The organism is Klebsiella sp. HN106 (genome assembly GCF_051209435.1).
GTDB lineage: Bacteria > Pseudomonadota > Gammaproteobacteria > Enterobacterales > Enterobacteriaceae > Klebsiella > Klebsiella oxytoca.
In genome coordinates, this window is the sequence record NZ_JBLURD010000007.1 from 57672 (window position 1) to 171954 (window position 114283).

Here is a 114283-nt window from a genome sequence, read left to right on the forward strand (position 1 = left end):
CCCTTCAATAAAAACAGATTTTTTAGATTTCATTATCATACCCTCGACAACAGCAGTACAGGAGGAATGTTGTCATTTTCCGACATCACTGACGTTAAGTGATCAGCCGCCGATACACCAGCATTCTGAAGGTCTGAACAACAGTCCGCAGGCAGGGCACTCAAGAACCGCATCTTTTCTTAGTTTACCTGCTTTCTGATCGGCTCTGTGTGCACATACCGGGCAGGCAACATGAACCGGTCTTTCTTTAAAATACCTGAGCCCATTTGTATAAGACATAAATAATTCTCTGAGGAATACAGTAATTATTATACGCTTTAATATAAAAATAACTGGCATAAGTTATGTTAAGTTGTGTCTGAATCAGGATATCAGATATTGAAAATTGAACGTCTTATTTATGATACACTACCCTTCCGTGAGAAATTTAAGATGAAATCAGAAGACACCCTTGACTGGTATCCGGCACAACTACCGCCTGTGAAAATTATTCTTGGCGAAGCCGTGCTGGCTGTGGGTAAACAGGGCCGACCGATTAATACCCGCACCTTGCTGGAATACCTTCAGGTCATGCAGGACAAACAAAAAAGGCGGGATGACAAAATCGCCATGCAGACTGCGATTGATGTTCTCAGGGATAATCAGCGCATTAACGGCAGACGTTAATGCACCTCCGGGATCAGTGTCAGTTCTGAATGATCTCAACCGTATGGTTTTGTCCATCATCCTTCAGCGGTATTCTGTCATCAGGGAGGAGAACACCATCCAGCGTCACGCAATATTCTGCATCGCCGCGTGAAACACTAATCTGATAATGGCTTTCACCATATTGATATGCCATAGAAAAAGACGACCACTCATCCGGTAACCTGGCATGAACACTAAAGTCAGTGCCGGAACGTTTTATCCCCAGTAATTCCTCGGTAAGTAAACGCCAGGCCCAGCCTGCGGAACCGGTATACCAGCTCCACCCTGCACGTCCGGTATGGGGAGCGACGCTGTAGACATCAGCACTCATGACATAAGGCTCAGCTTTATAAATCCCGACAGAGTCCGCATTCAGGGTATGATTTATAGGGTTGAGCATTGACCAGAGTTGCCAGGCTCGTCCGGCATTCCCCATTCGGGCAAAGGCCATCACTGCCCAGATGGCGCCATGCGTATACTGCCCTCCGTTTTCCCGCACGCCGGGCAGGTACCCCTGTATGTAGCCCGGATTTGGACCGTGTCCGTCGAAAGGAGGCGTTAACAGTTTGATCAGCCCTCCTTCGTTATCCACAAGGTGCTTATCCAGCGCCTGCATGGCCTTTGCGCACCGTCCCGGGCTCGCGGCGCCGGACAATACAGACCAGCTCTGCGCAATCGCATCAATCCGGCAGTCCTGTGAGGTTTTCGATCCCAGGGGAGTACCATCGTCAAAATACCCGCGCCGGTACCATTCCCCATCCCAGGCGTGGGCTTCGAGATTACTTTGCAGGCGCAGAGCCTGTGAACGGCACATCGCGGCGACGCTTTCATCCAGCCTGCGCTCCGCCAGCGCTGCAAACCGCTGCAAAATGTCGTACAGGAAGAAGCCCAGCCAGACGCTTTCACCTTTGCCTTCGATACCCACCCGGTTCATCCCGTCATTCCAGTCACCAGCCCCCATCAGCGGCAGGCCATGCTCCCCGAAGCGAAGTCCATAGTGAATAGCTTTGACGCAGTGTAACCAGAGTGTCTCTTCGGTGCCGCTGATGACCGGCGTGTCATAGACAGACTCTTCACCAGGCTGAAGCGAGCGTCCCTCCAGATAAGGAATGCGTATTTCCAGTGCATCCATATCCCCCGTCGTTTCAACATAGTGGCAAACAGCAAGCGGCAGCCAAAGATAGTCATCGGAACAGCGGGTACGCACACCGTTGCCGTGTGGCGGGTGCCACCAGTGCTGCACATCCCCCTCGATAAACTGCCGTGATGCACAGAGTATTATCTGTTCACGCATCCGGTCCGGAGCAGCATGGCTCAGAGCCAGCGTATCCTGCAGCTGATCGCGAAAACCAAATGCACCGCCAGACTGATAGTAGCCACTCCGGGCCATAAGACGGCAGGCGACCGTCTGATACAACAGCCAGCCATTAACCAGTAAATTTACGGACGTGTCGGGGGTGTTAACTACGATTTTATCGAGAACATTGTGCCAGTGATTATGAATCCGGTTCAGCTCCTGACGGACCGTATCCTCGTTCATGTAGCGGGCCAGCGTCTCCTGAGCACAAACATCATTCTCCTCTGCGCCGAGGATAAAAATAAACGTCCTCTGGTCCCCGTCAATTAATGTAACCGCCGATTGCACCGCTCCGCAGGGATCCAGACCGGCCCCCGTCTTACCAGAAAGCTTTTGCAGTTTCATAGCCGAAGGGGCGTGAAGGGAACCATTACGGCCAATAAACTCCCGGCGGTCCCCTGTCAGAGAACAGTCATTACCGCTGACGGCAAAAAATGTAGTTCGGCCGCCACCATTATCACCATAAAAGTTATTCGCAAGTATCCCGCAGCCGCCGGGCGTTCTGGCCACATGTGTCACAATGTGAGGGGCTGAGCGCGTTCGTGTTTCTCCGAGCGTCCACTCTACATAGCCTGTGACGGAAAGTTGACGTGTCCGTCCCGAAGAGTTACTGAGCGTCAGGAGCACCAGTTTAACCGGATCTTCTTCAGCAACCAGGACCGTCAACTCGCTGTCTATACCACTCTCACGATGGGCAAAAACGCTGTAGCCAAAACCATGGCGGGTCAGGTAATCACCGTGTCCGCGAACAGGTAAAGCCGTCGGCGACCAGCACTCCCCGCTCTCTTCATCGCGCAGGTAAAATGCCTCGCCGCTGCGATCGCTCACCGGATCGTTCTCCCACGGCGTCAACCGGTATTCATGGGCATTCTCATACCAGGTATAGGCCTGCCCTGCCTCTGAGATCACACTGCCAAAACGAGAATTTGCCAGTATGTTCGACCAGGGAGCCGGTGTAAGCGCATTTTCCCGAAGGACGATCTGATACTCCCGCCCATCCTGAGAAAATCCACCGTACCCATTGAAATGGCATAACTGACTGGTATCAGGGCTCCAGTCCGTATGTTGATTACGCTCGCGCACAGCACGCGGAATGAATGCCCTTGCCGGCGATTTCAGGGTATGAATACGCTGGTTAAGCTGCTCATTAATCCCCCCTGCGCGGTCATCAAGATAAAGACAGGCCACGCTCATCAAAAGCAACTTATCCTCAGCGGAGAGATGCTCACCGTTGCGGACAAAAAGCCCGCCCTTTTTATCCAGCAGACTGGCTTCAGACCCGGCATAAATTAACTCCATAATCTGATTTTGTAATCCCTGCTGGTAGCCGCCGGGGCTGTTATTCAGGATAACTAAATCAACATCCAGCCCTTTCTGTCTCCAGTAACGGTGTGCCTGAATCAGTGTGGTCACTGAGGTGATACTTTCCTCGCTGGTTATACTCAGCAGCACTATCGGCAGATCCCCTGAAATTGCCCAGCCCCACAGTCCGGACTGGCCACGCCGGTTGCGGCCGATCGCCTGGCCTTCGGCGCGCAGCTCCTGGACAGGGTAAAGCACAGCGCTGGCGAGACTATTGAACAACGTGGCATCATCTTCACTGGCGTTCATCTGGCGCAATACCACCAGACTGTGAGACCAGGCCAGTTCAAAGACGCGATCGGCGATAGGGTAATCGCGATATTTCTCCAGCAACGCCAGGCTCTGCTGACGGGTCTCGCTGATGCCATAAATGATATCAATCGTAACCGGCTGCCCCGGCTGCAGAATAATGGCGTTGCGAATTGCCAGTATCGGATCCAGCACCGAGCCCGACGTGTTGCCTAGCATCCCTCCCGTCTCTATTGCCTGTGCATTCGCAGGGTTTCTGCCACGTCCAATAAACCTTGCCCTGTCCGTTTCAAACGACACGTTATGTCGGTTATCGCCGTGCACCACCATCATGTGAAACAGGCAAGGGCCCGGTTCATCCGGTGAGCGCGGGCGCCGGTGGCAAAGAATAGCGTCACGCTCAGGAGCCAGCTCAGTCTGAATAAACAAATTGCTGAATGCCGGGTGTGCCAGATCGCTGGCATCAGGTGCCAGTACCACTTCAGCATAGGTTGTCAGCTCCAGAGAGCGAGGCTTGCGACCACGATGAATCAGTGTGAGCCGTCGCAATTCAACATCATCCTCCGGAGAGATCACCACCTGAGTTTTGACGCTGAGTCCCCCTAAGCTGCGTCTGAATTCTGCCCCCGCATCGGTGAACAACACTTCCTCGTCTTGTCCGCTGGTGTAGCCTGTTGGTTGCCAGGTATTGCTCCACACATCTCCCGTCTGGGTATCGCGGATGTAGCAGAATGCTCCCCAGTTATCACGGGTGGTATCACTGCGCCAGCGCGTTAGTGCAATATCATTCCAGCGACTGTAACCGCCGCCGCCCGCGGTCAACATCAGATGATAATGGCCGTTGGACAGGAGTTGAATATCCGGGGCGGGGGTATCCACGCTATAGAAAATACGGGGTTCATAGCGAACGGGTTTGACCATGCCCTCATGAGATTCAAAATGACGGCGCGGACTGTACAGATCGACCGCATCCGGCACGCGCTCCTGTAACAGCAGACTCGCTGACCGGAATACCGTACTGGACATAAAGCGTTCAGTCATGGGGGCATCAAGCAGCACATGAGCCAGCGCCTGAAATGCCATACCCTGGTGATGCGCCATCCAGGACTGTACCACCGCATAGAGCTGACCGGTTGCAAGACGTGAGGGGGTATAGTCCAGCGCTTCATAAAAACCGTATTCTCCGCATGCACCATTTTTTTGCAGCCTGAACAGGTTCTCACAAGCTTTCTGCGGGGAAACCATCAGCGCCAGCAGCGTGGCGTAAGGAGCGACAACCATGTCATCGGCAAGTCCCCTGCGTAGACCGAGCCCCGGTACGCCAAATGCCTGATACTGATAATTATGCTGAACATCAAAAGCATGATAGCCAGACTCTGAAACACCCCATGGTACCCCGCGTTCTTTCCCCCAGTGAATCTGGCGCATAACCGCCGACTGACTCATTTCATCGAGCAGGCTGCCGGGCCAGGTGGGCATCACCAGATTCGGCATCAGATATTCAAACATGGATCCGCTCCATGACATCAGGGCAGTTTCATTATCAATCGTGGTAAACAATCGACCCAGCGCGTACCAGCTTTTAAGAGGCAGCTGATTAGTCGCAATGGCAAGAAAACTGGTCAGGCGGATTTCAGACGGCAGGAGATCGTAGTGGCTCTTGTCAGGCATATTGGTGTCACAGTTATAACCGACGCTGAGCAGACTGGTTGCTTCACTGTACAGAAAGGCGAAATCCATCCGGGCATGCTCATCCAGCCGCTGTTCCAGCTCGGTGATAATATTGAGTCGCATTCGGGCCTGCTCCGCCACTGACGCCGGAGGCGTTCCTGTACCGGTTAATGTCGGACGGGCAAGCTCGCTCAGCGTCGGCAGCGTCTGTTCATTCCAGGATGCAGGCAACCAGCCAAGCAACAGAGACCACTCATGGCAAAGCTGAACCAGTTGATGCTCCAGATGTCCAGCCCAGCGCATCTGAAGAGGAGATCCCTGATGACATGCGCTGGTCAGATGGTTGCACTGGGTGCGCATGCTTTTCAGTTCGCTGAAAAGCGCCTGCGGAGAGAGCGACACCGCGTTCAGGCAATGCTTGCGCAGCAGTCTCAGGCTGTCAGGTGGGTTCTTACCCCACTGTTTTTCCAGAATATCCAGCGTATCGTTCAGTCCTGCCAGTATCTGTTGGTTGCTTAAAACAGGCTGATGACGCATGGCGGACAGGCCTGCACGCAGGGTCAATAAATGCCCGGCCATATTGCCGCTGTCGACGCTGGAGATATAGCGTGGACTGAGGGGGACCAGCGTACGGGTGTCATACCAGTTGTAGAGATGGCCCCGGTAGTGCTCCATTTTATCCATCGTGTCGAGCGTGAGCGACACGCGCCGGAGCACCTCTCCGCCAGGCAGGTAGCCAAAGTCCCATGCCGTCAGGTTAGCCATAAGTGAAAGACCAATATTGGTAGGAGAAGTTCGGTGTGCCACCGTCGGTTGTGGTATTTCCTGATAATTATCAGGCGGAAGCCAGTTCTCTTTTGCTGTGGCAAATGTTTCAAAAAAAGCCCAGATTTCACGGCTTGTCTGGCGTAACAGCTGTTTTTGTTCCTGATTAGGCGAAAAAACCTTTCGCACGGGCTGGCGACTCAGCCAGCTCATCAGCAGCGGTGCCACACACCATACCAAACCGATCGGTAACGCAATCCCCAGCAGCTGTGGGGCAAATTGTCCGGTCAGTATTGTCAGCGCCACGCCACCGGCAGCGTTCAGCCACATCGCCTGATAAAAACGTGCAACAGTGGGTCTGGCCTGACTGCTGTCCTGGCTGTGGCTGACCCACTGGCTGAGGTGACGCCTGCTTATTCCCAGTCGCCATAGCGTCACGGCGATCGCTTTCAGCGAATATCCGGCTTCGTGCGGCAGTATCGCAAAATTAAGGCTGATACCTGACAGACGCTTTAGCGCGCCCGCCCCCACCAGTAACAGATGCGACTTCACGCGGCGACGCAGAGGTTTATGCAGAAGGTCGTGGCTAATGCAGAGGATGGCTGGCAACAACCATATCAGCAACAGTATGCCCAGCCAGTAAACCGGATTGGGTACCCAAAGCAGAGTGAAGAACAGCAATATCAGTAAGGAGGGGGCGACCAGACTGCGACGTAGATTATCGAGTAATTTCCAGTAAGAAAGCGCGGTCAGCGGATTCCTGACCCGGGTTCCATCGGCTTTTCTGACGCGTGGTTTTAGCCAGTTAAGCAGTTGCCAGTCACCCCGGATCCAGCGTGAACGTCGTGCAACATCCGACAGATAATTATTAGGGTACTGTTCGTACAGTAACACCTCGCTCAGCAGACCCGAACGTGCATAGCATCCTTCAAGCAGATCGTGGCTGAGTACCAGATTTTCCGGGCAGATGTTCGTAGTGGCCTGCATAAAAATATCAACATCGTAAATCCCTTTGCCCACAAACGAGCCTTCCCCAAAGAGATCCTGATAAATATCCGAAGACATCATCGAATAAGGGTTATTGCCCGGTACGCTGCTGCGCAGGGCTGCGTAACGCCCCTGACCGTTGCGTGGTATCTCCTCCGCAAGACCGGGCTGTAAAATACCGAATCCTTTGACAACCCTCTGGCGTACCGGATCATACTCAGGCGTATTCAGCGGATGCGCCATCGTCGCGACGAGTTTGTGTGCCGTATCGCGCGGGAGCACCGTATCGCTGTCCAGGGTAATGACGTATTTTATGTGACCCGGTAAAAGGTGGGCAGGCATCTCTGCAACGCTGACGAATTGCGTTCCGGGATGGCGCAACCAGCTGTTCAGTAACGCCAGTTTTCCCCGCTTGCGTTCATAGCCCATCCACGCGCCTTCCGAGGGGTTCCATTCAGGCTGGCGATGTAACAGATAAAAACGTGGTCGGCCGGAGGGGTAGCGGCGATTAAGCGCCTGCGTATCGGCGATAGCCTGTCTGAGCAGTGCGTGACTTTCCGGCGAGGGTTCATTTTCAGAATCAGCAAAATCAGTGAGCAGCGCGAACCTGAGATTTTCGTTTTCATTCCCCAACCAGCAGACTTCAAGACTGGTGAGGAGCTGGCTGAAACTTTCGTGGCTGGTCAACATGCAGGGAATGACTAACATGGTGGCACTGTCAGCGGGAATACCGGCTGAAAAATCCATCCCCGGCAAGGGTCGAGGAACGCGAAAACGGGTGGTTGCATCACTGAGCAAATCGCTCATTAACTGAGTTAATGCGATAATCAGAGGTAATATCACCGCGATCAATAGCCAGTCTGCCCCCTGCATGGCGGTTTCGTGCAATATTGCTGCGGTCGCTGCGGTTGTCAGCAACGCCAGGCTTCCAAGCCATGACAGCAGGGTTATTCTGTTGAAACTGTGCCGCAAGCGTATGAGCCTTGAGGCGTCTGCCAGGAGATGAATATCCAGCGCCTGTCGACCTTCGCCCGCAAGATAATAACCAACATGATGTTCCGGTGTATCAGGCGCTTTTTCCTCTGAAAACGCCAGCGCCTTCTCAGCAACCTCAGGCTCGCTGAGACCGCTGTCTCTGGCCAGAACCTCAACTACGTGCCGGTAATGATCCCGGGTATTGAAATGCATCCGGGGATAGATGCCGGCAGGATCATTGCGTAATGCCTGTTCGACAACGCTTATCGTTTCGGCGAAATCAGCCCAGTCCGTTTCACTCAATAAACGCAGGCCCGCGATGCTGTTACTGACGGACAGCTGGCTGGCGGCAAGCTGCTGATTGAAACTATGTATGAGAACGTCAGTGGTGATCCCCTGTTCCCGAAGGCACTGATCAACCCAGGTCAGAGGTAACGACAGCGCGTTGCCATGCCCCTGCAGGCGCCGCACCAGCTCTGCGACAAACGCACTGGTTAACGGAGGTCGGGAGCGCGCCATATCGGCAACCACCATGATTAAATCACCAGGCGCACTCTCTGCACATTCGACAATCCTTGTTATCCACGTATCAGCAAGGTTTCTGTCCTGCTGCGCTTTTATCACTTCCATACTGATACGACGAAGATTTTCAATCAGCGCAAGGCGCAGCATTCCCGGTAACGCCCAGACTTCACCCAGCGTCAGCGGCGTCACCTGTTGATAGGCAGTGAGATAGCTGGTCAGGCTGGCGGCATCCCAGCGGCCATCGCCGTGAGCAATGGCCTCTGATGCAATATGATAAATTCGTGGGCAATTCAACGGCGATACCAGCGACGGAAGACCTTTGCCAAAGCTTTTCGGCAGATGCTGGCGGACAGTGCGGATTTGTTCCTCAATCAGATAATAATTGTCCAGCAGCCATTCACCGGCGGGCATGATACTGGTCTTTTTACCCGCGTTAAGCTCATAGCAGTTTTGGGTAATGACGGCCTCATTGTCGCCAAGCCGTTTCAGAAGATAATAAGGATGCCTATCCGGTGATACTTTATGAGTCCGCGCCAGCTTCTGGCCGTAGCGTTCCATCTGGACGGTCGAAAAGAGTTCTGACCGCGGCGAGCTTTCACCGGCAGGATCGTTCGCCGAAAACGTTATGTTTTCGGCAGCATTCATCAGAATACGGGAGCGGTTAAACCACGCTCTGGGGATCATTTTCATAGCATTGCTCTGATGCGACGTTAGCGCGCAGGAGCAGTTGCGAAATCAGTTCAGAAACGTTCTCTCAGGATGGGCGTCAGGCATCAGGGATTTAACAGCTGCCGGAATCTAACATAAGTATAGGACATGAGCTCTGTTCTGCGATTTTGGTCGAGCTAGCGTCGGGAGATAAACAGAGCCTTACATCCGGGGCAAAGCATGGTTTGGTTGAGCCGGATTTTTGACAACGGTTGTACTGATTTTAAGCCACAAACAGGACAGGCAGCAGTGGCAGTAGACGCACTGCTGAAGAATTTCATTGCGTAATTGATAACAGACATAACCATTAACCTTTCAATGAATGAGCTTCACCGTACCACATGTGGTTAAGTTTTAATCTATCTATTTTGACATACTGAAAATCAGGAAAGATAAATGTTCGCAGCCACAGGCCCCCTGAGACCGTTTATCCGGCAAGACTCTATGCGGCTTCCAGGGATGAGTAATTCTGATTAGCGAGAGTTAACGGCTGAAATGTGAAGCAGAACGTCTTTTCGTCCATCAGATGGGATGATGAGGCCTTTACCACTAAGAATATCAAAGCTTTTGACAATTCCTGTCATTTTATGGGACAAGTCAATTCCTTATTGAAAACACTTAAAGACTATACATTGAAAATGGCATTCAGCCACTTTTATTTTCCCTACAGGACCTCTGGACGGCTAAAAGATAATTTGCTTATATCGATTCCCTGTGTCTTAATGAATCCCATCAGTTCGATGTACTAATGAAAGTTAGAAATTTTCCGGGCAGTTCTCATTACCAGGCGCTATCGTTGATATCCCCTCTTTTGAGTCCATACGTTTAATCTTATACGTTTACTATCAATACAATCATGTATAACGGAGTCAGTATGACCTCGAGAATTATGGGCCTGGTTAAATGGTTTAACGAAGACAAAGGTTTTGGCTTCATCTCTCCTCTTGATGGCAGCAAAGATATCTTTGTCCATTTTTCTGCACTTAATGGCGACAACTTTAAAACTTTATTTGAAGGTCAGAAAGTTGAATTCGCCATTCACCGCGGAGACAAGGGTCCTGCTGCTGCAAATGTAACACTTTGCGATAAATAAATCATTGTGGGTCTGCGATAACGATGAAGGATTATTCCTGAGTAGACAGATCCATAACTTAAATCAGATGAAAGTCGTTTATTCTTAATATCTGATCAGCATATTTTTCAAAATTATGAGTATGCTAAGCGATGTGATGAAGTGCAGTACTACTGCATAAAAAGTCTAAAAGCACAAGCTAACCACATGTTAAATAAGAAGTGCGTAATGGCTTTGACCTTAATGGCATCTGCCAGTTAATATCCACGAGAGAACAGGGTAATAGAATATGATTAAAGTCCTTGTTTTCTTTAATGCTGAATCCTGTAAAGTCATGACCGTTCTGGAAGGTATATCCTCTATCAGGCAGGAATATCCAAACGGTGAAGAAACACATCTTCGGATTATGTCTGCAGGTTTTCCTTCCTTAACTGGCGATCATGGTATTGTTTACGTGGCTACTGACAGGGAGTTAACGTCACAGGAGATACTTGATGCGGCCAGGAAATATTTATAGAATTTTTGTCATGCTCTCTGCTCCACGTTTAATTGCATGCTTACCCTATTTATCAGAATCGAACAAAAAATGAGTTAAAAGCATTTATGGCCTGCTAACAGCAGGCTTTTTTTTTACATTACACTTTTTTAGAAACGTCTCTATAAAGAGAGAGTAATTCGCTACCCTCTGACAAAATGCAGGTGTCTCCCCCCTGCGTGCCATCTTGCCATTTGTGAAAACCTTGCTAAGTGGCGGCGCTGTCTCTCCTCATTTCAAATCTCATCAGGTGTGACTGAAGCAATAAGTTATGAGGGTATAAAAAGGCTCTCCGGATGACTCCTGGCATCATAGTTTTAAGTACCTTCAAAAATGCATGGACATTTCGTAGGAGTTGTAATTTAGTTCTTGCACATTCTTCTTAATTTTGTCTTGCGATAAGAGATTTATATAAGTAGTCTAAACCTCGTTAATAACAATATGTACCAATCGGATTAAAATGCTCAGTAAGAAAAATCGGGTTGATGAGCAACCGTCGACATTGGTATTTGCTGAACAACGAAAAAACTTTAAAAGGTCTCTTTATGTCAGATGCTCTTACACAGTTAAACAATATCCGTACCTTACGTTCTCAGACTCGTGAAATGTCATTAGATGTACTGGAAGATGTTCTGGAAAAGTTTAAAATTATTCTTATAGAACGACGAGAAGAAGAGACATTACGTCTTGCAAATGAAAGTCAGCGCCGCGATAAACTGGAAACACTTCGTCAGATGATGCTTGATGAGGGTATCGACCCCTCCGAACTTTTAGCTGCTATTGGCTCTCCGGGTAAGGCTAAAAGGACGCGCTCCCCCCGCCCCGCGAAGTATCGATATACTGACGAAACTGGAGAGTCAAAAACATGGTCAGGTCAGGGGCGAATGCCGAAGCGGATCTCAAATCTGATTGCTGAAGGTGGAGAATTAAAAGATTTCGAAATCAGCTAAAAAAGAGCCGGGCATACCCGGCTCTTTTTACGGATAGCCCACAACCATCCTTAGAGGATCGTCGAGAAGCATCTGGTTCGTAACCGGCTTCAACAAGGTGTTTCATGAAGAGATTATGTTGCGCTATAAACTGGGTAAAGAATGTATTAATGGTGACATTACGCAGTTGTAATGCAGCCAACACCACAGTTTTTCCTCTCATAGCATAATGCGGACGGGGTTAGTAGGCTGGAGGTCTTTAGTGAACGGCAAGCGGACGCCCTCGTAGATTAAACAGGCGTCCGATATCTTGAAGTGGACAGATTACCTAACCCGCTTTCCCGTTTCGTCAATGACCTTCTCGCCATCCTCTTTGGTAAACGCTCCTTTCTGACCTTCCGGAAGAATATCCAGCACTATTTCCGAAGGGCGGCAAAGACGAGTACCGAGCGGCGTAACGACTACCGGCCGATTAATCAGGATTGGATCTTGAAGCATGAAATCAATCAACTGCTCATCACTAAATTTCTCTTCATCAAGACCCAGGCGTTCATAAGGTTCAGCGTTTTTACGCAGCAAGGCGCGCACTGTAATCCGCATATCTGAAATAAGTTTAATAAGCTCATCACGGGTCGGGGGAGTATCGAGATAATAAATTATTGTCGGTTCGTTGCCGCTGTTGCGGATCATCTCCAGCGTGTTACGTGAGGTGCCACAGGCCGGGTTGTGATAGATGGTAATATTGCTCATATCAATATCTCGCTACAAGGTGACAGAGAGCCGCCACGCCAGCACAGCCAGAGTGACGAAAAGCACGGGCAGGGTCATGATTATGCCGGTGCGGAAGTAATATCCCCAGGTGATGGTCATGTTTTTCTGTGCCAGCACATGTAGCCACAGCAGGGTTGCCAGACTGCCAATCGGAGTGATTTTCGGGCCTAAATCGCAGCCAATCACGTTGGCATAAATCATTGCCTCTTTGACGACACCTGTCGCCGTACTTCCGTCAATCGACAGCGCACCAATCAGCACCGTCGGCATGTTATTCATTACCGACGACAGGAACGCGGTCAGGAAGCCGGTGCCGAACGTTGCTGCCCATAACCCCTTTTCTGCCAGCAGGTTTAGCACGTCAGACAGAGACTCCGTGAGCCCTGCATTGCGCAGGCCATAGACCACCAGGTACATGCCCAGTGAAAAAATAACTATCTGCCATGGTGCATCGCGCAGGACTTTTCCTGTGTTGATGGCGTGACCTCTTTTCGCCACTATGAACAGTACTGCTGCGCCAGTAGCGGCTATCGCACTTATCGGGATCCCAAGAGGTTCCAGAACAAAGAAACCGACAAGCAGCAAAAACAGGACAATCCAGCCCGCCCTGAACGTTGCCGGATCCTTTATCACACTGGCAGGCGTCTTCAGCAGCGAAACGTCATACGTCACCGGAATATCCCTGCGGAAGAAGAGATGCAGCATGACCAGCGTGGCCGTAATCGCGGCCACATCTACGGGGATCATCACGGAGGCATACTGCGTAAAGCCCAGACCGAAAAAGTCCGCCGAGACGATATTCACCAGGTTAGAAACAATGAGCGGCAGGCTGGCCGTATCTGCAATAAATCCTGCGGCCATGACAAAGGCCAGTGTCGTGCCCTGACTGAATCCCAGTGCGAGCAGCATCGCAATTACGATCGGCGTCAGGATCAGTGCGGCTCCGTCATTGGCAAACAGTGTAGCAACAGCAGCCCCAAGCAAGACTATCCAGCTAAACAAAAGGCGGCCACGTCCGTTACCCCAGCGGGAGACGTGCAGTGCGGCCCATTCAAAGAAGCCGGACTCATCGAGCAGCAGGCTGATGATGATGACCGCAATAAATGCCGCTGTCGCGTTCCAGACGATATTCCAGACAACGGGAATATCAGCGATATGGATGACTCCAGTTACCAGCGCCAGCACAGCCCCGATACTCGCACTCCAGCCAATACTCAGGCCTCCGGGTTGCCAGATCACCAGTATCAACGTCAGTAAAAATATACTCCCCGCCAAAAGCATCTCAGACTCCGTTATATATGATTATGTGAATTTGTTTTCTTTTCTCAGCAGGAGGTGCAGGCTGATTTATCCAGCCATTTACACAAATCCTCCCGCATACACTGCCAGGACGTCGTGATTGTCTCAGCTGCCCATGCCGGTATGTGGGGTGACAGACGATAGTGGATCCATTTGCCTTCACGACGGTCCAGAACCAGCCCGGCCTCACGAAGGATAGCCATATGTCGCGAGACTTTGGGTTGTGATTCGGAAATGGCTGCGCAGATATCACAAACGCACAGTTCTCCTGACTCCCGGAGAATCATGACGATGGCGAGCCGAGTTTCATCCGACAGGATTTTGAAAAGCTGAACAGGTTGTAGCATTTTTCACTCCGTTCCCTTTAGAATATATATATGATAAATCATATGTGTTAAATTTGAAATCATCTACTCTCTCCGGAGGAGAAAAATGGAACAATTTCCTGCCCTTAATATTGAATTCTTTGATCAACACATCGCTGAACGCCTGAACCTGCAAGTGCCACCACGGATTCTTATCCTGTATGGCTCAGTAAGAGAGCGCTCCTACAGCCGCTTTGCCGCGGAGGAAGCCGGTCGTCTTCTGACTGCAATGGGCGCGGAGGTGGAATTCTTTAACCCCTCTGGTTTACCCCTGCCTGATGATGCGCCAGACACGCACCCTAAGGTCACCGAACTACGCGGCCTGGTCAGATGGTGTGACGGGATGGTGTGGAGTTCCCCTGAGCGGCATGGGACGATGAGCGCGGTGATGAAGGCGCAAATAGACTGGATACCCTTAAGTGAAGGCGCGGTTCGTCCTTCGCAGGGCAAGACACTTGCAGTGATGCAGGTCTGCGGTGGTTCGCAGTCCTTTAATGCGGTGAACCAAATGCGCATTCTGGGCCGATGGATGCGGATGTTCACGATCCCCAACCAGTCCTCCATTGCTAAGGCATGGCAAGAGTTCGACGAAAACGGCCGAATGAAACCTTCGTCATGGTATGACCGTATCGTCGATGTAGCCGAGGAGCTGTTTAAAATCACGGTGCTGCTTAAGGGACAAACTGGTTATCTTGCAGATCGTTACAGCGAGAGAAAAGAGAGCTATCAGGAGCTTTCATCCCGTGTCAATCAGGACAAAATTTAACGTATATTTTTCGTGAATCCATACTGCATGAGATTAATAACATCCACTATGGCACAAAGGAGATATCCCATCCTGTGTCAGAATATGAAAAACTACCTTGAGGTGAACTAGTAACTCTGGTTATGACGTGGCGCTTGCGCGTCATGATGCAAAACTAATTTTGATGTTTAATGAAATCCTGGTTGCACCCAAGCTAAGCGCTTCATGCTAAATTTTAGGCGAAGGAATAACAGAAGTCCTGTCCATTGCGTGTTATAACCGAGGTTGAAAACCGGCACACTGGCGGTTGAGAGGCATCGCATGAAATTACAAATCACAAGAGCAATTGGCCTCAGTAAGCTCTCTCCACGTTGGGTTAAGGTTATCTGCTTACGGTTAATTAAAAATGATATTGAACGCTCTCTCAACGCTCTTCTGGTCAAAATTGATGAATCTGAACTCTCTACGGAGCAACTTAAAGCGTTTAAGGAATGCGTTGAAAGAATTAACCTGGCACGGGGTAAGGGGATGCAGGCGTGAGCATTTTTAATTAAGCATTTTTCGATGCTGCATTGGTGATGATGGCTTTTATCCAAAAAATTTCGCAGGCGAATAGTAGTCTAAGCGTTTGATAAAAGGTAAGCCCAAACCGTATATGCGCGGCGCGTTTGCTGCGCAAGAAATGGTTACCAGGTCAAATCTGTTTTTCAGTGTGACGACTCAACTAGATATCACCACGCACAGTCCCTATCTCGTCTTCTTTCTCATCAAAGGGAGAAAAAACTTTTAGGCACCCAAATAGGCCCCTAAGAAAAGTTGAACTAGCAGTTATTCAAATTAATTCAATGAATTACACAACCAATTCAGACTCCGCCAGCCCACCAAAATTCTCCATCGGTGATTACCAGAGTCATCCGATGAAGTCCTAAGAGCCCGTACGGCGCAAGCCCTGCGGGCTTTTTTGTGCACTCAATTTGTCCCGCGAAGTCAGATGCCAACTAATCAAATCTGAACCTTTTAGGCACCTTGTCAGGCACCTCATAAAGCTTTAGTGTTTTTGTGGAACCTAAAACTAAGCCTGTGCGTCAGAAAAAAAACACTTTTTATTCAATGAGATAAAATCAGACATTCTCATTAAAGCGCACTAAGTTTTCCTGATGGGGATGGCCTTGAGCTAATCATCAAATCCAGCGGGTTTACGCTCTGGCCGTTCGCCACATTCGCTCTTTTATTTCGAAATCCTTACCAGTAACGCTGGTTGCATACTTCCCCGCTGTTCATCCTGCCTGTTTCCGCACCACAAGTGGCCGCGACACTCGTTACTGCAGCGGTTCAGCATGCTCCGGAACCGGAGACCACATTGATCCGCCCCGGATGAGAAGCCTGGTGGCGGCCTGCTTCTCAATCCTGTATTCGTCTACCTTCCGTTTCCAGATGAAAAGGGACGGCTTCACATTGCATTTATTGACGCAAATAAAAGACAATCCTGAGTTGAGATTCGATTATGCTCTCTGGCACTCATCGGCATTGCACGGGCTTTACGTCGCAGGATGGCGAAAAAGACGTTACACGCCCCATTTTCACAGGATCAATTTTGAATATTTACTCAAAACGCTGCGTGATACGACCGTTTAACGCCGATGATATCGAGCCTTTTATGGCATATCGCAACGATGCCGAATGGATGCAGTACCAGGGGTTTAAGGGCCTGACAAAGGAAGCTTATGCCGAGGCGTTGCTGGGAAACGCTTCTCTTACGCAGGGCATGCAGCTCGCGGCGATCGATACCGCGACCGGGACTTTGATTGGCGATCTCTACTTAAAACAAGAAAACGACATCATCTGGCTTGGCTACACCGTTAGCCCGCGGTATGCAGGTCAGGGTTACGCCCTTGAAACTGCGATGGCGGTCATTGACTGGTGTAAGCAGCAAGGTTTTTTAGCCGTAAAAGCCGGCGTTGTGGCAGATAATCTTCCCTCAATAAATTTACTGAACAAACTCGGATTTTCCTGTTCCTGCACGGAGGATGATGAGCAGATTTTTGTTTTAAACATACAACCCGCTCATTAATTCCCCCTACTTTCAGCTTGTCATACTCACATACCTCTATCCCGACAAAAATTTCTCTGATTAATCTGCTGTTACCTCGTTCACACCGCGGAAGGTCACATGCTACTTTCCGCGTCATTTGTTTTTAAAACAATTAGATAAATGGCTTACCGCCCCTTCATCCTGCTAGTTTTATGCCTGTGACGCACCCTGTGCGCAGTTCTATAAGAGAGATAACCATGAAACGAGCTGTGAACGCCCTACAAAACTTTGGAAAATCCCTCTATGGGCCGGTACTTATCTTGCCGATAGTGGGTCTGTTTATCGCTTTTGGCAACGTGTTGGGCGACGGCAACCTTGCGGAATATCTGCCCTTGCTCGGCCATCCTTTAATTCAGAATATCGGCCAGCTCATTGCTAAATCAGCGGTATCGGTACTGGTGAACCTGGCGCTGATCTTCGCCATTGGGATCCCCGTAGGCCTGGCCGCCCGCGATAAAGGCTACGCGGCGCTCATTGGCCTGGTGACGTTTATCGTCTTTATCAACGCCATGAATATCACACTGCAGCTGCAGGGCCAGCTCGCGGCGCCGGAACAGATGAAAGCAGCCGGCCAGAGCATGGTGCTGGGCGGCCAGGTGCTTAAGATGGGGGTCTTCGCCGGGATCCTCACCGGCGCGCTTTCGGGCTACAGTCTTATATCGGTTACGGGTATGAATCTTACGTATTCGGCCTGCCACCCTGCGAATGCGCCAATCTGCCGGTGCCCGCTATCGACGATCAGGGAATGAGTTCAAAGGTAATTGAGATTAACGTATCAGGATTTATGTCAGCGGGCGTCGTGCTGTACAGCGAACCAGCCTGACCATATAGCGTGACCGCGCCGCCTTTTAAGCCCGCAGATAAAACTTTGGCCATCAGGGGATCGATTTGTTTGTCGTATATCATCCTGGAATTCATCGTATTGAGTATCGGGGTACCATCAAGCTTTTTCTCCAGTATATTCAGGGATAAGGACTCATTCTGCTTGTAAGCTTGCTTCCCTTGTTTATCAATCACGAAATAGACACCATTAGGCAAAACCTCATATTTTTTATTTTTAATTTTGGCCATGATTCTTTTTTCAATATCAACGTACTTAGATGACATTTGCTCATTAAGGGTGTTAACGATGTTTTCTATTTCACCTTCTTTGATTTTCAGCTTTTTATGGTAAGCATCGTTAAAGCCTGAAACCAGCGCCGAAGGCGACAGCTTCACATCATTGTCAGCCATTTTATTCACATCCGATAGCGCCTGAGTCAGATAGAAAACACCGAGTGCATAGGCATTTTTAATGCTTTTATCAGTAAGCTTTAACTCACTTTCCTTTATGGCCTGGCTATCAAGGGCAGACTGTAATTTCTGATTTTGATTGTTCAAAGCAGCAACTGACTCAGCATATTTTTTCTGCGCCGCTTCGGCAGCGGCGCTCAGCTCAGCATTCTTTTTGTTCAGCGCGTCGAGCGCGGATTTCTGCTGGCTTTCGCCCTGGGCGTTCTGCTTTTGCAGCGCGGCAATCTGCGCTGATAGTGTGCCAGTGGTCTCATCCAACTTTTTCTGCGCCATTGCGGCGGCAGCGCTCAGTTCAAGGTTCTTGCCCATCAGCGTGTCTATCGTTGATTTCTGAGCGTTCTCACTTTGCCCTTTCTGAGTTTTCAACGCGGCGATCTGCACCGACAGCGTGCGGGTCGTATCATCCAGCTTTTTCTGCGCCGCTTCGGCAGCGGAGTTCAGTTCAGCGTTCTTTTTGCGCAGTGCTTCAAGAGTACTCTTATGCCCGTTTTCGTCCTGTGCACGCTGCGCCTTTAACGCCGCAATCTGCGCCGACAGCGTGCGGGTGGTCTCATCCAGCTTTTGCTGCACCGCTTCGGCAGTGGCGGCCAGTTCGAGGTTCTTTTTAGTCAGCGCGCTCACCGCGGCAGGATCGCCACTCTCTTTCTGTACACCCTGGCTACTCTGTGCCTTCAGCGCGGCGATCTGCGCCGACAGTTCGCGCGTTGTTTCAGCGAGTTTTTTCTCCGCCGTTTTGGCTGCCGCGCTCAGCTCCGCATTCTGTTTGCGCAGAGCGTTAATCGTACTTTGCGTTTTATTGCTCTGATTTATTCTTTTGCTGACGCCATCCTGCTTCGGCGGCATTTTTTTATCACGGCTCTCGTTATTCAGTTTAGACGAGGCCGACTCCGCGCTAGCGGCGCCTGAGGCCGGCGGATTCTTAATTTCAAGTTTCTTGATATTATCAAGGAAGTCTCCCCCCTCGGAACGAGCAGGGAGCATGACAAAAAGGGTAGAGAGAGCAAATACAATCGCAAGACCTCTGAGATCGTATAATTTCAGTTTCCCCTTAAGGCTCATCATCTGGTCAGCCCATCTTTAAGATCGGCTTTCCGGGCGCGGGTTTCGAACTCTTTGATTAATTTCTGAGAAATACTATTACACTTATCATTTATCTTATATTCAAAAAGCGGGGTAATGGTTGATTTTACGCTGGCTGAGGTTTGCCCCGAAACAGAGGCATAAAACTTAGCGTCGTTAATTAAGCCATAGAGTTCACTTGAATCTTTCTGGAACTTGTTATCCAGCTTAACTAAAGCATCCGCATCCTGGATACACTGCTGTAAAGCAGGAACTTGTGCAGGCTGTTCGGTTTGACTCACATCTTTCTTTATTAGTGCGCTATCTGTTTTTTTAATATTAGTACACCCCTGCAATACACCCACAGAAATACACACCAATGCCAATAAGCTATTTCTTATCATTTTCCCATCCATTAGAAAAATAGTGCACAAAAAATATATTTCTCGATTCCAGCAGAAAAAAAATTAACAAACAACGTTACAGGTTGGATTTACTCGTAATTCAGAAAAAACACATAAAAAGGTTATTTCTTGACCAATTGCAGAGTGGGAATTATCCTGGAACCAGGCGATATTTTTATCTGATTTTTTTCTTAATAACATATAGTTAATGATGTGCCGTCTGCTATATGCCTGATATTAAGCGGTCTATTTCCCAATAAAATCAGGCATAAGCTGTTTCTCATTCATTACTAAACTCATGCACTCCACTTCGGCCTGGCTACGGTATTCTTCTTCAGAAGATTGCGAAACTCCTTGAGATAAGGTTCATTGCTGCGCCCGCGCTTGCAGATCGCCGAGAAGGGAGATTGAAAGCCAAACTCATTGGGTAGCAGCACGCGCAGGCGATTCTCTTTAATCCACGGCCAGGCGTAGTGTTCTGGAAGATAGCCGATGTATTTCCCGGACAGGATCAACAGCAGCTGCGCATCGACGGTTTCAACCGTGGCGCTGCCCTTGCTGAACCCGCGCCGCCGCAGATCGCTGGTATTCCAGTAGCTGCGCGTCACCAGTGGACACTGGCTGATGAGATCTTTATCGAGCTGGCGACTAAAGAACATCGGATGCAGGTCGCTGCAGTAGAGCCAGTGCTGCTCGCGGTAGAGCGGTTCGCTGATGATGTTATGCACCCGCGAATTGTAGCTACCGATGGCGAGATCGATATGGTTATTCAGTACTCCGTTCAGCTGTTCCGCCGGGGTGCGAATAATCAGCTTGATGTGTACGTTAGGAAACTTATCGCTAAAGCTGCGCAGCACCACCGGCAGCGACAGCGCGGTTTCCGTTTCGATGGAGTCAAGCGTTGAGATGCAAATCGTGCCGCTATGCTCGCCTTTCAGCAGCGCCGACTGGCGCTCCAGCTCGTTCAGTTCGCTCAGCACGCGGATCGCCTGCTGTAAAAAATGCTGCCCTTTCTCCGTTAACGCAAAGCCGCCGCGTCCGCGCTGGCACAGGCTAAAGCCCAGCTGGCCCTCCAGCTGCGACATCGCGTTGCTGATCGCGGAAACGGAAATCCCCAGCTCCTGCTGGGCCCGGCCATAGCTCTCAAGGCGGGCCACCGCCTCAAAAACCTGGAGCTGTCGAATGTTTAGCGTCGCGTCGTTAAGCATGGCGTTTAGTTCACTGATAAATGAACTAAGTATTTGCGGCGGACGATTTAAAGTCCAGCACATCTTGCGCACTATCCCTGCTGTTGAGTTTTGAATATCAGATTCAGGAGCAGAAATGGATAACGTCTTTCATCAACCGCAGGGTGGCAATGAGATGCCGCGTTTTGGCGGCCGCGCCACGATGATGCGCCTGCCATTTATTGAGGATTTACAGGGGCTTGATGCCGCATTTGTCGGCATCCCTCTGGATATCGGGACCTCGCAGCGTTCCGGAACGCGCTACGGACCGCGCTATATTCGTACCGAATCGGTGATGATTCGCCCGTACAACATGGCTACCGGCGCCGCGCCTTTTGATTCACTGTCGGTGGCGGATATCGGCGACGTACCGATTAACACCTATAGTCTGCTCAAATCGGTGCAGATTATCGAGGATTACTACACCGGTTTAAATAGTTTTCCGCTTATCCCCCTGACGCTCGGAGGCGATCACACCATTACCCTGCCGATTCTGCGCGCGTTGACCAAAAAGCACGGTCCGGTAGGTCTGATTCACGTCGACGCCCACACCGATACCAACGATGAGATGTTCGGCGAAAAGATTGCCCACGGCACCACCTTCCGCCGCGCCGTCGAAGAGGGGCTGCTTGATCTTAAACGCGTCGTCCAGATTGGCCAGCGCGCGCAGGGCTACGCCGCCGGCGACTTCCAGTGGGGCGTCGATCGGGGCTTTCGTCTGGTTCAGGCGGAGCAGTGCTGGCACAAATCCCTGGCCCCGCTGATGGCCGAAGTGCGTCAACAAATGGGAGATGGCCCGGTTTATCTCAGTTTTGATATCGATAGCCTCGATCCGATCTGGGCCCCCGGCACCGGAACCCCGGAAGTAGGCGGCCTGACGTCAATTCAGGCGCTGGAAATTGTGCGCGGCTGCCGCGGTCTGAACCTGATTGGCTGCGACCTGGTCGAGGTCTCGCCCCCCTATGACGTCAGCGGCAACACGTCCCAGCTGGCCGCCAACCTGCTGTATGAAATGCTCTGCGTTCTCCCGGGCGTGAAATATCCATAGAGGAAAAACCATGCAGCTTAACGTCTTTCGCACGCTGTGGGGCGTCACCACCCCGTGGCAGCAAACGGTTAGCGAACTCCAGAGCGTCGGCTGCTGCGGCATCGAAGCGCGACTGCCGCTGACGACAGAAGAGCAGCGAACGCTGGCCCGGCGCCTCGAAGCGTCCGCGCTTCAGTATATCGCCATTGTCTTCAGCGGCGGCGGCGTCATTCCGGCCCAGGCCGAGACGCCCGCGCAGCATCTGGAGCGCTTAAAAGAACGTTTTGCGGCGGCAAAAGCGCTTAATCCGCGCTTCGTCAATCTACTGGCCGGTAACGACCGCTGGCCGCTGGCGCAGCAGGTGGATTTTCTCGGCAGAGCGCATGAACTGGCCGCCGAGTATGAGCTGCTCTGTAGCTTTGAAACCCATCGCGCCACCTCGCTGTATAGCCCGTGGCTGACGCTGGAGATTATTCAACAGCTGCCGCAGCTGCGCTTTACCGCCGATATCAGCCACTGGATCGTGGTCAGCGAACGCCTGCTGGATGACCCTTGCGATGACTTCAGCGCCTTTATCGAACGGGTCCACCATATTCAGGCCCGCGCCGGATACGACCAGGGGCCGCAGGTGCCACACCCGGCCGCGCCGGAATATCAGGCGGCCCTGCGGTTTCAACAGCGCTTCTGGGAGCAAATCTGGCAATCGCAGCGCCGGCGCGGCTACCAGCACACCACGCTGACCCCGGAGTTTGGCCCCGATGGCTATCTGCATCACCTGCCGTTTACCAACGTTCCGGTCGCCGATCTCTGGTCGCTGAACGCCTGGATGGCCCGGCGTGAACAGCAACATTTTGTCGAATTCACCTCGCTAACTGCATAAGGAACGGAAGAGATGACCGCTGCAAAAAGTTCTTTTACTGAATTACCGACCATCGACATCAGCGACCTGACCTGCGCCGATCTCACCCGACGCCAGGCGGTGGCCGACGCCATCGGTCAGGCGGCCCGCGAGGTCGGCTTTTTCTACATCACCGGACACGGCATTGCGCCCGAGCTGATTGCCGGCATCCGCGCGGCGGCGAAAGAGATTTTTGCCCTGCCGATGGAGCGCAAGATGGCGTACTACATCGGACAGTCGAAAAGCCATAAGGGCTACGTTCCCGAAGGCGAAGAGATTTACGGCTCCGGCAAGCCGGATCGCAAAGAGGCGTTTGATATCGGCTTCCAGGCCGCCGACGACCACCCGTTGGTCGTGGCTAACACGCCGCTGATTGGCGCCAACGAATGGCCGGATATACCCGAATTTCAATCCCGGGTACTGGCCTGGTATGACGCGGTCTTCTCCCTTGGACATCGCCTGTTTGACGCCTTCGCTCTGGCGCTTGGCCTGCCGGAAGGTTATTTCAGGTCGATGGTCACCTGCCCACCGTCAAAGCTGCGCCTGATCCACTACCCCTTTGACGCCAGCGCCGAAGATGTTCCCGGTATTGGTGCACATACCGACTATGAATGCTTCACTCTGCTGCTCGCCGACCAGCCGGGCCTTGAAGTGTTGAACGAAGATAGCGTCTGGATCGACGCCCCACCGCTGAAGAACGCGACCGGAGAAGAGGCTTTCGTGATCAATATCGGCGACATGCTGGAAGTGCTGAGCGCTGGCACATTTGTTGCAACAGCACACCGCGTACGTAAAGTGCCGCAGGAACGTTACTCCTTCCCGCTGTTTTTCGCCTGCGACTACCACACGCTGATCCGCCCGCTGCCGGGCTTCCTTAAGGCGGGCGAAGCCAGCGAGTATCAAGAACTGAGCATTGGTGAACATATGTGGAGCCAGGCGTTACAGACCTATCGCTACCTGCGCGAGAAAGTCACGCGCGGCGAGCTCCAGCTCCCCGAACGCGCCCGCGGCACCAACACCTTTGGCCATCTGAAAAAACAAGCCCAGCAAAAAACCGTTAATAACCCGTGAGGATAAATGATGAAAAGAACGCTAAAAAAACTCTCGCGCCGTGTGGCTTTGACCATCGCCGTCACCGCTTGTTTTTCACCGCTGACTCAGGCCGCAGAGCTGCTGACCGAGGGCGTATTTAAGGTCGGGATGGAGGTGACCTATCCGCCGTTTGAGTCCTACGACAGCAATAATAATATCGTCGGCATCGACCCGGAATTTGCAGCGCTGATCGCCGAACAGCTGAAAGCCAAACCGCAGCTTATCGACACGAAATTCACCAGCCTGATTTTAGGTATCGGTAAAAAATACGATGCGGTGATTTCCGGAATGTACGTGACTCCCGAGCGTCAGAAGCAGGCGGATGCGATTCCTTACGCCCTGTCCGGCGCATCCATTATTGCCCTGAAAAACAGCACCATTCAGCCCAAAACCGAAGATGAACTGTGCGGCGTGAAGGTCGGTCTGCAGGCGGGTACCGCCTGGGTTTCCAGTCTCAAAAAACACTCCGACGAGTACTGCCTGAAAAAGGGTAAACCGGCGATTAGCGTTCAGGAGTTCCCCACCGCGCCGGAAGCCTCCCAGGCCCTGCTGTCGAAAAATATCAACGCCCAGTTAGAAATCGCCCCGGCGGCGCAAATTATCGTCGAGAAAAGCCGCGGCCGCTTGGCCATTAGCTCAAATCGTCTGGTCTATCCGCTGCCGCTGGGGATCTACGTCGCCAAAGGCAATACCGAGCTGGCCGAGGCCATTAAATCAACGTTAGCCACCCTTAAAGCCAACGGCAAATATGACGCCATCATCAAGAAATACAGCTTAGAAAGCATCAATTAATACAATAATTAAACGGGAGTCGCTATGGAGTTCGATTGGGGATATTTTTTCTCATTATTTAGCGTTGGGGCATTCTGGCAGGCGTGCATTACCGTCATTGTCGTCAGTTCATTGTCCTGGTTTATTGGCCTGATATTAGGTTTTCTTTTAGCCTGCGCTAAGCTCTCCGGCCCGCGCTGGCTGAAGGTTCCCGTCGAACTCTATATTTGGTTTTTTCGCAGCGTACCGCTGATGGTGCTGCTGGTCTTTGTCTATAACCTGCCGCAGCTGTTTCCGGCCACACAGCCGCTGCTCGGCATTCCGTTTATCGCCGGGCTGGTATCGATGACGGTGACCGAAGCGGCTTATATGGCGGAAATCCATCGCGGCGGCCTGCTTTCGGTCGCCAAAGGGCAAAGCGAAGCCGGGCATGCCTTAAGCTTTAGCTTTATCGGAATTCAGCGCTTAATTATTATTCCGCAGGCGTTTCGTATCTCCCTGCCCACGCTGATCAACGAATATATCACTATCATTAAGCTCAGCTCGATTCTGTCGGTTATTTCGCTGCCGGAACTGCTGCTGACCGGCCAGCGCCTGTACGCGCAGAATTTTCTCGTAATGGAGACGCTGCTGGCGGTCGCGGTCTATTACGTCATGGTGGTCACGGCCTTTACCTGGCTCTTCCGGGCGCTGGAAAACCTGCTGGATATTCAGCGCAAACGTCCGCAAACGCTCAATGAAACGGAATGCGAAACCCTGCGTCAAAACCTGAAGCCGCCGGTGCAGACAACAAAAGCGCAGTCCGCCCGCGGCAACCCGCCGGCGCTCGATTTGCAGGGCATCGAAAAATCCTGGGGCCAGCACCACGTCCTGAAGGGGATTGACCTGAAAGTAGAAAACGGCGAGGTGATCAGCATCATCGGCCCGTCCGGCTCCGGCAAAACCACCCTGATCCGTACCATTAACGCTCTGGAAAGCATTGATGGCGGCGAGATCATTCTTTACGGCGAGGATTATCTGAAGGGCGCCTCCATTATCGATAAACAGCAAATGCGCGCGGGCGTGCGCCGCATCGGCATGGTCTTTCAGGGCTTCAACCTCTTTCCTCACCGTACGGTGCTGGATAACGTGATGCTCGCCCCGCTCTATCACAAGCTCCTTGACCGCCCCGCCGCCAGAGAGCAGGCGCTCTGGCTGCTGGATCGCGTCGGTCTGCTGGCGCACGCCGAAAAATACCCGTACCAGCTCTCCGGCGGTCAGCAGCAGCGCGTGGCCATCGCCCGCGCCCTGGCGCTGAAACCGGACATCATGCTGTTTGATGAACCCACCTCGGCGCTGGACCCGGAGCTGGTTGGCGAAGTACTCAAGGTCATTCAGTCCCTCGCCCGTGAAGGCATGACGATGCTGATCGTGACCCACGAGATGGACTTCGCCTTATCGATTTCTGATCGGGTGGTGATGATGGAAAACGGCGTCGTGCAGAGCGATGTGCCGCCGCAGCGTATTCGCAGCGATGCCGCCGAACCGTCCCTGGCCCGCATTCGTGAATTTATGGGAGTGTAATAAATGACAACTGAACTGGAATTACGCCAGCAGCTGGCGGGCGCCTATCGTCTGGCGGCGCTGTTCGGCTGGGAAGACACGCTCTATACCCACTTCTCCGTTCGCCTGCCCGGCGACGGCGAGCCGCGATTTTTGATTAACCCCTTCGGCATGATGTTTGATGAAGTGACGGCCAGCAACTTAATCGTGGTCGACATGCAGGGCAAAGTCGTCGAAGGCAGCGCGCCGGCAAACTCGGCGGGCTTTACAATCCACAGCGCGGTCCATATGGCTCGCGAAGACGCCCACTGCGTGATCCACACCCACACGCTGCCGGGGATGGCAGTCGCCGCCTGTGCGGAAGGGCTGCTGCAGCTCAACCAGATCAGCACCGAGTTTTATCAACGCGTCGGTTATCATCCTTATGAAGGCGTGGCCTTCGATCTCGATGAACGCGTGAGGATCCAGTGCTCGCTCGGCGAGAATATCGCCCTGATCCTGCAAAGCCACGGCCTGCTGTCGGTCGGCCGCACCGTCGCCGACGCGTTCTACATCATGTATTACCTGAACCGCGCCTGTGAAATCCAGATGGCCGCCGCGCAGCTGGCTTCGCTCGGCTCCATTCATACGATCCCCGATCGCCTGAGCCAGCACGCCTGCGAGCAGCTGAAGGGAGTCGAACATGAACGCCAGCTGGTGTGGCAGGCGTGGCTGCGTCGCCTCGACCGTCTTGATACTTCTTATAAGAGTTAACGCCTATGACTCCGTTCACTATCGTCGTGGATTGTAACGATCCTCAATATGCCCAGGAGATTTGCGCCGCTTTCGCACCATTTCCGCAGGCAAAAGCGGTCCTGCCTGACCACCCCGCCGCTCGCGAGGCGCAATACGCCTGCTGCTGGTTTCCCGATCCGCTGATCCTGGCGCGATCGCCGCAGCTAAAGCTGATCCAGGCAGCGTCCGCCGGCGTCGATCATCTCCCGGCCAGCATTTTCGCCAGCGATGTTCCGCTCTGCCGGGTGGTTGACGATGACTTTCGCCACGGCATGTTTGAATACGCGCTGTGGGGCGTGCTGTGGTTTCAGCGCCGCTTTGACCGGGCGCTGGCTCACCAGCGCAAGCGCATCTGGAAGATGTATCCGCAGCGCGCGGCGGTCGATTATCACGTTGGCGTCATGGGCCTCGGTGAAATTGGCGGCTATATCGCCTCGCAGCTCGCCGGGATGGGGTATCGGGTTTCCGGCTGGGCGCGTAGCGAGAAATCCCTTGCCGGCGTGCGCTGCTTTCACGGCGACGCGCAGGCCGGTGAATTTCTTGGTCAGCTGGATGTGCTTATCAACGTCCTGCCGTTAACCGAGCAGACGCGAGGTATCCTCGCCCACCCTTTACTGGATCGGCTCCCCAACGGCGCGGCGTTGATAAACTGCGGCCGCGGCGAGCATATGGTGAACCAGGACGTGATCCGGGCGCTGGATAGCGGCAAGTTATCCGGCGCGGTGCTCGACGTCTTCCCCGTCGAGCCTCTTCCCCAGGAAGACCCGCTGTGGCAACACCCGCAGGTAGCAATTACGCCGCATATGGCCTCCATCGCCCAGACGGAGGCGATCGCCCGCCAGCTGCTGGACAACATCCAGCGGCTACATCGGGCGCTGCCGCTGAAAAACCGGGTGAACAAACAGAGTGGTTATTAAGCCCGAAAACGTCAAAAGCATAATATCCGCTGCTACGCTTAATGGTCTGTCCAATAAAAAATAAGGCTGGCAGCATGAATATTGATCTATCCGGGAAAGTTGCACTGGTTACCGCCTCCACCGGCGGCATTGGTTTCGCCATCGCCAAAGGTCTGGCGGCAAGCGGCGCGGAAGCGATCGTGAATGGCCGCAGCGAGCGTAGCGTGAATGCGGCCATTGCCCGCCTGCAGAGCGAGGTTCCCGGCGCGAAGACCCGACCGGCGATAGCCGATCTGAGCGACGCAGAAGGCGTGAATCAGCTGATACAAGCGGTAAACGGCGTCGACATACTGGTGAATAATGCGGGTATTTATGGCCCGCAGGATTTCTATGCCACCGACGATGCAACCTGGGAAAGATACTGGCAAACCAACGTGATGTCCGGGGTTCGTCTTTCCCGCGCGCTGCTACCGGCCATGGTACAGAAAGGCTGGGGTCGGGTGGTTTTTATCGCTTCGGAATCGGCACGCAACATCCCGGCGGATATGATTCACTACGGGGTCACTAAAACCGCTCAGCTATCGCTGGCCCGCGGGCTGGCGAAATATGTTGCCGGCAGCGGCGTCACCGTGAACAGCGTCCTGCCGGGACCGACCCTCTCGGATGGCTTTGCCGAGATGATGAAAGATGAAGTCGCTAAAACCGGTAAATCACTGGAGCAGTTGGCCAAAGAGTTTGTGATGGCAAACCGCCCCAGTTCGGTGATTCAGCGCGCGGCCACGGTAGAAGAGGTCGCCAGTATGGTGGTTTACGTCTGTTCGACTCAGGCTTCGGCGACGTCAGGCGCGGCGCTGCGCGTGGATGGCGGCGTAGTGGATGATATCGTCTGACGCGCTGTGCGCGGATAACAAAACGTTCAGCGCGCAGGCGTTTATCTTGAGCAAAGTTAGCGCCTGCGCGCTGCCCTTTTGCCGACCAGCAACAGCGCCAGCGCAACCACAACCGGGACCAGCGATCCCCACAATACGGCGTTCCAGCCGAAGAGGTTCATCAACGCGCCCGAGGAAAATGAGCCAATCATCATGACGCCGAAAACGATAAAATCGTTCAGCGATTGCACCTGGTTTTTTTCTTCCGGTCGGTGGAAATCCATAATCTGCGTCGACGCGCCGGTAAAACCAAAATTCCAGCCGATGCCCAGCAGGATCAGCAACAGCCAGTAGTGCATAACATCAATACCGGCCAGGCCAACCATCACCGAGAGCGCCAGCAGAATCAACCCGGCAGCGTTAATACGCCGGGCGCCGAAACGAGCGATCAATTTGCCGGTGAAAAATCCGGGACCGTACATGGCGATTACGTGCCACTGGATACCCAGATTCGACGCCTGCTGCGACAGGCCGTGCATATGCATGGAAAGCGGTGCGGCGGTCATCAGGAAGTTCATTACCATGTAGGCGATTGCGCCGCTAAATACCGTTCGGGAAAACCCGGGCTGGCGCACAATTTCGCCCAGCGGACGCCCGCCGGACTTCGCCTGCGCCGCCGGTTCGGCGGTTTTTACTCCCAGTAATACCCACGCCGATACCGCTGCCACCAGCCCCTGAGCAATAAAGGTCATGGCAAAGGTGTGCGGCGGCCAAAGATTCATGGTGCCGGTCACCAGCATCGGACCGATGACCCCTGCCGCCACTCCGCCCCCCATCACCAGGGAGAGCGCACGCGCTCGCCGTTCGCCGCTGACGCCGTCAGTAGCGGCAAAGCGAAAGGAAACCGCCACCGCCGCATAGGCGCCGCCGAAAAAGGCCGCGATGCAGAATAGCCAGAACGAACTCATGACCACCGCCGTCGCCGCCAGCAGTCCCGTCAACATACCGGCGCCGGTCCCGACCATAAACACCGTTTTGCGTCCGCGCCTTCTGGCCAGCGCGCCAAACGGCAAAATACAGGCCGCCATGCCCAGCACAAAAATGGTAATCGGCAGCGTGGCCAGGGTTGGAGAGGGCGCGATGGCGTTGCCAACAATCGCCCCGGTAGCGTAGAACACCACCGAGTTTGCCCCAGCCAGCGCCTGCGCCGTCGCCAGGCGAACAATATTCTGGTTTTGCTGCCTGACGGGCAACGTCATTTCAGCGCTCATAGATTCTCATTATCCTGAATTCATTTTTCGTTATGCCAACGCCCAGGATGACATAATGAACGTAATCAGGCATTTCGACCAGCCATCACGCCGCCATCAATATCCCATACCGCGCCGGTCACCCAGAGGGTGCTATCGCTAAGCAGAAACGCTACGGTTTGCGCGATATCGTCAGGCGTACCGACGCGGCCAATAGGATGGAAGCCGTCGAAGCTATTCATCACATCCTTCACAGCATCTTCAGGTAGAAAGGCTTCATATATCGGTGTATGCACTACCGCCGGAGATACCGCATTGACGCGAATCCCGCTGCTGCCCAGCTCAACTGCCAGATTTTTGGTCAACGCATGCAGACCTGCTTTTGCCATTGAGTAGGCTGACGACGGCGTTGCGCCAATCGCCTGCTGCGCCCACATCGATCCAATATTCACAATTGAGCCTTTGATATTATTGGCCAGCATATTGCGCACCACGTCGCGGGTGATAAAAAAGGTCGCGCGGTTGAGATTCATATACCGATCGTAATCGGCCATTTCATGTTCGATGAACGGCTTCGGGAAGAAGACGCCAGCGGCGTTAACCAGCAGGCTGATATCCTGATGTTTCGCGTTGATGCTCTCCATAACCCGCGCCATACCCGCTTCGCTCATCAGGTCAGCGACGATGATCTCCACGTTACCCTCAGCCGCCAGCGCCTGACGGGCCTGCTCAGCCTTCTGCTGGCTGATTGCCCACCAGCACGACCTGACCGCCCTGTTCAACAACCCGTCTGGCCGTTGCCAGCCCCATACCGCTGGTTCCGCCAACCACTAACAATTTTTTACCGGCAAACGCTGTGTTCATCATTAACCTCTTTATGCTTGATTTGGATGGCCTAAGCATGCCTTTGCAGAGCCGCGCTGACGAATGAGAAGAAATCGCGTCACAATAAAGAAAATCTATCTTGATGGATTATACTCATGCCAAAATTCATTGATGGATATTCAGCATGCGCTCGCTTAACCGACTGAAATGGCTTCACGCTTTTGAAGCCGCCGCCCGCCACGGCAGCTTTACCGGCGCGGCCCGAGAGCTGGGCGTGACGCCTGCCGCCGTCGGGCAACTGGTCAGGGCGCTGGAGGATTGGGTTGGCCATCCGCTGCTGCACCGCACCCGCAGCGGTAAAGAGCGTCTCACTCTGGTGAACGAGGCGCAGGAGGCGCTGCAGGATATTACTCAGGGGCTGGATAAGCTGGAAAGCGGGCTGAATAAACTTCGCGGTCGCCGGGCGCGTAACGTGGTAGTGATCACCGCCTCACAGGTGCTGATGATGAACTGGCTGATGGAGCGGTTAAACCGCTTTTCCGAAGCCTATGAAAACATCGACCTGCGCCTCAACGTTACGGAAAAGCTGATGGATGTTGCCCACGGCGAAGCGGATTTAGGCATCCGCTGCGGTCGCGGCGACTGGCCCGGTGTGGATAAAACCTGGCTAATGGATGAAGAAGCGGTGCTGGTGTGCAGCCCGCTGATCGTTCCAGCGGGCAAATCCGCCTGCGGCGACTGGCTGGCACAGCAAAAGCTGATCCACGATGATACGCCGCACCCGGGAGCCCGTTTTCCTTCCTGGGAGGAGGTTCTGCAGGCCGCTCAGGCCCCAGCGGCGCGCGATAGCGGGCTGCATATCAACTCAACGTCGGCGGTCATTCTGGCCGCGCTCAGCGGGCGCGGCGTCGCCATTGTCCGCCGGGCGCTGGTAAAACAGCTTCTCGCCACCGGTCAGCTCGTTCAGCTACATCCGGCCTACCGCTGGCCCCTCAGCTGGTCCTACTATATCGTGACGCCCCGGCATGCGGCCATGCGCCCGGAAGTGAAGGTATTTCATGACTGGCTGCTTCACGATGTGCTGGCGGAGAGCGGGAACGCTGATTTTCTGCCGCTGACCCCGCCATAGAAAACCTTTGTTGTTTTATGGGTTGACCTGGTCATGGATGCGCCACTTCTGTTTGAGCACATTTTTGTCCTGGCTATCCAGCCACTGATTTACCTTTTCCAGCAGCTGCGGGTTATCTTTATTCATCATATAGACTTTGAAGCTGGCGGTGCCCGGGAAGGGTTGCTCATTGGCCACGCAAAACACGCCCGGTTCATTGCTTTGGTAATACACGCCTTCGATCAGGTCGGTTACCATCATATCCGCCGTTTTCTGCCGCAGCGCTTCAAGGTTATCCACGTTATTTTTCACCCGAATAATCTGCGCCTGCTTGAGATGTTCATCCACAAAGCTTTGATTGGTGCCGCCCGGGTTCACTACCACCTTCACGTTTGGCTGGTCGATTTTTTCCAGGCTGCCGAGAGCGGGCGCCGCCGCGCAGTTAGCCAGCGCAATTTTGCCGTTCGGCACGACCGGCTGGCTTAAGGCAAATTCCTTCGCCCGGGCCGCAGTTTCCGTCACCCCGCCCATAGCAATATCAAACTTATCCGCTTTCAGGTCCGCAGAGAGCGTTGGCCAGCTGGTCGGCACAAAGCTTACCTTTAGCCCAAGCCGCTTGCCGAGATCCTTCGCCATATCGACATCGTATCCCAGCAGTTCTCCGGCTTTATTATGAAACGCCAGCGGCGCGTAATCTCCCGGTACGCCGACTTTAAGTTCGCCGCTTTGTTGAATGCTGTTCATGTCGCGCGCCTGGGCGCCGAAGGCGACAGCAGCGATGACGAAAGCAATACCTGACTTCAACTTCATCTTTATATCCTTGTTCAAATGTGAACCGTTTTATGATTATCCTGCGCTGCGCAGCGGATTCTGTTTATCGTTCATAAAATCTTTAATCATGGATGCCGTCAATACCGGCGGCGAAAAACGCGAGATCGTTCCGTCGGCCGCTTGCCCGGCGAGCTGCTCGCAAAAGCGCTCAACCTGATTAACCGGACAGCCGGCAATATCCTGGGCGGAAAAACGCCACCACCGTAGCGCCAGCAGCTGCTCGATAATCGCCTCGCTAAAGCGCATGCGGATAACTTTCGCCGGGTTACCGCCGACAATGGCGTAAGGCGCGACATCTTTGACCACCAGCGCGTTGGCGGCGACAACTGCGCCATCGCCAATAGTAATGCCCTGCGCCAGAGTGACGTTCTGGCCAATCCAGACATCGTTGCCGATGGTTATCGGTCGGGGAGTTTTTTCAAAAGGGTAAAACTGGTTGGGCCTGCCGCTATCGGCAGCCAGCGTCGCCATCACGCCGGAGTGATGGGCATAAAAAACCGGACTGGCGCTGGCCCACTCCAGGGGATGCCGATCGCCAAGTACCTGTAACCGGTCGGCAATCGATGTGTAGCGCCCCACTTTAATCAGCGCCGGCAGCAGGGTTCGCGTATAGCTAAAAGCGCCCAATGAGGCCAGCCGTTCGCCGCAGCGCCCCCAATAGGTGGTATACGCCTCGGTGGTTAAATTTTCCGGTATCTCGATCGGCAGATCGTCACGGTAAAAGGCGTGGGCGCAGACCAGCTTCTGCCCGCCGACAAAAATTCGCTGCGCCTGCAACAGGGGTCTAAGCTCCCCAAAGGTGATTTTCATGATCGATTTCCCGCACCAAAGTATTCCCGGTCAGCCGCTTCATCTCTCGATCATTGATAGCGTACCGATCCGCTCGCCGCGCGAAAAATCACTATGACATCTCTTTTTTGTGAGCTACAACGCGAAAGCGTTGGGCCGTTATCGCCTGCGATCGTCAGTTATACTCCAGCGCAAAGGTCACCATGCTATTGGCGGTGCCGGCGGTCACCGCATCATCGGTCTGGACGTACTGGGCGTTGAAGTTGATATTCTCCGCGCTGCCGGCGCTGCTGGCGTTAATCCGCTTTAGCACCGGGAGATTGCTGGCCTCGTTGATTTTGACGCTGGTCCCTGCCGCAGGCGCCGGGGCGCTGTTATTGCCGTACGTGAGCCTGACGCCCACCCCGCTCGCAGAGGCGTTGGCTTTGCTTAACGCGAGGGTATCCGTACCGCCGCCTGGTGAGGTGACGCCAAAAAAGCCGATGCGGATATCGGTTGGCGTGGAACAAAAGACCGGTATGGAGAAGCTTTTCGCGCTGCCGCCGGTGGTGCTTTTGCCCTTGAACTCCGCTTTATTCACCGTCCCCAGGCTAACGTGAATATTCGTGGTTGAAACCTGACAGCTGCCGCTGCTGCCGATATCGACGTTCAGCGCCGCCATATCGAGCGTGACCGGCGAGCTGGCGACAAAACCGGCGCGGCTGTCGGCCTGCTGCTGGATCGTCAGTTCGCCAATCTGCGGCTGCGCCGGAACGTTAGCGTGGTTACCGCTGACCAGGGCGACGTCCCCGGTCTTATAAAACGTCACAAAGACTTTCACCACAATCTGCTGCTGGTTCAGCAGGTTAGCCATCTCCTGGCTGTCACACACCGTCACGGATTCCGCATTATCAGCCGCGTGGCTGCCGTCAATAAAGCGAACCGCGCCGCCGCTGCACTGGAAGCCCAGTGAGTATCCGATACCCTCCAGCGCCGAGGGGAACACGTGCTGACCGCCGATGGAAAGCGGCGATGAGGCCGTTTTTAGCTGCCGATAAACCAGACGCTTTGCCGCCGCTTTCGGCACCTGAAGATCGCAGGAGAAATGAATCCCGCTGCCGTTATCCGCCATCACGCCGGTCATCTGCGTATTCAGCGGCAGCGTGGGCAGGTACTTGATATTCTGGACGTTCACGGTCATCTGGCCGATATCCCCTTTGCAGGTTTCCGCCCAGCCGCTGTGGCTATAGATGCCCGCTATCAGCAGGAATAAAAACGATACTATGCGCAAAATCACCTCTGTGCAGACCTACTGGCAGAAGCCAGAGACGGTTTTAACCGGACTCTGCCTCTGCTGTACGGTATCGGTAAGATGGAAATGCAGCGCGCATCTCCGTGAGATGTTGTCGGCATTCCAGGCGACATCCAGCGTCCCTTCCTGCGGAATGCCGCTCAGATAGACCTGCCCGCCGTCGGCCACCATGCCGCCCGGGGCCCCGCCAGGATCGCCTTCAGCTTTCCGCAAGCGAACGCTGGCGCCGAACGGCAGCGGCCCGTGACTATCGCTGAGGGTAAACAGCACGCGGCTGCCGATATGGGTCTGGTAGTTCGCCTGCACCACCGCCCCGCCGCCGGGGATCACCGTCTGTCCTTCAAGTTCGACATCGGCATCGTCGGCCAGCGATTCGGTATCAAGCGTAATGGTGTTTTTGCGATAGGCCGTCAGCGAAGGCACCACCGCATAGCCTCGCCAGTCGGTATGCACATTGCTGCCGTTCTGAATCGCCACCTCAGCAGCGCCCGGCGCACGCACGATGGCAAAGCTTTCGCCGACGGTCTGCCCGAGCGTCACGCCATGAGGATGGGCGACAACGGAGCCCGATGCGCCCCAGGTAAGCTGCTGACTGGCGCTATCGTGGCGATAGCCGAGCTGCGCGGTTCCGTAGCCGCCGTGGTAATCCAGCGCGGCGCTGCTGTTACTGCCCTGACCGCCGTTAACGTAGCCCTGCTGGAGGGAGTAGTAGAGATTGGGATGATGCGGAAGCGAACCGAACAGCGACGCCTGCTGCGAAGTACGTCCGCTATTGTCGGAGGTCATGCTGTAGCTGATCGCGCTCTCGGATAGCGGGCCGAAAAGCGGAACGCTCAGATTAAAGGACCACGAACGATCGGCTTTTTGTCGATCGGATGAATGGGTGTAGTAATAACCCACGCCCCACGTCACGCCTCGCCAGGCGCTGTAAAATCCGAGATGCAGCGTTTCATCGCGGCTATGACTGTGCCAGTACTCCTGCGACCAGGCGGATATCGCCAGGCTGCTGATACCGCCAAAGGCCTGAGAAAGCGATATTTCTTCGCGGCTGCGCTTGTTGTCGAGCAGCCCGTTGCGGCTTTCAAGCGCATTCGCTTCGCTGAAGTCATAGTAGCCGCTGGAGGAGTAGCGATAGCTGGCGAGACTGAATGAAGTCCCCGTGCCGGCAAAATCCTTCTGATACTGCACGCGCACCGAATGACCTGCCGAGCGCTTTCCCGACGGCGCTGTGGTGTTTGCCCACGTCGCATCGCCTCCGATCGACCCCAGTTCGCCCAAACCGCGCCCGACGCCAAGCGCCCACGACTGGTAATCCTGCGCCAGCTGGCTACCGCCGTAGAGCGTGAATTCAGCCGGTAGCCCATAAAACAGCGTGCCCTGTAAAAACGTCGGCGACTGCCCCTGGCGCTGCGCTGAACGGAAGCGCCCGGCGCTCAGGTTGTATTTAACCCGTCCTTCACGCAGCATAAACGGTACGGCTGAAAAAGGTTGCGTAAAGGTTCGCACCGAACCGTCGCTCTCTTTCACCTGGACTTCGAGGTCGCCGCTTTGCGCCGTCGGATAGAGATCGTTTATTGCAAACGCCCCCGGCGAGACGAACGTTTCATAGATCACGTAGCCATGCTGGGATATCGTCACCTTCGCATTACTATGCGCCATCCCGCGGATCGTTGGAGCGAAGCCGCGCTGGCTGTCCGGCAGCATTTCATCATCGGACATTAGCTGAATACCGCGAAACTGCACGCTGTCAAAGACGTCGCCGGTCGTAAAGGTATCGCCCATTCGCAGCAGGCTTTTGAGGGATTTCACATCGCGCTGTAGCCAGGTGCTCTGCGAATTCCAGCGCCGGGTGCGATCGTACTCCATCGACGATACGTTGCGCAGGCGCCAGGCCCCAAGGTTAACCCCGCTGCGTAGGTTCAGATAGCTGGATTGGCTATTGTCATCCGGCTGCCGGGTTTGCGACCCGGTCAGGTTGTAGTTAACAAACGCCGCCGGGATACCGTCGTCCCAGCGCGCTGGATCCACGTATCCGCGGCTCTGGACGTTCATGGCCGCCTGGGGAATGCTTAAGATCAGGCGCTGATCGGCAAAATCGAAACGGCTACTGGCATCAGGAATGTAGCGCTCGATGTGGGTGAACGCTTGCCCCTCATGCAGCGATTGAAAGGCAGAAAAAGCGCTGACGTTCACGCCATATTCCGCCAGCTGCGCCGGGGTTAACTGCGGCTGCAGCGCGCCGTTGCTGTCGATAAACGTCACCTCGCCCCGGGTTATTTCCTGATTATTCACCCAAATGCTGACTGAATAAGTCCCCGGCTGCTGGCCGCCTGATTTTGCAAAATAGCGTAAGTCAGCGGTCTTTTGCTGCGGATTGGCAAATTCTAAGGCCGCCGGATCGAAGTACTCATCCGCCCGCGCGATGCCGCTTTGACAAAGCAGGAAAAGCGCCGTCGGCACCGTCGCTAATAATGAAATCCCGCCGGTTGGCGCAGCGATCGCCGTATAACCGGAAGTCATACCAGAGGGGTTATTTTTCACAATATCCTGACCAGACGAAGCAAAATTACTGTTGCGCGAAATCCGTCATCCCGCCGAAATCATTAATGGCGCGCCACTTAATAATGCCGGTGCGATGAATCGGCCACTCTTGCTGGCTAAAGGGTCCAATCATGCCGGGTTCAGTAATCTCCTTGCCGCCCACCGAAAGGGTAAAAAATGAAACAAAATAGGGCGTCGGGTTTTGTGCTACCAGCCGCGAGCCGTCAATTTTAAATGTCAGCTTGCGCCATGCATCGGCTGGGTCACCCGTCAGGCCATTCGGGCGATAGAAGATCTTAAATTTTGATTTAATATTGACCTGTAGCTTATTCACTTCATCTTTTTTCGTTGGCGCAATACTTTTTACATTGAGCCAAAATACCGATTCCCGATCCGCGGGCAGCGTTGCGCCAATGAAATTAATACGCAACACGTTCTGCTGTTCTGGATCGAGCCGGAATAACGGCGGCGTAACGATAAACGGCACCCGGCTCTTATTATTCTCCGCATAATTTTCCACCCACGATTGCACCAGATAAGGCGAATGGCTATCTGCATTAGTAACTGATATTGCGGCCTCTCGCTTCCCTTCCTGATAGATTACCCGGGTTCCTCCCATGACAATACCGGCGTGGGCCGCGGTGGATAATATTAACAAGGCTAGCGCGGCGATCGTTCGTTTCATAATCATTACCGTCCGGGAATAATAAAAGCGGGTATCAGTAACAAAGCCTGATAATAAATATGGATAAACCAGGGCGCCCGTCTTTCAGCCAGGCAGAAGCTAACGCCTTGCCCGGCCCGGGCAAGCTTTAATAACCGTAGCGTTACCCGCTTTTATTTTATTAGTTGTAAACCATATTGAAGTTAGCTGTACCGTTGGCAGAACCCGCGGTAACCGCACTGGTCGAGACATAGTCAGCAAAGAATTCGAGATCGGCGGTTCCGGTAGTGGTGCCGCTGGCACCGGCGGTAACGCTATGGCCGCGAGAAACGTCGCCAAGCTCAACCGGCGTCGATTTGTCATCTTCATACAGCTTAATCGCTACCCCTTTTGCGGTACCGTTAATCGCCAGTAGATCGCTATTGTTGCTATCGCGGGTACCGTCAAACAGCACCGAGACGGTGGTGACGGTGGAAGGACAATCTTTGACTTTGATATGAAAGGAGGTTTTGGTGGTTTCTGAACCCGTGCCGGTAAAATAGCTGCTCGCCCATTTTCCCAGATCGACGCTTTGATTCGCGCTGGTGCTATCAACATTACAGGAGGAGTCGGTAATGGAGCCGGTAAATTCCACCTGACCGCCCGTTCCTTGCGTGCCCGCATTCGAGCCGGGATTCACGGTCATTGCCGAACTGGCCGGCTGTGAAGGCGTGGATAATGCGCTGCCAGACACCAGAGCACCGACAAACATTGCCATAATACGAAATTGCGTTTTCATTATTTATCTCATCTCTAACTTATATTTTTACAGATTCCGCGCTAAGGCTTAAGGCCGCGCAAATCTGCATACAGATCCTCCATATTAATAGTATTGGCGTTCCGTCCGCAGGCCATCAGGAAAAAACCCGTGCCGCTCAATTGATCATGCGTAATAAAATAAAAAGTGCTTTTAGCGAAATTGACTAACCATTTATTCAGGGAGCAAATAAATACTATCCCTACCCATTACAAATCGCAATATTTTGTTATGTTAATGAAATGCTGTTTTATTTCACATATAAAAATAATATTAAAGACATTGCGCTTTTTGTTAATTAACGCAACCAAAAATCACGATACAATAACATCAAATCGCAACATTGGATTGCACAATTTAACAAACACAACGAATTTAGCCGCTATTTTGCGGCAATAAATCCGTGAGCACACGCGGCATTTATTAAATATTAGGATTAATCTTAGGTTGCGTTCAATCTTATTTTCGTAAACGAATAATCAATAATCACGTGAGTAATTATTAATAATCAATATGGAAGAAGCTTTTTTAAGCGGCAAGCGGCTGGACGCAAAAGCAATAACAGTACTTTTTTTATGGAATAAAAACCCGCAATCAAACAAGATTGCGGGCGGTATTGAAAAATGAATAAATAGCAGGCTTCGATCAGAACAGGCCCAGCGGCGCGGTACCGTAGCTGACCAGCAGGTTTTTCGTCTGCTGGTAGGCGTTGAGGGCCATCTTATGCGTTTCACGCCCTACGCCGGACTGTTTGTAACCGCCGAATGCGGCGTGCGCAGGATAGATGTGATAACAGTTGGTCCACACCCGGCCGGCTTTTATGCCGCGCCCCATGCGATAGGCAAGATTGGTATCCCTCGTCCACACCCCAGCCCCAAGGCCGAACTGGGTCTGATTAGCGATAGACAGCGCCTCAGCTTCATCCTTAAAGGTGGTCACGCCAATCACCGGGCCGAAAATCTCTTCCTGGAAGCTGCGCATATCGTTGCGTCCCTGAATCAGCGTCGGCTGAATATAGTAGCCGTTATCCAGTTCGGCAGAGATGCTGGCGCGTTCGCCGCCGGTCAGGATGGTACCGCCTTCATCGCGAGCGATCTTGATATACGAGAGTATTTTATCGAACTGCTGACGTGACGCCTGCGCGCCGATCATCGTACCGGTGTCAAAGGGGTCGCCGCGGCGAATTTGCGCCACTTTGTCCATGACCCGCGCCATAAAGGGTTCGTAAATAGACTCCTGAATCAGCGCGCGGGACGGGCAGGTACAAACCTCCCCTTGGTTAAAGAAGCCCAGCACCAGGCCTTCCACCGCCTTCTCGATATACTCTTCTTCCCCCTCCATCACGTCGGCAAAGTAGATGTTCGGCGATTTACCGCCCAGCTCAACGGTGCAAGGGATAATGTTTTCCGCCGCGCAGGCCATAATATGGCGGCCAACCGGCGTCGAGCCGGTAAAGGCGATTTTGGCAATGCGTTTACTGGTGGCCAGCGCTTCGCCCGCCTCTTTGCCAAAACCCTGAACCACGTTAAGGACGCCCGCCGGGAACAGATCGCCAATAATCTCCAGCAGCAGCGTGATGCTGAGCGGCGTCTGCTCCGCCGGTTTTAGTACCACGCAGTTACCTGCCGCCAGCGCCGGCGCCAGTTTCCAGGCGGCCATTAACAGCGGAAAGTTCCACGGGATAATTTGTCCGACCACGCCAAGAGGCTCATGGAAATGGTAAGCCACCGTCGTTTCATCAATCTCCGCCGTGCTCCCTTCCTGCGCGCGCAGGCAGCCGGCGAAGTAGCGGAAGTGATCGACCGCCAGCGGCAGGTCGGCGTTGAGCGTTTCGCGGATCGGTTTGCCGTTATCCCAGCTCTCCGCCACCGCCAGATACTCGAGGTTGGCCTCAATACGGTCGGCAACCTGCAGCAGCAGATTGGCGCGCTGCTGAGCCGACGTTTTGCCCCAGGCGTCGGCGGCCCGATGCGCCGCATCCAGGGCGAAGTCGATATCTTTGGCATCCGATCGTGGAAACTGACCAATGTTGCTACCGTCGACCGGGGAGGTGTTCATAAAGAATTCGCCGCCAATCGGCTCGACAAATTTACCATCAATAAAGTTACCGTAAGCAGACTTCAGTGAAACCAAAGCGCCCGGCGTGCCAGGATGTGCATAACGCATCGCGAATCTCCTTCATGTAGGGTTGAAGCGCAGCGGCGTATTAGTTTTGTCCGGGGGCTCGCTGCGTCTTCAGACCATTGCAGGGGGCGTGCCACCTTTTTCGCCACCAAAAATATTTCTATTTTTCATATTGATAGCTTATAAATCTCGCTTTCTGTTGCACTGAATGTTCCTTATGTGTTGCAAATCGCAACACTAACAAAACCTTGTAGCTACAATATTGCAACACTAGTGAGATGACGAGGTGTCCCGTGCCAGGAAATCCATTTGCCCTGACGCCAGAGATCAAAGCGAGCCCGCTGCTGAGCGACTCCTGGTGCCGCAGCCAGCGCTATGGCATCGACCCCGCTACTGACGACTTCCCTCGCCTGCACGCCAGCGAGCTGGCCGACAGGCTCGCCAGCCATAGCCGTCTGCAAAAGCTGGCCCAGCCGGTGGTTAATGCCTTGTCCAGCAAGGTCAACGATCTGCAATCGGTGGTGATCCTCTCTGACGCCAGCGGACTGGTTTTGCAAACCTTTGGTGAGACGCAGGCCATGCAGAAAGCGCAGCGCTTCGCTTTAGCCCCGGGCAACCTGTGGAGCGAAAGCGGACGCGGAACCAACGCCATCGGCACCGCGCTGGCGATAGACGACAGCTGCGAAATTGATGGCCGTCAGCATTTCCTCACCAGCAACCAGGGCCTGTATTGCGCCGCCGTACCGCTGCAAAATCCCGAGGGGAAAATAGCCGGGGTGCTGGATATCTCCGGCCCGGCCCACTATCCGCACGCCAGGACGCTGGCGTGGGTAAAAGGCGCCGCGAAGCAAATAGAATATCTATGGGTGAAACAGAGTCTGCACCCGCAGCAGTGGCTGATGAGCCTGCATCCCCGGGCGGAAAAACTCGACAGCGTAGACGAACGGCTGCTGGTCTTTACCGATAACTTGCTGACGGCGGCTAACCGGCTGGCGATGCGCGAATTCGACCTCGACGCCGCCCGGTTTGGTCATCTCACTTTCCAGCAGCTTTTTTCGCAGCTGCGGCAAACCGCCGTTAGTATCCCGCTGCCGGTCGCCGTCGGAGGGCACAACTACTATTACCGTCTGCGTGCTCCCGCGACCGCCAGCGTGGCGACGACCGCGCGCCCGGCACTCGATCTGCCGTTCTCCAGCCCGCATGAATCAGAAAAGCTGCTGCGTCTGCTTAATGCCGGGATTGGCTTATGTATCGAAGGAGAGACCGGCTGCGGCAAAGAGTACGTCAGCCGCACGCTGCACCGGCACAGCCGCTGGAGCAGCGGCAAATTCGTCGCCATCAACTGCGCCGCTATTCCGGAATCGCTAATTGAATCAGAACTGTTTGGCTACCAGCCCGGCGCGTTTACCGGGGCAAACAAAAACGGCTATATCGGCAAAATCCGCGAGGCCGATGGCGGCATTCTTTTTCTTGATGAAATTGGCGATATGCCGTTAGCGCTACAAACCCGGCTGCTGCGGGTCTTGCAGGAGAAAGAGGTCACGCCGCTAGGCGCCAGCCGGAGCTCGCCGGTGAACTTCGCGGTCATTTGCGCGACCCATCGCAACCTGGCGCAGCGGGTGGCCGAAGGCGTCTTCCGCGAAGACCTGCTCTACCGCCTGCGTGAGTTTGCCCTGACGCTGCCGCCGCTGCGCAAGTGGCCTGAACTGCCTGCGTTTATTCAGCGGCTGTGGCGCGAGCAGGGCGGAGAGAAACGTCGCATCACGCTGGCCCCGGAGGTTATACAACGGCTGGCGGCTCAGCCCTGGCCAGGCAATGTGCGCCAGCTGCAAAGCCTGATGAGAGTATTGCTGGCGCTTGCCGAAGATGGCGAAACGCTGGGGGTCGATGATTTGCCTCATGAGTACCGAACCCCGACCGCCGCGCCGGGTGGGCTACAGCAGCACGATGCGCAGCTGATTGCCGACACCCTGGCAAGCTATAACGGCAATATCAGTAAGGCCGCGCAGGCTTTAGGCGTCGCACGCAGTACGCTCTATCGCCGCGCCGCCCGCCGCGGAGGCCAGTGAGCCAGCCATGGAGATTACGTCAGGGCATGAAGCGCGGCGGTAGCCAGGCGAACAGGCGTTTACTTATCGTTTCGCACAGGGAGGTTAATCGTCGCCCGACGCCCTGCCAGACAAGCTGCGCGCTACCGACGCCACAGGCTGAAATAAATCGTCGTGGATTCAGCCAGGCTATTTAGCCTCACAACATTCATGACTGGCGTAATGCGCTTTTTTATTTTAGTATTTACTAAATTTAGAAAAGACTAAAATAAATGAATACACCAGAACAGCTACAGGCCAGCGCGGGCGAAGCCGCCGCGCTGCTGAAAGCCATGAGCCATCCCAGCAGGCTTTTGATTCTGTGCATGCTGTGCGATTCGCCGGGCACCAGCGCCGGCGAGCTGGCGCGGATCACCGGATTAAGCTCCTCCGCCACATCTCAACATCTGGCGCGAATGCGCGATGAAGGGCTGATCGGCTGCGAGCGTCAGGCGCAGCGGATCCACTACTTCATTACCCGGCCAGCGGTGCAGCAAATCGTCACCGCGCTAAAGTCAATTTACTGTCCTTAAGGAGCGTCTATGACTATCGCTACGCTTTCTCCCGCCGAAGCCCGGGCGCTCATCGACAGAGGCGCCCGGCTGGTCGATATCCGCGATGCCGATGAATACGCCCGTGAGCATATTCCCGGCGCACAACTCGTCCCACTGGAAACCTTGAACAAAGGCGCAGCGCTGCACGCCAGCCCCGAGGAGACGATTGTTTTTCACTGTCAGGCAGGTTCGCGCACTCAGAATAACGCCGCCCGTCTGGCCGCCTCCGCCGCGCCGGCGCAGGCCAGGCTGCTGGCTGGTGGAATACAGGCCTGGAAAGCGGCAGGTCTGCCGGTGGAAGAGGATAAATCACAGCCGCTACCGCTGATGCGTCAGGTTCAAATCGCCGCAGGCGTCCTGATTTTGCTTGGCGTCGCTTTAGGTTATACGGTTAACAGCGGCTTTTTTTTGCTTAGCGCATTCGTCGGCGCCGGACTCGCCTTCGCCGGTATCACCGGCTTTTGCGGCATGGCGCGGCTTTTGGCGCTGATGCCCTGGAATCGTCGTTGACCTCTACCTCTTTCGGTCAGCTGTTGATAACGCTTTTGCTGAGCTATGGTTATTGTCAGCGATAATTTTTATCAGCACACAGGAGAAGAAGTATGTTTACAGTCGGTGACCTGGTACAGCCGCGCGCAGGCGGACCAAAACTCAAAGTCGTTGAAGTCCAGGGCGACAGCATTATTGCCGTTCAGGCCGGTAACGAGCAGGGGGAGAAATATACGCTGAAAGCAACCGAGGTAACGGCTTATAAAGAAGACGGCGATTTTGGCGTGTGCTGATTAAGCCGGGTAAAAATAACGGTGGGTTTCCCCACCGTTCTGAATATTAGATCAGGAAGCTCTCAAGGGATTTACCCTCAGCGACGGCTTTAGCGAGCGGCTTCGGCATACGTCCCTGCCCGGTCCAGGTTTTCTCGGCGCCGGTATGATCGGTAAAACGATATTTAGCCGGACGCGGCTGGCGCTTTTTGCCGCCTTTTGAAGTCGCGGTCGCGTGGCCCACTAATTCCTCTGGGGTGATACCGTCAGCGGTCATTAATTCCAGCCAGGTGTTTATTTTTTCCTGATATTCCGCCTGCTGTGCCTGAGCAGCCTGCTCTTCAGCGCGTTTTTCTTCAGTGACGGTCCTTAGCTTTGCCAGCATATCTTCAAGCACGTCAATGGAGAATTCACGAGACATGGCGCGGAGTGAACGAATATTATTCAGTTTCTCTAATAGTAATGACATATATTTCAAAAAATTCCCAAATAGCAAATAAAACAAAAGTGACGGCAATAGTTTAATTGATTCGATTATTTATTTCCAGCCCTGGATAATTCTGTATATCCATCCTCACTTAGCGACAACAAATATGATAAACAAACCGATAACAGGGTAATTATTAGCAATGAATAAGCGCTGAAAGATAGGTCAATATGAATAGCGGCCATTCTTTGATGTAATACCTGTAGGCTCAGCGAGTTATCAGAATATTCCGCTTAGCCAGGCAAAATGCGGCAGGCGTCTGTACGGAATATTCATGCATGAGTTATGAATAGCCACCCAGAGAGTTATACAGCATATCATGCTGGTTTTATGCTCTTTGATACGTAAAAAACTCCAAAAGTGACCCCGTTCACATCAGAACCCGATTCTGTCGCGAAACGACGCTGTTACCCATTGCCAGAGGTATCGTCCATTCTGCGCATAATAAAATCAAATCATTGATAAATAATAAAAAATGAAGCAATGACAACAAAAGTAGCGTAATGAACAAAAAACAGCCAGCTGCAGAGTATTTTATCGACAAAAAGCCTTTAAATAAAAATTTATAGCTAGTTGCCACTTTTAATGCAGAGATATACTCTACGCACATCAAAACAGGCAACCCAAAACGCTAAACAAAAGCGAATCTTTTGGCATTATCGACTTCATTTTCGAGGAGCACACCGATGTTCTCTGCGCAGTCCCGCTTGCGTCATGCGGTAGCAGACACCTTTGCGATGGTGGTTTACTGCACCGTTGTGAACATGATGATCGAAATCTTTCTCTCCGGAATGAGCTTCGAGCAGTCGTTATCTTCAAGACTGGTGGCGATTCCGGTGAACATTATTATTGCCGTCCCCTACGGTTTTTATCGCGATTTTGCGATGCGCCAGGCGCGCCGCGTCAGCACATCAGGCTGGATGAAGAACATTGCGGATGTGGTGGCCTATGTGACTTTCCAGTCGCCGGTCTACGTGGCGATTTTGCTGGTTGTCGGCGCTGACTGGCATCAGATTGCCGCGGCGGTAAGTTCAAATATCGTGGTGTCGATGATGATGGGCGCAGCGTACGGCTACTTCCTCGACTACTGCCGACGCCTTTTCCGCGTCAGTCCCTACCAGCAGGCCAAAGCCTGAGTTAATGCGAAAAAGCGACTGGTTCCGCCAGCCGCTTTTTGTCAGCTGTATTGCGCTTCGCCAAACAGGCCACTCAGAAAACGCTCAAGCGCCATGCGCGAACTGAACCCGTGTGGAATACCATAATGCTGCTGAGCGTCTCCCGCTAAATACAGCGGAAACTGCTCGTAATGATCGCAGGTTTTGATATCCGACGCGGGCTCCGCAAGCGTAGTGCTGCGTTCTTTTAAAGCCGGATGAATAATTAACGCGGTACGCCCCATACGAGCTTCACGGTTCACGTAAACATAATTATCGCCACGGCGATAGCCATAGGCTTTTTGCGTCACAACATCCATGGTGAAGCCGGCTTTTTCAAGAACTCGCGCCACCTCATCGGGTCTTAAATACATACTAATTCCTCATTATCTTTTACCGCACGTTAACCTTACCTTATTCATTAAAGCCAACGCTTTCGGAATATTCCATAAAGGGCGATTTACAGCATAAAGCAAAATCTTGTCCTACACTTATAGACTCAATGGAATAAAGGGAGAAACCAATGGCTAACCGAGCAAACCGCAACAACGTAGAAGAGAGCGCTGAAGATATCCATAACGATGTCAGCCAATTAGCGGATACGCTGGAAGAGGTGCTGAAATCATGGGGCAGCGACGCCAAAGACGAAGCGGATGCCGCGCGTAAAAAAGCGCAGGCGCTGCTAAAAGAGACCCGCGCGCGCCTTAACGGCAACAACCGCGTTCAGCAGGCGGCATGCGACGCCATGGGCTGCGCTGACAGCTACGTGCGCGACAAACCGTGGCAAAGCGTTGGCGCTGCAGCAGCCGTTGGGGTATTTATTGGCGTATTGTTGAATTTACGTCGATAATAAAACTGCCAGACCAATGAAGATAACAAATACGCGTCCACCCCTGCCTACTCCGGTATGCAGGGGTTTTTATTTGTCCTGAGAAGCGAGAGCCCGAGTCAGCTTTCGTACCACCTCGCCCGCCATCTCCGCTGAGGTTAAATTGGTGAAGCTCATCAGCAGCGCCCCTTCTCCCCGGCTATCCATTCGCCAGTCGCTTAACGCCTGGATGGCCAGACCGGCCTGTCTGCCGCGCAGGGCCAGTTGACGATCGTCGCCGCTTACCCTGACGACCATCTGAATGCCGCCCGCTTGCGGAACCACCGCGATACCGTGCTCCCGCAGCGCCGATTCAAGCCACTGACGACGCTGAGCATAGCTGGCGCGCATTTTCTTCAGATGGCGCCAGAAATGGCCTTCGCGGATAAAATCAGCCAGCGTCTGCTGCCACAACGTCGGCACGCTACAGCTCATCAGCGCCGCCTGTTGGCGAAACTGCGCCACCAGCGGTTCCGGCACCACCAGCCACGCTGCGCGTAATGCCGGGAAAAACGTTTTACTGAACGCACCGGCGTAGATGACGCGCTGCGGGGCGTCGAGGCTTTTTAACGGCGGCAGCGGCTTGCCGCGATAGCGGAATTCGCTATCGTAATCATCTTCGATAATCCACGCGTTATTCTGCGCCGCCCATAGCAGTAACTGTCTGCGCCGGGTCAATGAGAGCGCAACGCCGAGCGGGCTTTGATGAGCCGGCGTCAGCAGCGCAAAATTCGCGTTTGGGTAATGCCGCTGCGCCCAGCCAATATCCATTCCGTCTTCGTCAACCGGAACCGGGCAGATCGCCACCCCTTCGCCGCTCACGATCGGCCGGATAAGCGGAAATCCCGGATCCTCCATCCACATTTGCTGGCCCGGCCGGGACAGGGTTCGCAGAATGAGGCTCATCGACGCCGGGTAGCTACCCGTCACCAGCACCTGCTCAGGACGACACTCTATACTGCGCGACAGGCGCAAATAATCGACGATCGCCTGCCGAAGCGTCGGGTCCCCGCAGGGATCGCCGGGCGCGAGATCGAAACGCGTTTGCGTACGCAGCCGGCGCCCCATGATCCGCGTCCACAGACCGCGTGGAAACAGATCCAGCGCGGGCAGCCCAAGCTGAAGCGGCAGCGGCGCTGTCGGTTCATCGCCGGTAACAGAGCGTTCAGGCACGCTTTGCTGTGGGCTGAGGCGATCGCTGACAAAGGTTCCCGCCTGCCCGCGCCGCTCCAGCCAGCCCTGCGCTACCAGCTCTCCCCAGGCGTTTTCAATCGTTGCTCGCGATACGCCAAGCTCCTGAGCATAGACCCGACTCGCCGGCAGCCTGCTGCCCGGCGCCAGCTCGCCGCGCTCAATTGCCTGCTTGAGCTGTCGGGCGATACGCTGGTAATGCGGGATTTTTTTGGCATCCATCATGGTCTGCTTTTTTCATCACAATATGGCTATCTTATGCAGTCCATTATAGTGCTATTTTCCTCGCGTCTTAATGAGGAGAGTAAAATGAACACACTACGTCAGCCGTACAATGAACTGAGCCCGGAAGTCTATAACGCTCTGGTTAAGGCCAAGATTACGCTGGAAAAAAGCGAGCTGGACGGCGCGCTGATAGAACTGGTGTATTTGCGGGTATCGCAAATCAACGGCTGCGCCTTCTGCCTGGAGATGCACAGCAAAGCCCTGCGTCAATCCGGCGTGGCGCAAAACAAACTGGACGCCCTGGCAGGCTGGCGGGTGAGCGCCCATTTCAGCGATGCGGAACGCGCGGCGCTGGCGTGGGCTGAATCGGTCACCCATATCGCCGAAAGCCATGCGGAAGACGCTGTTTATCTACCGCTCCTCGATCATTTTAACGCCCGGCAGATTAGCGATCTGACTTTCGCCATCAGCCTGATGAACGCCTTTAACCGCCTGGCGGTAAGCATGCGTCTGTAATTTTTCGGTAAGAAATCCCGTCCCCCGGCGGATCTTTCCTCGGGGGCCAGTCTTTACAAAAACCATATATATTGAGTTGTTGAACTTTTAAATAACTACATCTAGTATTTCCTTCAACGATAACCCATAGCACGCGACGCCAGTTTTTGCGTCGTGCTGTTATCTTAAATGGAAATACGAATCATGCGCATTACTATTTACACTAAAAATGACTGCGTGCAATGCCATGCCACGAAACGGGCCATGGAAACCCGCGGGTTTGAGTTCGACATGGTCAATATTGACCATCATCCTGAAGCCGTCGATATGCTGCGCGAGCAAGGCTTCCGCCAGCTACCGGTGGTGATTGCCGGAGAGACCCGCTGGTCCGGCTTCCGTCCCGATATGATTAACCGCCTGCGTCCAACAGCCTCAGCGGCCAGCCTATGAGCCTGATCGTCTACTTCTCCAGCAGTTCCGAAAACACGCATCGGTTCGTCCAGCGTCTGGGGCTGCCCGCCGTGCGTATACCGCTTAACGAACGCGAGCGCATTCAGGTAGACGAACCCTACATTCTTATCGTCCCCAGCTATGGCGGCGGCGGCACGGCGGGCGCAGTACCCCGCCAGGCGATCCGTTTTCTCAACGATCCGCATAACCGCCAGCTCATTCGCGGCGTCATCGCTGCGGGTAACCGCAATTTCGGCGAGGCCTACGGTCGGGCGGGTGACGTCATCAAGCAGAAATGCGGCGTACCGTACCTCTATCGCTTTGAGCTGATGGGCACCCCGCAAGATGTCGACAACGTGCGTAAAGGAGTAAGCGAATTTTGGCAACGACAACCGCAGAACGTATAACCACCGAGGCGCCGGATTTCCATGCCCTCAACGCGATGCTGAACCTCTACGACAGCAATGGTCGCATCCCGTTTGACAAAGATCGCCAGGCAGTGGCGGCGTTTATGGCCAACCACGTTGAGCCGAATACCGTGCCCTTCGCCAGCCAGGACGACAAGCTGACGTGGCTGGTCGCCGAAGGCTATTACGATGCCAGGGTCCTGGCGCGCTACGATCGCCAGTTTATTCTTGAGCTGTTTACCTATGCTCAAAACGGCGGTTTTCGCTTCCAGACCTTTCTCGGCGCATGGAAGTTTTATACCAGCTACGCGCTGAAAACCTTTGATGGTAAGCGCTACCTTGAAGGCTTTGCCGACCGCACCTGCATGGTGGCCCTGAGCCTGGCGCAGGGTAACGAGGCGCTGGCCCACCAGCTAACCGATGAGATCCTCTCCGGGCGTTTCCAGCCCGCTACGCCGACGTTCCTCAACGCCGGTAAACAGCAGCGCGGCGAACTGGTCTCCTGTTTCCTGCTGCGTATCGAAGATAATATGGAATCGATTGGCCGGGCGGTGAATTCGGCGCTACAGCTATCGAAACGCGGCGGCGGCGTGGCGTTTCTGCTCTCTAATCTTCGCGAAGCCGGGGCGCCGATCAAGCGTATCGAAAATCAGTCCTCCGGCGTCGTACCGGTGATGAAAATGCTCGAAGATGCCTTCTCCTATGCCAACCAGCTCGGCGCGCGTCAGGGGGCCGGCGCGGTCTATCTGCATGCCCATCATCCCGATATCCTGCGTTTCCTCGATACCAAACGCGAGAATGCCGATGAAAAAATCCGCATAAAAACGCTCTCGCTCGGGGTCGTCATTCCGGATATTACCTTTCAGCTAGCGAAGGAAGACGCGCAGATGGCGCTGTTCTCGCCCTACGACGTCGAACGTCTGTACGGTAAACCGTTCGGCGATATCGCGGTAAGCGAAATGTATGCGCAACTGGTGGCCGACGAGCGGGTATGCAAGCGCTGGATCCGCGCCCGCGATCTGTTCCAGCGGCTGGCGGAAATTCAATTTGAATCCGGCTACCCGTACATCATGTTTGAAGACACGGTTAACCGCGCGAACCCAATTGCCGGGCGCATCAATATGAGCAACCTGTGTTCGGAGATCCTGCAGGTCAACGCGCCTTCCACCTTTGATGAAAACCTGGATTACGCCAGCATCGGCCAGGATATCTCCTGCAACCTCGGCTCGCTGAATATCGCCCACACCATGGACTCTCCCGACTTTGCCCGCACGGTCGAAGTTGCCGTGCGCGGTCTGACGGCGGTGTCCGATATGAGCGATATCCGTTCGGTGCCGTCGGTCGCGGCGGGTAATGCCGCTTCACACGCCATCGGCCTCGGACAGATGAATCTGCACGGCTATCTGGCGCGCGAGGGCATCGCCTACGGTAGCGAGGAAGGGCTGGATTTCACCAATTTCTATTTCTATACCATTACCTGGCACGCGCTGCGCACTTCAATGCTGATAGCACGTGAAAGAGGGACCCGTTTTGCCGGATTCGAGCAGTCGCGGTACGCCAGCGGCGACTATTTCCGGCCCTACCTGGAAGGCGACTGGCAGCCGAAAACGGCAAAAGTCCGCGCGCTGTTTGCCCGCTCCGCGATTACCCTGCCCGACCGCGATATGTGGCGGCAGCTGCGCGATGACGTGATGCGCTACGGCATCTATAACCGCAACCTACAGGCGGTGCCGCCCACCGGATCTATTTCGTACATCAACCACGCGACCTCCAGCATCCATCCGATCGTGTCGAAGATAGAGATCCGCAAGGAGGGGAAAACCGGACGCGTCTATTATCCGGCGCCGTTTATGACCAACGACAACCTGGCGCTGTATCAGGATGCTTACGAAATCGGCCCGCAGAAGATCATCGACACCTACGCCGAGGCGACGCGTCATGTCGATCAGGGGCTGTCGCTGACTCTGTTCTTCCCCGATACCGCGACCACGCGCGATATCAATAAAGCGCAAATTTACGCGTGGAAGAAAGGCATCAAAACGCTCTATTACATCCGTCTGCGCCAGCTGGCGCTGGAAGGTACCGAAATCGAAGGCTGCGTGTCCTGCGCGCTGTAAGGAGAACAGGATGACCCATTTATCGCGCGTCAGCGCCATCAACTGGAACAAAATTGAAGACGATAAGGATCTGGAGGTCTGGAATCGGCTGACCAGCAACTTCTGGCTACCGGAGAAGGTGCCGCTGTCTAACGATATCCCCGCCTGGCAAACGCTTTCCCCGGCGGAGCAGCAGCTGACAATTCGCGTCTTCACCGGCCTGACGCTGCTTGATACCATCCAGAATACCGTTGGCGCCCCGGCGCTGATGGCCGACGCCCTCACCCCGCACGAGGAGGCGGTACTGTCGAACGTCAGCTTTATGGAGGCGGTACACGCTCGCTCCTACAGCTCCATTTTCTCTACTCTCTGCCAGACTAAAGACGTCGATGCCGCTTACGCCTGGAGCGAACAAAACGCGCCGCTGCAGCGTAAAGCGCAGCTGATGCTGGAGTACTACCAGGCTGATGAACCGCTGAAGAAAAAAATCGCCAGCGTTTTTCTCGAATCATTCCTTTTCTATTCCGGCTTCTGGCTGCCGATGTACTTCTCCAGCCGGGGGAAGATGACCAACACCGCCGATCTGATTCGCCTGATCATCCGCGATGAAGCGGTACACGGTTATTACATTGGCTACAAATTCCAGAAAGGGCTGGAAATAGTCAGCGCCCAGAAGCGTGAAGAGATGAAAAACTTCGCCCTCGATCTGCTGATGGATCTGTATGACAACGAGCTGGCCTATACCCGCGAGCTGTATGGCGATAGCGGCTGGGTTGAAGAGGTTAACGCCTTCCTGTGCTATAACGCCAACAAGGCGCTGATGAATCTCGGCTACGAGGCGCTGTTCCCGGCGGAAATGGCTGCCGTCAACCCGGCGATCCTCGCTGCGCTTTCGCCGAATGCCGACGAAAACCACGACTTCTTCTCCGGCTCGGGTTCGTCGTATGTCATGGGAAAAGCGGAAGAAACCGTCGATAGCGATTGGGACTTTTAGCCTTACTTTCACCAGGAATATATCTGCATATTTCCTGGTGATTTATTTCACATTATTCATTTTCATCCCACTCAATATCTTTCGGTCATCACTGCGTCATATTCAACAGAATGCCATCGATTTCCGCCCGAATTAAGCTAACATAACTAAAAAATATCAACCATGAGCAATTCCCGCTCAGCCCTTATATCACGGGGGATGAACCGGAATTGTCCCTTGTGCATTCCCGCAGTAATTCGCCATAAAGGGTTGTCACAGATTCTCAGTATGTTAGGGTGTAAAAAAGCAATTATCACCACCGGGTACCATATCGATATTAATAAATAACAGGAAACGCTCTATTGCATGGCAATTAAATTAGAAATCAAGAATCTCTATAAGATATTTGGCGAGCACCCGCAGCGGGCTTTCAAATATATCGAAAAAGGACTATCGAAAGAACAAATACTGGAAAAGACGGGGTTGTCGCTTGGCGTAAAGAACGCCAGTCTGACCATTGAAGAAGGCGAGATATTCGTCATCATGGGGCTCTCCGGATCGGGGAAATCGACCATGGTTCGCCTTCTCAATCGCCTGATTGAACCCACCCGCGGCCAGGTTCTGATCGACGGTGTCGATATCGCTAAAATCTCTGAGGCCGAGCTTCGCGAAGTGCGCAGGAAAAAGATTGCAATGGTTTTTCAATCATTTGCCCTTATGCCGCACATGACCGTACTGGATAATGCCGCTTTCGGCATGGAGCTGGCCGGCGTGCCGACTCAGGAACGCCAGGAGAAAGCGCTGGAGGCGCTGCGTCAGGTAGGTCTGGAAAACTACGCTCACGCCTGGCCGGACGAGCTCTCCGGCGGCATGCGTCAGCGCGTTGGTCTCGCCCGCGCGCTGGCGATCAACCCCGATATTCTGTTAATGGATGAAGCCTTCTCGGCGCTCGATCCCTTAATTCGTACGGAAATGCAGGATGAGCTAACTAAATTACAGGCCAGACATCAGCGCACCGTGGTATTTATTTCCCACGACCTTGATGAAGCCATGCGAATTGGCGATCGCATTGCCATTATGCAAAATGGTGAAGTGGTTCAGGTCGGTACGCCGGATGAAATACTCAATAATCCTGCCAATGATTATGTTCGAACCTTCTTCCGCGGCGTCGATATTAGCCAGGTATTCAGTGCCAAAGATATTGCCCGCCGTAGTCCGGTTGGCCTGATTCGTAAAACGCCAGGTTTCGGCCCGCGTTCCGCGCTGAAATTACTGCAGGATGAAGACCGCGAATATGGCTACGTCATTGAACGCGGGAATAAGTTTGTTGGCATTGTTTCCATCGATTCCCTGAAAGCCGCGCTGAGCGAGGGTCAGGGAATTGATGCGGCGTTAATCGACTCCCCACAGGCGGTGGATGCGCAAACGCCGCTCAGCGAGCTGCTCTCTCACGTTGGCCATGCACCGTGCGCGGTGCCGGTTGTCGATGAAGGGCACCAGTACATCGGCATCATTTCAAAACGCATGCTGCTGCAGGCTTTAGATCGCGAGGGGGCAAACAATGGCTGATCAATCTAACCCGTGGGACACCGCACCGGCGGCGGATAGCGCCGCGCAATCCGCCGATGCGTGGGGTACTTCTACGCCAGCACCGGCCGATGGCGGCGGTGCCGACTGGCTAAGCAGCGCGCCTGCGCCGCAGCCGGAACACTTCAATATAATGGACCCGTTCCATAAAACGCTGATTCCGCTCGATAGCTGGGTCACGCACGGCATCGACTGGGTAGTGATGCATTTCCGTCCGATTTTCCAGGGGATCCGCGTACCGGTGGATTACATCCTGAGCGCCTTCCAGCAGCTGCTGCTGGGCATGCCGGCGCCGGTGGCGATTATTATTTTCTCGCTGATTGCCTGGCAGATTTCCAGCATCGGCATGGGCGCGGCGACGCTGATTTCGCTGATCGCCATCGGCGCTATCGGCGCCTGGTCGCAGGCGATGGTAACCCTGGCGCTGGTGCTGACCGCGCTGCTGTTTTGTATGCTGATCGGCCTGCCGCTTGGGATATGGCTGGCGCGGAGCCCGCGGGCGGCGAAGATTATCCGTCCGCTGTTGGATGCGATGCAAACCACCCCGGCGTTCGTTTATCTCGTGCCCATCGTCATGCTGTTCGGTATCGGTAACGTTCCGGGCGTGGTAGTGACCATTATCTTCGCCCTACCGCCGATTGTTCGTCTGACTATTCTGGGGATTAACCAGGTGCCGGCGGATCTGATTGAAGCTTCGCGCTCCTTCGGCGCCAGCCCGCGTCAGATGCTGTTTAAGGTTCAGCTGCCGCTGGCCATGCCGACCATTATGGCCGGGGTTAACCAGACGCTAATGCTGGCCCTGTCGATGGTGGTGATTGCCTCAATGATTGCCGTTGGCGGTCTCGGCCAGATGGTACTACGCGGCATCGGTCGCCTTGATATGGGTCTGGCCACCGTTGGCGGCGTCGGGATTGTTATCCTCGCCATTATTCTTGACCGCCTGACTCAGGCCGTAGGACGGGACTCGCGCAGCCGCGGCAACCGCCGCTGGTACGCAACCGGCCCTCTGGGGCTGATTACTCGCCCTTTCTGTAAATAAGAGCACATCCCCCCGCTGCCGGGGGGATGGACTTCCCTTCTGACAAATAAAGGAACAACGATGCGACATACAGCGATCCTTGCCACAGCGTTTACCGCCCTCATTTCCACCACCGCCTTCGCGGCGGATCTGCCTGGTAAAGGCATTACCGTAAAACCAGCACAGAGCACAATTTCGGAAGAGACCTTCCAGACCCTGCTGGTCAGCCGCGCGCTGGAAAAGCTCGGTTATACCGTCGATAAGCCGAGCGAAGTTGACTATAACGTCGCCTACACCTCGATCGCCGCAGGTGATACCACCTACATCGCCACCAACTGGCAGCCGCTGCATGACGATATGTACGCAGCCGCCGGCGGTGATAAAAAATTCTACCGCGAAGGCGTGTTTGTGAATGGGGCGGCGCAGGGCTACCTGATTGATAAGAAAACGGCCGAGCAGTACCACATCAAATCTATCGACCAGCTAAAAGATCCGAAAATCGCCAAACTTTTTGACACCAACGGCGACGGCAAAGCCGATCTGACCGGCTGTACGCCAGGCTGGGGCTGTGAAGCGGTCATCAACCATCAGCTTGATGCCTACGGCCTGAGCAATACGGTAGTGCATAATCAGGGCAATTATGCGGCGATGATGGCCGATACCATCGCCCGCTATAAGGAGGGCAAACCGGTGATCTACTACACCTGGACGCCTTACTGGGTCAGCGACGTGCTGAAGCCGGGTAAAGATGTCGTCTGGCTGCAGGTGCCGTTCTCTTCCCTGCCGGGCGAACAGAAAGATATTGATACCAAACTGCCAAACGGCATGAACTATGGCTTCCCGGTGAACACAATGCATATTGTCGCCAACAAAGCCTGGGCCGAGAAAAACCCGGCGGCGGCGAAACTGTTCAGCATCATGAAGCTGCCGATTGCCGATATCAACGCCGAAAATGCCATGATGCACGCGGGACATGGTTCTGAGGCAGATATCCAGGGCCACGTCGATGGCTGGATCAAAGCCCACCAGCAGCAGTTTGACGGCTGGGTGGAAGAAGCGCTGGCCGCGCAGAAATAGTCTCCCAATTTATAGCCAATTCCCGGAGGCGATACTACACATCTGTCCGGGCTACAAAACCCGTAGCCCGGGCAAGGCGCTTTGCGCCGCCCCCGGGGAAGTCGGCCTCCTGCACAACACGACATCTCCTGTTCTAAATGATGGATTGATATGCAAATAAACTGCATAACTTTAGCCATCAACGTTTTCGTTACTGTTAAGCCGCGCCGCTCTCTGCTAAGGTAAATCCACCTGATTAATCATGTGATTTTCACGTGAGTTATTAATAAGCAACTCCTATGGAAAACCCTGACGCATTGATGCACACTCCCCCCGCTGACGAGGCGACGCTGGCTGAAGGCATTAAGGACAGCCTGCCGATCGTCATCAGCTATATTCCCGTCGCCTTCGCCTTCGGTCTCAACGCCACTAAGCTTGGCTTTACTCCGCTGGAAAGCCTGTTCTTCTCCTGCATTATTTACGCCGGCGCCAGCCAGTTCGTGATCACCGCCATGCTGGCCGCAGGAAGCTCGCTATGGGTCGCCGCGCTCACCGTCATGGCGATGGACGTTCGCCATGTGCTGTATGGCCCGTCCCTGCGCAGCCGCATTCAGCGCGCGATGAGCAAGAAAAAAACCGCGCTCTGGGCATTCGGCCTGACCGATGAAGTTTTTGCCGCTGCCACCGCTAAGCTGGTCCGCGACAATCGACGCTGGAGCGATAACTGGATGATCGGCATCGCTTTTATGTCCTGGGCGTCATGGGTCTTCGGCACGCTGATCGGCGCTTATTCGGGCAGCGGCCTGCTGACTAACTTTCCGGCAGTGGAAGCGGCGCTGGGCTTTATGCTGCCGGCGCTGTTTATGAGCTTTTTACTCGCCTCATTCCAGCGCAAGCAGTCGCTGAGCGTTACCGCCGCGCTGGCAGGCGCGCTGGCTGGCATGATTCTGTTTTCCATACCCGCGGCGATCCTTGCCGGGATTGTCTGCGGCTGCCTGACTGCTCTGGTGCAGGCCAGCATTCAGGGGATGCCCGATGAACAGTGATGTCTTCATTCTCGGCGTCGTGGTCGGCTGCGTGAACTATCTCTTTCGCTATCTGCCGCTGCGCCTGCGCGCCGGAAACGCGCGTCCGACTCGCCGCGGCCCGGTCAGCGTCCTGCTCGATACCATCGGCATCGCCTCCATTTGCGCGCTGCTGGTTGTCTCCAGCGTGCCGGAAATCCTCCATGACGCCCGCCGCCTGCTGCCCACATTAGCAGGCTTCGCCGCGTTGGGCCTGGCGTTTTGGAAAACACGCAGCATAATTACGCCTACGCTTTTGAGCGCGCTAACCTACGGTGTTGTCTGGAAAATCAGCGTATGGCTATAAGCTTAAAGTATAAGTTTTTGTCAATAATTGATTTGATTTATTTGTCACAATAGTTATTATATCGGCTGTAATTAATGAGGTCATAACCAAAATGGATAGTTCGTTTACTCCCATTGAGCAAATGCTCAAGTTCCGCGCCAGCCGTCATGAAGACTTCCCTTTTCAGGAAATTCTGCTTACTCGTCTTTGCATGCATATGCAGGGAAAACTGCTGGAAAACCGTAACAAGATGCTGAAAGCGCAAGGGATTAACGAGACATTGTTTATGGCGCTGATCACGCTTGAGTCTCAGGAAAACCACAGCATTCAGCCTTCCGAGCTGAGCTGCGCGCTGGGCTCTTCGCGAACCAACGCCACGCGCATTGCCGACGAGCTGGAAAAACGCGGCTGGATCGAGCGCCGCGAAAGCGATAACGATCGTCGCTGCCTGCATCTACAGCTTACCGAAAAAGGGCATCAGTTCCTGCGCGAAGTCTTACCGCCGCAGCACAACTGCCTGCATCAGCTCTGGTCCTCTTTAAGCACCAGCGAAAAGGATCAGCTTGAGCATATCACCCGTAAGCTGCTTGGTCGCCTTGACCAAATGGAAGAGGATGGCGTGCTTGCGGAGTCTCTGCGCTAAGCGCGGAACCAACCGCTCACCAATTTTTCTGGATTGACAAGGAAAACGGACAGGCCAGCAGATCTTTCTGCTGGCCTTTCTGATAAACAGGTCGGCTCAGCCGATGTGAAATAATAAGATCGTGGAGAATAACATGAGCGCAAATGCGGAGAGCCAAACCCCGCAGCAACCGGGCAGCAAAAAAGGGAAGCGTAAAGGCGCCCTCCTGCTGCTGACCTTGCTCTTTATTATTGTTGCCGTGGCATACGGGATTTATTGGTTTTTGGTACTGCGTCACTACGAAGAGACCGACGACGCGTACGTGGCAGGGAATCAGGTACAGATTATGGCCCAGGTGTCCGGCAGCGTGACGAAAGTCTGGGCCGACAACACCGACTACGTGCAAAAAGGCGATCCGCTGGTCACCCTCGACCAGACCGATGCCCAGCAGGCGTTTGAAAAAGCGCAAACCCAGCTGGCCGCCAGCGTACGTCAAACGCGCCAGCAGATGATCAACAGCAAGCAGCTGCAGGCCAGCATCGAAGTGAAAAAAACCGCGCTTTCCCAGGCGCAAACCGACCTTAACCGTCGTATTCCGCTGGGCGCGGCCAACCTGATTGGCCGCGAAGAGCTGCAGCATGCGCGCGACACGGTTGCCAGCGCGCAGGCCGAACTGGACGTGGCGATTCAGCAATACAACGCCAACCAGGCGATCGTTCTGGGCACGAAGCTGGAACAACAGCCTGCGGTCCTGCAAGCGGCCACCGAAGTGCGTAACGCCTGGCTGGCCCTGCAGCGGACGAAGATCGTCAGCCCAATTAGCGGCTACGTTTCTCGCCGTTCCGTTCAGCCCGGCGCGCAAATCACCACCACTACCCCGCTGATGGCCGTCGTTCCGGCGACCAACCTGTGGATTGACGCCAACTTCAAAGAAACGCAGCTGGCGCACATGCGTATTGGTCAGCCTGCCACCGTGATCAGCGACATTTATGGTGATGATGTGAAATACACCGGTAAAGTCGTCGGTCTCGATATGGGGACCGGGAGCGCCTTCTCGCTGCTGCCTGCGCAGAACGCTACCGGCAACTGGATCAAAGTGGTTCAGCGCCTGCCGGTACGTATCGAGCTGGATGAAAAACAGCTGGCAGAGCACCCGCTGCGCATCGGCCTTTCGACGCTGGTTGAAGTGAACACCACCGACCGCGGCGGCGAGATGCTGGCAAGCCAGGTACGTAGCGCTCCGGTTTACGAAAGCAATGCCCGTGAAATCGGCCTTGAGCCGGTCAATAAGCTGATAAACGACATCATCCAGGCCAACGCCGGATAATTCGGGGTGAGCGTAATGCAACAGCAAAAACCGCTGGAAGGCGCGCAGCTGGTCATTATGACCATTGCGCTGTCGCTCGCGACCTTTATGCAGGTGCTGGACTCCACCATCGCCAACGTGGCCATCCCCACCATCGCCGGTAACCTTGGCTCATCGTTGAGCCAGGGGACCTGGGTTATCACCTCGTTTGGGGTGGCGAACGCTATCTCCATTCCGATTACCGGCTGGCTGGCAAAGCGCGTTGGCGAAGTGAAGCTATTCCTCTGGTCGACGGTGGCGTTCGCTATCGCCTCCTGGGCCTGCGGCGTCTCCAACAGCCTGACGATGCTGATTTTCTTTCGCGTGATACAGGGGATCGTCGCCGGTCCGCTGATTCCGCTGTCGCAAAGTCTGCTGCTCAGCAACTACCCGCCCGCCAAGCGGTCAATCGCGCTGGCGCTGTGGTCAATGACGGTGATCGTCGCGCCGATTTGCGGCCCGATTCTCGGCGGCTATATCAGCGACAACTACCACTGGGGCTGGATCTTCTTCATCAACGTGCCGATTGGCATCGCCGTGGTGGTGATGACGCTGCAAACGCTGCGCAACCGGGAAACCCGCACCGAACAGCGGCGGATCGACGGCGTGGGCCTGGCGCTGCTGATTATCGGTATCGGTAGCCTGCAGGTAATGCTCGACCGGGGTAAAGAGCTGGACTGGTTCGCCTCCAACGAGATCATCATCCTGACGATTGTCGCGGTGGTGGCGATAAGTTTCCTGATCGTCTGGGAGCTAACCGACGACAACCCCATCGTCGATCTGTCGCTCTTCAAGTCGCGAAACTTTACCATCGGCTGCCTGTGCATCAGCCTCGCCTATATGCTCTACTTCGGCGCTATCGTGCTGTTGCCGCAGCTATTGCAGGAGGTGTACGGCTATACCGCTACCTGGGCCGGTCTGGCTTCGGCGCCGGTCGGGGTGATCCCGGTTATCCTGTCGCCGATTATCGGCCGCTTTGCGCATAAGCTGGATATGCGTCGGCTGGTCACATTTAGCTTTATCATGTACGCGGTCTGTTTCTACTGGCGCGCATGGACCTTCGAACCGGGAATGGACTTTGGCGCCTCGGCGTGGCCGCAGTTTATCCAGGGCTTCGCGGTGGCCTGCTTCTTTATGCCGTTGACCACCATCACCCTGTCCGGCCTGCCGCCGGAAAGGCTGGCGGCGGCGTCGAGCCTGTCGAACTTCACGCGTACGCTGGCGGGGTCTATCGGCACCTCGATTACCACCACCATGTGGACGAACCGCGAGGCGCTGCACCATGCGCAGCTTACCGAGTCGGTGACGCCATACAATCCCAACGCCCAGCAGATGTACGACCAGCTGCAGGGATTAGGAATGACGCAACAGCAGGCATCCGGCTGGATAGCGCAGCAGATTACCAACCAGGGGCTGATTATCTCCGCCAACGAAATTTTCTGGTTCTCGGCGGCGGTGTTTATCCTTCTGCTCGGGCTGGTATGGTTTGCCAGACCGCCGTTTAGCGCCGGGGGCGGCGGCGGCGGCGCGCATTAAGATTTACCCTGAAGGGATCTGCGGATCCCTTTTTTATTGCCCAAAACGCAGATTGTCCAGTTTGCGCTAGTCGATGTCCGGTTTGCTGGAGATCGCTTTTGCCCACCTCATGCACGATGAAGATCCGCTAAGAAGGAGAAAATCATGCTGACTCAACCCGGTGAAAAATACCGCCCCTATCCGCCGATCGCCCTGCCTGACCGCCGCTGGCCAGAGCAGCAAATAACCCGCGCCCCTCGCTGGCTCTCTACCGATCTGCGCGACGGCAACCAGGCGCTGGCCGAGCCGATGGATAGCGCGCGCAAGCTGCAGTTCTGGGATTTACTGCTGGAGTGTGGTTTTAAAGAGATTGAGGTCGCCTTTCCCTCCGCCTCACAAACCGACTTCAACTTTGTACGTCAACTGATTGAAGAGCAGCGCATTCCGCAGGATGTGACGATTCAGGTACTGACCCAGGCGCGGGAGGATTTGATCCTGCGTACGTTTGCCGCTCTGCGCGATGCCCACCGCGCTACCGTACACCTCTATAACGCCACCGCGCCGCTGTTTCGCGAGCTGGTTTTTGGAATGGACAAAGCGCAGGTGATCGACCTGGCGACCCGCGCGACCCGGCTTATCCGTCAGCAGTGCGAGCAGCAGCCGCTGACCCGCTGGCAATACGAGTACTCTCCGGAAACCTTTTGCTTCACCGAGCCGGAATTCGCGCTGGAGATTTGCGAGGCGGTGGCGGAAATATGGCAGCCCTGCGCCGAACGGCCGATGATTATCAATCTGCCCGCGACGGTAGAGGTGAGCACGCCCAACGTATATGCCGATCAAATTGAGCATTTTTGCCGTCACTTTTCGCGCCGCGCCGATGTATGCATCAGCGTCCATCCGCATAACGATCGGGGTACCGGCGTTGCCAGCGCGGAGCTGGCGGTGATGGCAGGCGCCGACCGCGTCGAAGGCTGCCTGTTCGGCAACGGCGAGCGCACCGGTAACGTCTGCCTGGTGACGCTGGCGATGAATCTCTACAGCCAGGGCGTCAATCCCCGGCTCAAATTCTCCGGGATGAAGCGGGTGGTCGAAATCGTCGAAAGCTGCAATCAGATCCCGGTTCATCCGCGCCATCCCTGGGCGGGCAGTCTGGCCTACACCGCCTTTTCCGGCTCGCATCAGGATGCCATTAAAAAGGGATTCGATGCCCGCCGGCCCGGCGAACGCTGGGAAATGCCCTATCTGCCTATCGATCCGCAGGATATCGGCTGCAGCTACGAGGCGGTGATCCGCGTTAACAGCCAGTCCGGCAAAAGCGGGAGCGCATGGCTGATTGAACAGAATCATGGCCTCAAGCTTCCGCGTGCGCTGCAGCAGGATTTTAGCCTGCACGTCCAGCACGAAACCGACGCTCACGGGAAAGAGATGACCCAGAATGCGCTATGGCAGCTGTTTCGCGCGCGCTACGGACTGCTCCCCCAGCCGCCGCTTGCGCTGCTGGATTACCAAAGCGATAGCCAGCAGGACGGCCAGCTTTCTCTGCAGGCTACCCTGCGCATCGCCGGTGAAACGCGACGACTGCAGAGCCGCGGCAACGGCCTGCTGTCCGCCGCCGCCGCCGGGCTGAGCGTCCTGTTAAGGCAAAACTCCGTGATTAAAGATTATCATGAGCACACCCTGGGTGAACGCAGCGACAGCCGTTCAGTGGCCTATATTCGCTGCGTCTTCCCGAATGGCGAGAGCCGTTGGGGGGTCGGAATTGATAACGACGTGGCGCGCGCCTCGCTGCAGGCGCTGTGCAACGCGATGAGCGAAAACCATCACTCCGGCGAGCGGAAGTAATCGCTGGGGGTCACGCCTAACACCCGGCGAAACATGGCGCTAAAAGCGCTGTGGCTGCCGTAGCCGAGATCCAGCGCCACCCGCAGTACCGAATGCCCCTGCGCCAGGCGAACCAGCGCTTCCATCAGCTTCGCCCGGCGCACCCACTCGCTCCAGGTGAGCGTGGTCTGCTGCTGAAAATGGCGATTCAGCGTGCGCTCGCTCATGCTGCTCTCTTTCGCCGCCGCGGCGCTGCCCCACGGCTCTCCTGGCGCTTCTCGTACCTTCTGGCATAAACGGCGCAGCGCTTCGCTTTGCGGCTCCGGCAGGCCAAACGGCAGCACCGCCATACCGCGAATCTCATCGAGGATCAGTTCGTAGATTCGTTCATCGCGGCTGCCCGGCGCGTAAGATTCCGCCAGCGTCAGCGACGCGACAATCAGTTCACGCAGCAGCGGAGTGATCTGTACTATCTGGCAGGTTGAAGGGAGATCGGCGCGGGCAAGGGGATCGATAAACAGGGTTCGCGCAGCCGCCGCGCCGGTAATCCGTAGCGTATGCGGCGTACCGGCGGGAAGCCAGACGCCTCGCCCCGGCGGCACAACCCAATAACCCTGCGCGGTTTCCACCCGTACTACGCCGCTGAGGATATGTAACAGCTGAGCGCAATCGTGCTGATGCCAGGGTTCGCTATCGCCATGGGCATAATCATGGGCAAAGGGCACCAGTGAACGATGCTGGAAGTTGAGGGTTAAAGTTGTCGACATTGCGGCGTTGATGAATTGCGGCCCGGCAGCGTTCGCCGGGCCGTAGCGATAGCACTAGATGTGCAGCTCTTGCAGTTTTTCTTTCGGCAGCGCCAGCTCGTCGTTGCTGTTGACGCGGACATCACGCTCAATGATATGGCGAGCGATTTCCTGGGCTTCTTCCAGCGAGTGCATGGTGTAGGTTCCGCACTGGTAAACGTTCAGCTCCGGGATCTGGTTCTGATCTTTCACCTTCAGCACGTCGGCCATCGCCGCTTTCCAGGCATCCGCGACGCGCTGCTCGTCCGGCGTACCGATCAGGCTCATATAGAACCCGGTACGGCAGCCCATCGGAGAGATGTCGATAATTTCCACACCATTGCCGTTCAGGTGATCGCGCATAAAGCCGGCAAACAGGTGCTCAAGGGTGTGAATACCTCTTTCCGGCATCACTTCCTGGTTTGGTACGCAGAATCGCAGATCGAAAACGGTGATTTCATCGCCGTGAGGCGTGTTCATTTTCTTCGCCACGCGCACCGCAGGCGCTTCCATTCGGGTATGGTCGACTGTGAAACTATCTAACAACGGCATTCTTCACCTCCGATAGTGATTTTTTTAAAAATAAAATGAACTCTTTTTGAGGCAGCGAGTCTGAGTATATGAAAGACGCGCATTTATTATCATCATCATCCCTGAATCAGAGATGAAAGTTTGGCCACAGTGATGTGGCCGTTTTCTTTTTTACGGCTCGTAAAACTACGCATGCCTCGCCAGTAGCGCTTCAAACGACTCGCTGTCCGCCGCTTCCACCTTCTTCTGACGCTGTACCGACGCTTCGCGTTCGGCAGCAAAATCCGCTTCGCTTAAAATTTCCAGCGGCTCTTCGCGCAGCATCGTCCGATACCGATCGGCCAGCTCTCTGCCGGTACCGCCAATCCCCTCTTCAAGCATAGAACGCAGAACGCGCGCCGAGAAGGTTAATTCCGGGTTGTCAAAGCAGGCGACCAGCTCATCGCAGGCCTGCTGATAAGCCTGGCATCCGTGGATGCTATCCAGCGTTTGCGCCACGCGGCGTAAATCGCGGAACAGATCTTTGCCGACCTGAGCCAGCGGGTACTGGGCGGTTTCGCAGCCAATACCCAACGTCAGGCCCGGCTTGCGGCCTTCCAGAATCACCCGATTCCAGTTAGTGCGCGTGCACAGCAGCTCGTCGCTGCTCATTTCCGGCGCATCGGCCAGCACGCACCAGACCATAAACAGATCGAGGAAACGTACCTGCTGTTCGTCAACGCCAATCGGTGAGAACGGGTTGATATCCAGGGAGCGGACTTCGATATATTCAATGCCGCCGCGCAGCAGCGCGTCGGAAGGCGTTTCACCGCTGCGGGTCACGCGTTTCGGCCGAATCGGCGCGTACAGCTCGTTTTCGATCTGCAGCACGTTGCTGTTAATTTGCAGACGCTTGCCGTCTTTCTCCAGCCCGATATTCTCATACTCTTCGGATGGCGTTTTAATCGCCCGCTTCAATCCTGCCACATACTCATGCAGATCGTTAAACGTAATTCCGAGATTGCTTTGCGACTTATTGGTATAGCCGAGATCGCTCAGGCGCAATGAGGTCGCATAAGGCAGGTAGTACATGCCGTTGCTGGCTTTCTCAAACGGCAGCGTGGTCGGCTTCCCTTGCAGGAACGACGAACAAATAGCCGGGGAAGCGCCGAACAGGTACGGGATGACCCACCCAAAACGATAGTAGTTGCGAATAGATCGGAAATAGCCGGCAGAAATGGCCTCTTTCCCGCTTTCAGCATCCTCGACGCCGCACCTGGCCTGCCAGAAAGCCATCGGCAGAGAGAAGTTATAGTGCACGCCGGAGATCGTTTGCATAAGCGCGCCGTAGCGATTCTTCAATCCTTCGCGATACAGCGTTTTCAGACGGCCGATATTTGAGCTGCCGTACTGCGCCAGCTCAATATCCTGGCCGGGCGCGATATAGCACGGCATGCTCAGCGGCCACATCCGCTCGTCGCCAATATGGCGCGCGGTATAGCGATGAACATCGCGCATGAAGGTGAGCATATGCTGAATATCGCCATCAACCGGCGTAATAAACTCCAGCAAAGCTTCGGCAAAATCGGTGGTAATCCATTTATGAGTCAGCGCTGAACCCAGTGCTTCCGGATGGCCGGTAGTGGCCAGCGTGCCATCAGCGTTGACGCGCAGCGTTTCGCGCTCTAGACCGCGTTGAATACCCTGCAGCGCCTGCGGATTTTTTTCCAGCCAGGCCAGCGCCTGTGATACGTCCGGGATCAATTTGACCTCCCGCCTGTCGAAATCGTTTGAATTAGCATAATTGTAATGGTTGAACAATCAGTCCAATTAGTGCCACCACGTCATGCCCTGAAGCGTTATCGCCGCAACGACGATATAGCGTAATGCTTTGCCAAGGCATAAAAAAAAGAGCACTGGTCCCCAGGAAATGCGCATCCATCCCGCCAGTAAACACAGCAAATCGCCTATAACAGGCGCCCAGCTTAATAATAGCGTGACCGCGCCGTAGCGCCTCAGCCAGCCGGTCGCCTTCTCCTGCCAGCGCGATGTCTTGCGCAGCGGAAACAGGCGCCCCAGAATAACGTTAGTTACCCCTCCAAGGCTATTACCGATTATTGCTATTAAAACCAGTAACCACGGCTGGCTAACCCCCGCCAGCAGCATGGCGATCAACACCACTTCCGAGTTGCCGGGAAGCAGCGTTGCGCTTAGAAAGCTACTGGCAAACAGCGATATCAGCGACAGCGAGTCGCTCACAGCAATCGCACGTCCACGACATCCATTCCGGCGCGCTTCGCCGCCTGCAGCCCGAAGTCCGCATCTTCAAAGACCACGCACTTCTCCGCCGCAACGCCCATGCGCTCTGCGCAAAGTAAGAAAGTATCAGGTGCGGGTTTATGGTTGGCGACATGATCGGCGGCAACCACCGCCGAGAAGTAGTGACGCAGACCCAGATGAGCCAGCAGCGCTTCAGCAACGGCGCTCTCGCTGCCGGTACCGACTGACATCGGACGACGACCGTGCCACTCTTTGACCACCTCAATAAGCGTTAAAGGACGGACGCTATCAAGCAGCATCGCTTTCACAGCGGCAGTTTTTTCCTGCGCCAGAAGATGAGGATCTAAATCAGCCTGATTTAATTCAATAATGGCCTGAGCAATCCGCCAGGTTGGAGATCCGTTAAGCGCGACCATGGCCTGCATATCGAAACGCATGCCGTAACGTCCCAGAACCTCGTCCCATGCCTTACGATGCGTCGGCTCGGTATCGAGGATCGTGCCATCCATATCAAAAATCAGTCCTGCATAACGTTCGTACATCGTCTTCTCATCAACCGGTTAAGGAGGTGTTACTGTAACGCAAAAGGTCAGGTTTGTCGCTGCCAGCGGTAGATGCAACAAGGGCGCTCTGTGGCGCCCTTGCTAATAACAGTGCAGTCTGCTGCGATTATTTGATTCTTAAATCGTTCTCAACCACGCGAACGCCCTGCACTTTTCTCGTGACTTCGACCGCACGTTTAGCGCTGTCTGCGGATGAGACAAAGCCGCTGAGCTGTACGCGACCTTTAAAGGTCTGGACGCTAATTTCTGAAGACTTTATCTCTTTGTCATTGAAGAGCGCGGTTTTTACTTTAGTCGTAATGACGGTATCGTCAATGTAACCACCGGTACTCTCCTTTGTGGACGAACCGGCACAGCCCGCCAGCGATACGGCCACCAGCAGCGTCGCGCAAAACGCAGTTATTGCTTTGAACCATTTCATGGATTTCTCTCCTTGCACTTATCTCACCCAAAATCAGATCGATATACAGGAATAAATTATAGTGGAAAGAGGGAGTTGCCAATGAAAAAAGTGCTGAAGAATAAGGTGAATTATTGCGCTTAACATGCTTGAGATAAGGAGGAGGAACTGAAGAATATTTATTATGAAGAGAATAGGTGCATCCGGGAGCATGACTCACTCGGTTCGCCCTGCGGGCCGTTGCTAAAGCAACGTTATCCTCCCTGGTGCTGGCGATCATCTCGCAGACCATGAAACAACCGCGTGGCTGTTATCTCGGAGAATATGGTGCATCCGGGAGGATTCGAACCTCCGACCGCTCGGTTCGTAGCCGAGTACTCTATCCAGCTGAGCTACGGATGCATCGGGAAACTTGCTTTACTGCCGATATTGATACCGCTGCTAAAGCCGTATCAAGTAAGAGAGGGTGCATCCGGGAGGATGACTCACTCGGTTCGCCCTTCGGGCCGTTGCTAAAGCAACGTTATCCTCCCTGGTGCTGGCGATTATCTCGCAGACCGTGAAACAACAGCGTGGCTGCTATCTCGGAGAATATGGTGCATCCGGGAGGATTCGAACCTCCGACCGCTCGGTTCGTAGCCGAGTACTCTATCCAGCTGAGCTACGGATGCATCGGGAAACTTGCTTTACTGCCGATATTGATACCGCTGCTAAAGCCGTATCAAGTAAGAGATGGTGCATCCGGGAGGATGACTCACTCGGTTCGCCCTTCGGGCCGTTGCTAAAGCAACGTTATCCTCCCTGGTGCCGGCGATTCACTCGCAGACCATGAAACAACAGCGTAGCTGTTATCTCGGAGAATATGGTGCATCCGGGAGGATTCGAACCTCCGACCGCTCGGTTCGTAGCCGAGTACTCTATCCAGCTGAGCTACGGATGCATCGGGAAACTTACTTTACTGCAGATTTTGATACTGCTGCTAAAGCTGTATCAAGTAAGATGGTGCATCCGGGAGGATGACTTGCCTTGCGGCTCGCCCTTCGGGCCGTTGCTAAAGCAACGTTATCCCCCCTGGTGCTTGCGGCTAATACCGCCACCTCATCCACACCTCGTTGCTGAAGATATGGAGAATATGGTGCATCCGGGAGGATTCGAACCTCCGACCGCTCGGTTCGTAGCCGAGTACTCTATCCAGCTGAGCTACGGATGCAAAATGGCGGTGAGGCGGGGATTCGAACCCCGGATGCAGCTTTTGACCGCATACTCCCTTAGCAGGGGAGCGCCTTCAGCCTCTCGGCCACCTCACCACACGCCTCTTACGAGTGCTTCGAAGAACTTGTTTCTGCTCTTCGTCGCTGCGATGGCGCACATATTACTTTCTGGTACTTATAAGTCAAACCTTTTTTCGAGACCTTTTTTTCGTTTGCACACTTCCCGCGCAATTAGCCTGTGAAAACGGCAAAAAGAGTATTTTATCAACAAGAAATTGCTGATTTTGCTGCTGCTAACGCAAAAGATAACGGGAGCGGAATCCGCGTAAACGACAAAAAAGAGAGGCTGTCGGAGAAGAAAAGTGGAAAAAACGAACCTGGGAGGGATGCGCCTCACCAAACAGCGAGGCGCGAAAACCTTAGTAACTGGACTGCTGGGATTTTTCAGCCTGGATACGCTGGTAGATCTCTTCACGATGCACAGAGACTTCTTTAGGGGCATTTACGCCAATACGAACCTGGTTACCCTTCACCCCTAAAACTGTCACAGTGACCTCATCTCCAATCATGAGGGTCTCACCAACTCGACGAGTCAGAATCAGCATTCTTTGCTCCTTGAAAGATTAAAAGAGTCGGGTCTCTCGTATCCCGGCATTATCCATCATATAACGCCAAAAAGTAAGCGATGACAAACACCCTACGGTGTAAGCAGTCACGGCATCACATTCTGTTAAACCTAAGTTTAGCCGATATACACAACTTCAACCCGACTTTATCGTTATCAGTGCTTCTCGCGCAAGATGCTGTAGTCCGAGAACCACAGCATCTATGCGATTATAGTTATTACAGTTTTGCGCTTACCCAGCCTTTCACACTGGCCAACGCAGCAGGGAGAGCAGACGCATCGGTACCGCCGGCCTGCGCCATATCCGGACGACCGCCCCCTTTACCGCCCACCTGCTGGGCGACCATACCAACCAGTTCCCCTGCTTTCACGCGGTCTGTCACATCCTTAGACACACCCGCAATCAGAGAAACCTTACCTTCTGCGACCGTAGCTAACACAACAACCGTTGAACCAAGCTGATTTTTCAGATCGTCAACCATAGTACGCAGCATTTTCGGCTCAACGCCGGCCAGCTCGCTGACCAGCAGCTTAACGCCGTTAATCTCTTCGGCTTTGCTGGAGAGGTTTGCGCTCTCCTGCGCGGCAGCCTGCTCTTTCAGCTGCTGCAGCTCTTTTTCCAACTGACGGCTACGCTCCAGCGCGGCGCGTACCTTCTCGCCGAGGCTGTGGGTATCCCCTTTCAGCAGCTGCGCAATATCGCCCAGCAGATCGCTTTGCGCATGCAGCAGCGCCATCGCGCCTTCGCCGGTGACCGCTTCGATACGGCGCACGCCTGCGGCGGTGCCAGACTCAGAGGTGATGCGGAACAGGCCGATATCACCGGTACGCGAGGCGTGAGTTCCGCCGCACAGCTCGGTGGAAAAATCGCCCATTCGCAGCACGCGAACGCGATCGTCATACTTCTCGCCAAACAGCGCCATTGCGCCTGATTCACGAGCAGCGTCAATATCCATGATATTGGTTTCGATTGGCAGGTTGCGACGGATTTGCGCGTTCACCAGATCTTCAACCGCGCGGATCTCCTCCGGCTTCATCGCCTCAAAATGCGAGAAGTCGAAGCGCAGCGCTTTGTCGTTGACCAGGGAGCCTTTCTGCGCAACGTGCGTACCGAGAACCTGACGCAGCGCCGCGTGCATCAGGTGCGTCGCGGAGTGGTTCAGACGGATACGCTGGCGGCGAGCCTGATCGACATCTGCCTGTACGGAGTCGCCGACCTTCAGCGAACCGCCATTCAGTTTACCAATATGACCAATTGCCTGACCGTATTTCTGTGTATCGCTGACCTGGAAGGAGAAACCGGCGCCCTTCAGCTCGCCTTTATCCCCCACCTGGCCGCCGGATTCAGCGTAGAACGGCGTCTGGTCGAGGATCACTACGGCTTCCTGACCGGCGTTCACCGCATTTACCGCTTTACCATCGATAAACAGGGCAGTCACTTTGCCGTTCAGTTCCAGGCTGTCATAGCCTTTAAACTCAGAGGCGCCGTCAACGCGGATCATCGCGTTGTAGTCCGCGCCAAAACCGCTGGATTCGCGCGCGCGACGGCGCTGCTCTTCCATTGCGGCTTCAAAGCCGGCTTCGTCAACCTTGATGTTGCGTTCGCGGCAAACGTCGGCGGTCAGGTCAACCGGGAAACCGTAAGTATCGTACAGGCGGAAAGCGGTTTCGCCGTCCAGCGTGTCGCCCTGTAGTTTAGCCAGCTCTTCATCCAGCAGCGCCAGTCCGCGCTCGAGAGTACGGGCAAACTGCTCTTCTTCGGTTTTCAGCACCTGCTCAACCTGAGCCTGCTGCTGTTTCAGCTCTTCGCCGGCGGAGCCCATCACGTCAATCAGCGGGGCGACCAGTTTCCAGAAGAAGGTCTCCTTCGCACCCAGCATGTTGCCATGACGGATTGCGCGACGAATAATGCGGCGCAGCACGTAGCCGCGGTTTTCATTCGACGGGATAACGCCATCGGCAATCAGGAAAGCGCAGGAACGAATGTGGTCAGCGATAACGCGCAGGGACTTGTTAGAGAGATCGGTCGCGCCGGTGACGTCAGCTACGCTCTTAATCAGATCGCGGAACAGATCGATATCGTAGTTGGAGTTAACGTGCTGCAGTACGGCGGCAATACGTTCGAGGCCCATACCGGTATCCACGGACGGCTTAGGCAGCGGCTCCATTGTCCCGTCAGCCTGACGGTTGAACTGCATAAAGACGATATTCCAGATCTCAATATAGCGATCGCCGTCTTCTTCCGGCGTTCCCGGAGGGCCGCCCCAGATATGGTCGCCATGGTCGAAGAAGATTTCGGTGCATGGACCGCACGGCCCGGTGTCGCCCATCTGCCAGAAGTTATCGGAAGCAAAAGGCGCGCCTTTATTGTCGCCGATGCGAATAATACGCTCGCGCGGTACGCCAACTTCATTTGCCCAGATGTCGAACGCCTCGTCATCGGTTTCGTAGACGGTCACCCACAGTTTTTCTTTCGGCAGGGCGAACCAGTTCTCACCGGTCAGCAGTTCCCATGCGTATTTGATAGCGTCCTGTTTGAAGTAGTCGCCGAAGCTGAAGTTACCCAGCATTTCAAAGAAGGTGTGGTGACGCGCGGTGTAACCGACGTTTTCCAGATCGTTGTGCTTACCACCCGCACGAACGCAACGCTGCGCGGTGGTTGCGCGCGAATAATTACGTTTGTCGAGACCAAGGAAAACATCCTTGAACTGGTTCATCCCGGCGTTGGTAAACAGCAGGGTCGGGTCGTTATGCGGCACCAGGGAGCTGCTCGCAACTACCTGATGTCCTTTACTATGGAAAAAGTCGAGAAACGCCTGACGGATCTCAGCGGTGCTCTTGCTCATAATTATCCTGAAATCAAGCTAACGAAATGTCGCTGGCAGCCACTACCCAGTATCGACCGGCAGGCTACTCACGAAAATAAAGTGGGAATAAGATAAGTTTTCTTTACGGGGAAGTAAAATCCCGGATGGGTCAATCTGCAAAATTTCGCCAGATTTCCTGGATATCTTCCATCAGATAGCCGCGGTAGAGCAAAAAGCGCTGAATTTTGACTTTTTCTGCAAATACGGTGGGCAAGGGTTCGCCATATTTTCTCTGCGCCTGCTCTTTAGCAAGCTGTGCCCAGTCGATTTCGCAGTCACGCATGGCTGACTCTATCGTCTCGCGGGAAATCCCCTTCTGCTTTAGCTCCTGGCGGACGCGCGCCGGGCCGTATCCCTTGCGGCTGCGGCTGGCAATAAACTGGCCGACAAAGCGATCGTCGTCCAGATAGCGGTTCTCAATACACCATTCGACAACGTTATCGACCTCTTCCGGCGTTACGTTTAGCGCTTCAGGGCCGTTCTTGCTCATCACCGGCGCAGCCAGTTTGCGCCTGAGCTCCTGTTCGCTATGGTCGCGCATTGCCAGAATGCGAATCGCGCGATCCAGCAGACGGGCATAGTCAGAGCGGCGGGATGAAGTTTCAGTCACGGGCAACCTCGCTAATCAAAAAAGCAAAAGGGCCGCATAAGCGGCCCCTTGTTAGTCTGTTCAGACGATATCAGAAATCTTGTTCGGTTTCTGCTTCGCTGTTGCCATCAACCGCGAAGTCCGGCGTAGAGTCCTGATTGCTCAGCAGCAGTTCACGAACTTTCTTCTCGATCTCTTTTGCTGCAGCCGGGTTCTCTTTCAGCCAGGAGATCGCGTTCGCCTTACCCTGACCAATTTTATCGCCGTTGTAGCTGTACCAGGCGCCCGCTTTCTCAATCAGCTTCTCTTTCACGCCGAGATCGACCAGCTCACCGAAGAAGTTGATACCTTCGCCGTAGAGAATCTGGAATTCGGCCTGTTTAAACGGCGCGGCAATTTTGTTTTTCACCACTTTAACGCGGGTTTCGCTGCCGACAACGTTGTCACCCTCTTTCACCGCACCGATACGGCGGATATCCAGACGCACGGAGGCGTAGAATTTCAGCGCGTTACCACCGGTAGTGGTTTCCGGGTTACCGAACATGACGCCAATTTTCATACGAATCTGGTTGATAAAGATCAGCAGCGTGTTGGACTGCTTCAGGTTACCCGCCAGTTTACGCATCGCCTGGCTCATCATACGCGCCGCGAGGCCCATGTGAGAGTCGCCGATTTCACCTTCGATTTCCGCTTTCGGCGTCAGCGCCGCAACGGAGTCGACGACGATAACGTCTACCGCACCGGAACGCGCCAGCGCGTCACAGATTTCCAGAGCCTGCTCGCCGGTGTCCGGCTGGGAGCACAGCAGGTTGTCGATATCGACGCCCAGCTTGCGAGCATAAACCGGATCCAGCGCGTGTTCCGCATCGATAAACGCACAGGTTTTACCTTCACGCTGCGCGGCGGCGATAACCTGCAGCGTCAGCGTGGTTTTACCGGAAGATTCAGGCCCGTAAATCTCGACGATACGGCCCATCGGCAGGCCGCCTGCGCCCAGGGCGATATCCAGGGAAAGCGAGCCGGTGGAGATTGTTTCCACATCCATGGAGCGGTCTTCACCCAGGCGCATGATGGAGCCTTTACCGAATTGTTTTTCGATCTGGCCCAGTGCTGCCGCCAACGCTTTCTGTTTGTTTTCGTCGATAGCCATTATTACTCCTCTCATGCCGGGTGTAACCGGGTAGTCAATTCTGTTCTGTTGAAGCAATTATACTGTATAGTCATACAGTATCAAGTATTTTGTAGAAATTGTTGCCAGAGGAGATTTAGCGCATAGGCCGTGGCCTGGCGGCGCACCGCCTCCCGGTCTCCGGCAAAGCATTCGCGCTGGGTTACGCCCTGTCCGCTGGCGCTAGCCACGCCAAACCAGACGGTGCCCACCGGCTTTTCCGCGCTGCCGCCATCCGGCCCGGCGATGCCGCTGACCGAAATCGCGTAGTCCGCGCGAGCCGCGCGCAGGGCGCCAATCGCCATCTCCACGACCACCGGTTCGCTCACCGCGCCATGGTCAAGCAGCGTCGCTTCGCTGACGCCAATCATCTGCGACTTGGCTTCATTACTGTAAGTCACAAAACCGCGCTCAAACCACGCCGAGCTGCCGGCAATATCGGTCAGGGTTTTGGCGACCCAGCCGCCGGTGCAGGACTCCGCCGTGGTCACCGTCGCGCCGCGCGCTTTCAGCGCCTGCCCCACCTGCTCGCTCAGCTGCATTAATTCCGAATCTGTCATTCGTCGCCCCACGTAAGCTCTATAAACAGGCCATCAAAGATAGCACTTCCAGCGAAGATATGGGGACGGGGTGGCGAATTTACGAGGAGGCTTGCGAAAATCATCGCCCACGCTGTCGCAGCACTTTCGGATAGCAGCCTGATGTCACCGGTGTCACAATTCACCGCACATTAAAGGAAGAGTTAAATTCGAGGTTATCTGGAATGGCCAAAGCCCCCTTTACCGCAGAGCAGAGTCTGCAAAAAATCCGTCAGGTGCGCCTTTGCCTGTTCTTATGCGGCTTATTTTCACTGTTCACCGCGCTTCTGCATATTTTCACCCGCTCCTTCAATCCCCTGTGTGAAGGCGTGCAGCTCTTATTGGGCGTCGGCTGCGTGATCTATGGATTTACTTTAAGCAAAAGAATCAAGCAGATACTTAACGGGCAGCCCGGATAAAAACCGGCCCCCTGCGGGCCGGCAGAAACTATTGCATACTGGCCGCAATCAGCTCGACGTTGTGACGCAGCATTTTCACATAACTGTCCGCCACGCCGCCGGGTTTAGAGAGCGCTTCAGGATAGAGCTCACCGCCCGGCTGCGCGCCCGTTGCGCTGGCGATCTGCTTGACCAGCCTTGGGTCGAGCTGGTTTTCCATAAACCAGGTATGCACGCCGTCGGCTTTAATTTGTTGAATTAAAGCCGCTACCTGCGCCGCGCTGGCTTCACTCTCCGACGATAATCCCTGCGGCGCGAGGAAGGTCACACCATAGGCGCGGCCAAAATAGCCGAAAGCGTCATGGCTGGTGAGCACTTTGCGTTTCTCCAGCGCAATGGCGCTGAACTGGCTTTTTGCCCAGCGATCGATATCGTTGAGCTGGCTGATATAGCGCTGACCGGAAATCTCCAGCGCAGCCTTATCATCCGGGTCCGCTTTTACCAGGCCGTTAAGGATATTCTTCGCATACAGGGCGCCGTTGGCGGCGCTGTTCCACGCATGCGGATCGGTTACCGTTGCGCCATCTTCTTCAAGCGTGTGAGTTTTGACTCCGCGGGAAGCTACCACCAGCTCACCTTTGAAACCGGATGCCTTAATTAAGCGGTCCAGCCAGCCTTCCAGCCCCAGACCGTTGACCACCACGACATCCGCTTTACTCAGCAGCGCGCTATCTTTCGGCGAAGGCTCAAAGGTATGCGGATCGCCATCCGGCCCCACCAGCGTGTTGACATGCACGTGTTCGCCGCCAATCTGCTGCACCATATCGCCTAAAACGGAAAAACTACTCACGACATTCAGCGTTTTCGCCATCACCCCGTGCGATGCGAGCCCCAGCGCCAGCGCCAGCCATATCCCGGTACGTTGCTTCATTTTCCTTACCCCATTAATTTACGCCAGCCGACAACCAGCCGGCTGCGCGTGCCAAAAAATACCGATACAAAAAAGATGCCGCTGGCGGTCAGCACGATCGCGGGTCCGGCAGGCAAATTCGCCGCCCACGACAGGCTCAGCCCCATCCACGCGCAAAAACTGCCGATCGACGCCGCCAGCAGCAGAATGCCCGGCAGCGTTCGCGCCCAGCAGCGCGCCGCGACGGCAGGCAGCATCATGACGCCTACCGCCATCAGCGTGCCGAGAACCTGAAACCCGGCCACCAGGTTGAGCACCAGCAGGGCGAGAAACAGGCCGTGGAGCAGCGCCGGCAATCTTCGCGAGTTCACCTGAAGCCAGACGCTATCGAAGGCTTCACTGACCAGGCCGCGATAAAACAACGCGATGCAAATCAGGGTCAGGCTGGCAACGGCGGAGACAAACAGCGCCGAATCGCGGTCTACCGCCAGAATCGAGCCAAACAGCAGATGCAGCAGGTCGACGTTAGAACCGCGCAGCGAGACCAGCGTAACGCCCAGCGCCAGGGAGCCGAGATAAAACCCGGCGAAGCTGGCATCCTCTTTTAAAGGCGTGCGTCGGCTGACCCATCCCGCCACCAGCGCCACCGCAATGCCGGCAATAAAACCACCGACGGTCATCGCCAGCAGCGACATCCCGTTAAGCAGGTAGCCCGCCGCCACGCCGGGCAAAATCGCATGCGAGAGCGCATCGCCCATCAGGCTCATGCGACGTAAAAGTAAGAAAACGCCGAGCATCGTAGTGCTCAGGGAGAGCGCCAGGCACACCACCAGCGCGCGGCGCATAAAGCCAAACTCGATAAAGGGTTGAATAAAGGTGTGCCAGATCATGCCAGCCTCGCGGAGTGAAAGGCGGGCAGTACATCAGGCGTACAGCCCCAGCGGGCGTGCTGCGACGTTAGCAGCAGCGTTTCCGGGAAATAGTCGGCGACCCGTTGGTTATCGTGCAGCACCGCCAGAATCGTCTGTCCCTGCTGGTGCATTTCGAGGATCAGCGCCATCAGCTCACGACAGGTCGCTTCGTCGATGCCGGTAAACGGTTCGTCAAGCATTACCAGCGGCGCGCGTTGCACCATGACCCTTGCGAAGAGCATGCGCTGAAACTGGCCGCCGGAGAGCGCCTCAATCGGCGTTTTCGCCATCGTTAACAGTCCCACCCGCTCTAAGGATGCGACGATACGCTGACGCCCCTCTCCCCTGAGCCCGCGCAATAGCGATACCCGGGGCCAGGCCCCCTGGCTGACCACATCCTGCACCGTCAACGGAAACTGCGACTCCAGGGCATGACGCTGCGCCAGCCAGCCGATAACGGGTCGTTCACCGCGCCAGTTCAGACGGCCGCTAACCGGTGGAATAAAGCCGGCCAGCGTCTTGAGCAGCGTCGACTTCCCACAGCCATTAAGGCCGACAATCGCCGTCATACTCCCCGTTGCAATCGTACCGCTAAGGGACGGCGTGATCGCCAGCCCTTCATAGCCAGCCACCAGGTGATCGAGCTTAATCATGGCAGGGATACCGCCCACCAGGTTGCCAGCCACAGCGCGGCCAGCACTACGCAGGCCATCGTCAGCCGGGCGATGCCTGAAGTCATCAATAAGGAAGTCAATGTTTACGCCTCAATAAAACGTTATAACATAACAATATTAAAAGAAGCGTAGATTGTAAATTGGCGTCAACAAAAGGAAATGCTGCAAAATGTTACAGACTCCTCTCCGGACGGAGAGGAGCGCAGAAGGCGGGATTACTGCATCCGGGCCTGAGAAACCGCCAGGCCCAGCTGCCAGACGGCCATCGCGTAATGGGTGCTGTGGTTATAGCGGGTGATAGTGTAGAAGTTCGGCAGGCCGTACCAGTACTGATAGCCGGTACCGACATCCAGACGCAGCAGGCTCGCCTGCTGATGGTTACCCAGCGGCTGGGTCGGGGTTAATCCTGCCGCCGCCAGCTGCGAGACGCTGTATTTAGTTTTAAACCCATTGTTCAGGCCTGGCGCCTGGCCCAGCGCCTGTACCGCGACCAGATCGCCGCTCACCCAACCGTGCTGCTTGAAGTAATTCGCCACGCTGCCGATGGCATCGACCGGATCCCACAGATTGATATGCCCGTCGCCGTTAAAGTCCACGGCATACTGCTTATAAGAAGAGGGCATAAACTGACCATAGCCCATTGCCCCGGCGAAGGAGCCTTTCAGATCGAGCGGGTCATCCTGTTCGCTGCGCGCCATCAGCAGGAACGTTTCCAGCTCGCCGGAGAAGTATTCGGCGCGGCGCGGATAGTTAAACGACAGCGTCGCCAGCGCATCGAGGATACGGGTCTTACCCATCACTCTGCCCCAGCGGGTCTCAACGCCAATAATCCCGACGATAATTTCCGGCGGCACGCCGTAAACCTGGTACGCGCGGTTGAGCGCATCCTGATACTGGTTCCAGAACGCCACGCCGTTCTGCACGTTATCCGGGGTAATAAACTGTTTTTTATAGCGCAGCCAGGCGCCGTTTGGCCCTGACGGCGGCAGCCCGGTCGGCGCCTGGCGGTCCATCAGACGCAGAACATAGTCCAGACGTTTAGCCTGCGAGAGGATCTCATGCAGCTGCTGTCGGTCAAAGCCGTGCTTGCTCACCATCTTGTCGATGAACTGCTCCGCCGCCGGGTTATTCGCGAAATCACCGCTCATTTGCATCACGTTATTCTGCGGCTCAAGTAAAAAACCGCCCGTGCCGCCCGCCATTTCCTTTTCCGCGGGGGTTTGAGGTTTGCTGCTGCAGGCAGCGAGAAGAACGCAAAGAGGGAGTAAAGCCAGATAACGACGCTTCAACATGGGACATCCATTCAACAAATCGGCAAGGGATAATTATGGTAAAGCATGCGCCCGCTCACAAGGAAGCGGCGACGATGTAAATTCTTTTTTCTTGCCGTTTTTGCTTATGCCTCGCCGGATCTTTCTTTCACTTCAGCTATAAACTTTCAAAATAAAATATTTATCTTTCATTTTGCGATCAGTTTAACACTTTTAAACCTTTTAAAATGATTAAAATTAGCCGCCGGTTAGCAAGAAAAATAACACGCTGAAGGAGAGAACAATGATTGAAGTCGTTACCCACGGCGCCGAGTGGTTTATCGGCCTGTTTCAGAAGGGAGGCGAGGTATTCACCGGAATGGTCACCGGGATCCTGCCTTTGCTGATCAGCCTGCTGGTGATCATGAATGCGCTTATCAACTTTATCGGTCAGCAGCGGATCGAAAAGCTGGCGCAGCGCTGCGCCGGTAATCCGATCTCGCGCTACCTGCTGCTGCCCTGCATCGGCACCTTCGTTTTCTGTAACCCGATGACCCTGAGCCTTGGGCGCTTTATGCCCGAGAAATACAAACCGAGCTACTACGCGGCGGCCTCCTACAGCTGCCACTCAATGAACGGCCTGTTTCCGCATATCAACCCCGGCGAACTGTTCGTTTATCTGGGGATCGCCAACGGGCTGACCACCCTCGGCCTGCCGTTAGGGCCACTGGCGGTGAGCTATTTGCTGGTGGGTCTGGTGACGAACTTCTTCCGCGGCTGGGTAACCGATCTGACCACGTCGATTTTTGAGAAAAAAATGGCCATCCAGCTTGAGCAGAAAGTCCACCTGTCAGGAGCGATATCATGACCCGTATTCGCATTGAAAAAGGCACCGGCGGCTGGGGCGGACCGCTCGAACTGGACGCCGTTGCCGGTAAAAAAATTGTCTATATCACCGCGGGCACCCGTCCGGCGATCGTCGATAAAATTGCCCACCTCACCGGCTGGCAGGCGGTCGATGGTTTCAAAGAGGGTGAGCCGCCGGAAGCGGAAATCGGCGTGGCGATTATCGACTGCGGCGGCACCCTGCGCTGCGGTATCTACCCGAAGCGCCGCATCCCGACCATTAATATTCACGCGACCGGCAAATCGGGTCCGCTGGCGCAGTATATCGTCGAAGATATTTACGTTTCCGGCGTCAAAGAAGAGAACATTTTCGCCCTGGAAGATGGCCCCTCCCCGGCCCCGCAGGCCGCGCCAGCCCAGCCGGCGGTCCGCGACTATGACACCAGCAAGAAAATCACCGAGCAGAGCGACGGCCTGCTGGCCAAAGTCGGCATGGGGATGGGTTCCGTCGTGGCGGTGCTGTTCCAGGCCGGGCGCGACACCATCGATACGGTGTTGAAAACCATTCTGCCGTTTATGGCCTTCGTCGCGGCGCTGATCGGCATCATCATGGCCTCCGGCATCGGCGATTGGGTAGCCCATGGCCTGGCGCCGCTCGCCAGCCATCCGCTGGGCCTCGTCACCCTGGCGCTGATCTGCTCTTTCCCGCTGCTGTCGCCGTTTCTCGGCCCCGGCGCGGTCATCGCCCAGGTTATCGGCGTGCTGATTGGCGTGCAGATTGGCCTCGGCAATATTCCGCCGCATCTCGCCCTGCCCGCGCTGTTCGCCATCAACGCCCAGGCCGCCTGCGACTTTATCCCGGTTGGCCTGTCGCTGGCGGAAGCTCGCCAGGATACGGTGCGCGTCGGCGTACCGTCGGTGCTGGTGAGCCGTTTCCTGACCGGAGCGCCAACGGTGCTCATCGCCTGGTTCGTTTCCGGATTTATTTATCAATAAGAGGTGCCTGAAGATGACCGTGATTTACCAGACCACGATTACCCATATCGGCGCCAGCGCGACGATGGCGCTGGAGGAGCAAATGCTGATCACCTTCCGCGAAGGCGCCCCGGCCGATATCGAAGAGTACTGCTTTATTCACAACCACGGTGAGCTGTCCGGCGCGCTGGCGCCGGGCGCGGAGCTACAGCTTGGCGAGCTGCGCTACCCGGTCACCGCCGTCGGCGACGTTGCCGAACAGAACCTACGCGAGCTGGGCCATATCACGCTGCGCTTTGACGGGCACCGCGAAGCGGAATTCCCCGGGACCGTACACGTGGCGGGCCCGGTGCCGGAAGGCATCGCCACCGGCTGCGTACTGAAATTTGTTGCTTAAGTTGTAAGGAGAAAATTATGAATCAGGTTGCTGTTGTCATCGGTGGGGGACAAACCTTAGGAGAGTTTTTGTGCCGCGGGCTTGCCGCAGAAGGCTATCGCGTGGCGGTAGTCGATATTCAGAGCGATAAAGCGACCCGCGTCGCCCAGGCCATCAACGCGGAGTATGGCGAAGGCGCTGCGTGGGGCTTCGGCGCGGACGCCACCAGCGAAGCCAGCGTGGTTGCTCTTGCTCGCGGAGTGGATGAAATATTTTCCCGCGTCGATCTGCTGGTCTATAGCGCCGGGATCGCTAAAGCGGCCTTTATTAGCGATTTCGCGCTGGGGGATTTCGACCGTTCTCTGCAGGTGAATCTGGTGGGCTACTTCCTCTGCGCCCGCGAGTTTTCCCGCCTGATGATCCGCGACGGCATTAAAGGTCGCATCATCCAGATTAACTCTAAATCCGGCAAAGTGGGCAGCAAACATAACTCCGGCTATAGCGCGGCGAAGTTCGGCGGCGTGGGTCTGACGCAGTCGCTGGCGCTGGACCTCGCGGAGTACGGGATTACCGTGCATTCTCTGATGCTGGGCAACCTGCTGAAGTCGCCGATGTTCCAGTCGCTGCTGCCGCAGTACGCCACCAAGCTGGGGATCCCGGAGGAGCAGGTCGAGCAGTATTACATCGATAAAGTCCCGCTAAAGCGCGGCTGCGATTACCAGGACGTACTTAACGTGCTGATGTTTTACGCCAGCCCGCAGGCTTCATACTGTACCGGGCAGTCCATCAACGTCACCGGCGGGCAGGTGATGTTTTAAAACGTTGCGCACTGTTTCCCCGGAGGCGATGCTGCGCATCTGTCCGGGCTACCGATTATGCGGCTGTCTGGTAGCCCGGACAGGCGCAACGCGCCGCCTCCGGGGAAATATCGCACACGCCTTAAGGAGACTTTATGGTTACCGCACTTATCACCGTCGCCGCCATCGCCTGGATAACCCAGCTCGCCTTTGGCGGCTGGCAAATCAGGCAGTTCAATCGCGCGTTCGATCGGCTGTGCCAGCAGGGACGCGTCGGCGTCGGCCGTTCCTCGGGGCGGTTCAAGCCGCGCGCCGTCGTCGCCATCGCCGTCGACGAAAACGACCGCATTTGCGATACGCTGCTAATGAAAGGCCTCACCGTCTTCGCCAGGCCGCAAAAAATCCCCGTCCTGACCGGTAAACATCTTAAGGAATTGCAGCCTGATGTGATCTTTCCCAATGATCCGCTTTGTCAGAATGCACTATCATTAGCGCTTAATCCGAAACATGGATAATTTCGTTGTGAACGTTAATATCTTGCGAAATTATCATTTCGAAACTTTAAACGCAGGATACAACGCTTATGAAACCACGTCAGCGCCAGGCAGCCATTCTCGAGCACCTGCAATCGCAGGGCAAATGCTCGGTCGAAGAGCTGGCGCAACACTTCGACACCACCGGTACCACCATCCGTAAGGATCTGGTGATCCTTGAGAATGCCGGTACCGTTATCCGTACTTACGGCGGCGTGGTGTTAAATAAAGACGAGGCCGATCCGCCCATCGACCACAAAACGCTGATTAACACCCATAAAAAAGAGCGGATTGCCGAAGCCGCCGTCAGCTTCATTCACGATGGCGACTCGATCATTCTTGACGCCGGCAGTACGGTGCTGCAAATGGTACCGATGCTCAGCCGCTTCAATAACATTACCGTGATGACCAACAGCCTGCATATCGTCAACGCCCTCTCTGAACTGGATAACGAACAAACCATCCTGATGCCGGGCGGCACGTTTCGCAAAAAATCGGCCTCCTTTCACGGCCAGTTGGCGGAAAACGCCTTCGAACACTTCAGCTTCGATCGACTGTTTATGGGCACCGACGGCATTGATTTAATCGCCGGCGTCACCACCTTTAATGAGGTTTATACGGTCAGCAAAGCGATGTGCAATGCCGCCCGCGAAGTTATCCTGATGGCCGACTCGTCGAAGTTTGGCCGCAAAAGTCCCAATATCGTCTGCGGCCTGGAGAGCGTGGACAAACTGATTACCGATGCCGATATCAGCCCGGAATTTAAGCGGGCGCTGGAAGACAAAGGCATCGAAGTCATTATTACTGGAGAACATCATGAGTAACTTTCTGTTAGAAGCCGGACGCCAGACCCTGATGCTGGAGCTTCAGGAGGCGAGCCGCCTGCCTGAACGCCTGGGCGACGACTTCATCCGCGCGGCGGAAACCATCATCCACTGCGAGGGCAAACTGGTCGTCTCCGGTATCGGTAAATCGGGTCATATTGGTAAAAAGCTGGCCGCCACCTTCGCCAGCACCGGCACCCCGGCATTTTTTGTTCACCCGGCGGAAGCGCTGCACGGCGACCTCGGAATGCTCGACAGCCGCGACGTGATGCTGTTTATCTCTTACTCCGGCAGCGCCAAAGAGCTGGATCTTATCGTTCCGCGCCTGGAAGAAAAATCCATTCCGCTGCTGGCGATGACCGGTAAATCCACTTCACCGCTGGCGCTGGCGGCCAAAGCGGTGCTCGATATCGCCGTAGAGCGCGAAGCCTGCCCGATGCACCTCGCGCCCACCTCCAGCACCGTCAATACCCTGATGCTCGGCGACGCGCTGGCCATGGCGGTCATGCAGGCCCGCGGCTTTAACGAAGAAGATTTCGCCCGTTCGCACCCGGCGGGCGCGCTGGGCGCGCGGCTGCTGAACAAAGTCCATCATCTGATGCGCCGCGATGGCGACGTGCCGCGCGTCGCTAACGACACCAGCGTCATGGACGCGATGCTCGAACTCAGCCGCACCGGCCTGGGGCTGGTGGCGGTTTGCGATGAACGCAATCACGTGCAGGGCGTCTTTACCGATGGCGACCTGCGCCGCTGGCTGGTGGGCGGCGGCAGCTTACAGGATATCGTCAGCCAGGCAATGACCCGCAACGGCGTCACTCTGCAAGCGGAAAGCCGCGCGATAGAAGCCAAGGAGCGCCTGATGAAGCACAAAATCAGCGCCGCTCCGGTAGTGGATGAAAACGGCCAGCTGGTCGGCGCGATTAACCTGCAAAACTTTTATCAGGCCGGGATCCTTTAAGCCCCAGACGTTTCGCCAGCCGGTGCAGGTTGGCGACGTCGAGCTCCAGCGCGCGGGCGGCTGCGGCCCAGTTTCGACGGTTATCCGCCAGCGCTCTGGCGATCGCTTCGCGCTGAAACGCCTCTGTCGCCTCGCGCAGGCTTACTGCTCCCACCGACGGCTGCGGGGTAACGGTCGGCAAGGCCGGCGTTTCCTCGGCAAACTGGAAATGCTGCGGCTCCAGCACCACTTCATTACCCGCCTGCGTCGCCCGCGCCAGCACCACCGCCCGATGAATCGCGTGCTCCAGCTCGCGCACGTTGCCCGGCCATGACCACGCAAGCAGCCTGCCGCGCGTCGCCTCGCTTAAAATCACCTGCGCCAGCCCCATGCGCACACGACACTGTTCGCAAAAATAACCGGCCAGCAGCACCACGTCATTGTCCCGCTCGCGAAGCGCCGGAACCGACAGCGGAAACACGCTCAGCCGATGATACAAATCGGCGCGAAAACGCCCCTCCACGACCTCCTGACGCAGATCGCGGTTAGTGGCCGCCAGCACCCGCACATCGACCCGCAGGCTGCGGTCGTCGCCGACGCGCTGAATATCGCCATACTGCAGTACCCGTAGCAGCTTGGCCTGGAGCGCCAGCGAAAGCTCGCCAATTTCATCGAGAAATAGCGTTCCGTTATCTGCCATTTCAAACTTACCGCTGCGGTTGCTGATCGCCCCGGTAAATGCCCCTTTGACGTGGCCAAACAGTTCGCTCTCCGCCACGCTCTCCGGCAGGGCCGCGCAGTTGAGATAGACCAGCGGATTGGCCGCCCTCGGCGACCCCTGATGCACCGCTTTCGCCACCAGCTCTTTGCCGGTGCCGGTCTCGCCGCTAATCAGCACGTTTAAGTCAGAGGCCGCGACGATGTCGATCTCCTTCTTCAACTGCAGCATCGGCGCCGACAGGCCAATGATCTCCTGACGTTCGGATACCGGATACACGATAGCCTGTTCCGGCAGCACGTTTTGATTCTCCAGCCTGGCGATCAGCAGCGCGTTATTGAGCGCTCCGGCGACCAGAGCGGCTATCAGGCGCAGCTCCTCGTCGCTAAAGCTGTCAAAACGGTCCGCATCCATCCCGTCGAGGGTGAGCGCGCCGATCAGGGTTTGTCCGGCAAACAGCGGCAGGCCGACGCAGGCGTGCACCTTCAGGCTCTCCTGACCGGGGATCAGCCCATCGTAAGGGTCCGGCAAATCGCTGTCCGCCGGGAACCGCACCACGTCCCCCGCCCGGGCAATCGCCTCCAGCCGCGGGTGGCCTTCAAGGGCAAAGCGCCGGCCAAGCACGTCCTGGGCCAGGCCATCAATCGCCAGCGGCACAAACTGGTGCGCCTCATAGCGCAGCAGCGCCGAGGCATCGCAGCCGAGTATCTGCCGCAGGGTGGTAATCAAACGCGAGAAACGGTCGGCATGGCCGAGATCGCTTTGTAAATCAATGGCGATTTTCGCCAGGGCCTCGACGGAGAAACTCATGTTCGCCTCATAGTCATTTTGACATTTAACATAGTCATATCGACTATTTTAACCATTGTCATTTTGACATCAATGAATTTTAATAAAAATATAAAAACCATTAAATTCAATAAATTAAAAAGTTGGCACGCAACTTGATATAAGCAAAACATCCTATTTGAACAATGCTGAATTAATTGAGGTTGCTATGTCTATTCTGGTTAAAAATAACATTCATTGGGTTGGCCAACGCGACTGGGAAGTGCGTGATTTCCACGGGACGGAATACAAAACGCTGCGCGGCAGCAGCTACAACAGCTATCTTATCCGGGAAGAAAAAAATGTGCTGATCGATACCGTCGATCATAAATTCAGCCGTGAATTCGTGCAAAATCTGCGCGGCGAAATCGATCTCGCCGATATCGATTACATCATTATCAACCACGCGGAAGAGGACCATGCCGGCGCGCTCACCGAACTGATGACGCAAATTCCGGACACGCCGATTTACTGCACCGCCAACGCCATCGACTCCATCACCGGACACCATCATCACCCGGAGTGGAATTTCAACGTGGTGAAAACCGGCGACAGCCTGGATATCGGCAACGGCAAGCAGCTGATTTTCGTCGAAACCCCGATGCTGCACTGGCCGGATAGCATGATGACCTACATGACCGGCGACGCGGTGCTGTTCAGCAACGACGCCTTCGGCCAGCACTACTGCGATGAACATCTGTTTAATGATGAAGTTGACCAGGTTGAGCTTTATGAGCAGTGCCAGCGCTACTACGCCAACATTCTGACCCCGTTCAGCCGTCTGGTGACACCGAAAATTACCGAAATCCTCGGCTTTAACCTGCCGGTAGATATGATTGCCACCTCCCACGGCGTGGTCTGGCGCGATAATCCGACGCAAATCGTCGAAAAATATCTCGAGTGGGCGGCGGATTATCAGGAAGACCGCATCACGATTTTCTACGATACCATGTCCAACAATACCCGCATGATGGCCGATGCGATCGCTCAGGGCATTACCGACGTGGATCCGCGCGTGGCGGTGAAAATCTTCAACGTCGCCCGCAGCGATAAAAACGACATTCTGACCAACGTGTTCCGCTCGAAAGGCGTGCTGGTCGGCACCTCAACCATGAATAACGTGATGATGCCGAAAATCGCCGGGCTGGTGGAGGAGATGACCGGCCTGCGTTTTCGCAATAAGCACGCCAGCGCCTTCGGCTCCCACGGCTGGAGCGGCGGCGCGGTTGATCGCCTGTCCACGCGTTTACAGGATGCGGGCTTTGAAATGTCCCTGAGCCTGAAGGCCAAATGGCGTCCGGATCTCGACGCGCTGGAGCTGTGCCGTGAACACGGTCGCGAAATCGCCCGCCAGTGGGCACTCTCCCCGCTGCCGGTCACCAGTGAGGCCAAAGCTGCGCCAGAAGCAACGTCCTGCGCAGCAGCAGCCACTGCCGATCTCGGCCCGAAAATGCAGTGCAGCGTTTGCCAGTGGATTTACGACCCGGAACAAGGCGAGCCGAACCAGGACGTCCAGCCGGGTACACCGTGGAGCGATGTGCCGGATAACTTCCTCTGTCCTGAGTGTTCACTGGGTAAAGATGTGTTTGATGTTCTGGCATCGGAGGCAAAATGAGTGATGGCATCGTCATCATCGGCTCGGGCTTCGCGGCCCGTCAGCTGGTGAAAAATATCCGCAAGCAGGACCCGAACATCCCGCTGACCCTGATTGCCGCCGACAGTATGGATGAGTACAACAAGCCGGATCTCAGCCATGTGGTCAGCCGCGGCCAGAACGCCGACGACCTGACCCTGCAAACGGCGGGTGAGTTTGCCGAGCAGTACAATCTGCGCCTGTTTCCGCATACCTGGGTCAGCGATATCGACGCTGATAATCAGCGGGTGAAGAGCCAGGACCGCGAGTGGCGCTATGACAAACTGGTACTGGCCACCGGCGCGACGCCGTTTATCCCGCCGGTGCCGGGCCGCGAGCTGATGCTGACACTGAATAGCCAGCGAGAATACGGCGCGGCGCAAAGCCAACTGCGCGATGCAAAAAGGGTGCTGATCGTTGGCGGCGGTCTGATTGGCTGCGAGCTGGCGATGGATTTCTGCCGCGCCGGCAAAGCGGTGACGGTCGTGGATAACTCCGCCAGCGTGCTGTCGGCGCTGATGCCGCCGGAAGCCAGCAGTCGACTGCAGCATCGTCTGACCGACATGGGCGTGCATCTGATGCTGAAGACCCAGCTGGAAAGCCTGGAGCAGAGCACTGACGGGATTCGCGTCACCCTCGACCGCCAGCGTACGGTGATGGTGGATGCGGTAGTGGCGGCCGCCGGTTTGCGCCCGGAAACGGCGCTGGCGCGGCATGCGGGGTTGAAGACGCACCGTGGCGTGGTAGTGAACAGCCAGCTGCAAACCAGCCATCCGGCGATTTACGCCCTTGGCGATTGCGCGGAAATCAACGGCATGGTCCTGCCTTTTCTGCAGCCGATTCTGCTAAGCGCCATGTGTCTGGGTAAAAACCTGTTGGCCCAGCAGGGCGAGCTCAAGCTGCCGCCGATGCTGGTGAAGGTCAAAACGCCGGATTTACCGCTGCATCTGGCGGGCGATACCCGGCGTGAGGATCTGACGTGGAATATCGTTGCCGCCAAAGATGGCCTGGTCGCGAAAGGCGTTGACGCCGAAAACCGGCTGCGCGCGTTTGTGGTTAGCGAAGATCGCATGAAAGATGCTTTTGCCCTGCTCAGGCAGCTGGTGAGTTAACCTTGATGAAATGAGGTTATTCCCGAGGCGCGGCGTAAACGCCTTACCCGGGCTACCGGATCTCAGACGGCAGTAGCCCGGGCAGGCGCCTTGCGCCGTCCCCGGGAGCAGCGCGCAGAGTGGCATAATTTCCCGGAGGCGATGCTTGCGCATCTGTCCGGGCTACCGCCAGCAGACGGCTGTTAACCTGTAGCCCAGCTAAGCGCAGCGCAAGCCGGGGAAAGCCCAACCTACCGCGCCAGATTATCGTACCCGCGCCAGCGGTAGTTGAGCACCGACAGCACCCAGCAGGCCACGAACAGCCCGACCACTGCAAAACCGGCGTCGCCGAGATGGTCGTTCAATGCGCCGACCCAGCGCCAGACGCCGCCGCTCAGAGAGAACTTATCCATCAACAGCCCCAGCGCCTCCAGGCCGCCGATAAATAGCGCCACCACCACCGAGGTGCCGGTAATAGTCATATTGTAATAGAGCTTGCGCTGCGGCTTGCTGAACGCCCAGCCGTAGGCGCCGACCATCAGCACGTTATCAAGCGTATCCACCAGCGCCATTCCGCTGGCGAACAGCGCCGGAAAAACCATAATCGACCAAATCGATACCCCGCTCGACGCGCTGGCGGCGGAGATCCCCAGCACGCCGACCTCCGTCGCCGTATCAAAGCCGAGGCCAAACAGAAAACCCACCAGATACATCTGCCAGCTGCGGCTAATCAGGCGGAATGTTTTCGCGAACAGCCAGCTCATCATACCGCCGCCGGTCATAATCTCATCGCTCACCTTTTCGCCCTGCTTCCACGCCTGAAAGCTGCGCCAGACGCTGCGCAAAATGACCAGGTTGATAAGAGCCATCACCAGCAGGAACAGCGCCGATACGGCGGTGCCGATAACGCTGCCGGTCTCGTGAAACCAGCTCATCTGCTGGCCAAACGCGGTGGCGGTCGCGGCAATCGCCGCCGAAGCCAGCACCACAATCGACGAGTGTCCCAGAGAAAACCACGCGCCAACGGCAAAAGGCCGCTTCCCCTGCTGCATCATTTTGCGGGTCACGTTGTCGATCGCCGCGATATGGTCGGCGTCCACCGCGTGGCGCAGACCATATCCCCAGGCCAGCAGGCTGGCAGCCATCAGCGCGCCGCTGCCGCCGAACGCCGCAAACGCCCAGCCCCAGGCCAGCAAATTGGCGGCAATTAATGCCAGCACCAGCGCCGCTGCGCGCGGCTGCTGACGCAAAATCGTCACTATCATATGGGTATCCTTTAAGCCTGCAGGCGGGCCGCAGCGACGATCGCCTGGCCGAGGGCAATGGCGCCATCGCCGGCGGGCAGCTGCTGCGGAAAGAGCAGAGTAAAATCGGCCAGATAAAAGGTCAATCGCGCCGTCAGCAGCCGGTTGTGCAGCACTCCGCCGCCGAAGGCCAGCGTGCGAATATTGCGCGCGCTCGCGCAATCGCGCATCATCGCCGCCAGCCCGCGGGCCAGCGCATCATGAAAGGCCCAGGCTTTTTGCGCCGGGCCCGCCTGCCAGCTCAGCCACTGCCGCCAGAACGTCGCCAGGTCCAGTTTACCTTCGCGCCACGGCAGGGTCACCGGATGATCCACGCCTTCGCAGGTCGCCGCCAGCGCTTCCAGACGGCATGCCGCCTCCCCCTCATAGCTCAGGGCTAGCGGCGCACAGCCCAGCGCGCAGGCGACGGCGTCAAACAGACGGCCGCACGACGATGCCTGCGGCGCATTAATACCACGCTCGATTGCTCGCGCCAGCAGCGGCCAGTTTTGCTGGCGCAGCGCGGCTGTGTCGGCATAATTCTGCCATTCAGGGACCAACGCCAGGCAGTGGGCGAGCAGATTGCGCCACGGCTGACGCGCCGCGAGGTCGCCGCCGGGCAGCGCCACCGACGGCAGACCGCCGAGATGCTCACACTCGCGATAGTTGACCCGCAGGCACTCGCCGCCCCACAGTTCGCCATTCTCCCCCATCCCGATGCCGTCGAGCGTCAGGGCAATCACGTCGCCGCCCTCCAGCGGCCAGCGATGCTCGGCCAGGCACGCGGCAGCGTGGGCATGATGATGCAATACCCGCTCCACCGGCAGCATAAGCGACGCCGCCCACCGCGAAGCGCGGTAGCCGGGATGGGCGTCGGCAACCACCCGCTGCGGCGTAAAAGCGTAGATCTCCTGCATCAGGCGCAGCGCCTGCCGCCACTGCGTCTCAACGCCCTCCTCGTCGAGATCGCCAAAATGCTGGCTGAGCACCGCTTCGTCGCCGCGCAGCAGGCAGAACGTATTTTTCATATCCGCGCCGAGGGCCAGCAGGGGCGGCGCATCGTGAAACCCCGGCGGCAGCGCCAGCGCGTCCGGCACGTAGCCGCGGGCGCGACGCAGCATCTCGCCGCTTTGCCGCACTACGGAATCATCCATCCTCTGCACAATCTCGCGGTTATGCAGCAGAAAACCGTCGGCAATCCCGGCTAAATCCGCCAGCGCCTCTGCGTTGGTTAAAGCCGGCGGGCGACCGCTAAGGTTGCCGGAGGTCATCACTAATGGGCGCGCCAGCGCCTGCGCAAGTAAATGCTGCAGTGGATTAGACGGCAGCATCCCCCCTACTTCCGCAAGCCCTGGCGCAATCTGGTCGCACAGCCCGGCCACCTGCGTTTTATCCAGCAGCACGATCGGTGCGGCGGGGGACGTGAGCAGCGTCACCGCCGGTTCATCGAGCCCCGCCGTTGTCGCCAGCATCACCGCCAGCGGTTTCGCCGGCCGATGCTTACGCGTCCGTAGCCTCGCGACGGCCTCAGGATTTCCGGCATCGCACAACAGATGGAAACCACCCAGCCCTTTCACCGCCACTATATCGCCCGCCATCAGGCGAGCCGTCGCCGCTTCAAGAGCCGCCTCGCCAAATGAATGCGCCTGCGGCCCGCGCCACTCCAGCCGTGGCCCGCACTCGGCGCAGGCTACCGGCTGCGCGTGGAAACGGCGATCGGCGGGGTCGCCATACTCCGCCGCACAGGAGGTGCAGAGTGGAAACGGCGACATAGAGGTCAGTGGACGGTCGTAGGGCATGGCGCGAATAATGGTAAAGCGCGGCCCGCAGTGGGTGCAGTTGATAAACGGATAGCGGTAGCGGCGCTCTTGCGGGTTGTTCATTTCCGCCAGGCATGCCGGGCAGGTAGCGGCATCGGGCACAATCTGCGTGCGCATGCTTCCGGCCCCGCTTTGGCGAATGGTAAAGCCTGGCGGCGCAGCGTCCCAGACAAAAGGCGCCGCTGCCGCGCTGTCGATACGCGCCAGCGGCGGGCAGCGCCGGGTTAACGCGGCGAGAAATGGCGCATCACCGCCGACAAGGCGCACCAGCACGCCGTCGCCGTCGTTGCACACGTCGCCGCGCAGCCCCAGCTGCTGCGCCAGCTGCCAGACGAAGGGGCGGAATCCCACCCCCTGCACTTTACCGCGAATGCGGATCTGCACCCCGTTCATTGCGCGACCGGCCTACCAGGCCAGCGCGGTACGGCGGCGTTTTTCGATATTCATCTGTTCGAGCTTGTTGCGGTCGACGCAAATCAGCGCGTGGGTCGGACAGGCATCCATACAGGCCGGGCCTTCCTCACGGTGGTGGCAAAGGTCGCATTTGTTGGCTTCGGCTTTTTCCGCCATCACGTTCAGCCCCGCGCCGCTGTGGCGGATAACCGGGCGCACCACCACTTCCATGGCGCCGTACGGACAGGCCACCACGCAGGTTTTACAGCCAATACAGCGCTCCTGCATCACGTGGACGAAGCCCTGGTCGCGGCTGATCGCGCCGTTCGGACAGACGTTGGCGCACGGCGCGTCTTCGCACTGACGACAGGCGGTGGCCGTCGACACGTTAACGCCTTTGATCACGTGAATACGCGGTAAAAAGCTTTTTGGCGTCAGCGCGGCGCAGTCCTGATTTTCCTGATGAGAGACCACGCAGGCCACTTCACAGGTGCGGCAGCCGATGCATTTGCTTGCGTCGGCGATAATGAAACGGTTCATCCATTTCTCCAGCAGTAAAAAGGTTACGCGCCGGAGTATGCATAATACGTTCCAACTTTTATCTAATTGATATTAAACAAGATAAATACGGAAGATACTGTCATCGTCAGTTGTGACGATGACAGCTGACGACGTCAGGTATGCGGGCCGGGGACCACCGAGTCGCGTTCAATCAGCTCGCCGGGGAAGAGTTGCTGAAATTTAAAATCGCCGCCGTCGAGCATAAAGATCAGCCGGTTGATGCTCTCTTTGATCATCTCCGTCACCGGAACTTTGACGCTGGAGAGCGCCGGAACCATATACGGCGCCAGCACGATATCGTCAAACCCCACGACCGAGACCTGCTCCGGAACCTTGACGCCGATCTGATGCAGCTGTTTCATCGCGCCAACCGCCATGTCGTCGTTGCTCGCCACCAGCGCGCTGTAGCCGACGCGGCGCTGGCGCAGCGTTTCAACCCCCGCCGCGCCGGTTTCCGGCGTCCAGCGGCCTTCGACGATCAGATCGTTATTCAGGGCAATGTCGTGGCGGGCCAGCGCGTCTTTATAGCCCGAGAGACGCTCAACGCCGGTTGGCGAATCCAGCGAACCGGTAATAAACGCGATTTCCCGATGGCCCAGCGCGATAAGCTTTTCCACCGCCATCATCGCCGAAGCTTTTTGATCGGACCAGACGCAGTGGCTGGCGTTGCGGCGCAGGCGGCGGTTGAGCACCATGATGGGCCGCTCATGATTTTCGATAATCTCATCCATCTCATCAACGCTGAGAAAGCGCGGATAGATAATTATCGCATCGCAGCGCAGATCGAGCAGATACTCAATCGCCTCGCGCTCCTCCTCCGCGCTGTGCTTGCCGTCGGCGAGGATCAGCTGCCGCCCTTTGTCTTCGGTCATCCGCGCGACGTGGTAGAGCAGTTCGCTGAAATAGACGCCGTGATAAAGGGTGTTGGTCACCACCAGCCCGAGGGTCTGCGTCTTTTTCGTCGCCAGGTTGCGCGCCAGCAGATTCGGCCGGTAGCCGCTTTCGGCCACCGCCTGGAAGACGCGATCTTTGGTCTCCTGGCTGACATAGCCGTTCCCCGACAGCACCCGCGAAACGGTGGCCTTTGACACCCCCGCGCGCTTCGCTACCTCCAGCATCGTTGCCATGTGGTTATTCCTGTTGCCAATGTTGCCCGCAGTGTACTGCACACGCTGCGCTTTTTCAGCATTTGCGCGTCGCCCGCGCGGATGCGCACACAGCGATCAAAATCACAAAATCGAGATCTTATTTTTTTATTTCTTGTATGCATTCATGAAACTAATCATGATTTTGTGGAACCGGTTTCCTATGTATGCATGATGCCGCACCGCTTTCCGGCGCGGTGACAAGCCAGTACCCCATTGATAAACAGGATAAAATCCGATGTCTAAAAATTATGCAGCTCTGGCGCAGCAGATTATCGCGGCAATCGGTGGCGCAGATAACGTTGCCGCCGTCACCCACTGCATGACCCGCCTGCGTTTCGTGGTCAAAGACAACGAGCGGGTCGACAGCGCCACCCTCAAAGGGCTGAAAGGCGTGCTCGGCGTGGTGCGTAGCGATAACCAGTGCCAGGTGATCGTGGGCAATACCGTCTCCCAGGCGTATCGCGAAGTGGTCGCGCTGCTGCCGGGGGATCTGCGCCCGGCCGAACCGCAGGGGAAACCGCCTATTACCCTGAAACGCATCGGCGCCGGGATCCTCGACGCGCTGATCGGCACCATGTCGCCGCTGATCCCGGCGATTATCGGCGGATCGATGGTTAAGCTGCTGGCAATGATCCTCGAGATGACCGGCGCGCTGCCCAAAGGCGCGCCAACGCTGACTATTCTGACGGTGATCGGCGACGGCGCGTTCTTCTTCCTGCCGCTGATGGTCGCCGCTTCCGCAGCGGTGAAGTTCAAAACCAATATGTCGCTGGCGATTGCCATTGCCGGGGTGCTGGTGCACCCGAGCTTTATCGAACTGATGGCCAAAGCCGCCCAGGGCGAGCACGTGGAGTTTGCCTTTATTCCGGTGACGGCGGTGAAATACACCTATACCGTGATCCCGGCGCTGGTGATGACCTGGTGCCTCTCTTATATCGAACGCTGGGTCGACCGTATCACCCCGGCGGTGACAAAAAACTTCCTTAAACCGATGCTGATCGTACTGATCGCCGCTCCGCTGTCGATTCTGCTGATCGGCCCGCTCGGCATCTGGATCGGTAGCGCCATTTCCGCGCTGGTCTATACGATCCACAGCTATCTCGGCTGGCTGTCGGTGGCGATCATGGGCGCCCTGTGGCCGCTGCTGGTAATGACCGGGATGCACCGGGTCTTTACCCCAACGATCATTCAGACCATCGCCGAAACCGGCAAAGAGGGCATGGTGATGCCGTCGGAAATCGGCGCTAATCTGTCGCTGGGCGGCTCGTCGCTGGCGGTGGCGTGGAAAACCAAAAACCCGGAGCTGCGCCAGACGGCGCTGGCGGCCGCGGCTTCTGCAATTCTGGCGGGGATTTCCGAACCGGCGCTGTACGGCGTGGCGGTGCGGCTGAAGCGACCGCTGATCGCCAGCCTGATTAGCGGCTTTATCTGCGGCGCGGTGGCCGGCATTGCCGGGCTCGCCAGCCACTCAATGGCGGCGCCGGGCCTGTTCACCAGCGTCCAGTTTTTCGACCCGGCCAATCCGATGACCATCGTCTGGGTGTTTGGCGTCATGGCGCTGGCGGTAGTGCTGTCGTTTGTCCTGACGCTGATGCTCGGCTTTGAAGATATTCCGCAAGAAGAAGCCGCCGCCGACGCCAGACAGCGTCAGGCCGGCACCCAGGCTTCTCACGCCTGAACACCATTTTGTTAACGAGGTAACGCATGGCGACTTTTCCACAGGGATTTTTATGGGGCGGCGCGCTGGCCGCCAACCAGTCCGAAGGGGCATATCTGGAGGGCGGCAAAGGGCTGACTATCGTCGATATGATTCCTCACGGGGCTCATCGCCTCGCGGTCAAGCTGGGGCAGGAGAAACGCTTCGCGCTACGCGACGATGAGTTCTACCCGAGCCACGAGGCGATCGATTTTTATCATCGTTATAAAGAAGATATCGCCCTGATGGCCGAGATGGGCTTTAGCGTCTTCCGCACCTCTATCGCCTGGAGCCGCCTCTTTCCTGAGGGCGATGAGCTGGAACCGAACCCGGAGGGGATCGCCTTTTATCGCTCGCTGTTCGAGGAGTGCAAAAAGCACCGCATCGAGCCGCTGGTGACGCTGTGCCATTTCGACGTGCCGATGCACCTGGTTACCGAATACGGCTCCTGGCGCAATCGAAAAATGGTGGGGTTCTTCACCCGCTACGCCCGCACCTGCTTTGAAGCCTTTGATGGTTTGGTGAAATACTGGCTTACCTTCAATGAAATTAACATTATGCTGCATAGCCCGTTCTCCGGCGCCGGTCTGGTGTTTGAAGAGGGGGAAAATCAGGAGCAGGTGAAATACCAGGCCGCCCATCATGAACTGGTCGCCAGCGCCTTAGCGACCAAAATCGCCCACGAGGTGAATCCGCAAAATCAGGTCGGCTGTATGCTGGCGGGCGGCAATTTCTACCCTTACTCCTGTAAACCGGAAGACGTGTGGATGGCGCTGGAAAAAGATCGCGAGAACCTGTTCTTTATCGATGTCCAGGCGCGCGGCGCGTATCCGGTGTGGGCGGCGCGGGTATTCCGCGAGAAAGGCGTGACTATCGCCAAAGAGTCCGGCGATGATGAGATCCTGCGCCATACCGTCGATTTCGTCTCCTTCAGCTACTACGCTTCGCGCTGCGCATCGGCGGAGATGAACGCCGGCAACACCAGCGCCGCCAATATCGTTAAGTCGCTGAAGAACCCGCACATCAAGGCCAGCGAATGGGGCTGGGGCATCGACCCGCTCGGCCTGCGCATCACCATGAATATGATGTATGACCGCTACCAGAAACCGCTATTTCTGGTGGAGAACGGTCTCGGCGCGCGCGATGAGGTGGAGGCTAACGGCGAGATTAACGACGACTATCGCATCAGCTATCTGCGCGAGCATATTAAAGCGATGGGTGACGCTATCGAGGACGGCATTCCGCTGATGGGCTACACCAGCTGGGGCTGTATCGACCTGGTATCCGCCTCCACCGGTGAGATGAGCAAGCGCTACGGCTTTGTCTACGTTGACCGCGACGATGCCGGCCGCGGCACGCTGGCGCGAAAGCGCAAAAAGTCGTTCTGGTGGTATAAGAAGGTGATTGCCAGCAACGGGGAAGATTTAGCGTAGTGCGCCCCGCAGGCTGAGGGATACTCAGCCTGACAAACACCTGCAACACGGAAATTTTCCCGGCTCGCGCTGCGCTTAGCCGGGCTACAGGTTCATCAACGCCCGCGGACCGGTAGCCTGGAGAGATGCCCAGCATCGCCTCCGGGAATGGCAAACGCCAGGGTGACAAAAGTCGTCGTAGCCCGGGTAAGGCGTTTACGCCGCGACCCGGGAAAAAGTAAACCTGCTCCCCCTGACCAAACTCCCGGCTTGCGCTGCGCTTAGCCGGGGAACGCCGGCTCCTCTGCGGCTTCAAGTGCCGCAAACCCCCCCAGCCCCTGCCACCCATCAAGCCGCGCGTACACCGCTTCGACCGCGTCCTTAATCGGCTGGGTCATCGGGTAATAAAAGCCGACGATATCCGGCTGAATACCCAAAAAAATCACCTCGCCGATATCCTCTTTTAGCTGATCGATCAGATAGTTGAGCGGCATATTGTGGGTAGTCATCATAAACATCTCGGCGATATCGTCCGGATCGACGATGCGGATCTCGCCGGGGTTCAGGCCCATATCGGTGGCATCGACGATCAGCAGGCGCTCGGGGCGCAGCTCGCGAATGGCGACGATATCGTTTTCCGGCGCGCTGCCGCCGTCAATCACCACCCACTCGCCGACGGGATTAGCCGCGCACATCTCCGCCAGCAGCGGGCCTGCGCCGTCGTCGCCCATCATACTATTGCCGACACAGAGTAAAACGTCAGTCACGGAGTCTCCTCACCATCAGATAGATGGCGCTTTCCTGGTGAATATCATGCAGCATGCTGAGCAGCGTTTTGCTCCACGCCTGCTGCTCGGGGGTCTGTCGCGCCAGCGCTTTATCAAAAGCGTTAGCCAGCATCGTCACATGATTGCTGTCGATAACAATCTCGCCGTACTTCGGCACGCCTTCCATTTTACGCCGCGCGGTGCTGCCCTCTTCGAGGGTCGCAATCCACGCCAGATACGCCTGCCACGGGCAGCTCAGCGCCGCCTCGAGGCAGTCGATGACGCCGAGGTGGTGGCCAATCGCCAGGCTGTAATAGACCACCTGCTGCGCCTGGTCAGGCGTCGCGTCGTTCTCATCAATAAATTTACGGCTCAGCTGACTGAACACCACCGTCTCGCTCATCGGATACGCGCTCCTTCTACGACCTGGTTCAGATGGGTGACGATCTCGGTCAGACGCGGATCTTTTTCCGCCTCCAGCCAGCGCATCACCTGGCTATCGCCCTGCCCCAGCAGGCGCATATAGTCTTCGGCAATCTGCCGGCCGTAGCGATAGCCCGCCAGCCGGCGCGCTTCGCGATCGATGCGCACCCGCAGCGGCTGTACCATATCCGGGTGCAGAAGTTCGGTCGGCTGCTCGTCCTGCTCGCCCGGCACGCGGGCGTGGATTTTCTGTTCCAGCAGGCCCAGCGCCATCGCGAAGCCGTACAGCGTCGCGGCCGGGGTGGGCGGGCAGCCGGGAATATAGACATCCACCGGCACGATTTTATCGGTTCCGCCCCACACGCAATAAAGGTCGTGGAAGATGCCGCCGCTGTTGCCGCAGGCGCCATAGGAGATGCAGATTTTCGGATCCGGCGCGGACTGCCACGCGCGCAGCGCGGGAGAACGCATCGCCCGGGTCACCGCCCCGGTAAACAGCAGAATATCGGCGTGACGCGGCGACGGCACCACTTTGATCCCAAAGCGCTCGGCGTCGAACAGCGGCGACAGGGTGGCGAAAATCTCGATCTCGCAGCCGTTGCAGCCGCCGCAGTCCACCCGATAAACGTAGGCGGAACGCTTAATTTTCTTCAGCAGCGATGCCTTCATGCTGGCGATGGACTCATCCACCGTCATCGGCACCGGAATGCCGTTGTCATCGCGCGGGCCTAATAAGTTGCTCATCAGCTGGCCTCTCTCATATGGCGAGTCAGTTCAATACGGTCGGACGGCACCAGGCACTTCTGGCGTTTGCACTCCGGGCAGGTCTCGAAGCTTTCGCGATGCAGCTCGGCGCGGCTATCGCCGTTGTGTTTGAGCAGCGCGATGGCATAGTCGATCTCTTTCTGTACGGCGAATGGGCGTTCACACACCCGGCAGTGGCAAATGGCAAAACGCGATTGCTGGAGAAAATCCTCTTTCTTCCATACCGCCAGCTCGTACTCCTGAGAGAGCTTAATCGCCGCCGTCGGGCAGACCTCTTCGCAGCGTCCGCAGAAAATGCAGCGCCCGAGGTTGAACTGCCACGCCAGCTGGTTGGTGGCGAGATCGGTTTCTACCGTCAGGGCGTTCGACGGACAGGCGTTAACGCAGGCGGCGCAGCCGATACACTGCTGCGGATTATGCTCCGGTTTGCCGCGGAAATTTTTATCCACCGGCATCGGCTCCAGCGGGTATGAGTGCGTCGCGGTGCCGGTTTTGATGACTTTTTTAATAAAGGTAAACATGGCGATTCCTTATTTCAGCGGCGAGTTCTTACGCTCGATGCTGTAGCGCTCCAGCTCTTTGTACGGCACCACTTTGCTCTTCTTCTTGCGTACGTCGACCACCGTCATGCGGTCGGTACAGGAGTAGCACGGGTCAAGGCTGCCGATGATCAGCGGCGCGTCGGAGACGGTATTGCCGCGCAGCATATAGCGCAGAGTCGGCCAGTTGGCGTAGGTCGCCGCCCGGCAGCGCCAGCGGTACAGCTTCTGGTTGTCGCCGGTCATGCTCCAGTGGATATCGTCCCCGCGCGGCGCTTCCGAGAAGCCCAGCGCGAAGCGGTGCGGAATATAGGTGAACCCTTCGACCATCAGCGGGCCGCCCGGCAGGTTATCGAGGCCGAAGTCGATCATGTTCAGCGCGGTGTAGACCTCGTTGATGCGCACCTTCAGGCGCGAGATGACGTCGCAGCCCTGTTCGCTGTGCACTTCCATCGGCAGCAGGCCGTAGCCGACAAACGGGTGATCGGCGCGGGTATCGCGGGCGTGCCCGCTGGCGCGCACCATCGGGCCAACGTTGCTGAAGTCGCGGGCGATTTGCGGGTCGAGACGACCAATGCCCACGGTACGCTGCTCCATATTCGGCGTGCTGAGCAGCATATCCACCAGCTCCTGCACGTCGCGACGCATCTGCTGCGCCAGCTGGCGGGTCTGGATCATGTCCTCTTTCAGCAGATCGCGACGAATGCCGCCAATCAGGTTCAGACCGTAGGTTTTACGCGCCCCGGTAAGAATTTCCGCCATCTTCATCGAGGTTTCGCGCACGCGGAAGAACTGCATAAACCCGGAGTCGAAGCCGGTAAAGTGGCAGGCGAGGCCGAGGTTCAGCAGGTGCGAGTGCAGGCGCTCCACCTCCAGCAGAATGGCGCGGATCATCTGCGCGCGCTCCGGCACTACAATGCCCATCGCGTTCTCTACCGAAGTGGTGTAGGCGGTGCTGTGGGCGAAACCGCAGATACCGCACACGCGGTCCGACAGGAAGGTGACTTCGTTGTAGCCCATCCGGGTTTCCGCCAGCTTTTCCATCCCGCGATGGACGTAGAACAGGCGGTAGTCGGCGTCGATAATATTCTCGCCGTCAACGAACAGGCGGAAGTGGCCCGGTTCGTCGGAGGTGACGTGCAGCGGGCCAATCGGCACCACGTTGTTTTTCTTGCTGCCCAGCTCGTTGATAAACTCGTAGGTTTCAGCATCGGTGGTCGGCGCCGGGCGTTGACGGTAGTCCATGCTGTCTTTCCGCAGCGGATAGAGTTCATCCGGCCAGTCGTCCGGCAGCACCAGCCGGCGCTCGTCCGGCAGCCCCACCGGCACCAGACCATACATATCGCGCACTTCGCGCTCGCCCCACACCGCCGCCGGCACGCGTGGCGTCACCGACGGATATTCCGGTTTATTGGCGTCCACTTCCACGCGCACGGTGATCCAGCATTTCGTGCCCTGCTCCATCGACAGCACGTAGTAGACGGCGTAGTGGCCGTTAAGCTTGCGTTCGTCGTTGCCAAACAGCACAGACAGCCAGCCGCCCTGCTTGTAGTACAGGAACTCGACCACTTCCGGCAGATAGTTGACCTTTACCGTGACCGTCAACTGGTCTTTGGTCTGCCAGGCTTCATCCAGCACCACGCCCGGAAAGGCCTGATGCAGCGCGGCGAGATAGTGTTGACCGATTTTTTCTTCAGACATGCTCAAACTCTCTTAAATCACGCCACCAGCAAGGAGACGAAGGCTAAAAAGGCAAAACCAAACCCGGCCCAGGTGACGCGGGAGGTGGCGCAAAAGCGCAGACGCGCCATGCTGTTTTCGAACAGCGCAATCACCAGCACGCCAAGCACCAGCTTGACGACGGCAACCACCAGCGCCAGCAGCAGACCGCCGACGCTAAAGCTGGTCATCTGTCCCCACGGGATAAATACGCCGACGAACATTTGCAGGACCACCAGCTGCTTGAGGCTGATGCCCCACTTCAGCACGCCGAAGCCGCTACCGCTGTATTCCGAGAGCGGGCCTTCCTGAAGCTCCTGCTCCGCTTCCGCCAGGTCGAACGGCAGCTTGCCCATTTCGATAAAGGTGGCGAAGGCGCAGGCGCACAGCGCCAGAATCAGCGGAAGAGTGCGGGCGACAGGCCAGTGATAAATGGTGTCGGTGATACTGCTGATATGGGTGGACCCGGCGACCTGAGCCGCGACCCACAGGCCGAGCAGCAGGATAGGCTCCACCAGCACGCCGAGCATCGCTTCACGGCTCGCCCCGATAGCGGTAAACGGGCTGCCGGTATCGAGGCCGGAGATAGCGAAGAAGAAACGGGCGATGGCGAACAGGTAGATCAGGGTAATCAGGTCGCCCAGCCCCGCCATCGGCGAATCAACGGTCACCACCGGCAGCGCAGTAGCGATAGTCAGCATCACGCCGACCATCACGTACGGCGTCAGGCGGAAGACCCAGCCGGAGGCATCCGGGCCAACGCTCTGGCGCCCCAGCAGTTTCAGGATATCCCGGTACTCCTGCAGTACACCCGGGCCGCGGCGATTATGCAGACGCGCGCGGGCGACGCGGGTCACCCCGGACAACAGCGGCGCGACGGCGAACAGCACCAGCGCCTGCAACAATGCAATTAATACGCTCATTCTCAGGCTCCTCGGGAAATCACAATCACCACCAGTACCGCCAGCTCCACCAGCGCCACGCCGCGAAACAGCGCGGGCGCAGAAGCGTTCTGCCAGCCGGGCACCAGGCGCACCGGGTTCAGCCAGTGGCGCAGCTTGAGAATTGGCGCAAAAGCCTCTTTCACCGGCTTGGCGAAACCGTGGGCGGTCACCACCATGGATTTTTCATGGTCATAGCCGCAGACCCAGGCCGCGCCGCGCGAGCGCGCCGGCAGGCGATCGCCCTTAAAGAAGATCATCAGCAGCAGCGGCAGCAGCGGGCAGGCAATCAGCAGAATGGCGATCAGCGGCTGAGACACCACGCTGGAGACCTCCGCCTGCACCGGAAACGCCCCGCTCACCAGCGGCAGCAGCCACGGCGCGGCAACCCCGCCAATCACGCAGCAGACAGCGGCCAGCACCACGCTAAAGGTCATCAGCCCCGGCGCGCAGGTGGCGTTTTCCGCCTCTTTGCTTCGCGGCGCGCCGAGGAAGGTGACGCCGTAGACTTTCGCCATACACATCACCGCCAGCGCGCCGGTGATCGCCAGGCCCACCGCCAGCAGCGGCCCAAGCAGGCGGCCAACAAACGCGTCGCCGGTGCTCAACTTAAAGAAGGACTGATAGATAACCCACTCTCCGGCGAAGCCGTTCAGCGGCGGCAGCGCGGCCATCGCCATCAGACCCACCAGCATCGAAAGGGAAATCAGCGGCATTTTCTTGCCGATCCCGCCAAGCTTTTCGATATCGCGATGGCCGGTGCGGAACCACACCGCTCCCGCGCCGAGGAACAGGGTAGTTTTAAACAGGCTATGGTTGATCAGGTGATACATGCCGCCGATAAAGCCCAGCACCATCAGGGTTGGGTTATGGGTCGCCACGCCGGTGACGAATGCCCCGAGGCCGAGCAGGATAATGCCGATGTTTTCCAGGGTGTGGTACGCCAGCAGGCGCTGAATATTGTGCTCCATCAGGGCGTACAGCCCGCCGACGAAGGCGGTGATCATCCCCAGCACCAGCAGCATCACGCCCCACCACAGCGGCGGAACGCTGCCGGCCAGCGAGACCGTCAGGATGCCGTACAGACCGACCTTCATCACTACCGTAGAAAACAGCGCGGCAGCCGGAGCGCTGGCGCCAGCGTGGGCCTGCGGCGCCCAGCCGTGCAGCGGAATGACCCCGGCCAGCAGCGCAAAGCCGATCAGCCCCGGCAGCCACAACAGCGCGTTTTGCGGCGCCGCCACCGCCAGCCGGGTAATCTGCCCCAGCTCAAGAGTGCCGTAGGTCGACCACACCAGCCAGCAGCTCCACGCCATCAGCAGCGTACCGAGGCGTCCCAGCGCAAACCACAGCTTGCCGGACTGCGCGCAGCCGGTAAGAAACGCGGCGCAAAGGGCCATAATCTCCGCCATCACCACCAGCGCGCCGAAGTTCGTCACCACCACGGCGCAGACGGCGGCGGCCAGCAGGAGATTCACCAGCAGACCGTTGGCTTTAACCTGCGGATGACGATGCCAGGCGATATTGAACAGCGAAATCGGCAGCGCCGACAGGCCGATTGCCAGCAGCCACAGCGCATTGACGCCGCCAACGCGCAGGGGCAGGTGCAGCATTTGCAGCATGCCGGCGCTGACGCGATCCGGCATCAGCAGCGCCGTTCCGCCCGCCAGCACCAGCATCGCGCTGGCGACCGCGCCGCCAATCCCGGCGATCGCCCCGCTCAGCGGTTTGCGCAGAGCGAACAAAAACGCCAGCACCGCGCTGGCGGCGTACCAGGCCACCGCCTGATTCACTAAGGAAATCACACTCATTTCACGTCCCCTTGTTGCGCCTGGAACAGCGACAGATCGCCGAGGTCGGTATTAAAAGTCAGCTGCCGCTTACGCTTGCTGGCCTGGGCGATATCGCGGATATCCACCAGCAGCAGCGCTTTGGTCGGGCAGGTGCGCACGCACGCCGGGCCTTCCTCATCGAAGTGGCACAGGTCGCATTTGACGGCGATAGCGCGTACGCCCGGCACCCAGTCGAGCAGCGAGCTGACGCGCGCCGGGGCCGGCGGCGCGGCGGGAGCCAGCGGCGTATTGGCGTTAGCCGGAATATCCAGCGGGCGGCTGCCGGAAAACTCAATGGCGCCGAACGGACAGGCGATGCCGCACAGTTTGCAGCTTACGCACAGGCTCTCATTGAGCTGCACCGCGCCATCGACGCGATTAATGGCGTTAACCGGGCAGACGGCGGCGCAGGGCGCATCTTCACAGTGGTGGCACATCTGCGGCGCGGATTCTTTTTCATTGCGCATCAGCCGTAGCCGGGGCATGGCTTGCAGGCCCTGCTGGCGGTGAGTCTCAGCGCAGGCGGCTTCGCAGGTGCGACAGCCGATACAGACGGTGGAGTCAGCAATTACAAAACGGTTCACCGGGTCATCCTCAGGTGAAAGTCATTTTTGACGAAAACAGGTTGCGCAGGTGTCAGCTTCGACACTTGTCGACACCTGACGATTAACGGGCCAGCGTCAGGTGGTTTAAATCCACCGGCTGGTCTTGTTCGATAGCCTCGTAGAGACGGTCATAAACGCTGGCGATAGTCGCCAGATAGTGCTCCAGAACCTGCTCGCGATCGCGGTTGCTGATCCGGCCATCAATGGTGCCGTCTGAGCCCAGCGTGGCCTGGGCAATCAGCCGTCTGTCGCCGCCGTCTTTACTCTCTACGTAATACTCGATGGTGTGGCTGTTAAAGCCCTCCGCCAGCGCCACGTAAACCTGAAAATGGCCAAACAATACGAAGCACAGCTCTTTATCCGGCGCGCAGCTCATCGCATGATGCAAACGCGCTTTCGACAGGGTTATCCCCTGTACCAGCGAGTTGCAGTAGGTATGCCACTGCTCCTGATGCTGGCGGTGACGATCGGCGATGTAGTCCGCCTTTTCACTTAATTCCCAAATAGTCATCCCGGATCCCCCGTTGTATGAGATGCACCGGTTAAGCATTTTTCATGCCAAAAATTAATTAATTGATTTTTAACGATTTTAATAAATTCACCCTATAAGAAAGACATGTCGATGACGATGTCTGAGCGGTGTCATCGACATTTTTATGACATTACTTATGACCTGGCATCGTTATTGCATTAATGGGCCATCGCGATACGGAGGCACCATGCACGAAATCACCCTTAGCCAGCGGGCGCTGGAAATTATCGAACAGCAGGCGCTGCAGGCCGGCGCGCGTCGGGTCACCGGCGTGTGGCTGAAAGTGGGGGCATTTTCCTGCGTGGAAGCCAGCGCGCTGACCTTCTGCTTTGAGCTGGTGTGCCGCGGCACGCTGGCGGAAGGCTGTGAGCTGCATATCGCCGAACAACAGGCTGAATGCTGGTGTGAATCCTGCCAGCAGTACGTGCATCTCATCTCACAGCACGTGCGCCGCTGCCCGCAGTGTCAGAGCGACCGGCTGCAAATTGTGGCGGATGACGGCTTACAGATTCAGCGACTAGAAGTGGAGTAATAAGATTATGTGTACAACCTGCGGCTGCGGTGAAGGCAACCTTTATATAGAAGGCGACGAGCATAACCCGCATTCGGCGTTTCGCAGCGCCCCCTTCGCGCCCGCCCCGCGCCAGATGATGACCATTACCGGCGTGAAAACCGATAACTTTTCCCCCACCCGCTCGGAGACTGGCGACCTGCACTACGGTCATGGCGAAGCGGGTACCCATGCGCCGGGCCAGAGCCAGCGGCGGATGCTGGAAGTGGAAATCGACGTCCTGGATAAAAACAACCGTCTGGCCGCCCGCAACCGCGCGCGCTTCGCCGCCAGGAGCCAGCTGGTGCTGAACCTGGTCTCCAGCCCCGGCTCCGGCAAAACCACCCTGCTGACGGAAACCCTGCTGCGGCTGAAAGAGAAAACCGCCTGCGCGGTCATTGAAGGCGATCAGCAAACGGTGAACGACGCCGCGCGCATCCGCGCCACCGGCACTCCGGCGATTCAGGTCAACACCGGCAAAGGCTGCCATCTCGACGCGCAGATGATCGCCGACGCCGCGCCGCGCCTGCCGCTGGCGGACCACGGCATTCTGTTTATCGAAAACGTCGGCAACCTGGTGTGTCCGGCAAGTTTCGACCTCGGCGAACGTCATAAAGTGGCGGTGCTGTCGGTAACGGAAGGCGAAGACAAACCGCTGAAGTATCCGCATATGTTCGCCGCCGCCAGCCTGATGCTGCTTAACAAGGTCGACCTGCTGCCGTATCTCAACTTTGACGTAGAGAAGTGTCTGGCCTGCGCCCGCGAGGTGAACCCGGATATTGACATTATTCTGCTTTCCGCCACCAGCGGCGAAGGTATGGACCAGTGGCTTCGCTGGCTGGAGGCGCAGCAATGTGCATAGGCATACCCGGACAAATCTGCGCTATTGACGGCAATCTGGCGAAGGTCGAAGTGTGCGGCATTCAACGCGAAGTCGACCTGACCCTGGTGGGCGCGGTTGACGATCGCGGTCAGCCGCGTCTCGGCCAGTGGGTGCTGGTCCACGTGGGTTTTGCCATGAGCGTGATTAACGAAGCCGAAGCCCGCGACACCCTCGAGGCGCTGCAAAATATGTTTGAAGTCGAGCCGGACGTCGGCGCGCTGCTGTACGGCGAGGAGCGGTAAATGCGTTTTGTTGATGAATACCGCGCTCCGGAACAGGTGATGCAGCTGGTGGAACATCTCCGGCTGCGCGCGCGCCTGCTGCCGCATACCGCCGAACGTCCGCTGCGCATAATGGAAGTGTGCGGCGGCCATACCCACGCTATTTTTAAATTTGGCCTCGATCAGCTGCTGCCGGAAAATATTGAATTTATCCACGGCCCCGGCTGCCCGGTGTGCGTGCTGCCGATGGGGCGTATCGACGCCTGTATCGATATCGCCAGCCGTCCGGGGGTGATTTTCTGCACCTTTGGCGACGCCATGCGCGTACCGGGAAAAAACGGCTCGCTGCTGCAGGCAAAATCGCGCGGCGCCGACGTCCGCATCGTCTATTCGCCGATGGACGCCCTGAAGCTGGCGCAGCAGCACCCCGATCGAGAAGTGGTATTCTTCGGTCTCGGCTTTGAAACGACGATGCCCGCCACCGCCCTGACCCTGCGTCAGGCCCGCGAGCGCGGCGTCGGGAACTTTTACTTTTTCTGCCAGCACATCACCCTGCTGCCGACCCTGCGCAGCCTGCTCGACCAGCCGGATAACGGTATCGACGCTTTTCTCGCCCCCGGTCACGTCAGCATGGTGATTGGCACCGATGCTTACGGGTTTATCGCCAGCGACTATCACCGTCCATTAGTGGTGGCCGGATTCGAACCGCTTGATCTACTGCAAGGCGCGATGATGCTGGTTGAGCAGACAATAGCGCAGCACAGCGAAGTGGAGAACCAGTATCGCCGGGTGGTGCCCGATGAGGGCAACCCGCTGGCGCAGTCGGCCATCGCCGACGTGTTTTGCCTCAGCGGCGATAGCGAGTGGCGCGGTCTGGGGGTGATTAACGACTCCGGCGTGCACCTGACGGCCGCGTATCAGCGTTTTGACGCAGAAGCGCATTTCCGCCCGGCGCCGCAGCGGGTCTGCGACGACCCGCGCGCCCGCTGCGGCGAGGTGCTGACCGGCCGCTGTAAACCGCACCAGTGCCCGCTATTCGGCAATACCTGCAACCCGCAGAGCGCATTCGGCGCGCTGATGGTCTCATCGGAAGGCGCCTGCGCCGCCTGGTATCAATATCGCAGTCAGGAAATCGAAGCATGAAAAGCGTTCAGTTAGCCCATGGTAGCGGCGGTCAGGCGATGCAGCAGCTGATCGGCGACCTGTTTATGCAGGCTTTCGCCAACCCCTGGCTGGCGGAGCAGGAAGATCAGGCGCGTCTCGATCTCGCTCAGCTTAGCGCGCAGGGCGACAGGCTCGCCTTCTCCACCGACAGCTACGTTATCGATCCACTGTTTTTCCCCGGCGGTAATATCGGCAAGCTGGCGGTCTGCGGCACGGCGAACGATGTGGCGGTGAGCGGCGCGCTGCCGCGCTATCTCTCCTGCGGGTTTATTCTCGAAGAGGGGCTGGAGATGGCCACCCTCGAAGCGGTGGTGAGCAGCATGGCGCAGACCGCGCGGGAAGCCGGTATCGCCATTGTGACCGGCGATACCAAAGTGGTGCCGCGCGGGGCGGCGGATAAGCTGTTTATCAATACCGCCGGGATCGGCGTCATCCCCACCGGTATTCGCTGGGGAGCGCAGCAGATTAGCGCGGGAGACGTGCTGCTGGTCAGCGGCACGCTTGGCGATCACGGGGCAACGATCCTCAATCTGCGCGAACAGATGGGGCTGGACGGCGCGCTGTCCAGCGACTGCGCGGTGCTGACGCCCTTGATTCAGACGCTGCGCGACGTAGCTGGCGTGAAAGCCCTGCGCGATGCCACCCGCGGCGGCGTTAACGCGGTGGCCCATGAATTCGCCGCCGCCAGCGGCTGCGGAATAGAGCTGCATGAACAAAAGCTGCCGGTTAACGATACCGTACGCGGCGTGTGCGAGCTGCTGGGGCTGGACGCGCTTAATTTCGCCAACGAGGGTAAGCTGTTGATCGCCGTTGCCCGCGAGGCGGCGGAAAGCGTACTTGCGCATTTACGGTCTCATCCATTAGGCCGCGATGCGGCGATAATCGGCGACGTTGTGCCGCGCGCGGGCGTGCGCTCTGTCGGTCTGTACGGCGTCAAACGCACGCTGGATCTTCCTCACGCCGAGCCGCTGCCGAGAATTTGTTAACGGTGCGGGCCCCCGGATTGCGGCTAACGCCTTATCCGGGCTACAAAACTGCGCACACCTGTAGCCCGGCTAAGCGCAGCGCGAGCCGGGAAAAGCCAGCATGATTATCCAGCCCAAACCAGCGGGCACCCACGGATGGGTTAATGGCGGTCACAACCGCTTTATTAACAGACTATTATTTGTGTCATCACTTTCTTCTGCGCCGCTTTGCGGCGCTTTTGGACTTAAGCAATGTCGTATACACCGATGGGCGATCTTGGGCAGCAGGGTCTGTTTGATATCACCCGCATTTTATTACAGCAGCCGGACCTGGCCGCGCTGAGCGAGACGCTGACCGGCCTGGTGCAGCAGTCCGCGCTCGCCGACCGGGCGGCGATTATTCTGTGGCATTCCGGCAATCATCGCGCTATTCGGCACGCCTGCGACGACGCGGGGCAGCCGGTGAGCTACGAAGATGAAACCGTCCTCGCCAACGGCCCGGTTCGACGCCTGCTATCGCGTCCGGATGCGCTGCATTGCGATAGCGCCACCTTTGCCGAAACCTGGCCGCAGCTCGCCGTAAGCGGACTCTACCCCAACTTTGGCTATTACTGCCTGCTGCCGCTGGCGGCGGAAGGGCGTATCTTCGGCGGCTGCGAATTTATTCGCGACGACAACCGGCCGTGGACCGAAAAAGAGTACCAGCGGCTGCACACCTTTACGCAAATCGTTGCCGTGGTCACCGAACAGATCCAAAGCCGGGTCAGCAACAACGTCGATTACGACCTGCTGTGCCGGGAACGCGATAACTTCCGCATCCTGGTGGCGATCACCAACGCGGTGCTCTCGCGGCTGGATATCGATGAGCTGGTCAGCGAAGTGGCCAAAGAGATCCACCGCTACTTCCGCATCGACGCCATCAGCGTGGTACTGCGCAGCAACCGCAAAGGTAAGCTCAATATCTACTCCACCCACTACCTCGACGCCAGCCACCCGGTACATGACCAGAGCGAAGTGGACGAAGCCGGTACCCTGACCGAGCGGGTATTCAAAAGCAAAGAGATGCTGCTGCTCAATCTCCACGAGCACGACCCGCTGGCGCCGTACGAAAAAATGCTTTTCGAGATGTGGGATAACAAAATCCAGACCCTGTGCCTGCTGCCGTTGATGTCCGGTAATACTTTGCTTGGGGTGCTGAAGCTGGCGCAGTGCGATGAAAAAGTCTTCACCACCACCAACCTCAAGCTGCTGCGGCAAATCGCCGAGCGCGTCTCGATCGCCATCGACAACGCCCTCGCCTACCGCGAGATTCAGCGGCTGAAAGAGCGGCTGGTCGATGAGAACCTCGCCCTGACCGAACAGCTCAACAACGTTGAGAGCGAGTTTGGCGAAATCATTGGCCGCAGCGAGGCCATGAACAGCGTGCTCAAGCAGGTGGAGATGGTGGCGCAGAGCGACAGTACGGTGCTGATCCTCGGCGAAACCGGCACCGGTAAGGAGCTGATTGCCCGCGCTATTCATAACCTGAGCGGCCGCAATAGCCGCAGGATGGTCAAAATGAACTGCGCGGCGATGCCTGCCGGGCTGCTGGAAAGCGACCTGTTTGGCCACGAGCGCGGCGCTTTCACCGGCGCCAGCGCCCAGCGTATCGGCCGTTTCGAACTGGCGGACAAAAGCTCGCTGTTTCTCGATGAAGTGGGCGATATGCCGATTGAACTACAGCCGAAACTGCTGCGCGTGTTGCAGGAGCAGGAGTTCGAGCGTCTCGGCAGCAATAAGCTGATTCACACCGACGTGCGCCTGATCGCCGCCACCAACCGCGATCTTAAACAGATGGTCGCCGATCGCGAGTTTCGCAGCGATCTCTACTACCGGCTGAACGTCTTCCCGATCCATCTGCCGCCCCTGCGCGAACGGCCGGAGGATATTCCTCTGCTGGTGAAGGCCTTCACCTTTAAAATCGCCCGCCGCCTCGGACGCAATATCGACAGCATTCCGGCGGAGACGCTGCGCCTGCTTAGCCGCATGGAGTGGCCGGGTAACGTGCGCGAACTGGAGAACGTCATTGAACGCGCGGTGCTGCTGACCCGCGGCAGCGTGCTGCAGCTTTCACTGCCGGAAATGAGCCTCGAGACTGAGCCGCTGCCGGCAGAAGTGCTGCCGGAAGAGGGCGAAGACGAATACCAGCTCATTGTCCGGGTGCTGAAAGAGAGTAACGGGGTGGTCGCCGGGCCGAAGGGCGCGGCCCAGCGTCTGGGATTAAAGCGCACGACGCTGCTTTCGCGCATGAAACGGTTGGGTATTAATAAAGACCAGCTGCAGTAGGCATAACCTTAAAACGCTGTTTCATTTTATTTTTAATGAAACAGCGTTCTGTGAGACAACTCGCTTTACCCGTTCCTGATGAATGATAAATAAGCTTTTTCCTTAATGGAGATGCTTATGACGCGTTTACCTCTGGCCGCCGCCATCGCTTTGCTTTTGGCTTCTCCGGCGGCATTTTCCTCTCTCCCCACCTTTTCTGTCTGGCCCGGCGGTGAAGCCCCCGGCGCGAAAAACAGCCCGGCGAGCGAATCGCTGGTAGAGCGCAGCAAAGATCCCTCGCTGCCCGATCGCGCGGTCACCGGGATTCGTGCTCCGACAATTACCGTTTACGCACCGGAGAAGCCCAACGGTATTGCGCTGCTGGTGACGCCGGGCGGCTCTTACCAGCGAGTGGTATTGGATAAAGAGGGCAGCGATCTCGCGCCGGTATTTAACGCCCGTGGCTATACCCTGTTTGTCATGACCTACCGGATGCCGGCGGACGGTCACGCAGAAGGCAGCGAGGCGCCGTTGGCCGATGCGCAGCGCGCGCTGCGTACCCTGCGGGCGCGGGCCGCCGAGTGGCATATCGACCCGCATAAAATCGGCATTATGGGCTTTTCCGCCGGGGGGCACGTGGCGGCCAGCCTGGAGACCCGGTATAGCGAACCGGCTTACGTCGCCGTGGACGCAGTTGATCGGCAGAGCGCGCGGCCGGACTTCGCGGTGCTCGGCTATCCGGTGATTTCGATGGATCCGGCGATTGCCCATCCCGGATCGCGCAAGGCATTGATTGGCGAAACGCCGACGGCGGAGCGGCAGCATCGCTATTCACCGGAGCAGAACGTCACGCCGCAGACGCCGCCAACCTTTATTTTCCACGCGGTAGACGATCCTTCCGTGCCGGTGGATAACGCGCTGGTGATGTTTAACGCCCTGCGCGCGCAGCAGGTGCCGACCGAGCTGCATCTGTTCGCCGAGGGGAAACACGGATTTGGTATTCGCGGGACCCGGGGCCTGCCCGCCGCCGAATGGCCGCAGCTGGCGATGAACTGGATAGCTTCGCTGGCGGAAATGAACAAATCGCGCCAATAATCCCCGGCTCGCGGCTGACGCCTTAGCCGGGCTACCTGTCCACAGACGGTGGGGGCCTCGTAGCCCCGGTAAGGCGTCAGCCGCCACCGGGGAGGGCATCTGAAGCCCCGGTGGGGATGACTTCCCGGAGGCGATGCTGCGCATCTGTCCGGGCTACAAGTTCGTGCGGTTTGGTAGCCCGGACAGGCGCGTCAAGCGCCGCCTCCGGGGGGATTTTGCCGGGCTATTTATCAGAACTGAAGCCGTTGCTGGTCGCCAGTTCGGCAAACCACAGCGCGTTGCGCTTTATCAGCCGCTCTCCGGTTTGCAAGTCGAGCCGCCAGAAGCCGTAGCGGCGCTTGAACGAGTTAATCCACGACCAGTTATCGATAAAGGTCCACTGATGCACGCCAAAGCAGTTCGCGCCGTCGGCAATGGCGCGATGCAGCTGCACCAGATGCTCTTCCATCAGGCCGATGCGGAACGAATCGTCAATCACCCCATCCTCGCCCGGCTCGCCTTCCGACTCGATATCCATCGCAATACCAATTTCCGCGAGGAACCACTTTATATTGCCGTAGTTATCGCGAATATTGGCGGCAATGTCATAAATCGCCTGCGGCAGAATCTCATTATTATCGCGATAAGGATTAAAACGCCCTTGCGGATTCACATAGTTTTCGAAATAGAACTCCGGGGTGAAATAGTCCAGCGTATAGTCGCTTTCGCGCGCTTTCACCCGCCGCGGAACGTAATAGTTAACGCCGAGAAAATCGACGCGCGATCCGGTAATCAGCTCAACGTCGGCTTTTGTCACCTCCGGCAAACAGTCGTGCGCGGCCAGAATTTCGCACAGCGCTTTCGGGAACTGATGTTTCACCAGCGGGTCGAGGAAGCTGCGGTTGAAGAACAGATCCGCATACCACGCCGCTTTTTGGTCTTCCGCGCTGTCGTTGCGGGTATAGGACGGCGTCAGATTCAGCACCACGCCAATCTCGCTTTCCAGCGCCAGCGCGCGAAACTCGCGCACCGCTTTGGCGTGGGCCAGCATAATGTTAAACGCCACCTGCGCCGCCAGACTGCCGTCTTTCTTGCAGGGATAGTGGAAGTCATACAGATAGCCGCCCTCAACCGGCACAATCGGCTCGTTGAAGGTGATCCAGTATTTCACTTTGTGCCCAAACAGCTCAAAAGCAGTACGGGCAAAACGCGCGAAAAGATCGGTCACGTGCGCCGACTCAAAGCCGCCGTACTGCTTTTGCAGCGCTTCCGGCATGTCAAAGTGATAGAGGTTGATCATCGGCTCGATGCCGTTTTCAATCATCTCATCCAGGTAGGCATGATAAAAACGCACCGCGTCCGCATTGGGCGCGCCGGTTTCGAAGTCGTCAATCAGCCGCGACCACTGAATCGAGGTGCGAAAAGAGTTGAACCCGGTCCGCTTCATCAACGCCACGTCCTGGGGATACTGATGGTAAGTGTCGCAAACCGTTTGCGGCCCAATCTGCTGATAAAAACGTTCCGGCTGTTCGGCAAACCAGCTATCCCAAATAGAACGATGCGGCTTGTTGCTTATCCCTTCCGTTTGCGGACCGGATGCCGCCGCGCCCCAAAAAAAACCTTCCGGAAACTGATACCGGGTCATAACGCCTCCTGTAAGTTAAAAAAGGCCGCGCCCAACGGGCGCAGCCAATAAGCACTACTCTGCAACCACTTCAATCGATTTGATAAACATGTAGCCCCAGTCGCCGGCGAATTTACCGAAGTCGATGCGGTTATCGCCAGCCTTCAGCTCCACCGGCACCCGCAGCTGCTGGCCCTGTTCATCGGTTTGCGGGAATTCAACCGCGATTGGCGCGCCGCCGTTGACGATAAACGAGTTTTTCTTGCCGCCCCATTTGCCGCTGAACGTCACCTGCAGCTGATACTTGCCGGCCCACGGCGCGGCAACCTGCCAGCTCACCTTATCGCCGTCGTTGGCGAACGGCCCGAGGAAGCCGTCTTCGTCAATCGTCAGCGCGTCTTTCTCGCTTTTCGCCGCCTCGATCTTGCCATCGGTCACGTTCACAACCCCGCCGCTAAAACGGCAGTAATCAGCGGGCGCTTTCCCGACGGCTTCTGTCACCGTGACCTTTACGGTTTTACTGCTTTTGAGCAGACCATCATCGGCGCTAGAGGTCAGC

At 56.4% G+C, this 114283-nt stretch carries 108 protein-coding genes, 5 tRNA genes and 3 pseudogenes (2 of these 116 only partly in view); 57 read left to right on the forward strand and 59 right to left on the reverse strand.

What is annotated here, in order from left to right:
* Together ACSIPU_RS17485 and ACSIPU_RS17490 are read right to left on the reverse strand one after the other, a co-directional pair.
* A protein-coding gene (locus ACSIPU_RS17485; protein ID WP_016247220.1) for a hypothetical protein crosses the window boundary here: on the reverse strand, nt 1–33 show its 5' end (the start). The gene continues 240 nt to the left of window position 1, outside the view; the window shows 33 of its 273 coding nt (coding positions 1–33); the start codon lies at nt 31–33; the stop codon falls past the left edge of the window.
* Between the two features lie 69 nt (nt 34–102).
* On the reverse strand, nt 103–339 hold the full coding sequence (locus tag ACSIPU_RS17490; protein WP_350308983.1) for a YnfU family zinc-binding protein: 237 nt from the start codon (nt 337–339) through the stop codon (nt 103–105).
* A 93-nt stretch (nt 340–432) separates the two neighbouring features.
* Between ACSIPU_RS17490 and ACSIPU_RS17495 the strand changes: the two genes are divergently transcribed.
* Nucleotides 433–666 (forward strand): hypothetical protein, encoded by a 234-nt coding sequence (locus ACSIPU_RS17495; protein ID WP_004132711.1) that lies wholly within the window; start codon nt 433–435, stop codon nt 664–666.
* Between the two features lie 19 nt (nt 667–685).
* Here the strand turns inward: ACSIPU_RS17495 and ACSIPU_RS17500 are convergent, their stop codons facing one another.
* The 3 genes and pseudogenes from ACSIPU_RS17500 to cspF form a co-directional block, all read right to left on the reverse strand.
* Nucleotides 686–9268, reverse strand: a complete 8583-nt coding sequence (locus ACSIPU_RS17500; protein ID WP_332942164.1) for a GH36-type glycosyl hydrolase domain-containing protein — start codon at nt 9266–9268, stop codon at nt 686–688.
* A 155-nt stretch (nt 9269–9423) separates the two neighbouring features.
* A complete protein-coding gene (locus tag ACSIPU_RS17505; RefSeq protein WP_305955329.1) occupies nt 9424–9594 on the reverse strand; it encodes a YnfU family zinc-binding protein in 171 nt (56 codons plus the stop codon).
* 75 nt (nt 9595–9669) lie between these two features.
* Nucleotides 9670–9882, reverse strand: a pseudogene (cspF, locus tag ACSIPU_RS17510) (cold shock-like protein CspF).
* A gap of 278 nt (nt 9883–10160) precedes the next feature.
* On the opposite strand from cspF, the gene ACSIPU_RS17515 reads away from it, so the two are divergent.
* The 3 genes from ACSIPU_RS17515 (at nt 10161) to ACSIPU_RS17525 (ending at nt 11843) form a co-directional block, all read left to right on the forward strand.
* Nucleotides 10161–10379 (forward strand): cold shock domain-containing protein, encoded by a 219-nt coding sequence (locus ACSIPU_RS17515; protein ID WP_332942163.1) that lies wholly within the window; start codon nt 10161–10163, stop codon nt 10377–10379.
* 268 nt (nt 10380–10647) lie between these two features.
* Entirely contained in the window at nt 10648–10875 is a 228-nt protein-coding gene (locus tag ACSIPU_RS17520) for a hypothetical protein (protein WP_010434226.1), read from the forward strand.
* A 563-nt stretch (nt 10876–11438) separates the two neighbouring features.
* Complete coding sequence (locus ACSIPU_RS17525; protein WP_024274587.1) at nt 11439–11843, forward strand: H-NS family histone-like protein; 405 nt, start codon at nt 11439–11441, stop codon at nt 11841–11843.
* A gap of 303 nt (nt 11844–12146) precedes the next feature.
* Here the strand turns inward: ACSIPU_RS17525 and arsC are convergent, their stop codons facing one another.
* Genes arsC through ACSIPU_RS17540 form a run of 3 tightly spaced genes read right to left on the reverse strand, consistent with a single transcriptional unit; the run spans nt 12147 to nt 14239 of the window.
* A complete protein-coding gene (gene arsC / locus ACSIPU_RS17530) occupies nt 12147–12572 on the reverse strand; it encodes a glutaredoxin-dependent arsenate reductase (protein ID WP_332942162.1) in 426 nt (141 codons plus the stop codon).
* A gap of 12 nt (nt 12573–12584) precedes the next feature.
* Nucleotides 12585–13874 (reverse strand): arsenic transporter, encoded by a 1290-nt coding sequence (locus ACSIPU_RS17535; RefSeq protein ID WP_024274589.1) that lies wholly within the window; start codon nt 13872–13874, stop codon nt 12585–12587.
* Between the two features lie 44 nt (nt 13875–13918).
* Nucleotides 13919–14239 (reverse strand): metalloregulator ArsR/SmtB family transcription factor, encoded by a 321-nt coding sequence (locus ACSIPU_RS17540; protein ID WP_032938043.1) that lies wholly within the window; start codon nt 14237–14239, stop codon nt 13919–13921.
* 85 nt (nt 14240–14324) lie between these two features.
* On the opposite strand from ACSIPU_RS17540, the gene arsH reads away from it, so the two are divergent.
* From arsH to ACSIPU_RS17560, 4 genes and pseudogenes are all read left to right on the forward strand, one after another.
* Nucleotides 14325–15023 (forward strand): arsenical resistance protein ArsH, encoded by a 699-nt coding sequence (arsH, locus tag ACSIPU_RS17545; RefSeq protein ID WP_332942161.1) that lies wholly within the window; start codon nt 14325–14327, stop codon nt 15021–15023.
* Nucleotides 15024–15323: 300 nt separating this feature from the next.
* The gene (locus ACSIPU_RS17550; RefSeq protein ID WP_010434242.1) at nt 15324–15542 is read left to right on the forward strand and encodes a hypothetical protein; all 219 of its coding nucleotides are present in this window, start codon (nt 15324–15326) and stop codon (nt 15540–15542) included.
* A gap of 1054 nt (nt 15543–16596) precedes the next feature.
* Entirely contained in the window at nt 16597–17073 is a 477-nt protein-coding gene (locus tag ACSIPU_RS17555) for a GNAT family N-acetyltransferase (protein WP_064370222.1), read from the forward strand.
* 218 nt (nt 17074–17291) lie between these two features.
* Nucleotides 17292–17768 (forward strand): annotated as a pseudogene (locus ACSIPU_RS17560) (PTS transporter subunit EIIC); the annotation flags it as partial.
* Nucleotides 17769–17832: 64 nt separating this feature from the next.
* On the opposite strand, the gene ACSIPU_RS17565 reads toward ACSIPU_RS17560, so the two are convergent.
* The 3 genes from ACSIPU_RS17565 to ACSIPU_RS17575 form a co-directional block, all read right to left on the reverse strand.
* The gene (locus ACSIPU_RS17565) at nt 17833–19008 is read right to left on the reverse strand and encodes an FKBP-type peptidyl-prolyl cis-trans isomerase N-terminal domain-containing protein (protein ID WP_435322252.1); all 1176 of its coding nucleotides are present in this window, start codon (nt 19006–19008) and stop codon (nt 17833–17835) included.
* Nucleotides 19009–19445: 437 nt separating this feature from the next.
* Nucleotides 19446–19850, reverse strand: coding sequence for a hypothetical protein (locus ACSIPU_RS17570; protein ID WP_004104699.1), 405 nt, complete (start codon nt 19848–19850; stop codon nt 19446–19448).
* Nucleotides 19851–20146: 296 nt separating this feature from the next.
* Entirely contained in the window at nt 20147–21058 is a 912-nt protein-coding gene (locus ACSIPU_RS17575; RefSeq protein ID WP_020476661.1) for a LysR family transcriptional regulator, read from the reverse strand.
* 115 nt (nt 21059–21173) lie between these two features.
* On the opposite strand from ACSIPU_RS17575, the gene speB reads away from it, so the two are divergent.
* From speB to ACSIPU_RS17615, 8 genes are all read left to right on the forward strand, one after another.
* A complete protein-coding gene (gene speB, locus ACSIPU_RS17580) occupies nt 21174–22124 on the forward strand; it encodes an agmatinase (RefSeq protein ID WP_024274595.1) in 951 nt (316 codons plus the stop codon).
* A gap of 10 nt (nt 22125–22134) precedes the next feature.
* Nucleotides 22135–22983: a sugar phosphate isomerase/epimerase family protein gene (locus ACSIPU_RS17585; RefSeq protein ID WP_016810054.1), complete on the forward strand. Its 849-nt coding sequence runs from the start codon at nt 22135–22137 to the stop codon at nt 22981–22983.
* 12 nt (nt 22984–22995) lie between these two features.
* Nucleotides 22996–24072 (forward strand): isopenicillin N synthase family dioxygenase, encoded by a 1077-nt coding sequence (locus tag ACSIPU_RS17590; protein WP_004104710.1) that lies wholly within the window; start codon nt 22996–22998, stop codon nt 24070–24072.
* A gap of 9 nt (nt 24073–24081) precedes the next feature.
* Complete coding sequence (locus ACSIPU_RS17595; protein WP_004104712.1) at nt 24082–24885, forward strand: ABC transporter substrate-binding protein; 804 nt, start codon at nt 24082–24084, stop codon at nt 24883–24885.
* Between the two features lie 24 nt (nt 24886–24909).
* A complete protein-coding gene (locus ACSIPU_RS17600) occupies nt 24910–26427 on the forward strand; it encodes an amino acid ABC transporter permease/ATP-binding protein (protein WP_004104714.1) in 1518 nt (505 codons plus the stop codon).
* Nucleotides 26428–26430: 3 nt separating this feature from the next.
* Nucleotides 26431–27159 (forward strand): class II aldolase/adducin family protein, encoded by a 729-nt coding sequence (locus ACSIPU_RS17605; protein ID WP_064351576.1) that lies wholly within the window; start codon nt 26431–26433, stop codon nt 27157–27159.
* Between the two features lie 5 nt (nt 27160–27164).
* Nucleotides 27165–28097 carry a 2-hydroxyacid dehydrogenase gene (locus tag ACSIPU_RS17610; protein ID WP_196557968.1) on the forward strand — a complete coding sequence of 311 codons (933 nt, stop codon included), beginning with the start codon at nt 27165–27167 and terminating at the stop codon, nt 28095–28097.
* 74 nt (nt 28098–28171) lie between these two features.
* Entirely contained in the window at nt 28172–28966 is a 795-nt protein-coding gene (locus ACSIPU_RS17615; RefSeq protein WP_004104723.1) for an SDR family NAD(P)-dependent oxidoreductase, read from the forward strand.
* 56 nt (nt 28967–29022) lie between these two features.
* Here the strand turns inward: ACSIPU_RS17615 and ACSIPU_RS17620 are convergent, their stop codons facing one another.
* Both ACSIPU_RS17620 and ACSIPU_RS17625 read right to left on the reverse strand, forming a co-directional pair.
* Nucleotides 29023–30216, reverse strand: a complete 1194-nt coding sequence (locus tag ACSIPU_RS17620; RefSeq protein ID WP_017145517.1) for an MFS transporter — start codon at nt 30214–30216, stop codon at nt 29023–29025.
* Between the two features lie 65 nt (nt 30217–30281).
* Nucleotides 30282–31059, reverse strand: a pseudogene (locus ACSIPU_RS17625) (SDR family NAD(P)-dependent oxidoreductase).
* A 145-nt stretch (nt 31060–31204) separates the two neighbouring features.
* Between ACSIPU_RS17625 and ACSIPU_RS17630 the strand changes: the two are divergent.
* The gene (locus tag ACSIPU_RS17630) at nt 31205–32149 is read left to right on the forward strand and encodes a LysR substrate-binding domain-containing protein (protein ID WP_195606972.1); all 945 of its coding nucleotides are present in this window, start codon (nt 31205–31207) and stop codon (nt 32147–32149) included.
* A gap of 15 nt (nt 32150–32164) precedes the next feature.
* On the opposite strand, the gene ACSIPU_RS17635 is transcribed toward ACSIPU_RS17630, so the two are convergent.
* From ACSIPU_RS17635 to exaC, 7 genes are all read right to left on the reverse strand, one after another.
* On the reverse strand, nt 32165–32938 hold the full coding sequence (locus ACSIPU_RS17635; protein ID WP_004104727.1) for a transporter substrate-binding domain-containing protein: 774 nt from the start codon (nt 32936–32938) through the stop codon (nt 32165–32167).
* Nucleotides 32939–32974: 36 nt separating this feature from the next.
* Entirely contained in the window at nt 32975–33769 is a 795-nt protein-coding gene (locus ACSIPU_RS17640; RefSeq protein ID WP_115239296.1) for a CatB-related O-acetyltransferase, read from the reverse strand.
* 154 nt (nt 33770–33923) lie between these two features.
* Entirely contained in the window at nt 33924–35018 is a 1095-nt protein-coding gene (locus ACSIPU_RS17645; protein ID WP_023321480.1) for a fimbrial protein, read from the reverse strand.
* Between the two features lie 18 nt (nt 35019–35036).
* Entirely contained in the window at nt 35037–37580 is a 2544-nt protein-coding gene (locus ACSIPU_RS17650) for a fimbria/pilus outer membrane usher protein (protein ID WP_196557966.1), read from the reverse strand.
* Between the two features lie 25 nt (nt 37581–37605).
* The gene (locus ACSIPU_RS17655; RefSeq protein ID WP_032692342.1) at nt 37606–38265 is read right to left on the reverse strand and encodes a fimbrial biogenesis chaperone; all 660 of its coding nucleotides are present in this window, start codon (nt 38263–38265) and stop codon (nt 37606–37608) included.
* Between the two features lie 160 nt (nt 38266–38425).
* Nucleotides 38426–39022 (reverse strand): fimbrial protein, encoded by a 597-nt coding sequence (locus tag ACSIPU_RS17660; RefSeq protein ID WP_016810044.1) that lies wholly within the window; start codon nt 39020–39022, stop codon nt 38426–38428.
* Between the two features lie 663 nt (nt 39023–39685).
* Nucleotides 39686–41206 (reverse strand): acetaldehyde dehydrogenase ExaC, encoded by a 1521-nt coding sequence (gene exaC, locus ACSIPU_RS17665; protein ID WP_004114686.1) that lies wholly within the window; start codon nt 41204–41206, stop codon nt 39686–39688.
* A 251-nt stretch (nt 41207–41457) separates the two neighbouring features.
* Here exaC and ACSIPU_RS17670 point away from each other — a divergent pair, with 251 nt between their 5' ends.
* The 5 genes from ACSIPU_RS17670 (at nt 41458) to ACSIPU_RS17690 (ending at nt 44587) form a co-directional block, all read left to right on the forward strand.
* Nucleotides 41458–43233 carry a sigma-54-dependent Fis family transcriptional regulator gene (locus ACSIPU_RS17670; RefSeq protein WP_196557963.1) on the forward strand — a complete coding sequence of 592 codons (1776 nt, stop codon included), beginning with the start codon at nt 41458–41460 and terminating at the stop codon, nt 43231–43233.
* The gene (locus ACSIPU_RS17675) at nt 43230–43409 is read left to right on the forward strand and encodes a hypothetical protein (RefSeq protein WP_159103138.1); all 180 of its coding nucleotides are present in this window, start codon (nt 43230–43232) and stop codon (nt 43407–43409) included. The genes ACSIPU_RS17670 and ACSIPU_RS17675 overlap by 4 nt, the downstream gene beginning before the upstream one ends.
* Nucleotides 43410–43484: 75 nt before the next feature.
* Nucleotides 43485–43784 carry an ArsR/SmtB family transcription factor gene (locus tag ACSIPU_RS17680; RefSeq protein WP_064370232.1) on the forward strand — a complete coding sequence of 100 codons (300 nt, stop codon included), beginning with the start codon at nt 43485–43487 and terminating at the stop codon, nt 43782–43784.
* Between the two features lie 9 nt (nt 43785–43793).
* The gene (locus ACSIPU_RS17685) at nt 43794–44315 is read left to right on the forward strand and encodes a rhodanese family protein (protein ID WP_004114690.1); all 522 of its coding nucleotides are present in this window, start codon (nt 43794–43796) and stop codon (nt 44313–44315) included.
* Nucleotides 44316–44407: 92 nt separating this feature from the next.
* Nucleotides 44408–44587 carry a hypothetical protein gene (locus ACSIPU_RS17690; protein WP_004104744.1) on the forward strand — a complete coding sequence of 60 codons (180 nt, stop codon included), beginning with the start codon at nt 44408–44410 and terminating at the stop codon, nt 44585–44587.
* 46 nt (nt 44588–44633) lie between these two features.
* Here ACSIPU_RS17690 and stpA read toward each other — a convergent pair whose 3' ends face one another.
* On the reverse strand, nt 44634–45035 hold the full coding sequence (gene stpA / locus ACSIPU_RS17695) for a DNA-binding protein StpA (RefSeq protein WP_004104745.1): 402 nt from the start codon (nt 45033–45035) through the stop codon (nt 44634–44636).
* A gap of 704 nt (nt 45036–45739) precedes the next feature.
* Between stpA and alaE the strand changes: the two genes are divergently transcribed.
* Entirely contained in the window at nt 45740–46189 is a 450-nt protein-coding gene (alaE, locus tag ACSIPU_RS17700; protein ID WP_004104747.1) for an L-alanine exporter AlaE, read from the forward strand.
* A 41-nt stretch (nt 46190–46230) separates the two neighbouring features.
* Here alaE and ACSIPU_RS17705 read toward each other — a convergent pair whose 3' ends face one another.
* Nucleotides 46231–46581: a DUF2002 family protein gene (locus tag ACSIPU_RS17705; RefSeq protein WP_004104757.1), complete on the reverse strand. Its 351-nt coding sequence runs from the start codon at nt 46579–46581 to the stop codon at nt 46231–46233.
* 149 nt (nt 46582–46730) lie between these two features.
* Here ACSIPU_RS17705 and ACSIPU_RS17710 point away from each other — a divergent pair, with 149 nt between their 5' ends.
* A complete protein-coding gene (locus ACSIPU_RS17710) occupies nt 46731–47057 on the forward strand; it encodes a DUF883 family protein (RefSeq protein ID WP_004104759.1) in 327 nt (108 codons plus the stop codon).
* Between the two features lie 69 nt (nt 47058–47126).
* Here ACSIPU_RS17710 and ACSIPU_RS17715 read toward each other — a convergent pair whose 3' ends face one another.
* Nucleotides 47127–48488 carry a MocR-like pyridoxine biosynthesis transcription factor PdxR gene (locus ACSIPU_RS17715; protein ID WP_024274599.1) on the reverse strand — a complete coding sequence of 454 codons (1362 nt, stop codon included), beginning with the start codon at nt 48486–48488 and terminating at the stop codon, nt 47127–47129.
* A gap of 87 nt (nt 48489–48575) precedes the next feature.
* On the opposite strand from ACSIPU_RS17715, the gene ACSIPU_RS17720 reads away from it, so the two are divergent.
* The 14 genes from ACSIPU_RS17720 (at nt 48576) to leuA (ending at nt 63247) form a co-directional block, all read left to right on the forward strand.
* Nucleotides 48576–49007: a carboxymuconolactone decarboxylase family protein gene (locus ACSIPU_RS17720; RefSeq protein ID WP_004104764.1), complete on the forward strand. Its 432-nt coding sequence runs from the start codon at nt 48576–48578 to the stop codon at nt 49005–49007.
* Nucleotides 49008–49190: 183 nt separating this feature from the next.
* Nucleotides 49191–49436 carry a glutaredoxin-like protein NrdH gene (nrdH, locus tag ACSIPU_RS17725; protein WP_004104766.1) on the forward strand — a complete coding sequence of 82 codons (246 nt, stop codon included), beginning with the start codon at nt 49191–49193 and terminating at the stop codon, nt 49434–49436.
* On the forward strand, nt 49433–49843 hold the full coding sequence (gene nrdI, locus ACSIPU_RS17730) for a class Ib ribonucleoside-diphosphate reductase assembly flavoprotein NrdI (protein WP_004104769.1): 411 nt from the start codon (nt 49433–49435) through the stop codon (nt 49841–49843). The genes nrdH and nrdI overlap by 4 nt, the downstream gene beginning before the upstream one ends.
* Nucleotides 49816–51960 (forward strand): class 1b ribonucleoside-diphosphate reductase subunit alpha, encoded by a 2145-nt coding sequence (gene nrdE, locus ACSIPU_RS17735; protein ID WP_004114699.1) that lies wholly within the window; start codon nt 49816–49818, stop codon nt 51958–51960. Before nrdI ends, nrdE begins: the two co-directional genes overlap by 28 nt.
* A gap of 10 nt (nt 51961–51970) precedes the next feature.
* The gene (gene nrdF / locus ACSIPU_RS17740; RefSeq protein WP_023329965.1) at nt 51971–52933 is read left to right on the forward strand and encodes a class 1b ribonucleoside-diphosphate reductase subunit beta; all 963 of its coding nucleotides are present in this window, start codon (nt 51971–51973) and stop codon (nt 52931–52933) included.
* Nucleotides 52934–53278: 345 nt separating this feature from the next.
* The gene (gene proV / locus ACSIPU_RS17745) at nt 53279–54481 is read left to right on the forward strand and encodes a glycine betaine/L-proline ABC transporter ATP-binding protein ProV (RefSeq protein WP_004104775.1); all 1203 of its coding nucleotides are present in this window, start codon (nt 53279–53281) and stop codon (nt 54479–54481) included.
* Nucleotides 54474–55538: a glycine betaine/L-proline ABC transporter permease ProW gene (gene proW, locus ACSIPU_RS17750; protein WP_023329966.1), complete on the forward strand. Its 1065-nt coding sequence runs from the start codon at nt 54474–54476 to the stop codon at nt 55536–55538. The genes proV and proW overlap by 8 nt, the downstream gene beginning before the upstream one ends.
* Nucleotides 55539–55598: 60 nt before the next feature.
* A complete protein-coding gene (gene proX / locus ACSIPU_RS17755; RefSeq protein ID WP_004114704.1) occupies nt 55599–56594 on the forward strand; it encodes a glycine betaine/L-proline ABC transporter substrate-binding protein ProX in 996 nt (331 codons plus the stop codon).
* A gap of 278 nt (nt 56595–56872) precedes the next feature.
* Nucleotides 56873–57619 (forward strand): AzlC family ABC transporter permease, encoded by a 747-nt coding sequence (locus tag ACSIPU_RS17760; RefSeq protein WP_004104780.1) that lies wholly within the window; start codon nt 56873–56875, stop codon nt 57617–57619.
* Entirely contained in the window at nt 57609–57944 is a 336-nt protein-coding gene (gene ygaH / locus ACSIPU_RS17765; RefSeq protein ID WP_004114708.1) for an L-valine transporter subunit YgaH, read from the forward strand. Before ACSIPU_RS17760 ends, ygaH begins: the two co-directional genes overlap by 11 nt.
* Nucleotides 57945–58035: 91 nt before the next feature.
* Complete coding sequence (gene mprA / locus ACSIPU_RS17770) at nt 58036–58566, forward strand: transcriptional repressor MprA (protein ID WP_004104785.1); 531 nt, start codon at nt 58036–58038, stop codon at nt 58564–58566.
* 133 nt (nt 58567–58699) lie between these two features.
* Nucleotides 58700–59872 (forward strand): multidrug efflux MFS transporter periplasmic adaptor subunit EmrA, encoded by a 1173-nt coding sequence (gene emrA / locus ACSIPU_RS17775; RefSeq protein WP_004104787.1) that lies wholly within the window; start codon nt 58700–58702, stop codon nt 59870–59872.
* Between the two features lie 15 nt (nt 59873–59887).
* Entirely contained in the window at nt 59888–61426 is a 1539-nt protein-coding gene (emrB, locus tag ACSIPU_RS17780) for a multidrug efflux MFS transporter permease subunit EmrB (RefSeq protein WP_004104788.1), read from the forward strand.
* Nucleotides 61427–61570: 144 nt separating this feature from the next.
* Nucleotides 61571–63247 carry a 2-isopropylmalate synthase gene (gene leuA, locus ACSIPU_RS17785; RefSeq protein WP_017145512.1) on the forward strand — a complete coding sequence of 559 codons (1677 nt, stop codon included), beginning with the start codon at nt 61571–61573 and terminating at the stop codon, nt 63245–63247.
* Here leuA and ACSIPU_RS17790 read toward each other — a convergent pair.
* The 16 genes from ACSIPU_RS17790 to pncC all read right to left on the reverse strand — a co-directional run bounded on the left by ACSIPU_RS17790 (nt 63226) and on the right by pncC (nt 74784).
* Nucleotides 63226–63993: an AraC family transcriptional regulator gene (locus ACSIPU_RS17790; RefSeq protein WP_004104793.1), complete on the reverse strand. Its 768-nt coding sequence runs from the start codon at nt 63991–63993 to the stop codon at nt 63226–63228. The two genes, leuA and ACSIPU_RS17790, sit on opposite strands and share 22 nt — an antisense overlap.
* A gap of 54 nt (nt 63994–64047) precedes the next feature.
* Nucleotides 64048–64563, reverse strand: coding sequence for an S-ribosylhomocysteine lyase (luxS, locus tag ACSIPU_RS17795; RefSeq protein WP_004104795.1), 516 nt, complete (start codon nt 64561–64563; stop codon nt 64048–64050).
* A gap of 165 nt (nt 64564–64728) precedes the next feature.
* The gene (gene gshA, locus ACSIPU_RS17800; protein WP_017145511.1) at nt 64729–66285 is read right to left on the reverse strand and encodes a glutamate--cysteine ligase; all 1557 of its coding nucleotides are present in this window, start codon (nt 66283–66285) and stop codon (nt 64729–64731) included.
* A gap of 66 nt (nt 66286–66351) precedes the next feature.
* Nucleotides 66352–66780, reverse strand: coding sequence for a YqaA family protein (locus ACSIPU_RS17805; RefSeq protein ID WP_004104799.1), 429 nt, complete (start codon nt 66778–66780; stop codon nt 66352–66354).
* Complete coding sequence (gene yqaB / locus ACSIPU_RS17810; RefSeq protein ID WP_196557961.1) at nt 66777–67343, reverse strand: fructose-1-phosphate/6-phosphogluconate phosphatase; 567 nt, start codon at nt 67341–67343, stop codon at nt 66777–66779. Before yqaB ends, ACSIPU_RS17805 begins: the two co-directional genes overlap by 4 nt.
* Nucleotides 67344–67470: 127 nt before the next feature.
* Nucleotides 67471–67785 (reverse strand): BON domain-containing protein, encoded by a 315-nt coding sequence (locus tag ACSIPU_RS17815; protein ID WP_004104803.1) that lies wholly within the window; start codon nt 67783–67785, stop codon nt 67471–67473.
* A 304-nt stretch (nt 67786–68089) separates the two neighbouring features.
* Nucleotides 68090–68166, reverse strand: a tRNA-Arg gene (locus ACSIPU_RS17820).
* 192 nt (nt 68167–68358) lie between these two features.
* Nucleotides 68359–68435, reverse strand: a tRNA-Arg gene (locus ACSIPU_RS17825).
* A 192-nt stretch (nt 68436–68627) separates the two neighbouring features.
* Nucleotides 68628–68704 (reverse strand) — tRNA-Arg (locus ACSIPU_RS17830).
* A 193-nt stretch (nt 68705–68897) separates the two neighbouring features.
* Nucleotides 68898–68974 (reverse strand) — tRNA-Arg (locus tag ACSIPU_RS17835).
* Between the two features lie 4 nt (nt 68975–68978).
* Nucleotides 68979–69071, reverse strand: a tRNA-Ser gene (locus ACSIPU_RS17840).
* Between the two features lie 323 nt (nt 69072–69394).
* A complete protein-coding gene (gene csrA, locus ACSIPU_RS17845; protein WP_000906486.1) occupies nt 69395–69580 on the reverse strand; it encodes a carbon storage regulator CsrA in 186 nt (61 codons plus the stop codon).
* Nucleotides 69581–69818: 238 nt separating this feature from the next.
* The gene (gene alaS, locus ACSIPU_RS17850) at nt 69819–72446 is read right to left on the reverse strand and encodes an alanine--tRNA ligase (RefSeq protein ID WP_032728974.1); all 2628 of its coding nucleotides are present in this window, start codon (nt 72444–72446) and stop codon (nt 69819–69821) included.
* 130 nt (nt 72447–72576) lie between these two features.
* On the reverse strand, nt 72577–73077 hold the full coding sequence (gene recX / locus ACSIPU_RS17855; RefSeq protein ID WP_032728975.1) for a recombination regulator RecX: 501 nt from the start codon (nt 73075–73077) through the stop codon (nt 72577–72579).
* 70 nt (nt 73078–73147) lie between these two features.
* Nucleotides 73148–74206 (reverse strand): recombinase RecA, encoded by a 1059-nt coding sequence (gene recA / locus ACSIPU_RS17860; protein WP_004104808.1) that lies wholly within the window; start codon nt 74204–74206, stop codon nt 73148–73150.
* A gap of 80 nt (nt 74207–74286) precedes the next feature.
* Nucleotides 74287–74784, reverse strand: coding sequence for a nicotinamide-nucleotide amidase (pncC, locus tag ACSIPU_RS17865; protein ID WP_016809455.1), 498 nt, complete (start codon nt 74782–74784; stop codon nt 74287–74289).
* A gap of 203 nt (nt 74785–74987) precedes the next feature.
* Here pncC and ACSIPU_RS17870 point away from each other — a divergent pair, with 203 nt between their 5' ends.
* On the forward strand, nt 74988–75221 hold the full coding sequence (locus ACSIPU_RS17870; protein WP_004114722.1) for a hypothetical protein: 234 nt from the start codon (nt 74988–74990) through the stop codon (nt 75219–75221).
* Nucleotides 75222–75249: 28 nt separating this feature from the next.
* Here the strand turns inward: ACSIPU_RS17870 and ACSIPU_RS17875 are convergent, their stop codons facing one another.
* From ACSIPU_RS17875 to mltB, 4 genes are all read right to left on the reverse strand, one after another.
* A complete protein-coding gene (locus ACSIPU_RS17875) occupies nt 75250–76131 on the reverse strand; it encodes a metal ABC transporter substrate-binding protein (RefSeq protein ID WP_024274602.1) in 882 nt (293 codons plus the stop codon).
* Nucleotides 76132–76136: 5 nt separating this feature from the next.
* Nucleotides 76137–77000, reverse strand: coding sequence for a metal ABC transporter permease (locus ACSIPU_RS17880; protein WP_004104814.1), 864 nt, complete (start codon nt 76998–77000; stop codon nt 76137–76139).
* Nucleotides 76997–77707: a metal ABC transporter ATP-binding protein gene (locus ACSIPU_RS17885; protein WP_160886661.1), complete on the reverse strand. Its 711-nt coding sequence runs from the start codon at nt 77705–77707 to the stop codon at nt 76997–76999. The genes ACSIPU_RS17880 and ACSIPU_RS17885 overlap by 4 nt, the downstream gene beginning before the upstream one ends.
* A gap of 203 nt (nt 77708–77910) precedes the next feature.
* Complete coding sequence (gene mltB, locus ACSIPU_RS17890) at nt 77911–78987, reverse strand: lytic murein transglycosylase B (protein ID WP_196557958.1); 1077 nt, start codon at nt 78985–78987, stop codon at nt 77911–77913.
* A gap of 262 nt (nt 78988–79249) precedes the next feature.
* On the opposite strand from mltB, the gene srlA reads away from it, so the two are divergent.
* The 7 genes from srlA (at nt 79250) to gutQ (ending at nt 84254) form a co-directional block, all read left to right on the forward strand.
* Complete coding sequence (gene srlA, locus ACSIPU_RS17895; RefSeq protein WP_049128242.1) at nt 79250–79813, forward strand: PTS glucitol/sorbitol transporter subunit IIC; 564 nt, start codon at nt 79250–79252, stop codon at nt 79811–79813.
* Entirely contained in the window at nt 79810–80787 is a 978-nt protein-coding gene (gene srlE / locus ACSIPU_RS17900; protein ID WP_064356260.1) for a PTS glucitol/sorbitol transporter subunit IIB, read from the forward strand. The genes srlA and srlE overlap by 4 nt, the downstream gene beginning before the upstream one ends.
* Nucleotides 80788–80800: 13 nt before the next feature.
* Nucleotides 80801–81163, forward strand: coding sequence for a PTS glucitol/sorbitol transporter subunit IIA (srlB, locus tag ACSIPU_RS17905; protein WP_016809460.1), 363 nt, complete (start codon nt 80801–80803; stop codon nt 81161–81163).
* A 17-nt stretch (nt 81164–81180) separates the two neighbouring features.
* Nucleotides 81181–81960, forward strand: coding sequence for a sorbitol-6-phosphate dehydrogenase (gene srlD, locus ACSIPU_RS17910; RefSeq protein WP_049128243.1), 780 nt, complete (start codon nt 81181–81183; stop codon nt 81958–81960).
* A gap of 134 nt (nt 81961–82094) precedes the next feature.
* Nucleotides 82095–82454 (forward strand): transcriptional regulator GutM, encoded by a 360-nt coding sequence (gene gutM / locus ACSIPU_RS17915; protein WP_004114726.1) that lies wholly within the window; start codon nt 82095–82097, stop codon nt 82452–82454.
* A gap of 68 nt (nt 82455–82522) precedes the next feature.
* Entirely contained in the window at nt 82523–83296 is a 774-nt protein-coding gene (gene srlR / locus ACSIPU_RS17920; protein WP_004104826.1) for a glucitol operon DNA-binding transcriptional repressor SrlR, read from the forward strand.
* Nucleotides 83289–84254: an arabinose-5-phosphate isomerase GutQ gene (gutQ, locus tag ACSIPU_RS17925; protein ID WP_004104827.1), complete on the forward strand. Its 966-nt coding sequence runs from the start codon at nt 83289–83291 to the stop codon at nt 84252–84254. Before srlR ends, gutQ begins: the two co-directional genes overlap by 8 nt.
* Here the strand turns inward: gutQ and norR are convergent.
* Nucleotides 84217–85761, reverse strand: a complete 1545-nt coding sequence (gene norR, locus ACSIPU_RS17930; protein ID WP_196557956.1) for a nitric oxide reductase transcriptional regulator NorR — start codon at nt 85759–85761, stop codon at nt 84217–84219. The two genes, gutQ and norR, sit on opposite strands and share 38 nt — an antisense overlap.
* 187 nt (nt 85762–85948) lie before the next feature.
* Here norR and norV point away from each other — a divergent pair, with 187 nt between their 5' ends.
* Nucleotides 85949–87394: an anaerobic nitric oxide reductase flavorubredoxin gene (norV, locus tag ACSIPU_RS17935; RefSeq protein ID WP_004104829.1), complete on the forward strand. Its 1446-nt coding sequence runs from the start codon at nt 85949–85951 to the stop codon at nt 87392–87394.
* Entirely contained in the window at nt 87391–88524 is a 1134-nt protein-coding gene (gene norW, locus ACSIPU_RS17940) for an NADH:flavorubredoxin reductase NorW (protein ID WP_017145508.1), read from the forward strand. The genes norV and norW overlap by 4 nt, the downstream gene beginning before the upstream one ends.
* 230 nt (nt 88525–88754) lie before the next feature.
* Here the strand turns inward: norW and ACSIPU_RS17945 are convergent, their stop codons facing one another.
* The 4 genes from ACSIPU_RS17945 to ACSIPU_RS17960 form a co-directional block, all read right to left on the reverse strand.
* On the reverse strand, nt 88755–89768 hold the full coding sequence (locus ACSIPU_RS17945) for a HoxN/HupN/NixA family nickel/cobalt transporter (protein ID WP_004104831.1): 1014 nt from the start codon (nt 89766–89768) through the stop codon (nt 88755–88757).
* Nucleotides 89769–89779: 11 nt separating this feature from the next.
* A complete protein-coding gene (gene hypF, locus ACSIPU_RS17950) occupies nt 89780–91999 on the reverse strand; it encodes a carbamoyltransferase HypF (RefSeq protein ID WP_435322253.1) in 2220 nt (739 codons plus the stop codon).
* Between the two features lie 12 nt (nt 92000–92011).
* Nucleotides 92012–92539, reverse strand: a complete 528-nt coding sequence (gene hydN, locus ACSIPU_RS17955; RefSeq protein ID WP_004104833.1) for an electron transport protein HydN — start codon at nt 92537–92539, stop codon at nt 92012–92014.
* A gap of 134 nt (nt 92540–92673) precedes the next feature.
* Nucleotides 92674–93687 (reverse strand): LacI family DNA-binding transcriptional regulator, encoded by a 1014-nt coding sequence (locus ACSIPU_RS17960; protein ID WP_049095927.1) that lies wholly within the window; start codon nt 93685–93687, stop codon nt 92674–92676.
* A gap of 256 nt (nt 93688–93943) precedes the next feature.
* On the opposite strand from ACSIPU_RS17960, the gene ascF reads away from it, so the two are divergent.
* Nucleotides 93944–95386, forward strand: a complete 1443-nt coding sequence (ascF, locus tag ACSIPU_RS17965) for a PTS cellobiose/arbutin/salicin transporter subunit IIBC (protein WP_004104835.1) — start codon at nt 93944–93946, stop codon at nt 95384–95386.
* Between the two features lie 26 nt (nt 95387–95412).
* Nucleotides 95413–96837 carry a 6-phospho-beta-glucosidase gene (locus ACSIPU_RS17970; protein WP_049095929.1) on the forward strand — a complete coding sequence of 475 codons (1425 nt, stop codon included), beginning with the start codon at nt 95413–95415 and terminating at the stop codon, nt 96835–96837.
* Between the two features lie 260 nt (nt 96838–97097).
* On the opposite strand, the gene hycI is transcribed toward ACSIPU_RS17970, so the two are convergent.
* From hycI to hycA, 9 genes are all read right to left on the reverse strand, one after another.
* Nucleotides 97098–97583, reverse strand: coding sequence for a hydrogenase maturation peptidase HycI (hycI, locus tag ACSIPU_RS17975; protein ID WP_049095218.1), 486 nt, complete (start codon nt 97581–97583; stop codon nt 97098–97100).
* On the reverse strand, nt 97576–97986 hold the full coding sequence (locus ACSIPU_RS17980) for a formate hydrogenlyase maturation HycH family protein (RefSeq protein WP_049095217.1): 411 nt from the start codon (nt 97984–97986) through the stop codon (nt 97576–97578). The genes hycI and ACSIPU_RS17980 overlap by 8 nt, the downstream gene beginning before the upstream one ends.
* Nucleotides 97983–98750 carry an NADH-quinone oxidoreductase subunit B family protein gene (locus tag ACSIPU_RS17985; protein ID WP_049095216.1) on the reverse strand — a complete coding sequence of 256 codons (768 nt, stop codon included), beginning with the start codon at nt 98748–98750 and terminating at the stop codon, nt 97983–97985. Before ACSIPU_RS17985 ends, ACSIPU_RS17980 begins: the two co-directional genes overlap by 4 nt.
* The gene (locus tag ACSIPU_RS17990; protein WP_004104848.1) at nt 98750–99292 is read right to left on the reverse strand and encodes a formate hydrogenlyase complex iron-sulfur subunit; all 543 of its coding nucleotides are present in this window, start codon (nt 99290–99292) and stop codon (nt 98750–98752) included. The genes ACSIPU_RS17985 and ACSIPU_RS17990 overlap by 1 nt, the downstream gene beginning before the upstream one ends.
* Before the next feature lie 9 nt (nt 99293–99301).
* Entirely contained in the window at nt 99302–101011 is a 1710-nt protein-coding gene (gene hycE, locus ACSIPU_RS17995; RefSeq protein WP_014839316.1) for a formate hydrogenlyase subunit HycE, read from the reverse strand.
* A 17-nt stretch (nt 101012–101028) separates the two neighbouring features.
* Nucleotides 101029–101952: a respiratory chain complex I subunit 1 family protein gene (locus ACSIPU_RS18000; protein WP_004104852.1), complete on the reverse strand. Its 924-nt coding sequence runs from the start codon at nt 101950–101952 to the stop codon at nt 101029–101031.
* A gap of 2 nt (nt 101953–101954) precedes the next feature.
* Nucleotides 101955–103781, reverse strand: coding sequence for a formate hydrogenlyase subunit 3 (hycC, locus tag ACSIPU_RS18005; protein WP_049095215.1), 1827 nt, complete (start codon nt 103779–103781; stop codon nt 101955–101957).
* Entirely contained in the window at nt 103778–104386 is a 609-nt protein-coding gene (locus ACSIPU_RS18010) for a 4Fe-4S dicluster domain-containing protein (RefSeq protein ID WP_004104856.1), read from the reverse strand. The genes hycC and ACSIPU_RS18010 overlap by 4 nt, the downstream gene beginning before the upstream one ends.
* 82 nt (nt 104387–104468) lie before the next feature.
* The gene (gene hycA / locus ACSIPU_RS18015; protein WP_004104858.1) at nt 104469–104918 is read right to left on the reverse strand and encodes a formate hydrogenlyase regulator HycA; all 450 of its coding nucleotides are present in this window, start codon (nt 104916–104918) and stop codon (nt 104469–104471) included.
* Nucleotides 104919–105126: 208 nt separating this feature from the next.
* Here hycA and hypA point away from each other — a divergent pair, with 208 nt between their 5' ends.
* The 7 genes from hypA (at nt 105127) to ACSIPU_RS18050 (ending at nt 112121) form a co-directional block, all read left to right on the forward strand.
* Nucleotides 105127–105471, forward strand: coding sequence for a hydrogenase maturation nickel metallochaperone HypA (hypA, locus tag ACSIPU_RS18020; protein ID WP_004114752.1), 345 nt, complete (start codon nt 105127–105129; stop codon nt 105469–105471).
* Nucleotides 105472–105478: 7 nt separating this feature from the next.
* Complete coding sequence (gene hypB, locus ACSIPU_RS18025) at nt 105479–106351, forward strand: hydrogenase nickel incorporation protein HypB (protein ID WP_004104860.1); 873 nt, start codon at nt 105479–105481, stop codon at nt 106349–106351.
* Nucleotides 106342–106614, forward strand: coding sequence for a HypC/HybG/HupF family hydrogenase formation chaperone (locus ACSIPU_RS18030; RefSeq protein ID WP_004104861.1), 273 nt, complete (start codon nt 106342–106344; stop codon nt 106612–106614). The genes hypB and ACSIPU_RS18030 overlap by 10 nt, the downstream gene beginning before the upstream one ends.
* Complete coding sequence (hypD, locus tag ACSIPU_RS18035; protein WP_004114762.1) at nt 106615–107736, forward strand: hydrogenase formation protein HypD; 1122 nt, start codon at nt 106615–106617, stop codon at nt 107734–107736.
* Complete coding sequence (hypE, locus tag ACSIPU_RS18040) at nt 107733–108743, forward strand: hydrogenase expression/formation protein HypE (protein ID WP_016809470.1); 1011 nt, start codon at nt 107733–107735, stop codon at nt 108741–108743. The genes hypD and hypE overlap by 4 nt, the downstream gene beginning before the upstream one ends.
* A gap of 231 nt (nt 108744–108974) precedes the next feature.
* A complete protein-coding gene (flhA, locus tag ACSIPU_RS18045) occupies nt 108975–111047 on the forward strand; it encodes a formate hydrogenlyase transcriptional activator FlhA (RefSeq protein WP_004104864.1) in 2073 nt (690 codons plus the stop codon).
* A gap of 117 nt (nt 111048–111164) precedes the next feature.
* Nucleotides 111165–112121, forward strand: coding sequence for an alpha/beta hydrolase (locus ACSIPU_RS18050; RefSeq protein WP_032728984.1), 957 nt, complete (start codon nt 111165–111167; stop codon nt 112119–112121).
* Between the two features lie 223 nt (nt 112122–112344).
* On the opposite strand, the gene ACSIPU_RS18055 is transcribed toward ACSIPU_RS18050, so the two are convergent.
* Both ACSIPU_RS18055 and ACSIPU_RS18060 read right to left on the reverse strand, forming a co-directional pair.
* Nucleotides 112345–113745, reverse strand: a complete 1401-nt coding sequence (locus ACSIPU_RS18055) for a glycoside hydrolase family 1 protein (RefSeq protein WP_004104867.1) — start codon at nt 113743–113745, stop codon at nt 112345–112347.
* A gap of 54 nt (nt 113746–113799) precedes the next feature.
* Nucleotides 113800–114283, reverse strand: partial view of a CBM35 domain-containing protein gene (locus tag ACSIPU_RS18060; protein WP_196557987.1) — the final stretch only. Its footprint extends 1709 nt past the window's final position; the window shows 484 of its 2193 coding nt (coding positions 1710–2193); its start codon lies off the right edge, out of view; it ends in the stop codon at nt 113800–113802.

Excerpts from the sequence above, each read along its gene's own strand:
- ACSIPU_RS17490 (WP_350308983.1), bottom strand. The coding sequence starts at position 339 with ATGCCAGTTATTTTTATATTAAAGCGTATAATAATTACTGTATTCCTC.
- ACSIPU_RS17495 (WP_004132711.1), top strand. The coding sequence starts at position 433 with ATGAAATCAGAAGACACCCTTGACTGGTATCCGGCACAACTACCGCCT.
- ACSIPU_RS17500 (WP_332942164.1), bottom strand. The coding sequence starts at position 9,268 with ATGAAAATGATCCCCAGAGCGTGGTTTAACCGCTCCCGTATTCTGATG.
- ACSIPU_RS17505 (WP_305955329.1), bottom strand. The coding sequence starts at position 9,594 with ATGGTTATGTCTGTTATCAATTACGCAATGAAATTCTTCAGCAGTGCG.
- ACSIPU_RS17515 (WP_332942163.1), top strand. The coding sequence starts at position 10,161 with ATGACCTCGAGAATTATGGGCCTGGTTAAATGGTTTAACGAAGACAAA.
- ACSIPU_RS17520 (WP_010434226.1), top strand. The coding sequence starts at position 10,648 with ATGATTAAAGTCCTTGTTTTCTTTAATGCTGAATCCTGTAAAGTCATG.
- ACSIPU_RS17525 (WP_024274587.1), top strand. The coding sequence starts at position 11,439 with ATGTCAGATGCTCTTACACAGTTAAACAATATCCGTACCTTACGTTCT.
- arsC (WP_332942162.1), bottom strand. The coding sequence starts at position 12,572 with ATGAGCAATATTACCATCTATCACAACCCGGCCTGTGGCACCTCACGT.
- ACSIPU_RS17535 (WP_024274589.1), bottom strand. The coding sequence starts at position 13,874 with ATGCTTTTGGCGGGGAGTATATTTTTACTGACGTTGATACTGGTGATC.
- ACSIPU_RS17540 (WP_032938043.1), bottom strand. The coding sequence starts at position 14,239 with ATGCTACAACCTGTTCAGCTTTTCAAAATCCTGTCGGATGAAACTCGG.
- arsH (WP_332942161.1), top strand. The coding sequence starts at position 14,325 with ATGGAACAATTTCCTGCCCTTAATATTGAATTCTTTGATCAACACATC.
- ACSIPU_RS17550 (WP_010434242.1), top strand. The coding sequence starts at position 15,324 with ATGAAATTACAAATCACAAGAGCAATTGGCCTCAGTAAGCTCTCTCCA.
- ACSIPU_RS17570 (WP_004104699.1), bottom strand. The coding sequence starts at position 19,850 with ATGATAAGAAATAGCTTATTGGCATTGGTGTGTATTTCTGTGGGTGTA.
- ACSIPU_RS17575 (WP_020476661.1), bottom strand. The coding sequence starts at position 21,058 with ATGCTTAACGACGCGACGCTAAACATTCGACAGCTCCAGGTTTTTGAG.
- speB (WP_024274595.1), top strand. The coding sequence starts at position 21,174 with ATGGATAACGTCTTTCATCAACCGCAGGGTGGCAATGAGATGCCGCGT.
- ACSIPU_RS17585 (WP_016810054.1), top strand. The coding sequence starts at position 22,135 with ATGCAGCTTAACGTCTTTCGCACGCTGTGGGGCGTCACCACCCCGTGG.
- ACSIPU_RS17590 (WP_004104710.1), top strand. The coding sequence starts at position 22,996 with ATGACCGCTGCAAAAAGTTCTTTTACTGAATTACCGACCATCGACATC.
- ACSIPU_RS17595 (WP_004104712.1), top strand. The coding sequence starts at position 24,082 with ATGAAAAGAACGCTAAAAAAACTCTCGCGCCGTGTGGCTTTGACCATC.
- ACSIPU_RS17600 (WP_004104714.1), top strand. The coding sequence starts at position 24,910 with ATGGAGTTCGATTGGGGATATTTTTTCTCATTATTTAGCGTTGGGGCA.
- ACSIPU_RS17605 (WP_064351576.1), top strand. The coding sequence starts at position 26,431 with ATGACAACTGAACTGGAATTACGCCAGCAGCTGGCGGGCGCCTATCGT.
- ACSIPU_RS17610 (WP_196557968.1), top strand. The coding sequence starts at position 27,165 with ATGACTCCGTTCACTATCGTCGTGGATTGTAACGATCCTCAATATGCC.
- ACSIPU_RS17615 (WP_004104723.1), top strand. The coding sequence starts at position 28,172 with ATGAATATTGATCTATCCGGGAAAGTTGCACTGGTTACCGCCTCCACC.
- ACSIPU_RS17620 (WP_017145517.1), bottom strand. The coding sequence starts at position 30,216 with ATGAGCGCTGAAATGACGTTGCCCGTCAGGCAGCAAAACCAGAATATT.
- ACSIPU_RS17630 (WP_195606972.1), top strand. The coding sequence starts at position 31,205 with ATGCGCTCGCTTAACCGACTGAAATGGCTTCACGCTTTTGAAGCCGCC.
- ACSIPU_RS17635 (WP_004104727.1), bottom strand. The coding sequence starts at position 32,938 with ATGAAGTTGAAGTCAGGTATTGCTTTCGTCATCGCTGCTGTCGCCTTC.
- ACSIPU_RS17640 (WP_115239296.1), bottom strand. The coding sequence starts at position 33,769 with ATGAAAATCACCTTTGGGGAGCTTAGACCCCTGTTGCAGGCGCAGCGA.
- ACSIPU_RS17655 (WP_032692342.1), bottom strand. The coding sequence starts at position 38,265 with ATGAAACGAACGATCGCCGCGCTAGCCTTGTTAATATTATCCACCGCG.
- ACSIPU_RS17660 (WP_016810044.1), bottom strand. The coding sequence starts at position 39,022 with ATGAAAACGCAATTTCGTATTATGGCAATGTTTGTCGGTGCTCTGGTG.
- exaC (WP_004114686.1), bottom strand. The coding sequence starts at position 41,206 with ATGCGTTATGCACATCCTGGCACGCCGGGCGCTTTGGTTTCACTGAAG.
- ACSIPU_RS17680 (WP_064370232.1), top strand. The coding sequence starts at position 43,485 with ATGAATACACCAGAACAGCTACAGGCCAGCGCGGGCGAAGCCGCCGCG.
- ACSIPU_RS17685 (WP_004114690.1), top strand. The coding sequence starts at position 43,794 with ATGACTATCGCTACGCTTTCTCCCGCCGAAGCCCGGGCGCTCATCGAC.
- ACSIPU_RS17690 (WP_004104744.1), top strand. The coding sequence starts at position 44,408 with ATGTTTACAGTCGGTGACCTGGTACAGCCGCGCGCAGGCGGACCAAAA.
- stpA (WP_004104745.1), bottom strand. The coding sequence starts at position 45,035 with ATGTCATTACTATTAGAGAAACTGAATAATATTCGTTCACTCCGCGCC.
- alaE (WP_004104747.1), top strand. The coding sequence starts at position 45,740 with ATGTTCTCTGCGCAGTCCCGCTTGCGTCATGCGGTAGCAGACACCTTT.
- ACSIPU_RS17705 (WP_004104757.1), bottom strand. The coding sequence starts at position 46,581 with ATGTATTTAAGACCCGATGAGGTGGCGCGAGTTCTTGAAAAAGCCGGC.
- ACSIPU_RS17710 (WP_004104759.1), top strand. The coding sequence starts at position 46,731 with ATGGCTAACCGAGCAAACCGCAACAACGTAGAAGAGAGCGCTGAAGAT.
- ACSIPU_RS17715 (WP_024274599.1), bottom strand. The coding sequence starts at position 48,488 with ATGGATGCCAAAAAAATCCCGCATTACCAGCGTATCGCCCGACAGCTC.
- ACSIPU_RS17720 (WP_004104764.1), top strand. The coding sequence starts at position 48,576 with ATGAACACACTACGTCAGCCGTACAATGAACTGAGCCCGGAAGTCTAT.
- nrdH (WP_004104766.1), top strand. The coding sequence starts at position 49,191 with ATGCGCATTACTATTTACACTAAAAATGACTGCGTGCAATGCCATGCC.
- nrdI (WP_004104769.1), top strand. The coding sequence starts at position 49,433 with ATGAGCCTGATCGTCTACTTCTCCAGCAGTTCCGAAAACACGCATCGG.
- nrdF (WP_023329965.1), top strand. The coding sequence starts at position 51,971 with ATGACCCATTTATCGCGCGTCAGCGCCATCAACTGGAACAAAATTGAA.
- proV (WP_004104775.1), top strand. The coding sequence starts at position 53,279 with ATGGCAATTAAATTAGAAATCAAGAATCTCTATAAGATATTTGGCGAG.
- proW (WP_023329966.1), top strand. The coding sequence starts at position 54,474 with ATGGCTGATCAATCTAACCCGTGGGACACCGCACCGGCGGCGGATAGC.
- proX (WP_004114704.1), top strand. The coding sequence starts at position 55,599 with ATGCGACATACAGCGATCCTTGCCACAGCGTTTACCGCCCTCATTTCC.
- ACSIPU_RS17760 (WP_004104780.1), top strand. The coding sequence starts at position 56,873 with ATGGAAAACCCTGACGCATTGATGCACACTCCCCCCGCTGACGAGGCG.
- ygaH (WP_004114708.1), top strand. The coding sequence starts at position 57,609 with ATGAACAGTGATGTCTTCATTCTCGGCGTCGTGGTCGGCTGCGTGAAC.
- mprA (WP_004104785.1), top strand. The coding sequence starts at position 58,036 with ATGGATAGTTCGTTTACTCCCATTGAGCAAATGCTCAAGTTCCGCGCC.
- emrA (WP_004104787.1), top strand. The coding sequence starts at position 58,700 with ATGAGCGCAAATGCGGAGAGCCAAACCCCGCAGCAACCGGGCAGCAAA.
- emrB (WP_004104788.1), top strand. The coding sequence starts at position 59,888 with ATGCAACAGCAAAAACCGCTGGAAGGCGCGCAGCTGGTCATTATGACC.
- leuA (WP_017145512.1), top strand. The coding sequence starts at position 61,571 with ATGCTGACTCAACCCGGTGAAAAATACCGCCCCTATCCGCCGATCGCC.
- ACSIPU_RS17790 (WP_004104793.1), bottom strand. The coding sequence starts at position 63,993 with ATGTCGACAACTTTAACCCTCAACTTCCAGCATCGTTCACTGGTGCCC.
- luxS (WP_004104795.1), bottom strand. The coding sequence starts at position 64,563 with ATGCCGTTGTTAGATAGTTTCACAGTCGACCATACCCGAATGGAAGCG.
- yqaB (WP_196557961.1), bottom strand. The coding sequence starts at position 67,343 with ATGTACGAACGTTATGCAGGACTGATTTTTGATATGGATGGCACGATC.
- ACSIPU_RS17815 (WP_004104803.1), bottom strand. The coding sequence starts at position 67,785 with ATGAAATGGTTCAAAGCAATAACTGCGTTTTGCGCGACGCTGCTGGTG.
- csrA (WP_000906486.1), bottom strand. The coding sequence starts at position 69,580 with ATGCTGATTCTGACTCGTCGAGTTGGTGAGACCCTCATGATTGGAGAT.
- alaS (WP_032728974.1), bottom strand. The coding sequence starts at position 72,446 with ATGAGCAAGAGCACCGCTGAGATCCGTCAGGCGTTTCTCGACTTTTTC.
- recA (WP_004104808.1), bottom strand. The coding sequence starts at position 74,206 with ATGGCTATCGACGAAAACAAACAGAAAGCGTTGGCGGCAGCACTGGGC.
- pncC (WP_016809455.1), bottom strand. The coding sequence starts at position 74,784 with ATGACAGATTCGGAATTAATGCAGCTGAGCGAGCAGGTGGGGCAGGCG.
- ACSIPU_RS17870 (WP_004114722.1), top strand. The coding sequence starts at position 74,988 with ATGGCCAAAGCCCCCTTTACCGCAGAGCAGAGTCTGCAAAAAATCCGT.
- ACSIPU_RS17875 (WP_024274602.1), bottom strand. The coding sequence starts at position 76,131 with ATGAAGCAACGTACCGGGATATGGCTGGCGCTGGCGCTGGGGCTCGCA.
- ACSIPU_RS17880 (WP_004104814.1), bottom strand. The coding sequence starts at position 77,000 with ATGATCTGGCACACCTTTATTCAACCCTTTATCGAGTTTGGCTTTATG.
- mltB (WP_196557958.1), bottom strand. The coding sequence starts at position 78,987 with ATGTTGAAGCGTCGTTATCTGGCTTTACTCCCTCTTTGCGTTCTTCTC.
- srlA (WP_049128242.1), top strand. The coding sequence starts at position 79,250 with ATGATTGAAGTCGTTACCCACGGCGCCGAGTGGTTTATCGGCCTGTTT.
- srlE (WP_064356260.1), top strand. The coding sequence starts at position 79,810 with ATGACCCGTATTCGCATTGAAAAAGGCACCGGCGGCTGGGGCGGACCG.
- srlB (WP_016809460.1), top strand. The coding sequence starts at position 80,801 with ATGACCGTGATTTACCAGACCACGATTACCCATATCGGCGCCAGCGCG.
- srlD (WP_049128243.1), top strand. The coding sequence starts at position 81,181 with ATGAATCAGGTTGCTGTTGTCATCGGTGGGGGACAAACCTTAGGAGAG.
- gutM (WP_004114726.1), top strand. The coding sequence starts at position 82,095 with ATGGTTACCGCACTTATCACCGTCGCCGCCATCGCCTGGATAACCCAG.
- srlR (WP_004104826.1), top strand. The coding sequence starts at position 82,523 with ATGAAACCACGTCAGCGCCAGGCAGCCATTCTCGAGCACCTGCAATCG.
- gutQ (WP_004104827.1), top strand. The coding sequence starts at position 83,289 with ATGAGTAACTTTCTGTTAGAAGCCGGACGCCAGACCCTGATGCTGGAG.
- norR (WP_196557956.1), bottom strand. The coding sequence starts at position 85,761 with ATGAGTTTCTCCGTCGAGGCCCTGGCGAAAATCGCCATTGATTTACAA.
- norV (WP_004104829.1), top strand. The coding sequence starts at position 85,949 with ATGTCTATTCTGGTTAAAAATAACATTCATTGGGTTGGCCAACGCGAC.
- norW (WP_017145508.1), top strand. The coding sequence starts at position 87,391 with ATGAGTGATGGCATCGTCATCATCGGCTCGGGCTTCGCGGCCCGTCAG.
- ACSIPU_RS17945 (WP_004104831.1), bottom strand. The coding sequence starts at position 89,768 with ATGATAGTGACGATTTTGCGTCAGCAGCCGCGCGCAGCGGCGCTGGTG.
- hypF (WP_435322253.1), bottom strand. The coding sequence starts at position 91,999 with ATGAACGGGGTGCAGATCCGCATTCGCGGTAAAGTGCAGGGGGTGGGA.
- hydN (WP_004104833.1), bottom strand. The coding sequence starts at position 92,539 with ATGAACCGTTTCATTATCGCCGACGCAAGCAAATGCATCGGCTGCCGC.
- ACSIPU_RS17960 (WP_049095927.1), bottom strand. The coding sequence starts at position 93,687 with ATGGCAACGATGCTGGAGGTAGCGAAGCGCGCGGGGGTGTCAAAGGCC.
- ascF (WP_004104835.1), top strand. The coding sequence starts at position 93,944 with ATGTCTAAAAATTATGCAGCTCTGGCGCAGCAGATTATCGCGGCAATC.
- ACSIPU_RS17970 (WP_049095929.1), top strand. The coding sequence starts at position 95,413 with ATGGCGACTTTTCCACAGGGATTTTTATGGGGCGGCGCGCTGGCCGCC.
- ACSIPU_RS17980 (WP_049095217.1), bottom strand. The coding sequence starts at position 97,986 with ATGAGCGAGACGGTGGTGTTCAGTCAGCTGAGCCGTAAATTTATTGAT.
- ACSIPU_RS17985 (WP_049095216.1), bottom strand. The coding sequence starts at position 98,750 with ATGAGCAACTTATTAGGCCCGCGCGATGACAACGGCATTCCGGTGCCG.
- ACSIPU_RS17990 (WP_004104848.1), bottom strand. The coding sequence starts at position 99,292 with ATGTTTACCTTTATTAAAAAAGTCATCAAAACCGGCACCGCGACGCAC.
- hycE (WP_014839316.1), bottom strand. The coding sequence starts at position 101,011 with ATGTCTGAAGAAAAAATCGGTCAACACTATCTCGCCGCGCTGCATCAG.
- ACSIPU_RS18000 (WP_004104852.1), bottom strand. The coding sequence starts at position 101,952 with ATGAGCGTATTAATTGCATTGTTGCAGGCGCTGGTGCTGTTCGCCGTC.
- hycC (WP_049095215.1), bottom strand. The coding sequence starts at position 103,781 with ATGAGTGTGATTTCCTTAGTGAATCAGGCGGTGGCCTGGTACGCCGCC.
- hycA (WP_004104858.1), bottom strand. The coding sequence starts at position 104,918 with ATGACTATTTGGGAATTAAGTGAAAAGGCGGACTACATCGCCGATCGT.
- hypA (WP_004114752.1), top strand. The coding sequence starts at position 105,127 with ATGCACGAAATCACCCTTAGCCAGCGGGCGCTGGAAATTATCGAACAG.
- hypB (WP_004104860.1), top strand. The coding sequence starts at position 105,479 with ATGTGTACAACCTGCGGCTGCGGTGAAGGCAACCTTTATATAGAAGGC.
- ACSIPU_RS18030 (WP_004104861.1), top strand. The coding sequence starts at position 106,342 with ATGTGCATAGGCATACCCGGACAAATCTGCGCTATTGACGGCAATCTG.
- hypD (WP_004114762.1), top strand. The coding sequence starts at position 106,615 with ATGCGTTTTGTTGATGAATACCGCGCTCCGGAACAGGTGATGCAGCTG.
- hypE (WP_016809470.1), top strand. The coding sequence starts at position 107,733 with ATGAAAAGCGTTCAGTTAGCCCATGGTAGCGGCGGTCAGGCGATGCAG.
- flhA (WP_004104864.1), top strand. The coding sequence starts at position 108,975 with ATGTCGTATACACCGATGGGCGATCTTGGGCAGCAGGGTCTGTTTGAT.
- ACSIPU_RS18050 (WP_032728984.1), top strand. The coding sequence starts at position 111,165 with ATGACGCGTTTACCTCTGGCCGCCGCCATCGCTTTGCTTTTGGCTTCT.
- ACSIPU_RS18055 (WP_004104867.1), bottom strand. The coding sequence starts at position 113,745 with ATGACCCGGTATCAGTTTCCGGAAGGTTTTTTTTGGGGCGCGGCGGCA.